Genomic DNA, 103822 nt, shown 5'->3' on the forward strand with positions numbered 1-103822 from the left:
TAAATAGTTTACAATCTGTTTACAAATCAACTGTTTTTTATTCATATTTGACCTTTATCATGTAAATATACCAAATAAAGTAAATGGCATATACATTGATTGAAAGGAGAAAAATAAAGATGAAGAAAATGAGTACAAAAATATTGGGTTTGATGATGGTAATGGCTTTAGGAGTGGGAGGAGCTGTGAACGCTTTTGCAGCAGAAAGTCCAGAAAATACTGATTTACAGCAGGAGCAGCAGACAGCACAGGCTACAGAGGTTGTTACGGAAACACAGGTGGCTGATGATGCTGAGGAAGCGCAGGATAAAGAAGCAATTCAGATAATGGATGAAATAGAAGCTATAGGAGATGCCGACAGCGTTGAAGACTTGGAGAACATTGAGCCAGCGGAAGTATCAGAAGCTGAAGTTACAACCGAAAGAAGACTTTTAACCATGAAGAGGGAAATGCTTACGCTAAGGGCTGAGTTACTTGGAGTAGATGTAGAGGGTTTGACTCTGGAAGAAATGAAGATTGTCATAAAGGCTGCAGCTATGGAGAAGATTACTAATAAAGCTATTAGGTATGGCATTAATCCTGAAGGTTTAGCAGAGGACCAGATCAGAGATCTTATAAAGGAAAAGAAAGTTGAATTTAAAACCGAATTAGAAACTGCAAAGACACAAAAAGCAGAGGTTAAAGCACAAATTAGAGAGCTTAGAGAAGCTGCAAAGGTAGAAAAAGCAGAAAACAAAGCGGAAACAAAAGAACTTAGAGAAGCTGCAAAAATAGAAAAGGCTGAGATTAAAGCTGAGACTAAAGAAAAAATTAAAGCTTTGAAGGAACAAATTAAAACAGTAAAACAGCCAGCAACTGATTCAGATAAGGAAGAAAATGCAGAGAATGAATAGACAAAAATAGAGAGAAAAGAGAGCAGATGCAAACACAGAAAATATTGATAGTAGACGATGATAAAAATATTTGTAAGTTAATGGAGCTCTATCTTGGCAATGCAGGTTATATTACAACCTGCTGCCATGATGGGAGCTCTGCTCTTGATTATATAAGTAAAGGGGATTATGATTTAGTAATTCTTGATTTAATGCTCCCTGCCATAAACGGCTGGGAGGTTTGTCGTTTGATGAAAATGGAAAAAAATATACCTGTTATCATGGTTACAGCAAGAGATATGATTGAGGATAAGGTAAATGGGTTTGATGCGGGAGCAGATGATTACTTAGTAAAGCCTTTTGAACCTAAAGAGCTTTTGGCAAGGGTAAAGGTAAGAATAAGAAATGCTGCGCCAACAGATAATAAACAGATCAATAAACCAATTAATATAGATAATCTCATGGTTGATATAAATAAATATGAGGTAAGGTTAAATAGTAAAAGTATTAATTTAAAACCTAAAGAAATCCAGTTGTTATATTTTTTACTGACAAATAGAAATATTGTGTTTACTAGAGAACAGCTGCTGGAGAAAATATGGGATTATTCTTACATGGGAGATACGAGGACGGTTGATGTACATATTAAATGCATAAGAGAAAAATTGAGTATCAAATCTAAGGTCTGGGAAATCAAAACTGTTTGGGGAGTAGGATATAAACTGGAGGTATACGAATAATGAAGAGCATTTTTTCAAGGCTTTTAGTGACCTACTTTGTGATTACACTCCTTATAATTGTTATACTTACCTCTGCAATTTCATTTATGTATAAAACTATTGTCATGGAAGAGAAAAAGGAAAGCTTTGAAGTTATAGCGAAAAGAATAGAAATTTTAACAGAAAAATATACAGCAGGTACCATGTCCCTTGAAGGACTGAATTCTGCAGTAAATGGAATGAGTTACAGTGCCGATGCTATGATATATGTTATACAAATAGATAAAGATAGTTTTTCACAAGGAAAAGAACTGACATATCAGGGCGTTACAGATAAATTTGTATATGAGGATTTATCTACTGTACTTAATGGGAAGCAAGTGTTCCGAAAAAATGAATATTCCCAGAAGCTTGAAACCTATGTGGTATATATGGGATATCCATTAAAAATTAAAACAGAAATAAAAGGTGCGATACTGATGTTTTGCCCTATAAATAATATAAACCAAAATATAATGAAGATGAACCGCATTTTATGGAGTTGCTGTGCGATGATTATGTTAATCAGTATTCCCATTATTTTTATCAATTCTCGTAGAATATCAAAACCTATAGAGCAGGTTGAAAAAGCGGCGAGAAGTATAGCAAAGGGCGAAATGATATCAGCTGTTCAGGTTCCATCAAAAGATGAAATAGGAATGCTTGCTCATTCTTTTAATAATATGAAAGATCAACTTGAAATTAACGATAAAATAAGGCGGGAATTCATTGCAAATGTATCTCATGAGTTGAGAACACCACTTACTTCAATTGGTGGATTTGTACAGGCAATGTTAGACGGTATCATTACCGTAGAGAATTCTAGGGAGTATTTAAAAATTATAAGGGGAGAAACAAATCGTTTAGTAAATTTGACGTCTGAACTTCTTGACATAACTAAAATTCAGTCGGGAGTAATGAAACTGAACATTGAAGAAATACTATTATACGAAGTTGTGGCAGAGTCAATATTAATTTTAAGAGAAAAAGCTGATAGTAAAGGTATTACAATCAGTATTCTAGTGGATAAAAAACTAAGGGTTTCTATGGATCGAGAACGTTTGATGCAGATTTTTATCAATATTTTGAGTAATGCTGTACGGTATTCAGAAATAGGTGGGCAAATAGATATTACAGCCAAAGAAAAAAAGCATCTGGTTGAAATAACCGTAGCGGATACGGGCATAGGTATTTCAGAAAAGGATTTACCTTTTATATTTGATAAATTCTATCAATCCAAAAACCATCTGATTCCGGAAAAAGAAAGTAGTGGCCTGGGGCTTTCTATTGTTAAGAATCTGGTGGTTCTAAGTGGTGGAAATATTACTGCAAAAAGTAAAAAGGGAGAGGGCACACAAATTTGTTTTACTGTAAATAAGGTGGAAGGATAGGGTACAGGATATATGAATAAAAGAGAGTTATTAAAATATGTTCTATTGCTTTTATTTACAGCAATATTAATTTCAGGTTGTAGTAAATCAGTTGAAATCGAGGATGTTTCAGGTGATTCTAATCAGATGGCTTCACAAGAAGATAATAGTGAGTCTGTGCAAATAGAGGATGAAGATTTAAGTCAATCTGAAAAGGAAAAAGAGGTTGAACAAGCTGATGAGAACAGTATACAACAGATAGAAAAAAATGAGAATAAAGACCTAGAGCAGAATGATGTAGCATCAGTTATAGTAAAATCAGAAAATAATTTGTCTGATTCAGAGAAAGAGGAAATCGTTAATCAGCTCTCTACTGAAGTAGACGACCTTTTAAATGAAATTAATTCTATGGAGTAGAAAGGATAATAAATGTTTTTACTAAAAGGAAATTTAAATATAAAAATAATATGTATACTATGCATTTGTATCCTGGGTATAAGTGGAATTCAGACAGCTTACGCAGGCGCTAATCATGGCAAAAATGATGGGAATCTAAAAGAAGAGATAACTATATTAAATGAACAGGTTAAGCAAAATAATTCAGACCTCAAAGAACTTAGGAAACAAATGAATAATATAACTGTTTCTATACAGAAAAAGGCACATAAACTAGGTTCCCCCAAAATGGTCATTACACAGGCAAAGGTTGCAGATTTAAAAACTGCCGTATCATTGGTAAAGTCAAGTAAGGAAAGTATTAAAGCTTTTAAAAATGATGGGCTGAAAGAATATATTTCTTCAGGTAAAACTGCAAGAGAAAAAAAAGAATTTGAGCTGGCACAGGAAAGCTATAATAATGCCATTGTTTTACAGGTGCAGAGAAAGCAAACCTTAAATTCAATAATAAGCCAGTTAAACACAGTGGATCAACTTTTATAATTGAGATGGGAGATGAAACTCTACGGAGCGTTTATTGAAATTTTTTTTGTCAGCATTTAATCTGAAATATGGAGGTGAGCAACATGGATTGCAATAAGGTTGGAGAATTGATACTAAGTTTACGAAAAGAAAAAGGAATGACTCAAAAGCAGCTTGCAGATTTAATGAATATCAGTGATAAAGCAATCTCCAAATGGGAGCGCGGCTTGGGCTGCCCTGATGTATCCTTGCTTAGGGAACTCTCCAATGTATTAGGAGTAAATATTGAAAAAATATTATTAGGTAATTTAGAGCCTAATGATGCAGACGGAGGAAATATGAAGAAGATTAAATTTTACGTATGTCCCAATTGTGGAAACGTATTGACTGCTACGGGGGAAGGCGAGGTGTTCTGCTGTGGGAGGAAACTTACACAACTAATTCCAAAGGCAGCAGATGAAATACATGAAATATCGGTAGAAGAAGTAGAGAATGATTATTATATAACATTTAATCATGACATGAGCAAATCTCATTTTATAAGCTTTGTAGCATATGTGTGTTACGACAGGGTGCTTTTAGTTAAATTGTATCCGGAACAAAATGCAGAAGTAAGATTTCCAGCTATGCGTAAAGGCAAAATCTATTTTTACTGCAGTCAGCATGGATTGTGGGTCAAAAATTAATAAATAATATTGTAGAAAAATTTTGGTATAAAAATTAAAAAATAAGTTTACCCTATACTTAAAACGTGTATAAAAATAATAATAAATACATAGGAGGAAGTTTATATGGCAAGATTTACATTACCAAGAGATCTTTATCACGGAAGTGGTTGTTTGTCTGAGTTAAAGAATTTACAAGGCAAAAAAGCATTTTTAGTTGTTGGCGGTGGTTCAATGAAACGTTTTGGGTTCTTGGATCAGGCAGTAGGGTACTTAAAAGAAGCGGGGATGAAAGTAGAATTATTTGAAAACGTAGAACCAGACCCCAGCGTTGATACGGTTATGAAAGGTGCTGAAGCGATGAAAAAGTTCCAGCCCGATTGGATTATTTCTATGGGAGGCGGATCCCCTATAGATGCCGCTAAAGCTATGTGGGCATTTTATGAATATCCAGATACTACTTTTGAGGATTTAATTATTCCTTTTAATTTCCCTCAATTAAGAACAAAAGCCAGATTCTGTGCGATTCCTTCAACATCAGGAACTGCTACAGAAGTGACAGCTTTCAGTGTTATTACAGATTATGCTAAAGGTATTAAATATCCTTTAGCTGACTTCAATATCACACCTGATGTGGCTATCGTAGATCCTCAGCTTGCTGAAACTATGCCGCCTAAATTAACAGCATTTACAGGAATGGATGCAATGACTCATGCTATAGAAGCTTATGTATCCACTCTTCATTGCGATTACACTGACCCACTTGCGCTTCATGCTATCAAAATGGTACATGAATTCCTAAAGAAGTCTTTTGACGGAGACAAAGAAGCCAAAGAGAGAATGCACAATGCACAGTGTCTTGCTGGTATGGCATTTTCAAATGCATTATTAGGTATCGTCCACTCAATGGCACATAAGACCGGGGCAGCTTATAGCGGTGGCCATATTGTTCATGGCTGTGCAAATGCTATGTATTTACCTAGAGTAATCCAGTTTAATGCTAAGAACCTAGATGCCGCCAAGAGATATGGTGAAATTGCAAAGTTTATGGGATTAGAGGGAAGTACTGATGAGGAGCTGATTGAGGCTTTAATTTCTGAAATTAAAGAAATGAATGCTTCCCTTGATATCCCTTGTTGCATAAAGGAATATGAAGGCGGAATTATTGCAGAAGATGAATTTATGGAAAAGCTTTCTAAGGTTGCAGAACTGGCTATTGGAGATGCGTGTACAGGTTCAAACCCAAGAATTCCTAATCAGGAAGAAATGGAAAAACTATTGAAGGCATGTTTCTATGGAGAAGATATTAATTTTTAATTTGATTATGAAAACCCTATGGATAGTACAAATCCATAGGGTTTTTTTATTGTAATTATTAGTGAACAGTAGGCAGTGTACTTAAATTATTGTTGTCAGAACCATCAGGAATTGACTTTAAATATTCTGTATTTCCTCTATGGGCAACTCCCACTCCCATTACCCCGCCACGTCTTGCAAGATCGATACAGTCTTCTTTTGATAGGATGCTGTTGTCAGATAATTGATATCCTGTTACACGGCCGCTATGCTTAACAAGACCTGTGATTCGTTTTGCGTCACTGGAAGGTGTTGGGATTTCATCTAAAGTGTTTCGGGCAAGCGTTGAATCCATTCTGATTTTTTCGTTATTCACTGGAAAACCTCCTTTCTTTTCTTTCCTTGTATTTTGCCTAGAAATAGAGAATTTATAACATGTACAGAATTTATTTAGCAGCCTTCCATATTCACCATTTTGTTTAAAATCACATACAATGTAAGATGATATATTATGAAAACAATGAGGTGATGTTTTGGCAGTATTAGAAGTTCAAAATATAGTGGAAAAATATCAGGCAGTAAATGGGGAAATAACAGCACTGGAAAATATAAGTTTTAATGTTGAAAAAGGTGAATTCGTCAGTGTAGTGGGGCCTAGTGGATGTGGTAAATCAACACTACTTTCCATTATTGCGGGGCTGTTGAAACCTACAGCGGGTGAAATTTATGTAAAAGGAGAAAAAATTGAAAGGGTATCAACCCATATTGGATATATGTTGCAAAAGGATAACTTATTAGAATGGAGAACGATTTATAAAAATGTAATGCTTGGATTAGAAATACAAAAAAACGTAAATCGTGAAAATGAGGAAAGAGTAATTGGATTATTAAAAACATATGGGCTTTATGAATTTAAAGATAAATATCCATCACAATTATCTGGAGGAATGAGACAGCGGGTTGCTCTTATCAGGACGCTTGCAATTAATCCAGATATTTTATTATTAGATGAGGCATTTTCTGCACTTGATTATCAGACGAGATTAGCTGTGACAAATGATGTTTATGGCATATTGAAACAGGAGCAGGTTACGACTATTATGGTTACCCACGATATACCAGAGGGAATAAGCATGGGGGATAAAATTGTTATATTGAGCGCACGACCAGCAATAGTAAAAGAGGTTCTTGACATAGATTTTGAAATGGAGAATAGAAATCCCTTAAATTGCAGAAATAGTCCTAAGTTTGGTAAATACTTTGATTATATTTGGAAGGAGCTAGGTGGTAATGAATGAACAGATAACTTCCAAAGAAAGAATATTGTTTCTGAAGAAACAAAAACATCGAAAGCATATGATTCTTTTTTGGCAGATTGGGATTTTAGTGTTTTTAATAGGCACTTGGGAAATTTCAGCAAGAGTTGGACTTATAGACAGTTTTATTCTCAGCCAGCCTTCAAGGATTTTAAAAACATACGTTAATATGGCTCAAAATGGGCTTCTTATGCACATTGGCGTAACCGTATATGAAACGCTGATGGGATTTGTGCTAGGAGTAATAACTGGCACTATTCTTGCCATAATTCTTTGGTGGAGCAGCCTTATTGCTAAGATAAGTGAGCCATACCTTGTCGTATTAAACAGCCTGCCTAAAATCGCATTAGGACCAGTAATCATCATTATTGTAGGAGCAGGAACAGAAGCAATCATATTTATGGCTTTGGCAATATCCTTAATAGTAACGGTACTTGAGATGTTAAATGGTTTCCAGCATACAGATAAAGAGTATGTAAAAATGGCTACCACATTTGGTGCATCAAAAATGCAGATTTTTAGCAAGATTGTATTCCCATATAACATAGCAACGCTTTTTAATTCATTAAAAATTAATATTGGCTTATCTTTAGTTGGTGTCATCGCAGGTGAATTTTTAGTTTCGAAAGCTGGTCTAGGGTATTTAATTGTCTACGGAGGTCAAGTATTCCAGTTAGACTTGGTTATGGCAAGTGTCATTATATTAGCTGTAGTTGCAGCAATAATGTATGAAGCAGTAGTACTTATGCAAAATTTAGTATTGAAATTATATGGGCATTAACTGCTTTGTTATTTATAAATTATTTCTAAAAAATAGAAAGGAGTTTCAGTATGAGGAAATACAGAAAACTTTTGTGCGGTATATTAACTTTAGTATTAATCATTTCTCTTTTTGCTGGATGTGGTTCTAAACCAAAGGAAAACTACAAGGTTACTGTATGTGAGGTAACACACTCTATCTTTTATGCACCTCAATATGTAGCTATGAATTTAGGGTTTTTTGAAGATGAGGGGATTCAGGTAGAGTTGTCAAACGGACAGGGTGCAGATAAAGTCATGGCTGCCGTCTTATCTGATAATGTTGACATCGGATTTGCCGGCCCTGAGGCCTCTATCTATGTTTATAACGAGGGGAAAGAAGACCATACACAGGTATTTGCCCAGCTTACCCAGCGTGATGGATCCTTCCTTGTAGGGCGTGAAAAGGATGATAATTTTGACTGGAATAAAATCCGGGGCAAAGTAGTATTACCGGGAAGAAAAGGCGGAGTACCTTACATGACTTTAGAATATGTTATAAGAAAAAATGGTATAGATCCAGCCAAAGATACAACGTTAGATAATAGTATTCAATTTGCTTTGATGGCAGGAGCCTTTACAAGCGGAACTGGTGATTATGTTACATTGTTTGAACCTACAGCTTCCATGCTTGAAGCAGAAGGAAAAGGATACATAGTATCCTCCATAGGAGCGGAAAGTGGAGAAATTCCATATACAGCATATTTTGCTAAACAGAGCTTTATAAAAGGAAATGAAGATATGGTTAAGCGTTTCGTATCTGCGATTTATAAAGGACAGCAATGGGTTGACAGTCATACTGCAGAAGAAATTGCGGAAGCTGTTGCACCTTCGTTCCCTGACACGGATATGAAACTCCTAACAACAGTAGTTCAAAGATATAAAGATATTGGTGTCTGGGCAACAGATCCCATCCTTAAAGAAGAACCATATAATTTGCTGCAGGAAGTAATGACTCAGGCAGGAGAATTAAAGGAAAAAGCTCCTTATGAAGAAGTGGTAAATAACACTTATGCGGAAGAGGTTATAAAATAAATCAATAATATAAGAAGTAATGCCAGAACTGTCTCTAAGTTAAAATTTTAGGGACAGTTCTTTATTTATCAAAATGTAATGATTGGGCTTTAGATGAAATATATATAGTAATATTGTATATTTCAACTTCTTGAAGGTTGTTTATAACTTTGGAGGTATATTGCTTTATGTTGTTTATGAATAAAAGAGTACTAACTAATTTATGCTTTGTGATATTGATTGTGCTGGCACTAATCCTAAGTGGACGAATTGCTTTTTACTATTTTAACGACAAAGATGTTTTAGGAACCAATGAAAAAGGCGAAGAGTATATAAAATGGGTGGATTATAATGTACCAAGTGAAGCTATGGAGAGGGCACTCAGTTTAGATATTGAGTCACAGGAGCAAGATATAAAATTAAACTGGATTGAATTATTATCCTATCTGGCAGCTAAGAATGGAAATAATTTTAAGGGCTATAAGGATAAGCAATTAGATGAGATTGCAGAAAAAATTCGGCAAGGTGAGAGCATGAAAGATTTAACAAAGGATATGAAATATTATAATTACTATTATGAGGCTTACAGTGCCGTTCTTTCAGGATTTGCAGGAGCCTATGAAATTGAAGTTGCCAATGAAGATGGGAGAGAAAAACATTGGGAGAAAAGATATGGACTAAAGGCATTTTCGCCGATCGCAAAAAATTATTATTATAACCATTATGATGATTTTGGTCAAAGCCGTTCCTATGGATTTTCAAGAAACCATCTGGGAAATGATCTGATGGGCCAGGTGGGGACTCCTATTATCGCAGTTGAAGGCGGTACTGTTGAAGCTCTAGGCTGGAATCAATACGGTGGATGGCGTATAGGGATACGATCACTGGATAAAAAACGGTACTATTATTATGCTCATCTTCGAAAGGATTTCCCATACAAGCTGGATTTAAAAGAGGGATCAGAAGTAAAAGCTGGTGATGTTATAGGTTATATGGGAAGAACGGGATACAGCACAAAGGAAAACGTAAATAACATAAACCGGACACACCTTCATTTTGGTATGCAGCTTGTATTTGATGAGTCGCAGAAAGAATGCAACAGTGAAATCTGGATTGATGTTTATCAGATAGTACGCTTCTTAGAGGACCACAGATCGGAAGTTGTAAAAAATCTTGTAACCAAAGATTATAGCAGAGTTTATGATATTCGCGAATGTAAGAATGTGAATAATGAATAAATTGGATAAAACATAATTTTGTAGTATAATTTCCTTAAATAAATACTTTCCATTATAATTTATGAGCAAATAATTGCTGTGTGGAGGAAATGCTATGGAATACAGAAGATTTAACAATAAAATAGTAGCCAGAATTGACAAAGGCGAAGAAATATTAGATGCCATTAAAGAAATTGCTTTAAAGGAAGATATTAAACTGGCAAACTTGAATGCCTTAGGCGCTGTAGGGGAATTTACAGTAGGCGTGCTTAAGACAAAAGAAAAAAAGTATTATTCCAACGATTTTAGCGGTGATTTTGAAATCGTTTCATTAACAGGGACCATCAACACAATGAACAATGAGTTTTATTGCCATCTACACATGAGTGCGGGGGATGCTGAGGGAAGAGTTTTCGGAGGACATCTCAACAGAGCTGTTGTAAGTGCTACTTGTGAATTAATTATAGATATTATAGATGGTAAAGTTGATCGGATTTTTAATGAAGAGGTAGGTCTAAACCTATTCAATTTCAATTAAACGAGAGCCGCTGCACAAAGACAATGTGTAGCGGCTCAAATTGAATGGTAGTAAGATTAGTATGCACAGGGTGGACATTAACCTTGGGCTAATCTGTGTGATAGTTTTTTACTTTCTTTTTCTATAAAAAACAAGCTCAAAAGTAAGGTAAGCACTTCTGTAATCGGTGAGACAAGCCATACCCCGGTCATACCGAACAGCGGCGGCAAAGTAAAAATACAAATCAGCAGAATAACCAAACCTCGTGCAGAAGATATAATAGCGGACTCCTTTGCCTTTCCAATTGATGTAAAGTAAAAAGAAGAAATTGTATTAATTCCTGAAAATAAAAATGAAACAGCATAGATTATCACGCCCGAACGCACCATCCGCTCCACGACATCACTTTTTACAAACAGACTGCTGTACCACCCTGAACCAGCTAGCACCAGTAAAAGCACCACGGCTCCTACAGTGAGCACCATGAAGTTGCTTATCCTACGTAGGTTTGCTGCAAGCAAATGTTCCTTTGCCCCATAAGTAAAACTGATGAGAGGGCTTGCCCCCTGACCAAAACCGATAATCACCATGCTGAAGATATAGGCAATATAACCCACTATGGTAAACGCAGTCACACCGTCAACACCAATATTCTTTAGAATTACGAAGTTATAGGCAAACATAGAAATACTCATGGACATCTCACCGACAAATTCTGAGCTGCCATTAAGTAGTGTGCTACGCAGCACCACGCCCGAAAAAGTATATTTGCTGAGTTTGTATACGCTTGACTTCTTGATGAAAAAGTAGAGGATGCACAAAAGGGTAACAATAGCTGAAAGTAATGAGGCAGCAGCAACACCCTTTACACCCCAAGCGAACCAGCGGACAAATAAATAATCCAGAAAAATATTGAGTAGCACGTTGAAAATGTTGACTTGCATAAAATACTGCGGCTTGCCTTCTCCACGGATAAACATACCAAAGGATGCGTTTATCACCATAATTGGAAGCTCCAGCAGAATAATGCCGTAATAGTCTTTGAAAAATCCCGACACTTTTGTATCGGCATTTAAGAGTTGAAGCATCGAATCAAGGCAGAGCCACATGATGATGCTTAGCAGGACGGTCGAAACCATTGCCATGCACATAGTCTGATTAAAAACGCTGTTGCACTTTTTGATGTCCCTACTGCCAAGAGCCATTCCGGCGATTGCCACGCCGCCTACCGACACCATAAGACCCACTGCAAGGTATAAGTAGATAATTGGCAGCCCTAAGTTAACCGCAGCAAGACCTTCTTTTCCCACATAGTTTCCGATAAAAAAACCATCGGCAACCGTAATCAGTGAGGTCAGCACCATTGCAATAATCGATGGAATCGAAAATTGCAAAATTGTGTTAATTTTGTTGTTTTGAATGCTTTCTAAGTTCATTTTTATTTCCTCCATATATCCATTGTTTACACCATAAAGGATAAAGGAATGAAAAGAAAAATACTTCTGTTTTTGTGCTTTATTTGATCGGAATACAAATATCAATTTCCATATACATGGAATCACAGTTTATTTTTCTGTAAATCTCAAAGCCATAGCGATCGTCAATTTCACAGTTACTCTGAGGCAACCATACATTGAAGATACTTTGGTAAGAACTGTATATCTGCTTTACCAAACCTTTGAAGTGATAAATAGCAAATTTTCCACCTTTTAGCACATAGGTATTTTCAAGCATACAGCCTTCTGGGGCAGTTATGCAGATGTCATATAGACATTCATCTATATCGGTAATGGACGGGTCATCATAGGTGCGCTCAAGAAGCAGCGTTAAATCAGTGATATATTCCTTATATTTTTCTTGAAAAGCTCCCCAATGCACTGATAAATCTCCATAATTTCCTTTATGCCGCTCGTATATAGTAAGACAATCCTCAAGAACTTCTATGGAAATTTTTTTGTCGCATTCCTCAAAGGATGCTAACCCTATAGCAGCATCAGTAAAAATTGGGTTTACTAAGGATTTTTGCACAATACTACGCCGAAATTCAATTGGAGATAGATTGTGATGTTGTTTAAATGCAGAGCTGTAGTTTGATGAACTGTAACCGTAATCACAGCTGATATCGGTGATACTTCTGCCTTTCTCAACCTTCAAGCGAAACGCACTTTGCTCCATTTTTATTCGTTTGATAAATTCATAGATGCTTTCTCCAGTTTCCATTCTAAACATTCGGGAAAAGTAATATTTTGAAAAGTTGCAATGAGAGGAAATTTCCTCAACAGATATACTTTCATTGATATGATTTAAGATATAGTCTATTGCATGATTTATGTATTCGTTAGTTATCATTTTTTCTCCCTTTATTTTTAAAACACAGTTTCTTGTAAATGCTTTGCGGATTTATTCCAGATTACAAATGCTACAATGAATGTTAGAGCACCAGATAAGGTTTCTGTAAAAAATACGCCGTAAACTCCCATAAAGGCAGTTAAGGCAACGAGGCAAAGGAGCGGAAATACAATTGCTCGGAAGGCCATGATGATCATAGACTCCTTTGGCTTATCCATGGCAGTTAAAAATGCACTTGTTACCATATTAAACCATGTAAATAGGTAAGATGGAGCAAAAAGCAATAGTGCCACAATGGTCATATCGATAATCTTCACGTTATGTTCTTTTGCAAAAATACTAGCCAAACTCTCTGGAAATAGTAGAATACCGACCATACAAATCACAGATAATGTGGCCGTAGTGATACTTGAAATCTTGAAAAACGAAAAGGCCCTTTTGATTTCCTTTGCACCCAAATTGTAGCTTACAGCGGGCTGTATAGAATCGAGCACTCCATACAAAATACCAAGCAATAAAGTATCGATATACATGACAATGCCGTAACTTGCAACAGCAATGGCACCACCTAAAGCTAAGAGAAACCCATTCACAATTGTTGCAATAAAGGAGCCTGCAATACTGCTGAAAAATTCAGAACTTCCATTGTAAAGAATTCCCACTACTTCTTTCCTTGATATCTGCGGTCTGGAGAAGTGTAAGGTGATCTTTTTGGTAATAAACGGAACAAACGAAAAGATTGAACCTAAAAGCATACTAATGACTGTAGCTAGAGCTGAGTATTCAATGCCCAAACCCAGGCGTGCGATAAAAATCCAGTCTAAGACAATATTGAAAACAGATACAATCACATTGATGTACATGCTGTATTTTGCTTTTCCGCAGACGCGCAAGAAATTATCCATTGCAAATAAAGGCATGATAAAAGGAAAACCAAAGGAAAAGATACGCATATAACGGAATGCCATCTCCGCAAGAACAGGATCTTTTATAAATGCATAAATAAGTGGTTTAAAAAAAATAATTCCTAATACAGAAAAAATAACCCCTAATCCCACAACCATCATGACACTGGCAGAAAACATATATTTGGCTTTCTCTACATTACCTTCTCCAAGTGCAGTTGACACCTTAACCGAAGATCCTACCGCAATCATATTGGACAAAGCAAATAGTATCATCATAATCGGCATAACCAGGTTGACTGCAGCAAGTGCGTGTTCGCCGATGAAACGCCCTACAAAAATCCCGTCAGCCATCATATATATGGAGGAAAAAACCATGCTGAGTATACTGGGTATGGTCAAACGGAAAAATACTTTTTTAACCGAAAGAGTAGTAAATTGTGTTTCTATCATTGCGATGAAAGTTCCTTTCCATTAAATAATTTCAAAATTGCTCCCTCCCATACCGCTTTAGGTTCAACAGGAAGATCATAGAGAATAGCCGCGTCAATTCCAATTAAGATGGTGTACAGAATTTGAGCGTTGATCATCGTATCAAAATCTTTTTGGAAAGCCCCAATCTCAATACCCTGAGCCATACATTTGATTAAAAACTGATTTAAATTTTCGTCTGCGGTTTTGGCAATCTCCTTTAAGGCACAAATTCGTGTTGTTTGAAGATCAATTTCTGCATAGACCTTTCTTAAACTGGGGTTTTCAAAGTAAGAATCGATTAGGGCTTCACCAAATGAGATTAGCTCCCTTTGATAGGATGTAATACTGATTCCATCTTCAAAAAGGTGCGTTTTGTGAGAATAGTCAAATTCGTAAAGCTCTTGCACCATTTGCAAAAAAATCTCCTCTTTTGATTTAAAATAGTAATAGACAGATGCCTTTTTAATTCCGATGGAATCAGAAATCTGCCCAATAGACGTTTTGTCGTAGCCTTTTTCGGCGACTAAATCGTACATTGCACCTACAATTTTATTTTTTGTGGTATTGTCATTCATAATAAATACCTCTTTTACTAGTATTATTTTACCTAACGTTAGGTAAAATAATACTAGTAAAAATGCCATTTTGTCAATACCTTTACCTTGTTTCATTTAGGATGTTATAATTTAGGTTATATACAAGAAAAATATAAAGTGGAAAAAACACATGAAACATATAAATGTTATATAGTGACAAAACTTTAATTTTTAAACATAATATAAAAGAATATTTAATTAACTTACATTTAACGTACCCTTAATGAGTTATTTCATTAAGGGTATTATAATTTAGTCATAAAAATACAGGAGGTTTAGTTATTCATGCTGCTTTTATTTATTTAATGGGAGGGACTTTGATTTGATTAAGAATTATATATTAGATACAAATGTATTAATCCATTTTCCTGGCTGCATTTATACCTTTGAAGATAACAACATCATTATTCCAATAATATGTTTGGAAGAGTTAGATAATTTGAAGAAAAAAGAGGGCATATTAGGGTATCAGGCTAGAGAAGCAATCAGGGAGCTAAATCGCGTAAGGGAATACGGTAATATTCACAATGGGGTAAAATTGCCAAATGGAGGTACCCTAAGAGTGGAATTAAATCACATGAATCCAGTTGATATTCCTGATGGAGTAGATTTAAACAAAAATGATAATAAGATATTAACTGTGGCAATCAATATTAAGAATGAGTCAAAAGAGATCAGCACTATACTTGTAACAAAAGACCTTTGCGTTGCAATTAAAGCGGAATCCATGAATCTTGACGTTCAGGATTATCAAAGCGATAAAATTGATGTAGATAAAATATATAAAGGCTATAAAGAGGTATCCTTATCTTCAGCACAAATGGATAAAATCTACCAGGGAGGGTTAAAACTAACAAAAAGAATAGGAATTGAGGCTTACCCAAATGAATTTCTCTGTATTAAAAGCAGTGATAAAGGCTCCCATGAGACACTGGCTAAATTTGATGGCAATAAAATAGTACCCTTAGAATATGCCAATGATAAAGCATGGGGGTTGGCACCAAGAAACAGAGAACAGAAAATGGCTTTTGAGCTTCTTATGGATGAGAAGATTCATTTAGTCACATTAAGCGGCGGAGCAGGTACTGGGAAATCCATTCTCTCAGTAGCGACAGCTCTGCAAAAAGTAATTGAAAATAATGTTTACGATAAAATTATTTTCGTAAAGCCTGTCGTATCAGCGGGGGATGCTATTGGCTATTTGCCTGGAACAGAAGATGAAAAATTAAAACCTTTTATGGATTCCTTTGGAGATGCCATTGAGAGTCTAATGACAGAGAAAAACAAAAAGCAATCTATTGAGAAAAATGACAAACTTGGGAAAAATGCCAGAAAACGTGGTGAATGCAATGAAAAACCAGTATTCTCAGTAGAGAATTTTTTGCATCAATATAAAGAAGCAGGTATAATTGAAATGAAGACCTTTGCATTTATGAGAGGAAGAACATTGTCCAATTCTATGGTTATTATTGACGAAGCACAGGAAATGACCCCACATTTAGCAAAACTTATGCTTACAAGAGCTGGGATAAATGCTAAGTTTGTAATGATAGAAGATCCGTCAGACAATCAGATTGACAACACCCTTGTTGACTCCAAGTCAAATGGACTCGTGTATGTGGTAGAAAAAATGAAGCCGTATGAAATCACCGGACACATTGCATTGGAAGAAGTTGAGCGAAGCCCACTGGCAAAAATAGCAGAAGAGTGTTTGTAACTAGTATACGGTTAGCCCGATTATTTTATTTTAAAAATAATCAGATGTAAGTATAAAGTTCTATAGGTTTCGACAAATGATTATGATAATATATAAATACATTAGGGAAAAATGGGTGATATTTGAAGGAAAATATAAAGTGGAAAAAACGCAAGAAACATATAAATATTATATAGTGACAACAATAGGCGGTTCACCTAGTACTAAATATACAATGACAGAGCTGTTTCAAAATAAAACTTAAAAAATGCCATATAATCATTCTTTAAAGTTCCGGCTAGTGCATAAATGGAAGTCAAATGGTAATTATCTATACTAGTTTTAAGATTTATATAACAAATTCAATAAAATGTAAAAATTCTGCACGTGACTATGACTTAAACTAGCAAACTATGGCATGTTCTTATTATCTTACAAAAACACGCCCAAACAACAAAAGCTCTAGATATATCAAAGTCCGCGAATAATAATGAACAGGAGCGGGTGCATATCAGGCTAAAAATTAGTCTTTTTGCAACAGCCCCTTTTCTATGAAAAATAGAAAATATTATAGGAAAGACCTAATATCCATTGCAAGCTTTTCTTCCAGATAAATAAGCCTTCTTACCAGATTTTTTGCATTTTCTTGTGCGGCATTATATTCATTTAAATATTTATTGAGAGACTTTACCCCCATATTACAGCCATCGGTCATTAAATCTGCAATAGCTTTGTCGCTTTCATCAATGGACAGTTTAACATTAGTTTTTACCCAGGACATGCCTTTGGCTACAGGACTAGGTTCCTTGTCAGTATCTCCATACTGGGTAAGCAGGATGTGGCTTTCACTTTCTAGTTGCTGATGCTCTGTTTTACATGTAGATAAAAGCTGTTTTAGTTTAGAATCCTGCACTTTATCTAAAACTTCATCAATAGAACCAACTCCCATTTTTATACCAGCATTACATTCTTTTAATAATTCAATCGTATCTTTATAAATCATAATATGATTCCTCCTCATATGTTATTATGTTAAAATCCAGAGTATTCATACTAGAAGGACAAACATATAAAGAACTATTCTTTTCATACAAATTTGGGTTATAATAAACTTATAAATGAAAAACAGATAAGAAAAATATATCAATGAGGCAAAGGAAAAGGTATGTATTATAAAATTGAGAATGACATAATGGAAGAAACGGTTATAGACGACTGGGAGAAAAACCAAGAAGCAGTTGCTTTATTTACCAGTGCTGAATGGGAGCAGGCAGTGCATATACGGGCAAGCTATTTGCTGGAACAGAATCAGAATAATATTCGATTTTGCAAACTAGAGAGTTATGCAGATTTTTTATTTGGGACTTTGAATATACCTCGTAAGCGGGAACATAATGAAAATACAGGCTTTGCTTTTTACATCTTAGAGAATAAGCTTATTTTTATTGATGATACAGATTTAGTAAAAAAAAGCATTGAAAAAATAATGTATAATAAGCTTCGAAAAGGCTACACCGTGGAACGATTTTTATATGATTTTCTAGTGTCTTTAATTGAGGATGATGTATTATATTTAGCTGAAATTGAAAAAGACATAACCAAAATGGAGGAACTCATTTTAGCAAGAGAAGTAGAAGATTTTAATTATAAAATGCTTGGGCTGAAAAAGGAGATTTCCCGTTTGTATCGTTACTATAGCCAGCTGACTGATTTAGGGGAAGGTTTGTTTGACAATGAAATGGACTTTTTTGGAAAAGATGACATTGCAACTTTTCGAATATTTACAGATCGTGTAGCCAGATTGCAGAGTGAAACCCAGGTACTTAGGGAGTATGCTATGCAGGTTCAAGAGGTTTACCAGTCAGAAATTGGTATCAGGCAGAATGATGTAATGAAGGTATTGACCATGGTAACTACCATCTTTCTTCCATTAACTTTAATTGCTGGATGGTATGGTATGAACTTTACCCACATGCCAGAGTTGAACTGGGTGTATGGGTATCCTATGGTCATCACACTGAGTATAGTAATAGTATTTATTTGTTTGTGGATTTTTAAGAAAAAAATGTGAGAGGGAACAGCTTCACTCTCACTTTTTTTATACAGCCTTTCTGAAGTTATTTTACACGCAGATTTTTAAGGGATATATCCAATATTGGGGAAGAATGTGTCAGGGCACCACTGGAAATGTAGTCTACACCTATATCAACAAGTGCGGCCACATTTTCTCGGGTTATATTTCCAGAACATTCTGTTTTCGCACGACCATGGATAATTTCAATTGCTTTTTTCATCATTTCAGGAGTCATATTATCCAGCATAATAATGTCAGCTCCAGCATTGACCGCTTCTCTTACCATATCCAGATTTTCAACTTCAACTTCAATTTTACGTACAAAAGGGGCATATTCCTTTGCCATTAAAATAGCTTTTTCTACGCCGCCAGCTGCGTTTATGTGGTTGTCTTTAAGAAGAACACCATCGGAAAGATTATAGCGGTGATTAAAGCCCCCGCCGACTTTCACCGCATATTTTTCAAATATTCGATTGTTAGGTGTAGTTTTTCGAGTATCTAATAATTTAGTGTTTGAACCTGCAAGCAAATCTGCAATAGAACGGGTATAAGTAGCAATTCCACTCATTCTTTGCAAATAGTTAAGTGCAGTTCTTTCACCTGAAAGCAAAGCACGAATATCTCCACAAACAACAGCCATAATTTCACCATTCTTTACTGTATTTCCGTCTTTACAGTACATTTTAACTTCTACATTTTCATCTAGTAGTTCAAAGACTCTTTTAAAAATTTCCAGACCAGCAATTACACCATTTTGCTTGCAGATCAGATCAACTTCACCATGGCAGTATTCGGGCATTACTGCATTAGTGGTGATGTCCTCACTTGTAATATCCTCTGCAAGGGCCTGTAAGATTAACTTATCTGCATTTAGTTTCATAGAGATATTGTTCATGGCTCTTCCTCATCCTTTCGATTTCATTTAATATATTGTGTTTATATTGATTTAAAAGTCTCTGATCGTTCATATAGAAATTTACATCCAGATTTTCAATTAAACGTGCTGTTAAGGATTCTGATGCAGGGGTGATTAAAGGAGATATGGGTGAGTGTTGTAATATTTTCTTACTTATATGCTTTGCAGCACGTTTTGCGAAAACTAAGCTTTCCAGTAATGAATTGCTGGCAAGTCTGTTAGAACCATGAACTCCGTTACAGCTGGTTTCTCCCACAGCATACAAGCGGTGCATTGATGTTTTGCTATATTTATCTACATGGATTCCACCCATAAAATAATGCTGGGCAGGGACTACGGGGATACATTCCTTTGTGATATCATAGCCCTCATTTAAGCAGTATTCATATATATTAGGGAAATGCTTCATAATAATGTCTTGTGCAATTGGCAGCATGGAAAGCCATACGTGTGGTGTATGATCAATTTCCATCTGCTTGTAAATTTCTTTTGTAACCACGTCTCTAGGCAGAAGCTCATCAACAAAACGTTCCATTTTAGCATTCAGAAGCATGGCTCCTTCACCACGAACGGATTCGGAGATTAAAAAGCTTCTCCCTGATTTGCTGGTGTATAGAGTAGTAGGGTGTATTTGTATATAATCAATGTTTTGAAGGCCTATATGGTGCTTTAAAGCAATGCCAAGGGCATCTCCAGTTAAATGATTAAAATTAGTAGAATGCTTAAATAGGCCGCCAATTCCACCACTGGCCCAAACCGTATATTTTGCCTCAATTGTAATTAACTCACCGTTCTTGGTTTTGCATATTATTCCATGACACTGATTCTTGTCTTCTAATATATCAAGCATGGTGACATACTCCAAAATCTCTACGTTATCAAGTGCCTTAACCTGTCTCAATAATTTTGAGGTTATTTCTTTACCAGTAATATCTTGATGAAAAAGAATTCTTGGAATAGAATGGGCACCTTCCTTTGTAAAAATAAAGTTTTGACCGTCTCTTTCAAATTCAACATCATAGTTTACTAAATCCCGAATTATTTCTTGAGATGAGCGAATCATTATATTTACTGATTCTTTATTATTTTCGTAATGTCCCGCATGGAGGGTATCATTAAAGAAACTCTGATAATCAGCTTCATTCCTCATCATGCAAATTCCACCTTGCGCAAGATATGAATCACTATTTTCCAAGGCATCTTTAGTTATTATTAGTATATTTTTATCTTTTGGAAGATTTAACGCGCAGAATAACCCGGACACACCACTTCCCACTATTACTATGTCTGTTTTAATATTTGTATTTAATTTAGTCATAGCACTATTCCCCTAATTCCAGCATTCTTTTAAGAGGAAAGCTGGCTTTGTTTTTTATATCTTCTTTGAGAACTACTATATTTGTATTGTTTTTCAATACATCATAAACATTTTCTAAGGATATTTTTTTCATATCGGAACAGCATTGCCTTGAATTTGCAGTATAAAAGTGCTTATGAGGATTTTTCTGTTTTAACTGATACAAAACACCAATTTCTGTGCAGATTATAAATTCATTGCATGAACTTTCTGTAGCATATTGAATGATTCCTGAGGTACTCCCTACATAATCACCAAGCTTTACAACATCAGGTGTACATTCAGGATGAACTAAAATCTTAGCATTTGGATTTAATTCTTTTGCATTTAGGACGTCTTCTTTACTTATGTCTGCATGTACGTGGCAGAAGCCATCGTTAAATATAAAGTTCTTGCCTGGAAGTTGAGAGGCAACAAACCGGCCTAAGTTTTCATCTGGAATAAAATAAATGTTCTTATTTGGCAGCGCTTTTACTATTTTTAAAGCATTTGCAGAGGTCACACATACATCACTGTGGGCTTTTAGTTCTGCTGTTGAATTGATATAGCATACCACAGCCACATCAGGGTGTTCATTTTTTACCGCATCTATTTTATCAATTCCTGCCATGTCTGCCATAGGGCAATGCGCAGCAGCATCAGGAATCAGAACCGTTTTCTGGGGATTAAGAAGTTTTGCACTTTCGCCCATAAATGTAACTCCACAGAGGACTATGGTTTCCTGAGGTACTTCTGTGGCAATTTTGCTTAAATAGTAAGAATCTCCTATATAATCGGCAATTTCCTGTATCTCATCATTTACATAATAATGTGCCAGAATTACAGCATTTTTTTCTTCTTTCAATTTTTGGATTTTTTTAACAAGCAAACTCATTATTTATCCTCCTATGATTAATTGAATGTATTTTTAAAGTGTTATACAAGATGAAATTATAACATATGAATATACATATGACAAGACATATGAATATATAAAAAGTATGCATATATGGTAAATACTAGCTATTGAAAAATAGCAAAAGAAAAATGAAATTATATTTACAAATACTTTCAAATTAGATATGATAACAAATGGATGGTATTCAGAAGAAACTATACCTATAAGAATAATATAAACAAATCATATTTTTCATGTTGGGTAATCACACACTATGATTTTAGTAAACTCATAGATGGGCTGATATCAGGAAATCAGACTCAGTGTCTCCGAATTAAGGAGGTGATTATTTGAAAATAGGATTTATTGGGGCAGGAAAGGTAGGCGTTTCATTAGGAAAGCATATTCTGGAATGTTCACAAGACACAACAACAAAGGTCATAGGATATTATGACCAATCTTCTTTAGCGGCTGTGGAAGCTGCTAATTTTACAAGTACGAAACAATATAGCAACATGGAACAATTAGTTCAAGATAGTGAGATGATTTTTGTTACGGTAAGTGATGATGCAATCTCCTCCGTCTGGGAAAAACTAAAAGGGTTATCCATTGAAGAAAAATTTGTTTGCCATTGTAGTGGCTCATTAACATCGGCCATATTCTTAGGTATTAATCAGTATAATGCATACGGTTATTCTATCCATCCACTCTTTGCGGTCAGTGATAAACTGACTTCTTACCAAAAACTCAAACAAGCTATTTTTACAATTGAAGGAGAGCAGTCTGGCTTACAGATAATGACTGAGTTTATTCAAAAACTTGGGAATACTGTTGTTCAAATCAAGGCAGAAGACAAAGTTATTTATCATGCAGCAGCTGTATTCGGAAGCAACCTTATGGTAGGTCTTGCAGATATCAGCATACAGATGATGATGGACTGTGGATTCTCTAAGCAGGAAGCCATGAGGGCATTAGAACCACTTATGACTGGAAACTTAAATCAGGTTCTTAAAGCAGGCAGTGAAGCTGCTTTAACAGGTCCAGTGGAAAGAAATGATGTGCAGACTGTAAGAAGGCATAAAGACGCATTAAATGAACAGCAGAAAGAGATTTACAAAGCTCTTTCCATTCATCTTGTGTCCATAGCAAAGAAAAAAAATAAAGAGAAAGATTATAGTGAGCTGGAGGAAATATTAAAATGAAAAATACCGTATCAACATTACAGGAACAGAAAAACAATAATGAAAAAATAACGATGCTGACTGCATATGATTATTCTACAGCGAAATTGATGGATCAGGCAGGAATTAACTGCATTCTAGTGGGAGATTCATTAGGAATGGTTATGTTGGGCTATCAGGATACTTTATCGGTAACCATGGAGGATATGATTCATCATACCAAGGCGGTAACAAGAGGATGTACAGAAACATTTGTGGTTGCAGACATGCCTTTTATGTCTTATCAGGCTTCAGTATACGATGCTGTTGTAAATGCAGGCAGACTGATAAAGGAAGGCGGAGCACAGGCTATAAAACTGGAGGGTGGTTTAGAGGTATGTCCTCAAATAGAGGCCATAGTAAAAGCGTCGATTCCGGTAATGGCTCATTTAGGGCTGACCCCACAATCGGTAAATGCATTTGGAGGATTTAAAGTGCAGGGCAAGGATGAAGAAGCCGCAAAACGTCTTTTGAAGGAAGCCTTAGCAGTACAAGAAGCAGGCGCTTTTGCAGTAGTGCTGGAATGTGTTCCTGCAAAACTTGCAGAATTGATTTCTTCTAGATTAGGAATTCCTACGATTGGAATTGGAGCAGGAAAAGGCTGTGATGGGCAAGTTCTTGTTTATCAGGATATGCTTGCCATGTACGGAGGATTCAGGCCTAAGTTTGTTAAACAGTATGCCAATGTTGGCGAACAGATGAAAAAGGCCTTCGCAGACTATATCTGTGAGACAAAGAACGGAAGTTTCCCATCAGAGGAGCATACCTTTAAAATTTCAGACGATGTTTTAGAAAAGCTGTATTAGTTAAATTAGCCCAATTGGGAAATCAGTTTTTGCTTGAGAAAACAGCATGCGGTAACATGCAGTCACATGGGCTGGTCCTATCAATAGCGTAATTTTGTAATCACATAAGCTGCTGCTCTCAAAAATGAATAAATACAATTTTTACGGTAGCTTTTTTTGCAAAAGCTACCGTATTTTCTTCAATTTATTTTAGTAAAAGTTTATTATTTTAATCTTATAAATGCTGCAAAGTTACCCCGCTTTTCTCCCATTACTCTATGGGAATAAAGTAGTTCGGGGTTACAGCAGGTGCAGATATCAGGTATAGATATATATTCTGGTGAAATTCCAGCTTCTAAAAAATTCTGTCTGCAGGCTTCCCAAAGATTTAATTGATATTTCCCCGGAATGGTTGGATAAAAAAGGGACTGCCACAATTCAGGGGTATAGGATTTCTTAAACATATCAATTACTTCTTGACTGACTTCGTAGCAATCCTGGCAGATGGAGGGTCCAATTGCAACAATTATGTTTTTAGCATTGCAACCGTAAACCTCAACCATTTTGTCTACTACTTTAGTTCCCATTTTATTTACAGTTCCTCTCCATCCGGAATGTGCAGCACCTATTACTTTTTTTACAGGGTCCAGAAGAAGCAGAGGAACGCAGTCAGCATAAAAAGTAGTAAGAACAATGTGAGGAATGTTGGTAATGAGCCCGTCAATGTCATTATAGTCTTTAAGCTGATCAAACCCTTTTCCCCGATCATCCCAATCAACCACTTTAATGTTAGTTGTATGTGTCTGACTTGAGGCGACAATATAATGAGGGTCAAACCCCATAGCATTACCTAGTCTCTTATAATTTTCAACTACACTATGGGGAGCATCACCTCTAGTTAAACTGACATTCATAGAGGAAAAATCCCCAGTGCTTACCCCGCCTAATCTGGTAGAAAATCCGTGAATAACTGAATCCTGAGATTCAAAAGAAGGAACAGTCAGATAAGGCACATCCCCACTATGAAAGGTTAATGGAGCTACAGAAATTTTACGGTTTATTTTATTCTCATTAAACATAGTTACAAATTCCTTTACTTAAAAGTATATACTTTATTATATTAATAGAATCAATTGCTAGTCAACTAAGTTTAAATTTCCCGGATACTATCGCCCACAGTAGTAGGCAATAGCTTTACTTGTAAATTCGGCTGTCCCTTTGCCGCCAGCACTGTCGATAGATTCCATAAAACGTTCATCGCTAGAGTACATTTGCCCTAAACCTGCTAATATTTCTTTAGTACAAGTATAATAATTTTTAGTAATCGTATCCTGTAATAATTTGACTTGATTCTGTACAGCTTCTGATTCAGGAGATTCCTGAAGAAGCTTTCCGAACTCAATAAAGTTTTGCATTAACATAAGGCTGGTATCACTCTATTCTTTGCTGGAATAGTTTTTTGTTTTTACTTCATATTCTTTATAAGCGTCAGTGTGCCCCCAGCTGGCTTTCGCTTCTTTAGCATATTGTTCTAACTTTTCTGTATTAAAGGCTTTAAAATTCATTGGATTTACTCCCTTATTTGTTATTTCAAGAGCAAGGTTAATTAGGTTATCCAGATGTTCTTGTTTTAATCTAAGCAAATCAATCTGCTGGCTTAATGCTTTATTTCTGTCAAAGTCCGGACTGTCTAATATCTGTTTTATTTCTTTTAATGAAAACTCCAGTTCACGGAACAACAAAATTTGCTGTAAGCGTTCTAATGCTGTATCGTCATACAGTCTGTAACCTGAATCGGTTGTTTCGCTTGGATTCAATAAACCAATGGTATCATAATAATGAAGAGTGCGTACGCTCACTCCCGCTAATTTACTTACTTCGTTAACAGTCATCATAGTCATTACCTCCTCTTGATGTAGTATATCATAAGCTATGACGTAACGTTAGAGTCAATAGCTAAATTGTATTTAAAAGTAAAATGTAATAGTGAATTCTTGATTGCACTAGTAAGCTGGTGTTTGTCAAAATGACTTTTTCGTTAGGCTATGTTATAATAAATGGAAAAATATAGTTATAAATAGAAAACGAGGGGAAAATGGTTATAGAGACAGAGAGATTAGAAATTGTTCCTTTAAATCCAAATCAGCTTAGATTATGGGTAGAGGAAATTTCAATGTTAGAAAAGGAATTAAATTGCAAGTATAAGGCGGAGCCTATGGAGGGATTCTTCCATGATATAGTTAGGGGACAGTTAGACATAACGGAGCAAGACAGAGATAATTATTTATTTCATAGTTTTTGGTTTTTAATTAGAAAAGAGGATAGAGTTGTAGTTGGTTCTGCTGATTTCAAAGATATTCCCAATGAAAAAGGAGAAGTGGAAATCGGCTATGGTCTTGGAAAAGCGTTTGAGCATAATGGATATATGACGGAAGCAGTTCAAGCCATGTGTGGGTGGGCAATGGAACAACCCGGAGTTACTCATATTATTGCAGAGACTGACCTTGACGGGTATGCGTCACACCGTATTTTAGAACGGTGTGGATTTGTGAAAACTGAACAAGGGGAGACACTGTGGTGGAGAAATAAAGGTGTCATATCAGATAATACAAAACTGGAATTAAAGAGGAAAAGAAAAGAAAAACTCAGGAGTAACAAAATTTTAAAGGCTATTAGTTTAATTGTAGCTTTGATTCTACCCATATCAACACTATTATATATTCCTCTTATTATGGAAAATTATGATTTTTTGAATCCATACAACTATTTATGGGCAGGATTTTATGGCTCAATTTTAGTTTTTATATTTTATAAAAGTAAGTTGCTTAAAGGCACAATAATCAGTTTAAACATTTTACTGTTGCTTTGTTTATTGTTCTTTTCATTGATGGGAGGCATACAAGGATTAACCACTTCAATTATCAGAATGGTTCTGCCACTTATCCCATATAAGGTTGCGATGGGCTTTTCGATTCAGATCTTTCCACTTTCAAAATTCCCACCAGTATAAAATATAATTTTTGGAGGAGGCCATTAAATGAGTATTTATATATCATACGAAGCAGTAACAAATAATAAAGAGATATTTGGACAAGTATTACATCAGATTTGTAACAAAATTGAGGCAGAGTGGATTGAAGACGAAGATTATTATGGTATTCATGTTTGTCCGCTTGGTGATATCTTTTTTGAGTTTGGAAAAGAAGACGGGGATAATCAGCGTTGGCATGTAAGCGGTGAATGTCAGACAAATCTCATAGGTCCCGGATTTCATAAATGTATAGTTGATATTCTTGATGAATTACAAGAAAAAGTCGGAATAGTCTTTCAGGTATCTGACGAAACAAATTATTATGAAGACAGAGATTTTCAAAGGCTGAAATCTGAAAATTTTTATGGTTGGCTTAAATCCCTTATCACAGTATTAGATGATAAATATAAAAGTGGTGAATATGTGGCTTTATGTGTGTGCTGGGATATTGATAACTATCAGCCGGAAGAAATAGCAGGTACGATTGTTACGCCATTTGGACGATATGACATAACAAGTTTAAATATACAAGTAAAGAGCAAAGGCATTGAAGAATTTGCAAGGGAATTTTTTATATGGAATGATATTTGCAAAGACGCAAAGTTTTACAGAAACTGTGGATTAAAACTTATGTGGGAAGACTGTTATTTCATGTCGGGAGCTCGAAGTGATGAAGATAACAGGATTAATACTAAGATTATTTCATATTTGGAAAGAGCCGCTGTATTGGATAAAACATTACCTTTTCCTAAAGAAGATTATGTATTTTTGTGTAATTTAAATGATAAAAAGCCTATGGATATCACACAATACCCTAACTATAATAGTGAATATCCTATAGGTTTCCGTAAGGATTGGATAAGGATAACAATGGGAAAACTCAGTATATCAATGCCGGGAAATTTTCTTTATGAATATGGTGATGATGGAGATAACCTTTGGTATGATAATAATGAAAAAAATTGGAAAAATATCAGAATTACCGGGCTTAGCAGAAAATCAGGCAATGCAGAATTTAGAGATCAAGAATGGGAAACGCTGCAGGGAAAATTTGTAGAATTGACTTGTGGAGATGGAACTCTAAGATATCATTTTCAAGGAGAAACGGAAGAAAACGGATATGCATACTATTTTGCATCAGGTGAAGCAATTTGTGACAATAGTTTATATTTAATTTCAGTTTGTTATGAAAATGAAAAAGACAGCATATGGGCAAAGGAATTTTTTGAAAGATTAAGATGCAGAAGTAATCAATAGTCCCCAAAAAGCTGCCGAAATTATTTTCATAATAAATTCGGCAGCTAAAAGACTAATAATGAAAAATCAGTTAATAAATTATCATATATAATTGAATATATTTACTATATCCCATAGGTCAGGCTAATGGGGTCTTGAAAAAGCGGCAGTTGAGGTGGATTGAACGTAAAGACAAAAAAGCAAATCAAAAGCAATAAAAGGCCAATCAACCCCGCTAAGAATGCAATACTGGAAGTGAAATAATCTGTTTGCAGCATGATATAGCTAAATAAATAGGATACAATGACACCAAGAATAAAAGTGCCAATATCGGCCCAAAGGTAATTCTGTCCTACAATGCCTGTATAGGTATAAAATGTTGCTACAATAGTAAACATTCCAAGAAGAATAGACAAAAACTTTACGGGAATGAAGTTGGGCAGTTCGCTGCCATACGCAAAGTATTCAAGAACAGCAAATAAAAACATAGGTGTAAATAATAATTTTAAATGTTCCCAAGTACTTTCATTTACAGCACTAAAAATAGCAACAAGCGGATTGCCACTTGACCAGGTGTAAGTGAAATGTAAAAGAGTTCCAAGAATTAACGTAAATATCATTCCAGCTATAGTCCAACATTTGGTATCCAAAAAAACACCCCCTTTAGATAATTATATGAGGTAACAGTATGCAAATTAACCGTTTATTTCAAATTATATATATTTTACTTGACAAAAAAAGTATTACCGCGTCGGAACTGTCAGAAAAGTTAGAAGTTTCAACCAGAACCATTTACCGTGATGTTGAAACCCTTTCTATGGCAGGAATGCCTATTTATATGAGTAAGGGTAAAGGAGGGGGGATATCTTTACTGCCAGATTTTATCCTGAATAAAACGGTTTTAACTGAAAAAGAAAAGGCTGACGTTCTTGCATCACTAAATGCTGTTAATTCAGTTAAGCCTGATGAAAAGGATACCGCCCTTCAGAAATTAAGCAGTTTATTTGGAAAGAACAATGCAGACTGGGTAGAAGTGGATTTTAGTTCATGGTCACATGGTGATGAAGAGCGGGAAATATTTGAATGTTTGAAAAGTGCAATATTGAGTAGAAAAATGATACAGTTTTCCTATTCCAGCGGGAAAGGGGAAAGTTCCCAGCGCAAAGTATGTCCGTTGAAGCTGGGGTTTAAAGCACAGAGCTGGTACTTGTATGGATATTGCAATGAAAGACAGGACTATCGGTTCTTTAAATTAAGAAGAATAAAGAATCTACAAGGCTTGCAGGAAGGATTTAACCTTATTACACCGCCCAAAATATTTTCACAAAGTAATGTATTTAATGAAGAATTTGTTAATCTTAGATTAAAGCTTTCACCTAAAATGGCTTACAGAGTTTATGATGAATTTTCTCAATTCGAGCAGTTAGAGGATGGTAGTTTTATTGCAGAAATAACTTTTCCAAAAGGAGAATGGGTTTTTGGATATGTGGCTTCTTTTGGAGAAGAATGTGTAGTACTGGAACCTGAATCCATAAGAGAAGAAATAAAAAATAAATTGAAAAATATATTAAATAACTATATATAATATGACGCATAGTTGTCATATTAAGCAGGATATAATCATTCTATAAAGTATTTAAACCAAGTGCATAAATAAAATTTGCACGGTTAATAAATGGAGGGTTATTAAAATGAATTATGAAGTAGTAACATTAGAAGAGAAAACTATAGTTGGTGTAAGTGCCGTTACATCAAACAACGATCCAGAGATGAGTAAAATTATCGGAGGGCTTTGGGAAAAGCTATATTATGGCGGCATAAATGAGACCATAAAGAATAAGGTTAATGAATATTCCATAGGTTTATACTCTGATTATGAAGGGGAAAACTATTGTGTAACAGCGGGGAATGAGGTTTCAAAAGCTGAAAATGAAGGACTTTCTGTTAAGGTAATCCCTGCAGGAAAATATGCAAAATTTTCTGTTCACGGGAACATGGAAACTGCTGTTGCAGAGGCTTGGGGAGAAATCTGGCAAATAGATTTAGACAGAAGTTTTACAGGTGATTTCGAGGAATATTTAAATGCTGATTTTGAGCACGGTGATATAGATATTTATATTGCACTAAAATAGAAAGTATTTTAAAGGATAAGGACGAGGGGGATTTGAATGAAATATGTGGCTACATTGATTGCGGTAAAAAATATAGAACAATCAAAGAAATTCTATTATGATTTACTGGATCAGGAGGTTATTGCAGATTTGGGTGCTAATGTGACTTTGTCAGGAGGCTTTGCCTTACAGACAGCAGAAAGCTGGCAGGAGTTTATTCACAAGAATGAACACGAAGTTTTATATGGAAACAATGACGCGGAACTATATTTTGAAGAAGATGATATAGACAGCTTTATGGCTAAGTTAAAAAGCTTTGATGTGAAATATGTGCATGCACTTAAAGAACATGCATGGGGTCAGCGTGTGGTGCGCTTCTATGACTTAGACAAGCATATTATTGAAGTTGGAGAAAATATGGCCGTCGTTGCCAAAAGATTTGTGGACAGCGGTCTGACCGTTGAACAAACAGCTGAACGCATGGGAGTTCCCATAGATTATATAAAAATGTTATTGGCATAAAAAATAGTGGTAATTATAGCAATATATGAAATTGGGTAAAATAAATCAATATAGCTGCAAGCTATAGGAAGGGCTACTAACTGTAAATATTCGGTTAGTAGTTTTTTTATGGGTGTAATAGCTTTTCCATTTGGTTAGGGAATTTGTATTATTAGAACTTGACAATTCAACTACCTTGCAATACAATGTACCTAGCTACTATGTAATGCAATATAGATGAGGGGGAGAAAAATGATACCATCACAAATGTTAAAGGGTGTGCTAGAGGGATGTGTTTTGAAGGCTGTTTCTGAGCAGGAAACCTATGGTTATCAGATAGTACAGGAACTAAAAGATTATGGTTTTGCTGAAATTGTTGAAGGAACAATATACCCATTGCTTTTAAGGCTGGATAATAAGGGGCTGCTTCAATCCAGACTTGTGGAATCTGATATAGGACCCAAGCGAAAATATTACAGTATAACGCCGCTTGGAAGGGAAACATTAAATGAGTTTCAAGATCATTGGGAGGAACTTGAGGTAGTAGTAAATGCTTTGTTTAAGGGGGAAAAGAAATAATGAATGTAGAAGAACTAAGAAAAAATAATAACAGATTAGAAGAAGAAAATCTGAACAAAAGCGAGAAGGAGGATATGACAAAAATTGTGGTATATCTAAGAGGCTCTCATTTAAGCGATATGGACCAGGAACTGGTGAGGCAGGATATATTAGATATGGTATTGTCAGCAAAAGAAAGAGGCGAAGACATGAGTCGTGCTATAGGCACAGATTATAAACAGTTTTGTGATGACATAATAGCTGAAATAAAGCCTAGAAGTAAAATAGAAGCCGTAAAAGATATACTTTCCATGGTTTCTATGTCTGCAGCAATGCTCATATTGATAAAAATGGTTTTCTTTACAGCAGAAGTTGTTAGGACGGTAATATTAAAGCAGTCAATTGATTTGAACGTTCCCATTCGATATTTGGATATATTTTTAATGATGTTTATTGTAGCTGCATCTTGGGCAATGGTAGAAGTTATTTTAAAAGATGCATTTGATGAGAATGATAGAAGAACGAAAATAATTGTTGCTGTTATTTTTGTTACACTTATAGTAGGCTTCGGATTGCTATATGGATTACGTATTGGAACGGGCACTGTATTTGAAGTGAACCTAATAGCAGGATATTTAGGTGCTGCTTTTTTATACGTTATTAGTAGAATTAATGATAAAACAAAAAAATAAAAATTTGCAGTTGGTTGTAAAAACAACAGAACTGTTTAGACATTTTCTCTATAATGCGTTTATAAGTTAAAACAAAAATATAGTTATATAAATATTTTTAAATGTAAAAGGAGAGCGATGTTATGGAAAGTAAAATGTTTTGTTATCAGTGTGAACAGACAGCGGGATGTACAGGGTGTACTGGAAGTGCAGGAGTTTGTGGTAAAAGTGCCAACACTGCCAATTTACAGGATGATTTAACGGGTGCATTAATTGGGTTAGCGAGAGCCTGCGAAGGTAATACAACGCCTACAGAAAATACAACAAAGCTTATTGTAGAAGGCTTGTTTACTACAATAACAAATGTAAATTTTAATGATGAAACGATAAAAGAGTTGATTAGAAAAATTGAACAGGAAAAAGAACTTTTAGTACCAAACTGCTCTGGATGCGGATCAGCCTGTGGACGCAATGATAATTATGATATGAGCAACCTTTGGGATGATAATGAAGACATCCGATCATTAAAATCATTAATTCTATTTGGAATTCGTGGGGTTGCAGCTTATGCTTACCATGCAATGGTACTTGGATATAAAGATGAAAAGGTAGATGAATTCTTCTATAAGGCACTATTTGTCCTTGGCGAAGATTGGAATATGGAACAGCTGCTTCCTGTTGTACTAGAAGTGGGAGAAGTAAACTTGAAGTGCATGGAGTTACTGGATCGTGCAAATACAGAGACTTTTGGAACTCCAGTGCCTACAGTAGTTCCTATGAAAGTAGAAAAGGGACCGTTTATTGTTATAACAGGACATGATTTATATGATCTAAAGTTACTGTTAGAACAGACTAAGGGCAAGGGCATTAACGTCTATACGCATGGCGAAATGCTTCCTGCACATGCATATCCGATGCTAAAGGAATATCCTCAGTTAAAAGGAAACTTTGGAACTGCTTGGCAGAATCAGCAGAAGGAATTTAATAATCTTCCTGCACCAATTTTATTCACAACAAACTGCCTGATGCCTGTAAAGAGCAGCTATGCAGACAGAGTGTTTACAACAGAAGTGGTTTCCTACCCAGAATTGGTTCATGTAGGAGAGGATAAAGATTTCACTCCAGTTATAGAAAAGGCATTAGCGCTTGGTGGCTATAGTGAAGATACAGAATTCACTGGAATTAATGGCGGAAAAGAAGTTACTACCGGATTTGGCCACGGAACTGTGCTTTCAGTAGCAGATAAAGTAATCGATGCAGTTAAGGCTGGCGCCATTAAGCATTTCTTCCTTGTAGGTGGATGTGATGGAGCAAAAACTGGAAGAAACTATTATACAGACTTTGTAAAGCAGACCCCTGCTGATACAATAATCCTTACACTTGCTTGCGGAAAATACCGTTTCAACGACTTAAACATTGGAGAAATTGGCGGATTACCTAGAATCATGGATATGGGACAGTGTAATGATGCTTATAGTGCTATTAAAGTTGCGGTTGCTTTGTCAGAAGCATTTGGATGCAGTGTAAATGAGCTTCCATTATCAATGGTACTTTCATGGTATGAACAGAAGGCAGTATGTATTTTGTTGACATTGTTATATCTTGGCATAAAGGATATTTACCTTGGACCAACATTACCAGCTTTCATTTCACCAAACGTATTAAACTTCTTAGTAGAAAATTTCAATATCTCTCCAATCAGTACACCAGAAGAAGATTTAAAGAAGATTCTTGGTTAATGAATAAATAAATAATTTAACAATGAGTAAAAGGGTATTCCTGACTTTGATTTTAATTGAAGTTAGGGGTACCTTTTTTCACTATTAAAAGCTGCATAACTCACAGCCAAAAATCTGGAATTGTATTTTGTCTTAAAATTGAGAAATGAGGTGGTTTTTTATAAATTTTGTATAAATAGCACATTTCATACACTCCAGACAACATTTCATACACAAAGTGTTGAAAAAATTGCCAAAAGTAGTATAAATATGTAGGCAGCAATCAAATAAAATTTTTTGCAAGAAAGGCTATACATATTACGTGACAAAAAATGAACGCTGTTTATTGCTCTGTAAAAAAATTATGGTACAGGAGGTCCGTCGATGTTTGCGTCGTTGCTTGAAATAATAGGAGAAGCTTTTTCGTTATTTATTGATGACTTGATAGATATAAAAAAACATAGGTGGATTAATGCTTTGGCATGGGCAGGAATTATAATTGCAATTATAGTGCTAGTTTATTGTTTGATGAGAGATTAATCTTCAGTAGGTGATTATTGTGTAGCTAACTGTAATTTTTTAACCTGCTATAAAGTATCATAAAGATGAAAAGGTATAGTTTAATATGGAGTTAATAACATAATACTAAAATTTACAAAAGGCAGAAATATATATTGATTCTACTTACCTAAATATATAGCTTAAAAAAGGGGTTGCATATGAAAATCAGTTTACAAATCAGATACAGGCAACACCCATTATAGTGCCAATTCTTGTGCCCGTTCTTCCTTAAAGACTCGTATATTGACTTTTCAATGTAAGTGGAACAAGAATTAAATAATGACCCAAGACTTGAAATCCGGTATGGTAGTGTTTGCAAGAGATTGACATATTTCATTAAATAATCAGATCACTTCTTAAAATCCAGAACCTAGGGAATATTGGATTTGAATGTAGATATATCGGATAGGCTAGGAATGGCAAAGTGCATCCCAAGTTTGGGGTTGGGTAGTAAAAATCAAAAGAAGCAAATGAAATGGAGGAATAATATTTGAAAGGTATAGTATTAGATAAAGGAGAACAATATTTTACATATTTAAAAAAGGTTTTTTCTTCAATTAACAATATTCAAGATAATTATAATTGGTTAATAACAGGACATGAGTGCTATCCTCAGAATGAAAAGTACAGAGAAATGTTGTCTGAGGAGTATTGTTGGATATCAGGAAAAGAATTAACTGAAATGATTAATATTGAAGATTTCCAGTGGATATGGGGGGTTCTTTCTGCTTTTCCAGAAGAAAGTGCTAAGAATGAAATTCTAAAATATAATTTTCCTCAAGCAGATGAGTATGATGGATTGTGGAAAAACCCCGTATCTATACAGCATCCACTCGCTGAAATTGAAATTGTTGCATTGGATAGCTCAATGACAATCCTTATTAGCAAAAATGATAATATTGTTGATATGTTCAAAAAAAATAATCCGATAGCAGAAGATTTAGAAGAATATAACAAATAATAATATGTCCTGGAACTTTTATTAAAGTATGGCGCTAATCCAAACCAAAACTATATTGGTAGCAAAGACAAATATTACAGCACGAAAACTAGCACGAGTCCATTAATGGAGTCTATTGGGTGTGGTATTGAGAAAACAAAGGCCTTGGTAGAGGGAGGAGCTGATATTGACTATAAGACTCTTCAGGGGAAAACAGCAGCAATTATGGCACTACGAGAGGGAGGTCCTAATGCTACCTTAGATGGCATGGAGTATGCCTATTATCTAATTGCTGAAAAAAAGCAAAGGTATCTGAGTCATATCCTAGAATTGATATCCATGAAGAAATTGACCCTAATGAAGAATTTTACCCGGTGGACATTTTAAGGGATTGGATTCCGGATTTGGGATCCAAAGGATATACCATGAAAATGGAGATAGTGGAAGAATTCGCAAGACAGGGTGTAAATTACTGGGATACTGAAATTCCAAGTGAAAGGCTGGAGCAGATTAAAAATATTTATCCGGATACTTGGGAAGAATATTTAAAAAAGTATTAATCTATTTTTAAGATAAATATGTAATAAGGCTGTTATTAGTTTTGCTGATAGCAGCCTTATTTTATGAAGAACCCCTCATAACCCCAGTCGAAAAATCTGGAATTGTATCGTAAAATAGAAAAATTTGTGCTATAATCGCAAATGAACATATTTTAGAAAAGAGACTAGATCATGGAGAAATTGACACAACAGAATTCACAGCAAAGAACAGGATATTTTATGATACTAATAGCAGGAATGCTATGGGGCAGTATTGGATTATTTGTAACCATATTAAAATCACTGGGAGCCGGTTCGGCGTTAATCGCTTTTTTGCGGATAGGCATAGGCTTTTTTTTACTGATTCCTATGATGTATGCCATGAAAGGCAGGGAACTGTTTAAAATTGATAAAAAAGGGCTTTTAATCTGCCTGATATTAGGAATTTTTTCTCAAGGGTTGTTTAACCTTTGTTATAACGAATCCATAAGAAATGTAGGAGTTGCCACGGCATCCGTACTTTTATATACAGCACCAATTTTTGTATGCATCATGTCCAGCATAGTATTTAAAGAAAAAATAGGTGGAGTAAAAATAGCGGCATTATCCATAAATGTAATAGGATGTGTCCTGACGGTCACTGGTGGTGACTTTACCTCCATTCGTTTTTCTGTATATGGTGTAGCCATGGGGGTTACTGCGGGTTTCCTTTATGCATTGATGACCATATTAGGGAAAACTTCAACAGGAAATTATGATTCACTGACTATTTTATTTTACAGTTTTCTGTTTGGAAGCCTGTTCCTTGGAATCGTATTGAAGCCATGGGAGGGTATAGTGCAGTTGATTAATCCATATTTTATAGTGGCGGCCATTGGCTTTGGATTGATTCCTACAGTAGTGTCCTATTTTTTCTATATGAAGGGACTGGCAAAAGGTCTGGAAGCTTCAAGAGTTTCCGTTATCGCTTCTATAGAAACGGTTGTAGCAGCCTTTATTGGACTGGCTGTACTGCATGAAACAAGCAGCTTTATAAAATTAATTGGTATTGGCTGTGTAGTGGTTTCCATTTGTTGTATGAATATCATTAAATCAGAGAAAAGTATTCAATTGAAAAAACATAACACCCATGCATTCAGCAATTAATTCAGAATTTGTAGCAGCCTGTCTGCTGTTGCATACCAATTTGAAGAAACGGGTATAATTAAATTGAGGACAAGTTAGTTTACATAAGAACTACATGAGGAGGTAATGTATGATTCCCAAATTAACGGAAGAAGAAATAAACATTCAGATAAAAAAGGAAGTTATCCTGTCCATTGTACTGTACGCAGCATTTTTTATCTGGTGGTATATGACCGGTTATGGTATCGCAGCAACAGGTACCCCAGAAACCTACACTTATATTTTTGGACTTCCTATGTGGTTCTTTTTAAGTTGTATAGTTGGATATGTTCTGTTTTCAATTGCTACTATTGTAGTGGTGAAAAAGTTCTTCAAGGATTTTGATCTTGGAGAGGAAAATGTAGCAGAGCCATCGGATAAGTTATAAAGGTAGTTGGAAAAGGAGAACAAATATGTCTTACACAGCAATACTAATTACTGTGCTTGTAATATACCTTGCAGCAAATCTTATTATAGGATTATGGGTAAGTAAAAAACAATCAGAAATTGATTCAGGTAAAGGGTTTATCAACAATTATTTCATAGGCGGCAGGTCCATGGGAGGATTAGTTCTTGCCATGACTCTGGTGGCAACCTTCACCAGTGCCAGCAGCTTTATTGGAGGCCCGGGAGTGGCCTTCTCTAAGGGGCTTGTGTGGGTTTATTTATCTATGATTCAAGTGCCCACAGCCTTTATTATTCTTGCTGTTCTAGGTAAAAAGTTTGCTATCATATCAAGAAAAACCAATGCAGTAACGGTTACAGATTATTTAAGAGTACGATATAACTCTCCAGCAGTAGTTATTATTTCTTCTGTTTGCCTGGTGCTTTTCTTTATTGCGCAGATGATGTCACAATTTATAGGAGGAGCAGTACTTTTTGAAAGTATTACAGGGCTTCCCTATATATATGGACTTGCCCTGTTTGGAGTAATTGTAATTATTTATACAACCATTGGAGGCTTCAAAGCGGTAACAACTACAGATACAATTCAGGGGCTTATAATGGTTCTGGGCGGATTTATCATACTATATACCATTGTAACGGTAGCAGGAGGATTTGACTCATTAATGGATAAGCTAAATGTAGCCAATCCTGGATGGGCAGATATAACGGCTGGGGGAACGACTACAAAACCTTACGTTATGTCCTTCTGGGTTTTAGTAGGGGTAGGCGTTTTAGGTCTACCGCAGACAGCAGTAAGAGGTATGGGATTTAAAGATACTAAATCACTTCATAATGCCATTATTTATGGGACGATTGTAGTTGGATTTTTAATGCTTGTCATGCACATTTCAGGAGCTTTTGCACCGGCTATTTTAGATTCAACGGAAATAACGTCATCGGACTATGTTGTACCTGCATTAGTTCTAAAATATATGAATCCAGTAGTGGCAGGATTATTTATTGCAGCACCCCTTGCTGCGGTAATGTCCACGGTTTCTTCCCTGCTTATATTGGCTTCAGCAGCAATTGTTAAAGATTTATATATGAATTATGTAGCTACAGCTGAATCTAAGAGAAAACCTTCATTTCAAAAGAAAATTGCAATCATGTCCATAGGAAGTACTTTGTTAATTGGCATTATTGTATTTGTTTTTACAATCTATCCGCCAGATTTAATCGTATGGATAAATTTGTTTGCTATGGGGGGATTGGAATGTGCTTTCTTCTGCCCGATTTTATTTGGCTTATACTGGAGGAAGGCAAATGCGACAGGATCAATACTATCTGCGGTCTGCGGGGTAGCCTCCTTTATAATAATGAATACACTGGGCATAAGTTTAGGTGGGACTACACCAATCGTACCGTCTATCATTATTTCAATCATTACATTTATAGCAGGTTCTTATCTAGGGCCTAAGACTGATGAAAGAACATTAACTTTATTTTTCGGAAATAGACAATAAGGAGTCTGAGTTGAAAAAATATTTTACTAAATATGTTATTACATTTATTATTATAACCATATTGTCTACTTTGTTTGTATTTATTGGAGCAAATGCATTTCATGCTCAGCTTCTGACAAAGAGTGACCAGTTTTACAGGGCTACGGTTATAGGTCTTGAGGATGTTAAAGTCAACGAAATAAGCCTGGATGCCGGAGCTTCTTCCGTATCCAGTAAAAGTGTCTATTTTAAAGCAGAATTTACAAGCGGTCCATATAAGGGAAAAGAAGTCACCATGCTCCAATATATTGACTATATGTATGCGGTGCAGTCTAAGACCATAGAAAAGGGTGACAGCATAGTGGTTTCTTATGTTTCAGATCCATCAGGTACGGCGGGTACTCAGGAAACATGGATGTTTATAGACTACAATAGAATTAATTACATAATTATTATTTGTCTCGTATTTTTTGCCCTTATTATATTCATAGGAAGATCAAAAGGTGTTGCTACCATTGTGTCACTTATTTTTACAGCCGCAGGTGTGTTTTTAGTGTATATCCCTGCCATTTTAAGTGGACAAAACATCTATTTGGCAACCATTGTCATTTCAATATTTATTATTTTAATGAGTCAGACCTTTATCAATGGAGTAAATATAAAGACTCTTTGTGCCATACTGGGAAATATGGGAGGTGTAGCAGTGGCAGGACTGCTGGCACTTTTTACAAATCACTTGCTTGGAATAACAGGAGTTGTAGATGAGGATTGTTTGTTTTTGATGTATGTTAACAGTGAACATCCTATAGATTTAAGAGCGATTGTGTGGGGAAGTATTGTAATCGGTTCACTGGGGGCAGTAATGGATGTAGCGTTATCTATTGCTTCTGCTATGAATGAACTTTCAGAAACTATGGGAGAAAAATCAGCCAAGAGGATGATTCAATCCGGTATGAATATCGGAAAAGATGCAATAGGCACCATGACAAATACATTGATCCTGGCTTATATTGGGGGCTCTTTGGCAACCGTTCTGCTTATAGTAGCATCCAATAAAGATCCACTTTATTTATTTAATATGGAAATGATTATAGTGGAGGTACTGCAAGGCATAATAGGCAGTACGGGTATATTATTTGCGGTACCTGTAACGGTAGTTATTGCAGCTTATCTGTACAATAAACCCAAAAACCATGAAATTAGATGATATAAATAGATAGAAAATATTAAAGTACTGTATCAAATTATTAAAAATTATTGATGCAGTATTTTTTTACATATTTTTACAAAACTCCCTTGCAAAAATATTTTATTAGAATATAATGTAAATAAATAATAAATATGTAAAATTATGGGAGGATGAGATTCATGATAAACTATGAGTTGTTTAAGGAAGGTGTATTGAATAAAATAATAGGTTTTATGCCTGAGGAGTATACCGATTACGAAGTGAAAGTTGACAGGGTTAAAAAAGTAAATCAGACTTTAGATTGTTTAAACTTAATTCCAAAAGAAAGTAAAGAATGGAGGGCTACGCCCAATATCTACTTAGAGCATATGTATGAGGATTTTAAACAACATGAAGATTTAGAAAAATCTTTACATCAAATTGCACTAATTATAGATTATGCCTTTAAAAATCTAAAGCCTCAGCCTATTACGGAAAATATTTCTGAACTAAAACATACCTTGATTATGATTCTAATTAATACACAGGACAACTTAGAATTATTAGAAAATGCTCCACATCGAAGCTTCTTAGACTTATCTATTATTTATAAGCTTATGGTTCCAGCAAGTAATGGTGAGTTGGGAACAGTTTTAGTGGATTATCAATTTATGAAAATGCTAAATATGACAGAAGATGAACTTTATAAAACTGCCAGTCAGAATACTAAGACGTTATTGCCTATTATGATTAAAAGATTAGATGATGTAATAGGGGATATGTTAGAGGAAAATGTAGAAGAAAAATCTAATTTCTATGTCATAAGTAATGATATGGGGGTCAACGGTGCCATAAGTATGACTTATGAAGAAGAATTGTATAAACTGGCGCAAAAACTAGAATCAGATTTATTTATTTTACCATCTTCAATACATGAAGTTATTGCAGTATCTTCACAGTCAGAAAATGTAGAATGGCTGAAAGAACTTGTCCGAAGTGTAAATACGGAGCAAGTGGCAGTAGAAGAACGTTTATCCAATAGTGTATATCAGTATAAGCGTAAAAGCAGAAAGATTTCAATAGCCTTTTAAGCAGTCAGATGTGAACAGTAAAACACCCCACTTGTTTTCTGTATAGTATAATGCCGAACAACTGGGGTGAATTTTAGTCTAGGCTGGGGCTTTCTGTGGGTTAAAGAATATAAATCCTGCCGTAAAAATATTATTCTCATGGGTAAATACAGCCGTTCCATTATATTTTTTTACAATAGATAGAATAGACTTTGTACCGAAACCGTGACCGTTTTGCTGAGAAACGGGAATGCCCTTATTATCAAATAGAATATCTCCCAAAAAGTAATTTTCTACTAGAATTACCATTTGGTTTTGTTCATACCTAGACTTGATTTTCATAAACCGATTTTCTTCCACCTGTGATAAGCTTGCATTTACTGCATTTTCCAGTACGTTGGCAAACAAAATGGCCATATCATTTTCATCAAAAGGCAATTTCTTTGGTAAAGCTATTTCGTATTCCAATTCTGTCTGGGAGGAAACGGCTTTATCGGCATAGATGGAAATCGCCGAATTTATAATCTGGTTTTGACAGAACTTTGCTATGCATATAGGCGATAATTCACTATTGAGCTTCTTTATTATAGTAAGCGCTTGGGCATTTTCATTTTCTGAAATAAACGAAAAAAGCATTTGTATCTGGTGTCTCATATCATGCCGCAGTATTTTTATTTTTTCTTCCTTTTCTTCAATTAAATGCGCGTTATCCGAGATGGATTTTATTTGCAAACCCAGTAATTCATTTTGATTTTTTACTCTAATTTTTTCTTCTAATTCTTGAAAATCAAGGCTGATACATTTCCAGGATACAATGACAGTAGCAGCCATAAAGAATCTTGCAATAAATTGTTTCCATGTGGAAATCCATTCGCTATCCATAGTAATAATCATATTTCCTAGCAGGGTAAAACAAGGAACCAGCCAAATCCATTTCCAGTAATAATTTTTTTCCTCTGCAATTTGTGGGATAAAAGAATTTTTTAAAAGTCTCCAAAGGGGATAGGAAAATAAAACTAAAAGGATTAGAAATCCCAAACTTTCAATGAAAAATTGTCGGGTCACAGGGATACCTAAAAAATACCTGCCTATTAGTAGAGCAATGAACGAATGAAGGAATAAAAAATAGGTAGCTTGTATGGCGAGAATAAAAGTATGCTTAAAAAACTGATGTGGAATGAAGATACAATTTATCATAAAGTAACAAATTCCACCGCAGAGGTTAACCAATTTATAACTCCTTGGAGCAAGGGGAAAACTTGAGAAAAACAATAGCATCACCACAAGCTGAACAATAAAAAAAGCACTATATGAAAAGAGTAACTGCTTTTTCTGCTTGCTGGAAAGAATGGTATGGAAAGGGATATATCGAAGGAAAACACCAGCCAGTTCTATAATAGAGATTAAAATGCTGTTTATCACAAAGACCATCTACATTTTCCCCTTTCCTAAAAAGTATTTCATATATTGATTGAGTACCAGTTGCTTTTTTCGCCGGCTAATTGGGATTTCTTCATTATTCTTTAGCAAAAAGTTATTCTCACTATAATTTTGTATGTAGTCCATATTTACAATTAGGTTTCTGTAGCATTCCATAAAACGGTTATCTGTTAATAGTTCCTGCGAATAATTGGAATACTTTCCTGATAGCTCAAAAGATTTTTCTAAAAGGTGAAGATATAGCTTGCCATTATTCATTTCAAAATACAAAATTTCTCTAAATGTACAAAAAGCTTCTGCACCATTTACAAGGATGTTGAGACCGAAAAATTGCAGAGAGAATTGTTTCATCACATAATCCATAGCATTACAAAATGAAAAAGAGGATTCTTTCAAAGGTTTTGTTACATAACCTTTGGCATGAACCTCATAGCTCTCGGGATAATGTTCCTCACTACTTGTAAAGAATATGAGGTGACAATTTTCATCTGCTAAGGAAATTTGTCTTGCCACATCGATGCCCGTTAAAGAATTCATATAGATATCCAAAAATAAAATATCATAGACACCCTTCACGTAAGCGTTTAAAAAAGCTTCTCCGCTGTCATACTCATCAAAAATAATCTCCATTTTTTCATATTCTTTTCTTTGATTAAAATAGTCCTTTGCAAGATTAATAGCTGTTTCTCTGTCGGAAGAGTTATCATCAATTACTGCGATTCGCACTTTTTCACCACCTTTTACATTCTGCCTGATGCTTTTAGCATCCCACGGAGAATAATGCTAAAAATCATAAATCTATGGTTCATAGGTTTTGTTGTATAACCATATATTACATACTATTTTATCGAAAAAACCATAAAAATTCAAGATTATTTGTTAGCCTATTGCTGTAAATTGCCACCTTTGCGTACCACTCACCCCGTTTTTCATACCACTGTCTGAACATCCATTGAAAAATAAGAATAAAATGTTAATCTTAAACTCGGGAAAAAATATTGAGATTAACTTATGAAGAAATAAATAAAGGGCAGGTGGGAAAATGAACTTTGTACTATGCAGCAACTTTGACAATGCAGACGAAATATTACAATATGCCACGGAGTATTTTGAAAAATGTCATTACTATCCGAAAATCAAAACTTTTTGGGATAAACAAGAGTTCCTTATGGAAATGGACAAAAGAGGCAATGACATACTCTTAATCGCATGGGCAAAAGCCAAGGGAATGGAAATCGTTAGACAAACGGCAGATAAAAATAAAGAAGCAAAGATTATATGGGTATCGGACGACGAAGATTTTGTTCGCTTTGCCAGAGATCATAATATCTCTTATTTCACGCTGAAGTATGACAGAAAGACAATAGAAAACGCATTAGAAGCTTGTGGGGTAACTCCGTCAGAAAATTACTACTGCGGAAATATTTAAGGGAAGGGATATGGAGAAGAAAAACCATTGATCTCAATGGGAGAAGACATTTTGTAAATGCCTATTTATAATCATAAAAAGGAGAAAACTGCAATGATAAAAACAAAACAAAAACTACTGTCTTTACTTTTGATGCTCATCATGGTGGCAGGGATACTATCGGTATGGACGATACCCGCAAGAGCCAGCAGTGAGCTTCCCTACGGGATGACGAGCTTATCCATGGGAGTTGGTTCCGGAAGTACGCTTGCATCCAACACAACGCAGATCGGCTTTGGCGGTCAGCGATGGTATGTAGTGGGTTTCAACGGAACTGGCATCGACAAGGGCAGTGAATATGTAACGCTGCTGGCAAAGGGGGCGATGGGGTCTTCTGCATTTTTGGATGCCGATAAGACCTATTCAACTTCCTATTCGGGCAGCACACTGCAATCGTTTATCAACAACCTGCCGAATTCTTATGATTCCCGCGAACAAGCTCTCATGGTCGGTCTGACACTGGACGAGGTCTCCGGCACGCAGCCGACCAATCAAAAGATTTGGGCGCTGGGCGCAACAGAGGCATCGACAATCTCTTCTAGTGTGCTGGACCTTGCCGACGGAGCGTGGGTTCTGCGCACAATGAACCAATACGGCAACGCCCGTACAGTATCCTCTGGTGTTGTAAATAGCTATGGACCTCCCATTACACAGGCAAATTGTGTTCGCCCAGGGACTGCGCTTGACCTTTCAAAAGTGCTGTACGCTTCTCCAATATCGGGCACCAAAGATACGACAGTGGGTACAATGAATTCGGTTGCTCTCAGCAGTGAAGTCAAGTTTACCACACTCGACTCAAACCTGGGTCTTAACATTGCCAGTGCTCCGGCCAGTCTGACCAAGGCGCAGGGCAGCTCCATCAGCCTTAACTACAGCGGTGCGCAGACAGGAAGCGGAAAATATGTTTCCTGCGTTCTCGTGAGCAATTCGGATAGCATGGTTAAATATTATTCCAAGCTTAGCGCCAATGCCAGCGGAACCTTATCAATACCAATTTCTGCCGACATAATAGCCGGATCTTATAAGCTGCTCATTTATAATGAACAGATATGCTCAGGAGACAACTCCGACTATGCAAGCACGCCTATCAGTATCGGTCTTACGGTAACGGGTTCATCAAACACGGCACCGGCGCTGAAATCTGGCGTATCGTCAACGACTAGTGCTTCGGTATCCGTAAATAGCGCCTATACTCTCAAACTATCGGATATTTTCACGGATATAGACGGCAATACACTTACCTACAGGGTATACACCAACGGAAGCAGCACTGCGGTTCCGGCAGACGAAAATTATTCTTTTATCCCTAAAACTGCGGGAATCACTACGCTTCGGTTCACAGCCTATGACGGTGCGGCTGAATCTGCTTCCTATACGGTTACGCTAACCGCAGGAAACGTTATGGCAACAGGCATTACGGTTACAGGAGAAAACGGGGCAACCCGTATCGGAAAGACTGGTCAACTCCAGTTGTATGTTAGTTTTGAGCCTTCAAATACCACAAATAAAGACGTCACCTGGTCGGTAAATATGGAAAATGGTGACGGCCAAGGCAACGTAGACGCCGCAAACATGCTTAGACTATCCAGCGTTGGTAAGGCCGGAACTGTAAAGATCCGAGCAACCGCGCAGGACGGTTCTGGCGTTTACGGCGAGCTCTCGCTTCCAATTCTCACAAATATCGTAACCGGCATTACAGTAAGCGCCGGTGAAACCAATGTTGCGGTGGGTGATACCACGCAACTGTCTGCAACCGTGTCTCCAACAGAGGCTAAGCAGGATGTTACTTGGAGCATATCTTCGGGTTCTGGTATTGCTTCTATTTCAACATCAGGCTTATTAGAACTCTCCGGCTCAGGCACCGTCACTGTTCGTGCAACGGCGCAAGACGGTTCAGGCCTTTTCGGTGAGCAAACCTTTATGGTAAAGGCTCTGCAGTCTGCGCCTTCAAACCCTACACTGATGTCCAAGACGCAAACCACAGCCACGCTGAATGCGATCACGGGTGCTGAATATAGTATGGACGGCTATACCTGGCAGAGTGGAACAACCTTTACCGGTCTGAGTCCGAACACATCCTACAGCTTTTACGCAAGGATGGCGGGGACTGATACTATGAAATTTTCCCCCTCCAGCGCGGCGCTTTCTGTAACGACAGAAAAAGCAACGCTGGGCGGATCTATTTCCATAGCTGGGACGTTCAAGTGCGGTGAAGTGCTTAGTGTGAACACGAGTGCATTGACCGCTGATCCGGATTGTGGTCTCGGAATAATCTCCTATCAATGGACGAGGGATGGTTCAAATATATCCGGAGCAATAGGAAACACCTACAGCCTCGTTGCGGCTGACTTCGGCAAGGTTATTAACGTAACAGTTGTAGCGGAAAACTGCACTGGAAGCATAAGCTCAAGCAACACTAACACAACGGCAAAGGGTGATCCGGATTACACCGCACCCACTGGATTGAAGGCAACCATGGGCGATACGCTGGCAGATGTGGCACTGCCGGAGGGGTTTTCATGGGAAGCTTCCGAAAACACCGCCGTCGGAGAAATAGGAGATCACAACTTTACGGTCAAGTATACGCCCGATGACACCACCAGCTACAATATCATTACCAACATTTCTGTCACCATTACGGTAGAAAAAGGTGACCCCAATTGCACCGCCGCACCTGCCGCTTCGGCAATTACATATGGGCAGACACTAGCGGACTCCACGCTTTCCGGCGGAACAGCTAATGTAGATGGCAGCTTTGCGTGGACAAACGGAGCAACGAAACCATCCGTATCCGACAGCGATGCGACGGAGTATTCCGTCACCTTTACGCCGACGGATACGGAGCGTTATAATACAATCACGGTTTCCGTAAAGCTGACGGTCAACAAGGCTACGTCTTCTATTACCACCGCGCCTACAGCTTCCGCAATCACGTATGGACAGACGCTTTCGGACTCCATTCTCTCAGGCGGGAGTGGTAACGTAGCAGGCAGCTTTGCGTGGACAAACGGAGCAACGAAACCATTCGTATCCGACAGCAATGCGACGGAGTATTCCGTTACATTCACGCCGATAGACGGTAATTATGCGCCGTCCACAACAACTGTTACTCTTGTGGTGAACAAAGCTACGGCTTCTGTTGCTGCACCCACAAACGGTGTAGTGAATGATACGGCAAATACCTTCACCTTTACTGCTGCCGAAGGATATGATGGGGCTTCCTTGTACGAATATAGTATAGATGGGGGCGCTAACTGGAAGGACTGCACGACCTTTATCATAAATGTAGGAAATATAGCAGTGACCGCAGGAAATGTACAGGTTAGACTAAAGAGTACAGATGACTATAACAGCGGGAATATTTTATCTAGTACGGAGGCATTTACAGCAGAAGTGAAAGGTACAGTCGCCATAACAGGAGATGCTCATGTAGGGGGAATACTGACGGCAGAGACTCAAGGCATTCAAAACGGCGCAGTACTTCATTACCAGTGGAAGTCAGGCAGCGTAAACATCGGAGCTGATAAGAATACTTATACGACAGCCGGAAGCGATATAGGAAAAAATATTACTGTGACTGTAACTGTAACTGTGGATGGTTATACAGGAGAACTTACATCTTCGGCAACAGATGAGGTATCAAAAGGCAGCGCACAAACGTCTAATTCTGGAAGCCTAAATGTAAACAACCGTCTGGAACAGATATACCAATTTGATCTCAAATCCCTTCTGACAAACGGAGTAGATTTTGGCAATGTGATTTATTCGGTGGTATCAGGTGATGCTACGAATTATTATCCGGCTGTAACAGACAGCAATATATCCGACGGTATCTTGACCATAACAGTGAGAAATGTGGCAAGTAGTGTGGAAAAGAGCGTAGGCACTATTACTATAAAAATAAACAGCCAGTATTATGACGACATGCAGGCAAATATAAATATAAACTCTACCAATAAAATAGTTCCAACAGCAGAAGTATCGAGAGTATTCCATTATGTTTACGGAGAAAAAATGTCAGATAGAGGAATAACAGGCTCCGCGACCCACAATGGGGATCCAGTATATGGGAAATTTGTCTGGACATCACCGGACTACAAGGTAAAAGTATCTGACACTTCAGCAAAATGGAGCTTTATACCTGATGATATGGGAAAATATTTAGCTACTGAGGGGTTAGCTGATATAGTGGTGAGCAAGGCTACATTAAGCGGTACTCCACTATTTACGGTAATCAAAGAAGCAGGCAAGAAACTTTCAGAGGTAGCACTTACAGCACCAGAAAACTGGCCTTCAGGAAGCTTTGCATGGACAGAGAGCACCGACACTGTAGTTGCAGCAAATACAGCATATAACTGGATGTTTACACCAGATGATACGGATAACTATAACATACTTACAGGTACGGTGACGCCTTATACAGTAAGCTCTGGCGGTAATTCATCCAGTGGCGGACATAGCCATGGCGGCAGTGCAAGTGGCAGTATAGTAAAACCGACAGAAACTGCAAAGCAGGAGGGAAAACCAGCACAGACACCATCAACACCAAAGAGCCTTGAAACAGTTAAAAAGGATGGCGCAGAAAAGGTTAAAAACTTGAAGGATGTAAAGGAAGGGTCATGGTTTTATGAGGGAACAGTTTATGTCTTAGGCAATGGATGGTTTGCAGGAACTACAGAAACCACTTTCAGCCCAAGTAATCCAATGACAAGGGAAATGTTCAGAATCGTACTTGGAAGAATGGGTTCAGATGTGAATGGTCTTATGGACAATAACAGATTAAAGGAAAACATCACAAGAGAGCAGCTTGCAACATTGCTTTATAGAATGGCTCAGAAAAAGGGTATTGTGAAGGCTGGAGGTCAGGATACGCAGAATATTGCTGCTTTCGCAGATGGCACTCAAGTTTCTTCATGGTCGAAAGAAGCTATGGCATGGGCAAATGAACAGGGCATCATAAAGGGGAATGACAGAAATATGATTACGCCTAAGGCAGGAACCTCCCGAGCAGAAGTTGCAGTAATGCTGATGAGATTTGACACGATTGCCAGAACTCGTTAATAGCAATTGTATATGAGTGATGTGTGTAAGATACAGAACTAATAGCAAACCATAAATTAAATGTAGAACTTTTAAAGCGGTAATGTCGGTGCTTGAGGTTACTCAAATTACCGACACTGCCGTTTTTTCGTTAGTTTTTATTTTCAGAATAATTAAGAAAGAAGGAAAAGAAAATATGCAACCTAAAATTGTAAACAAGATTTTTGCAGGAGTTCTGTCTGTCGGTTTAGTGCTCCAGATGGGCATGCCTGAATTAGTTTTTGCAGGAGGCAGTGGAGGTCTGATAACACCTACTGTTGATGTGGTAAATGAAAGTATTTATGCAAACGGCACCCCGATTACTATTGAAGCAGGCACATTAACAGGTGGAGTGAGAAACACAAAAATCAAATACAATAATGGCACAGATGATGTATATCTTGATTTAAATCCCAACGAAGGAGGTTTTCAGGATGAGGCGGATTTGTCAGAATATAAAATATATGGCGGAAGTAACTCAAGTCAGATAGAAAATACTTCGATTACTATGACAGGAGGAAGAGTATGTAATATCTACGGTGGAGGGTATTCTGCTGATGTTAGTGGAGATGCCCATATAAACATTAGTGGGACGGCTGAAGTTTCTGGAAATGTTTATGGTGGTGGTTATGGTATCGGTCATGCGGTTCAGGGCACTGCCTATATCACTATAACAGGCGGAGATATTTCTCAGGACCATGCGGGTATGGTTATCGGTGGAGGCGCAGAGTGGTACGCTGTAGGACATGCAGAGATTAAGATAACAGGTGGAAATGTAAACCAAGTTATGCCGGTATCAGAACCAGGAGGTGGTGATGTAACCGGAGTTAAAACTGCCCTAGTAACAGTACCGCTTCAGTTAAGTACAGACTATAGTAAGTTTACCAATGCTTTGTATAAAACGGACACGCAGTGGATGGTAAAAGGAAATGTTGCCCTGACTAATGATTTAAGTATAACCATTGCAGAAAACGAAACCATGATTGTGTCAGATGGAAGTAACCTTACACCCAACGGAAATCTTACAAATAACGGAACTATTATTAAAAAAGGCAATATAGAAGGTAGTGTCCCAGGTACAGGTTCTATCGTATTAACGCCTATAGTAGATGATGCAAATAAAGCAGTCTATGCAAATGGCATTCCTATCACTATTTTAGCAGGCACATCGGCCAATCAAAGCAAGATTTCTTACGGAGAGGCACTGTATGTGGATTTTAACGGAAATTATTCTAAGGATTTAACAGACTATTCCATATACGGTGGAAGCAATTCGGAAGAAAAATCAAATTCTAATATCAAGATGACTGGTGGCAGTGTCGAAAATATTTATGGACAAGGAAAAGGGTATGCTGTCCAAAATACAACCCTTCTGATTTCTGGGGGAACGGTAAGCGGAACCATTGAGGGTGGTGGGGAAAACTCCACAGATAATGGTTATCTTGAAGTTGTTAGCAATGCTTTAAAACCTGAAACTTTTGACACTCTTTTATATAAGGAAACTGAATTGAAATGGAAAATCAAAGGAGAATACACGATTCCAGAAAAAGACGAGTTTTGGGTAGATAGTAATGAAACCTTGGAGATTCCTGAAAATGCTATACTTATTATAAGAGGTGTGCTTACTAATAAAGGGACTATAATCAACAATGGAAAAATCATTGGTGTAGCAACAGAAAATGTGCAGGGAACAGGAGTGGTTTGCACTGAGCCTGTCATAGACAAGGATAATAAAGTAATATATGCTAACGGAGTTCCTATTGTCATAGAAAGCGGTTCAGACTCAGAGCACTCAAAAATTAAATACTATGACGGTGCAGGCTATACCTACTTAAAGATAGATAACTCAGAAGATTTACTAATTAAAGATTATAGGCTTGATGGTGGTGCAGCAAGTGGAGAAGTAAAAAAGACATCAATTATTATTAATGGTGGAAATATTAAATTCATTGACGGCGGAAATGCAACGGAATCCATTGACGTTATTGTTACGGGGGATGTGAATATGCCAATTGGCATGGGCAGTAATATTTCGTGTAGTGCTAATGGAAATGTTGCCAGCAATATATATGTATACTATACAGGCACAAATCCTAATTATATTCCTTATCCAAGTAGTGATGATAGTGCCTCTGGTTTTAAGAATGTATTTTGTTATTATCCTAATATGCCACAGACAGAGGATGGTAAACCTGAAATAATCAAGGGAAATGCAGTGATTCCAAAGGGTTATACGGTGGAAATATTAAAGGGAAAAGAAATGACGATTCCAAGGGAAAGTAAACTTACCATAGAAGGGACATTATCAAATAATGGTTCCTTATTAGCCGAGGGCAGCATTGCTGATGAAAGCACAGGTACATTGCAAGGCTCTGGCATATTCGAAACAACGGTATTTACTTCTGAGGATATTCCAGATATTCCAAATCAACTTTATACCGGAAATGTCATTACTCCTACTGTGACAGTAAATTCTTTACGTACCTTTATGGGCAAAGGGTTTACTGTGGATACCGCAGGCTACACCAAGAGCTATGAGAACAATACCAGTGTAGGAACTGGAAAGATAGTCTTTACTTCTACAAATGGTACCATAGTTGAAAAAACTTTCAATATTGTTAAATCAGGTACCACCTTTGACGGCGGTATGAAAACATACAAGGATGCAGAAGAAACAACTGAAGTTACCTACGGCGATACCCTCACAGTAACTGCAAAACCAAAGGCAACCGGTACTGCATCTGCCACAAATGATCTAAAAATGCTACGTAGCTTTTCTGCACCAACGGCAGACCAGATGGCATTGTTTGTAGGGAATACTCAAATTTCCGACCCAGTGAGTGCGGACAGTAATGGGGTTTATACCATGACCTGTGATACCAAAGAAAAAGGACTTGTTGTCGGCGATAATACTATTACAGCAAAATATGTGGGTAACAGTAATATGGCAGATTACAGCGAAAAGGTAACTATTACGCTGAATAAAAAGGCCATCACCTCCGCAGAGGTTAATACTTCTAGTGCTACTGCAAGCAAGGAATATGACGGAACAAACAGCTTCATAGGGGTTGACTTGACATTAAACAGCAGCGATATTTTGCCTGGTGATACCGTAACCGCAACCGCAAGCGGCACAGTCACTGATGGTAATGCTGGCATAGACAAAGCATTTAACGTAGCAGATGTAACTTTGAGCGGTAGCCATAAAGACTATTATAGCCTTGACAAAACAACTGTCAGTGGAAATGTAGTTATCACACAGGCAACGGCCACAGGGGTAAATCAGGAAGCGCAAGTGATAAAAGACTTGGCAAAGGAATATACCTTTGATCTAACGAAGCTGCTTCCTGCTCTTGCTGAGGGCAAAAGTTTTGGAGATATTACCTATACGCTAGGAACTGTAACCAATACGGACAATGTTTTAGAGCAGAATCCTATAGATAGTGATATAGCAGATGGTAAAATTAACCTAAAGGTTGCAAATGTAGCGGATAAGGATAAAACCTCAATCATTCAGATAAAAGCATCCTCTAAGAATTACAAGGATTTTATCGCTGATTTGACCGTAAAAACTACAGATAAAATACCTTTTACCATTGAAGCTGTGTTTGCAGGCGGAACATATAACGGAAAACCTTATGCTTACACAGGTACACCGACTTTCAACAATGGGGAACAAGTTGTGTCTGACATTACCTACACAGCAAAATATGTGGGGAGAGATGGTACAACTTATGCCGAAAGTGAAACCGCACCAAAGGATGCAGGAAAATACAACCTTATGCTTACGGTCAGCGGAGAAAGTGCCAATGCCTATGCAGGTACAACTACTATTGGTTTTGAAATTACGAAAAAGCAAATCACAGCAAAGCCAAAAGAAGTAAGTATTAAATCCAATGCTTCTTTCCCAGCTTATACTTGGAGCATAGAAACAGGGATTGAAGGAGAGACGATCACAGCAACCAATGCTAAAGATGTTGTAATAGAGGCGCAGGAAAACGGAACAAAGCTTGCTGCTGTAAAGGAAGGTACTTTTGACATTGTGTTCACCACAGCACCAACGTTTAACCAAAGCGGTGATACAGAGAAAAACTATGATATTCAAATGGGGAAAGGTAAGCTGACAGTTACAAAGTATAGCGGCGGTGGATCTTCTAGCGGCGGTTCTGGACATCACAGTGGTGGTAGCAGTAGTAACACAGCAAAACAGACAGAACCTGCAAAGCAGGAAGCAAAAACAGCCCAAAATGAAGCACAAAAGAGCCTTGAAACAGTTAAAAACAAAGGTGCAGAAAAGGTTAAAAGCTTTAAGGATGTAAAAGAAGACTCATGGTTTTATGAAGGTGCAGTTTATGTTTTAGGCAATGGATGGTTTGCAGGAACAACAGAAACTACCTTCAGTCCAAGCAATCCAATGACAAGAGAAATGTTCAGAATCGTGATTGGAAGAATGGGTTCAGATGTGAATGGACTTATGGACAATAATAGATTAAAAGAAAACATCACAAGAGAGCAGCTTGTTACATTGCTTTACAGAATGGCACAGAAAAAGGGTATTGTAAAGACAGGAGGACAGGATACTCAGAATATTTCTGTTTTTGCAGACGGTACTCAGGTCTCTTCATGGTCTAAAGAAGCTATGGCATGGGCAAATGCACAGGGAATCATAAAGGGAAATGACAGAAATATGATTACGCCTAAGGCAGGAACCAACAGAGCAGAGGTTGCAGTAATGCTGATGAGATTTGACACTATTGTTAGAAATCATTAATTGAATAAGAAAAGAAAAACATGCAATCTAAAATTGCAAACAAAGTAATAACTAGCATACTAACACTTTCTTAGTATCAAAATAAAGATTTTTGGTTGAAGCGTGATTGTTTCTCTTTATATAAGCTTTAATAAAATAATTGTTATATAATGGACTAAAAGGAGAAAGGCTTTACAAGTTAACTGAGGTATGTTATGCAACAACAGAAAAATAGAACAAAACATATAGTTTATTTTAGCGACAAGCTGAATCAAAGGATGAAGCAGCTTGTAAATTATCCATGCACCCTAGTAGTAGCTCCTATGGGCTATGGTAAAACGACGCTGATATCTGAAGCCATGGCTGAAATAAATGCGGATATAGTATGGCAAAAGATTTATGACAAGACTGAAAGTGATTTCTGGGCTGGATTTTATCATGCAGTTGAAGAGATTGATGTTGAATGTGCACGCAGACTTTCGGCAATTGGGATGCTTGAAGGAAGGTTTATGAAACGTGAATTGATGTTGGTGCTTGAGTCACTTCATATAGCAAGAACCACTTTTCTTATTATTGATGATTATCACTTTGTCAAATCCAAGATTGCCGATGAGTTTCTATCGATACTTATCACAAACATGCCTGAAAACCTGCATCTAATTCTTATTACCAGAAATGCATTACCTGGGGCAAGAGAGTTGCAGCTTAAGGGCTATCTAAGCATAATAGCTTTTGATGATCTAGCATTTTCCAAGGCGGATATAAAACACTATTATCTTATACATGGCATCAAATTGGAAGAACAGCAGCTGGAACAGCTATACCGCTTCAGTGAGGGCTGGGTATCTGCTCTATATCTGTTTATGCTGGATTATAGGCAGCACGGAAGTTTTGTGTTTACATCCAGTGTTCCTGAGTTGGTGTATCAAACAATCTACGAGCCTTTAAACGATGAAATGAAAGATTTTCTTTTAGCTGTCTGCCAATTTGACGCGTTCACCTTAAAGCAGGCACAATCTGTATGGCAAAAGGAAAACACGGAGAAAATATTGGGGTATTTGTTGTACTCTAATGCTTTTACTACTCATGAGGAGATATTTGGAAAATATTCGTTACATAATATTTTTCAATTATGTCTTAGGGAGATATTTGGAAAACTTCCAGAGGAAATACAAAAAAAACTGTGGAGAAATACGGGGAATGCACTGCAGGAAGATGGTCAGCTTATTTCAGCCATGGACTGTTTTTATCATGCCAGACATTTTGATGGAGTGATGGAAATGCTGGGCACAGATAATCCCAGAGATTTAAGAGGTGAGAATAAAGAGTTAGTACTGCGCTGTTATGGAGAATGCCCGGAAGAGGTGAAAATGAGATATCCTTTGTCCATCCTGTCTTTTTGTATGGATATGACTACCTGGTTCCATGAGCCGGAATGGTTTGCACAGGGCTGCCGGGATTTTCATAATGCCATGCAGGCAAATCTTGAGTTTTCCAATGAGGAACGTGCACAGCTTTTGGGAGAATATCAACTGGTTTTATCCTACAATGCTTACAATGATCTTTTTAAGATGAGGGAATATCACGAAAAGGCATTTGCACTACTTAAAGAACCCCCAAGGTTTATTAGTACAAAAAATGTATTTACTTTTGGAGCACCATCAATTTTTTACTTGTACTACCATGAATCGGGAAATTTAGAAAATCTTATAACTCTTGTAAATAAGATACCTGGATGTTATACAAAATGTACGAACGGGCATGGCCAAGGTTATGCCTCTATCTTTAGGGGAGAATGGAGCTATTATCAGGGAGAATATAACAATGCAGAGATTGCTGTACTAGAGGGGATTTCTCTTGCCCGGGCAGAACAGCAGGAGGATATTGAACTGTGTGGTTTATTTATATTGGCAAAAATAGCTCTGTGCCGGGGTCAATCTACACAATTAACGGACTTAATGAGCCAAATTGAAAATCTAGCACGTCACGAGACCGAAGAATCCCGTACGTATTGGCTCCTATATGCTATGGATCTATGTAAGGGATATATATATGCAGAATTAGAGCAAGCAGATCAGATTGTGGAATGGATTCTAGAAAATCAATATGAGAAACATTTGATATTTAATTCAGTAGCCTATGCAAATATTGTTTATGGAAAAAGCTTGCTGCTTACAAGTGAGGATTCTAAGCTACTGGGTCTTGTAGAGCTTTTTCGCCGTCAGGCTTCTATTTTTCCCAATTTACTAGCTCTGATTTATACCTATATTTATGAGGCAGTAGCAGATGTTAGGCTGCTTCGTAGCACGGAAGCGGAAACTGCCCTGCTTTGTGCACTTGACATCGCCTTAAACGACAATTTAATTATGCCGTTTGTTGAAAATGGACGAGAGATTATAACTCTTTTGGAGAAAATTTCAGAGAATGAGCGATACCAATGTTTTATTGGAAAAATACAAGAGAATTATGATTCTTATAGGAGGTCGGTGGAAACTATTCAGGGTAAGTATTTTATGAAGAAAATGTCCGATATTACTCCTCGAGAGCGCCAGATTGGACTTTTGGCTGTGGAGGGACTGAATAACCGGCAAATTGCTGAGAAGCTTTACATTTCTCCTAATACTGTAAAGTCGGAGATGAAAAGACTGTTTACAAAGCTAGGTATCAATTCTCGTGTACTTCTTAAAAAGGAAATGTTTGATTAAAATAAATACCCAGTGGGTGATAGAAATGTGCTTCGAGCTATCATAAAATTGTATAATGGGTTTTAATAATGGAAACACGGTATCTGGATCTAAAATAAGGAGATAATTTTATGGGAAAACAAAGAACCTACCTAAAAAAAATAGCACTCATGCTAGTTGTGATAATTCTTAGTGGCTGCTTTGAAACGCTATCGGTTAATGCAGAAACCGCCGTTTTAGATGCTCCTACAGGATTGACCGCAACAATAACGGCAGAGGAGGAAGTAACATTAAGCTGGAACCAAGTAGCAGGAGCTACTAGATACCTAGTATATTGTAACGTATCAGATGGATATAAAGAAGCATCAGATGTAGCAGGGACAACCAGTTTACTAACAGCAAAAAAGGGGTTTCAATATTATTTTAAAGTAAAAGCGTACAATTATAATACAGGTGTAGAAAGTGAATACTCTTCTGAAGTAAGTGTAATCTCAGGAGCACCGACATATACTATAGCCCCAATAAATAAGCAGACAATGGCACCAAAGAAAGAAGGATATATTGGGGGAAGTCAGGAAGTAAAAACAATAAATATAACTAAGACTGGAACAGGTATCCTGCAAAATCTATCAGTAGCTTTAGATGGAGAGGGAGCTGACAATTTCATAATTACTCAACCAACTATCACTGAGTTAGGTGCAACTACACCGAATACAAGTTTTACAGTTAAAGCAAAAGATGGCCTAACAGTAGGGAACTATAAAGGGAAAGTTACAGTATCAGCGACCAATATGACTAATACCACTTTCGACATAACCCAAGTGATAAATACTAGTTCGACACCTGTAATTACAGCACATACAGCCCCGAGTGTATTAGAGGATGAACAGGATGTGGCTTTAGCAGATGATATTCAAGTCACTGACAGTGATGGTGATAGTCAGACAGTTACCATTAATGTAACAGGGGGTATAGTTACTCTAGGAACCACAGGAATTACCTTTGGTGGTGTGGGAAACCATTCTGCTAATTTTACCGCATCAGGTTCACTTGCGGATATTAATACTGCTTTAGATGCTGCCACATTTACTCCAACAAACAATTTAAGTGGAACAGGTGTTGCTAGTATCTCTTTTAAAGCAAATGATGGAGCAGCCGACTCTAATTTAGCTGCGGTTACATTTAATATTACCCCTGTAAATGATGCACCATCATTTATTAAGGGAGCAGATAGAACGGTTGCTCAGAATGCAGGAGCGCAAACCCTTAATAATTTTATTACGAATATTAATGACGGAGACACGGAGGCAGAACAAACATTATCCTTTAATGTTTCCAATAATAATCCTACTTTGTTTACAGTTCAGCTGGCAATTAATCAGGCTGGCGAATTGAGTTTTACTCCTAATCCAACAAAGGAAGGAAGTGCAACGATTACAGTATACCTTAAGGATGATGGCGGAACAGCAAATGGCGGTGTTGATTCTTCTGCTAGTCAGACTTTTGTAATAACAGTTACGAAACCAGCTGCTAAAGTTAACTCGGTTAGTGTACCAACAAATAAAACTTATATTACAGGGGAAAATCTTGATTTTACTGTTAATTTTGATAGACCTATAATGGTATCTACTGTAGGAGGAACGCCATATATTTCGATTATTCTAAATTCAGGTGGATCAGTAAATGCTTCTTATTTGAGCGGCTCAGGGACAACTGCTCTTGTATTTCGATATACAGTGGTTTCAGGAAACAATGACAATGATGGTATTTCTATGAATAATCAGATATTCTTAAATGGTAGTACCATAACTGATGGCCAGGGGAATGTTGCTATACTTACGCTTAATAACATTGGAAGTACCAATTCGGTGATAGTAAATACAAATGGCAGCAGTTCTTCCGGTAAGCACAGTGGGGGCAGCAGTAGTGCAGTAAAACAAACGGATACGGTAAAGCAGAAGGAAACACAATCCAAGAGTGAAGCACAAAAGAGCCTTGAAATAGTTAAAAAGGACGGGGCAGAAAAGGTTAAAAGCTTGAAGGATGTAAAGGAAAGCTCATGGTTTTATGAGGGAACAGTTAATGCCATAGGCAATGGATGGTTTGCAGGAACTACAGTAACCACCTTCAGCCCAAACAATCCAATGACAAGAGAAATGTTCAGAACCGTACTTGGAAGAATGGGTGGAGATGCCAATGATCTTATGGACAATAACAGATTAAAAGAAAACATCACAAAAGAGCAGCTTGTAACATTGCTTTACAGGATGGCACAGAAAAAGGGTGTTGTAAAGACAGGAGGACAGGATACACAGAATATTTCTGCTTTTGCAGACGGTGCTCAGGTTTCTTCATGGTCCAAAGAGGCCATGGCATGGGCAAATGCACAGGGGATCATAAAAGGAAATAACAGAAATATGCTTAATCCCAATTCCGTAACCTCCAGAGCAGAGGTTGCAGTAATGCTGATGAGATTTGATACTATTATCAGAAATCATTAATAATTACAATCATTAATAAAGAGAAACTATATACGGCAGGGTGGTAAACACCTTGCTGTTGTTTTTTTTGAGTAGTGAAACTACATTTTTATTCAATTGAAGTAAAATAGCAGGCATGATATAATACTTATTTAGAGTAATCACTGTACTAATTTTCGGAGGATGAATAATGAAGAATGACATTGTTGTCAGCTTGCAGAATATAGCAGCAGAATATGATGGAGAAAGAGTAATAGACAATTTGAATCTTGATATACGCAATGAGGAGTTTATTACTTTTTTAGGGCCATCAGGTTGTGGGAAGACTACCACTTTAAGAATTATAGGCGGATTTGTAGAACCTGTGGCAGGCAATGTTTTTTTTGATGGGAAGCGGATTAATGAACTGCCGCCTTATCAGAGGCATGTAAATACGGTATTTCAACGATATGCATTATTCCCGCATTTAAATGTATTTGAAAATGTGGCTTTTGGACTTAGACTGAAGAAAATGCCTGCGGACCAGATTCATAAAAAGGTTGAGTCTATGTTGGAGCTTGTGAATCTGTCAGGTTTTGAAAATAGAAAAATTAATCAGTTATCAGGAGGGCAGCAGCAGAGAGTAGCAATTGCTAGAGCACTTATAAATGAACCAAAGGTGCTTTTGCTAGACGAACCATTAGGTGCTCTTGATTTAAAACTGAGAAAAGATATGCAGATAGAATTGAAGAAGATTCAGCAGGCTTTAAAAATAACGTTTGTATACGTAACTCACGACCAGGAAGAGGCCTTAACTATGTCAGACCGGGTTATCGTAATGAGAAATGGGAAGATATTGCAGAGTGGTACGCCTCAGGATATTTACAATGAACCAGCAAATGCTTTCGTAGCTGATTTTATTGGGGAAAGCAATATTCTCAGTGGGGTAATGCATAAAGACTATCTTGTTGAATTTGCGGGGGTTCTTTTTGAATGCGAAGATTCAGGTTTTGAACCTATGGAAGCTGTTGAGGTAGTTATAAGACCAGAGGACATAGACGTAGTTCCTATAGAGCAGGGAAAAATAACGGGCAGGGTAGAGGATATTATATTTAAAGGGGTTCATTACGAAATTACAGTAAGCGGGCACGGGTTTAAATGGCTTATTCATTCTACAGACAGTCAGGAAGTTGGAAAAATGATAGGGATGATTCTAACTCCAAACGATATACATGTTATGAGAAAAATGGAGGAAAAGGAATGAATTCAAGACAGGTGGCTTATCCATATCTGATGTGGACAGTAGTATTTATTGCTGTGCCTTTGGGTTTGATTATGTATTTTGCATTTACGGATATGCAGGGAAGCTTAAGTATGGATAACTTAGTGCTTGCAGGACGATATTCGTCTGTATTTGTAAAATCCATCTGGCTGGCAGCAGTGTCTACCGTTCTTTGCCTGATTATTGGTTATCCTCTTGCTTATCTTATGTCAAGAATGAGAGGAATTGGAAGCAGAACTTTGCTGATGCTTCTAATGCTTCCTATGTGGATGAACTTTTTGCTGAGAACTTATGCATGGATGACTATTTTAGAAAATAACGGCATCGTAAATCAGATGCTAGGGTTTATAGGATTAGGACATTTAAATATGATAAATACTCAGGGAGCGGTTGTGCTGGGCATGATTTATAATTACATTCCATTTATGATTTTACCCCTGCATTCGGTAATGGTAAAAATTCAAAATGATGTGATTGAAGCAGCGCAGGATTTAGGGGCTGGCCCAAAAGATGTATTTACCAAAATCGTATTTCCTTTAAGCAAACCTGGCATTAAAACGGGTGTAATGATGGTTTTTGTACCTGCTGTGAGCACTTTTATCATTTCACAAATGTTAGGAGGCGGTCACAATCAGCTAATTGGGGATATCATTGAAATGCAATTCCTAGGGAATGCATACAACCCAAATTTGGGTTCAGCCATTTCGTTAGTACTTATGTTATTAGTTCTGATGTGCATGAGTGTATCAGGATTTCTTGATGATGAAGGAGTGGAGGAAAGACTACTGTGAGATGGTATTCAAAAACATATATCGGAGTATTCATGGCATTTTTATATCTGCCGATCATGATACTTATAATCTTCTCTTTCAATGATTCAAAAGGAAGAACTTTTACTGGATTTACGACAAAGTGGTTTACACAACTATTTAGTGATGGAGCTATTTTAGATGCACTATGGACCACTCTTGTAGTGGCACTCATTTCATCAGTAATTGCTACTATTATGGGTACAGCAGCAGCCATAGGAATGGAAAAAATGGACGCAAAACTAAAATCTGTGGTGATGAATTTAACTTATGTACCTATTATCAACCCTGAAATAATAACAGGTGTGTCCTTTATGCTTTTATTTGTTACAGCGAAAAAATGGTTTGCAACAATGGGAATGGATTTCGAATTTGGATGGACAACATTGATACTAGCGCATATTACGTTTAATGTTCCCTATGTCATATTAAATGTTCTCCCTAAACTACGCCAATTGGATCATTCACTGGTAGAGGCGGCTATGGATCTGGGATGCAATCCTTTACAGGCCTTTCTAAAGGTTGCGATTCACGAAATCAAGCCCGGAATTATAGCTGGATTCCTTATGGCACTAACTTTTTCAATGGATGATTTTGTAGTATCCTATTTTACAACGGGAGCGAAACACCAGACATTATCTGTTATGATTTATGCCATGACAAAGAAACGTATAAGTCCTGAAATAAATGCTTTGTCCACTATGATTTTTATTGCAGTACTTGTTGTTTTAGTGATTGTGAATCTGCTTGAACGTAAGGCAGAAAGAAAATCTAAATATAGCAGTGTAAAGTGGAAGGGTGGTGCACGAGATCATGTTAAATAAGAAAACTGTAAAAGGTATCTTAAGTTTTCAATTTACATTAATTATGGTTTTATTACTGTTGATTCCACCTGTATCCGTTGTAGCAGAAACACAACATGATGGAAAAAATATTCAGACCTATGACCGACAATATTATGGCCGTCTTAAAGGAAAAGATATTGAAATAAATGTGTATAATTGGGGAGAATATCTTTCAAATGGTGAGGCAGGTCAAATGGATATCAATGGTGAATTTGAAAAGCTTACAGGAATAAAGGTAAACTATTCAAATTATGAAACCAATGAAGGTATGTATGCAAAACTAAAGAGTGGAGCTAATTCCTATGATGTTATATTTCCATCGGATTATATGGTATCCAGACTTATTCAGGAAAAAATGGTGCAGCCATTAAATTATGAGAACATTCCTAACTTTAAGTACATAGGCAAAGGATTTAGAAATCCGGATTATGACCCGGGGAACCTTTATTCGGTCCCCTATATGTGGGGGCGTGTTTGTATTATTTACAATAAAAAAATGATAGGGCATAAGATAAAAAGTATAGATGAACTATGGAATACCAAATATTCAGGTGAAATACTTATGTTTAAGAATTCCCGAGATGCTTTTGCGATTGCACTTGAAAAACTGGGGTACAATATAAATACGGAGAACCATAAAGAGCTGGAGGAAGCAGCAGAATTATTAAAGCAACAAAAACCTTTAGTTCAGGCTTACGTTATGGACCAGATTTTTGATAAAATGCAAGGAAATGAAGCCGCTATTGCACCGTATTATATAGGGGATTACTATGTAATGAAGGGCGTGAATCCGGATTTGGATGTATTCATACCAAAGAATACAAATCTCTATATTGATGCTGTATGTATCCCGGCTGATGCCAAAAATAAGGAAGCAGCAGAAATGTATATTAACTATCTAAATGAACCTCAAGTGGCGGCCAGCAATGCTGAATATATTATGTACTCATCCCCAAACGACGAGGCAGTAAAGCTTTTAGATGCAGAGATACGTAATGACAAGAACTTGTATCCGCCAGAAGAAGAGTTGAAGGAAACTCAGTCATTTGTTAATTTATCAGAAAACACAAATTTGTTTATGGATCAGTTATGGACTGATATTTTATCTCAAGATGAAGCCTACCTTGACTGGGTAATGCCTGTATTTGTTATATTTTCTGTAGGTGTAATATTTACAAACAGCATACGTAAAAAACGTAAAAAAAGAGAAATGTAATGGAGGAATAGGAAGATGATCAATGATATCCTGGAATTCAATAAAAAGTTTGTAGAAGATAAAGGTTATGAAAAGTACATTACCAACAAATATCCAGATAAAAAATTGGCAATATTAACTTGTATGGATACGCGGCTGTTGGAATTGCTGCCTGCGGCTCTGGGAGTAAAAAACGGGGATGCAAAGATTATAAAGAATGCTGGTGGTGTCGTATCTCATCCTTTTGGAAGTGCTGTCCGTAGTCTGCTTGTAGCTATATTAGATTTGCAGGTAGAAGATATTATGGTTATTGGGCACACAGATTGTGGAGCACAGAGTATGGATGCTCAAAAGATGATTCAGAAATTAAAGGACAGGGGCGTATCAGAGGAAGATATAAATCTTCTTCATTATTGTGGTGTAGATTTTGACACCTGGCTGGGCGGATTTGACTGTGTTGAGACTTCTGTCAAAAATACTTTGGATATTTTAATCCACCATCCGTTAATTCCTAAGAATGTGAGAATCAGAGGATTTATAATGGATTCAGTCACTGGAGAACTCACTCCGGTAGAGTGTGACTAGCCTATCGTCAATAACTTATTGTTTAGAAAAGCAGGGAGTATATTATGGGAGCACTAGCTGGATTGAAAATTTTAGATTTTTCAACATTGTTACCAGGACCATTTGCAACGCTTATGTTAGCAGACATGGGAGCGGAGGTTTTAAAAGTAAGTTCAAAAAGTAAGGCGGATATAGTTATAGACTATCCGCCTTTTGTTGAAGGTACAGAAATCTCAGTAAATCAGGCATGGCTTGGAAGAAATAAAAAGACCATATCATTAAATTTGAAAGACGCTCAGTCAATTGAGATTATAAAAAAATTAATTTTGGAATATGACATCGTAATGGAACAGTTCAGGCCTGGAGTTATGGAGAAATTAGGCCTTGGATATGAAACATTAAAGGCTGTTAATCCCGAACTTATCTATTGTTCTCTAACTGGATATGGTCAGACGGGCCCACTAAAAATGAAGGCCGGTCATGATATAAATTATCTTTCAAGAAGTGGTAACATGGCACAGGCTGGAAGAAAATCCACAGGGCCTGTATTGACCAATATGCAGATAGCAGATGTGGCAGTAGGGTCAATGAATTCGGTTATTGGTATTCTGGCAGCAGTTCATTATAGAAATAATACAGGCAAAGGGCAGCAGGTGGATGTGTCTATGTATGATGGTTTAATTCCTTTTAACTCTATGGATGGAGCAGCCTTTTTAGCTACTGGAAAAGAACCTGGAAGAGAAGAAGAAAGGTTGAATGGGGGCTGCATATATGATTTCTACGAGACAAAAGATGGGAAATATCTAAGTGTGGGATGCCTGGAACCAAAGTTTTGGAACAATTTTTGTACGTGTATAGGAAGACCTGAATACATAGAAGGCACCGTTTGGCCTGCAGATATAGCAGAGGTAAAAGCAGATATAATAAGTCGGATTAAGGAAAAAAGTCTTAAGGACTGGATGGAAATTTTTAATGATAAAGACGTATGTGTAGAACCAGTTCTCAATCTGGAAGAGGCTTTGATTAAAGATGAGCATATGCAGGCAAGAAAAATGGTGGTTGATGTGGTCGTGCCTGAATCAGAAGGAAAAACGGTAAAACAATTAGGTTCCCCTATAAAGCTTTCAGAGTGCCCCATTGAATATAAACAAGGAGGATATCCTATCGGTTATCATACCTATGAGGTTATAGAGCAGCTTGGATTTACTAAGGAACAGATTAAGGAAATGGAGAAAAAAGGTGTATTCCGCTGAAGCAAAGGACTTTACAACTGGACTGGTTTGGTGTAGACTCATGATATAGATGAATAAAACATGCTAGGGGTGCTGGACTACTGGTTCAGCTGAGAATGCTTGATGCTAAACCCTTTGAACCTGATATGGTTAGTACCATCGATAGGAAAGCTTTTAAAATTAAGGATTAAGATAAGAATTTTTAAGAGTGTTTCCAAAAGAAGCGCTCTTTTTGTTTGCCTTATGCAAAGTGGCAAATATAAATAGCATTAGTTAGGAAAAGTGACATGAAAACAATAAGTAATAAAAAAATATGGGTTCCTATGGTAGTCTTTTTACTGATTCTGGCTGTATGGGAAATGTCCGTACGTATTGCGGAGATTCCCTTATATATCTTACCTGCACCATCAAAAATATGTTGTGCTCTGATTTCAGAACGGAGCATGCTTTTCATGCACGGAATGGTTACCTTAAAAGAAACGGTTATAGGTCTGATTATTGCCACAGTGTTTGGAGTTATATTGGCTATTATAATGGATAAATATGAATTGTTCCGAACTGCTGTATACCCTATTCTGGTAGTAAGTCAGACTGTGCCAGTAATTGTTTTAGCTCCAATTCTGATTATATATTTAGGCTTTGGCATGGCTCCTAAAATTTTGATTGTAATACTGATGTGTTTTTTCCCTATTGTTATAAATTTTGCAGATGGAATGAAACATGTTGATATTAACCAAGTAAATCTGGCAAGATTGTTTGGAGCAGGAAGCTTGAAAATCTATTGTATGGTTAAAATCCCTGCAGCAGCTTCATCTCTGTTCTCTGGACTTAGAGTGGCGGCTACATACAGCATTACAGGAGCAGTGGTTGGTGAATGGCTTTCTTCTAATAGTGGTCTTGGCTACTATATGTTAAGGGTGAAAAATGGATTTATGCTGGACAAAGTATTTGCATGTGTTGTTGTTATCGTTTTACTCAGCCTGTTAATGAATGGTTGTGTTAAACTGTTACAATATTTTTTAATGCCGCACTTGCGGAAGAATTAAGGAGAAGGAAAATGAAAAAGAAATTATTGGCTTTAGGACTGATTCTGACTATGGTTATGTCTATGGGTGCCTGCGGTGGGAAAAGTCAGAATGATGCAGAAAAAGAAAAAAAACTTCGTGATGTTACAGTGATTTTGGACTATGTTCCAAATACCAATCATACAGGTATTTATGCGGCGAAAGACTTAGGCTACTATGAAGAAGCAGGATTAAATGTGAATATTATTGAACCTACTGACGGAGCTACAGCAACTTTGATTGCCGCAGGAAAAGGCGATTTTGGTATTAGTTATCAGGAAGATGTTACCTATGCACTTGCTGCTGAAGATCCTCTTCCCATTAAGGCTATAGCAGCGGTTATTCAGCACAATACTTCTGGTTTTGCGGCTTATAAAGGAAAAAACATTACGTCGCCAAAAGACTTTGAAGGAAAGACTTATTCTGGATGGGGATCACCAGGGGAAGAAGCAGTTATTCATGCGGTAATGGAAAAATCAGGCGCTGATTTTAAAAAATTAAAGATGATTACAACAGATAGCTTAAGCTATGATATGCTAAAAGGAGACATTGATATTATCTGGATGTTCTGGGCATGGGATGGAATAGGTGCCAAAAGACAAGGCATTGATGTAAATTATATGGAACTGAGAGAACTTGATCCACGTTTAGACTACTATACACCAGTAATTATAGCTAATGACAGTACGCTTGAGAAGGACCCTGAAATGGTAAAAGCATTCTTAGCAGCAACAACAAAGGGGTATGAATATGCCATCGCTAATTCGGATGCCGCAGCAGAAATTTTGCACAAGTATGCTGATTCGTATGACTTAGATATGTTGAAGGAATCACAGGCTTACTTAGCTGGTAAATATAGTGAAGACAGTGATACTTGGGGTCTAATGAAGGATTCTGTCTGGGATAATTACACAGATTTTATGATGGAGAATGGCCTGATCAAGAAGAAAATTGCTGCATCAGATTGTTATACGAATGAATTCTTGCCAAAGTAGTTTGATGAAAAGATAAGAGTTCTGATTTAAAGAAGGTTGATGATATGAAGTTGAAGGTTACGGATGTGAGCTGCTCTTTTCAGGGCGAGACTATTTTGCAAAAAATGAATATGGAGGCTCAAGAAGGAGAATTTGTTAGCATATTGGGACCTTCTGGGTGCGGAAAATCAACTTTGCTTAACATTATGGCAGGTATTCTAAAAGCAGATTCAGGGCAGGTTTTTATAGATGATACATTAATCAATGGAATATCCCAGCATTTTGCCTATATGCCCCAGCAGGATTTGTTGTTCCCATGGAAGTCTATACTGGATAATGTTTGTTTATATGGCAGAATTCATGGGGACGTAAAAAATGCTAAAGTACAGGCCATGAAAAACTTTGCTAAATTTGGGTTAGCTGGATATGAAAATAAGTATCCAGCTCAACTCTCTGGCGGCATGAGGCAGAGAGCGGCTTTTTTAAGGACAGCTCTTTGCAACGCTGATATATTACTTTTAGATGAGCCTTTTGGAGCGCTGGATGTTATCACCAGAGGAGATATGCAGGATTGGCTGCTGAACATAAGAAAGGAGCTGGGAAGGACTATGATTCTTGTAACACACGATATAGATGAAGCAATTTATTTGTCAGACAGGGTCTTGGTTTTATCAGGAAAACCGGCTTCGGTAAAAAAGGAAATTGTTATCACTCAGAAAGTGCGTAATAAGGAATGGCTGTTTGAACAGCATGAGATACGCAAGGAGATTTATCGTATACTGAAAGGAATGGACTAAGGTGATATTTGACAGTCATACCCATATAGATACTGGCGTTGGTCTAGGTATTGGAATTGAAAAGAAAGATCCAGAACAGCTTACTGAGTTTAAAAAGTTAATAGAAGAAAAGCAATTGGGGGTTCTAGCCAATGCTGCTTGTATTTCTGAATATGAGGAATTATCCAAAATACCTGGAGTTTATATCTCTTTTGGCATTCATCCATGGAATGTTGATGAGTTTTGCATGGGCACAAAGGATATTCATTCCCTGAAACCCTTCTATGAAAAAGCTCATGCCATTGGAGAAATTGGTATGGATAGTGTCTGGTGTGACTGCGATTTGACATTACAAAGGAAGATTTTTATAGAACAGATGAATATGGCTGAAACTTTGGGAAAACCTGTTGTACTGCATACAAAGGGACAGGAAAAGCAGATTGAGGAAATCTTAAAAGACTATTCTGTTAGAAAGCTGGTGCATTGGTATTCCTGTGAACAGTATCTGGAAAATTTTATAGAGCAGGATTGCTACTTTACCGTAGGCCCTAACTATAAAACTAGCTTTGCTGTAAAAAAGGTTATAAGCTTAGTACCCTTAGAAAGGCTGCTGGTTGAAACAGATGGAATAAGTGCAGTGGAATGGGCAATAGCTAGAACAATAAAGGCAAAGGAAATCCCAGGGGTTTTAAGAGAAACCATAAAGGCTATTGCAGAAGAAAAGCATATAAATCAAGCAATTGTAGAGGAAAAATTGGAGCAGAACTTTTATAGATTTATAGGAATATAAACTATAATTTTAAATACAGAAGGATACAGCTTACAAAGGTAATACTAAGCTCGCATTGTAAGTTAAAGATGGTAGACAAAATAAAAAATTTGTACTATGATATAAAAAAGTGAGTATATTAAAGTTATTTTTAGAGGAGGGTGCAAGGACTTAACAGCCAATGAGTAATTAAATTATTGGTAGAAGTTTCAAGCAAGTGATTTATGAGAAAGATTTTACTAATTGATGATGCAGAATTCATGAGAGGACTATTTAAAAATTATTTAACTAACATTGAAGATATTGATATTATTGAGGCTAGTTGTGGTACTGATGGTATAATGATGTATAGATCAGAAGGTCCAGACTTAGTGTTGTTAGATATAACTATGGGCGATATTTCAGGGATAGAAGTTTTGAGAGATATAAAAGCATTTAATCCTTCCGCAAAGGTAATTATATGTTCCGCCATGGGTCAAGAATCATTTATTGCAGAGGCGGTAGAATTAGGGGCAATTGATTTCTTAGTTAAACCAGTTAAATCAGATTTATTAATTAATGCAGTTAATAAAGCTTTAAACGGTTAATATTATAAAATATACATATAAGATATCATAATTTGTAATTGACATGTAAAGTAAAGAAGAATAAAATGTAAATGTTTGGTTTACGTTGTACAATTAAATAATATGCGGATATGGCGGAATTGGCAGACGCGCACGGTTCAGGTCCGTGTGTTGAACAGACATGCAGGTTCGAATCCTGTTATCCGCACCATAGATACAAGCAGATTTCTGAGAAAGAAGTCTGGTTGTATTTTTATAGGGAGGAATTTATTATGGGAATATCAGGGCTAAATAATTACTACAATACTTATGCGTCATTAAAAACAGCAAGTGCAAAATCTAAAAGTGATACAGAGACAAATAGGACTGATTTATTTAAACATGAAGTATTGGGTTGGAAAGAAAAAGTCAAGAAAAAGATGGATGATGATTTGAAAAATGATCAAGAAAAAAACATAATGATGTCTGAAAAAGAATGGCATGCTTTAATGAAAAAAGTGGATAGTGCAATTAATGCTTATAAGGATGATGTAAAAACAGAGGCGAAAGCTGATTGTAAACTTAACAATGAAGATAAACGTGCTCATGATGACTCATCAGCGGAAATATTAAAAGGAAAAGAAGAAATTCAATTAAGTGCTAAAGATTTTTTGTCACTAACATCAAATTGATTAAATAATAAAACCTTGAGATTATAATAGATCTTAAGGCTTTTTTTATTTATTTTAACTGTGTATTTTATCCAAATACTTTTATTATATTTTTTATGAAAACTACATAAGCTATACGCATAATTAAATTGTGAAAGGATAAAAGGTATGGATACACAAAATATGAATTTTGCTGATATTTCATCAGAAGACGTTAAAGCTCTTAATAGTGTACAAAATCAGATTAAAACAAAAGAAGGAAAAGATATTGTTTTATTAGCATACGAAAAATAAAAAATTGAATACAGAAACTTAAATTAAGGAATCTCATTATTAGTCCACTATTTACCATTAATATGGTTATAGTGGATTTTTGTTATAAAAATTGAGCAAAAATCACATTTCATACTTTGGAGGCAACATCTTAAACAGATTGTATTGACATTTTTTACAAAAAGAGCATTATGTTAAGATAATAAGAAAAAAGGGGAATGCAGTATAAATAAGAGGCATTTTAGCATGTAAAGATTATCAGGGTTTATCAAATTCTGAAATTATACAGAGGATAAAGCAAGATATTCCAGATGACGGAAGTTTGGAAAGTAAAGTAGAAGTAATGGATCGTTTATGGGGTATGGGGGTTATAAGCAATGAGGCCCATGTTGCGTTTGGTTTCAGTATAGACCGTATACAATGGCGGGCTTTTAAAGAGGCAGTTGGTGAAGAAGCGGCGAAAGATAATAAAGTTTTTCGTAACTGGATTAAAAGTGGGGGGACAGAAAATATAAAGATGAGCTGGGGAGAGATGAAAGAATTTATGAACAGTAGCATGAACATAGCCGAGGTGTATGGGCAAAAGGTAAAAGAAGAATTAGATAATTTATTTGATAATCTGATGAAGTAAGAAGGTCTGCTCGTTAATTTGTGCACGAAAAGAGAGGAAAAACAATCTATAGATATTATACTTAATCATAAGGAGCTGATTACATGGAATGGATTGAAAGACTAAATAAAGCAATAAACTATATCGAGGAACATATTACAGAAGAGATTGATTATGAACAGGTGGCAAAAGTTGCCTGTTGTTCAACCTATCACTTTCAAAGAATGTTTGCCTATATGGCAAATGTTCCCCTTTCTGAATACATTCGCCGCAGACGTATGTCCCTTGCTGCAGTTGATTTGCAAAATGGTGGTGAAAAGATTATTGATGTTGCCCTTAAGTATGGTTATACTTCTCCAACAGCTTTTAATCGGGCTTTCCAAAGCATACACGGCGTTGCACCATCCGTTGTAAAAGAGAGTACAATTCCATTGAGGGCTTTTACACCGATCAGCTTCAAAATTAGTATAAAAGGAGCAGAAGAAATGATTTACAGAATTGAAAAGAAAGATAGTTTCCGTATTGTGGGGGTTGCACAGCCTCTGAATAAAGAGATTGAAAAGAATTTTGAAATTGTTCCACAAATGTGGCAAAAAGCGGCTATGGATGGAACGGTACAGAAATTAGTTACTATGATGGACACCCCATTAGCAGGGATACTGGGAGTAAGTGTCTGCAATAGTCTGGAGGATTGGAGATATTTTATAGCTGTTGCAAGTACAAAAGCTATAGATGATACATTAGAAGAATATATGGTTCAGCCTTTTACTTGGGCAATATTTTCAGGTGAAGGTCAGTGCCCGCAGGCAATACAGGAATTAGAAAAGCGAATAGTGACCGAGTGGCTTCCTACATCAGGATATGAATATGATAACGGACCAGATGTAGAGGTTTATTTAAATGAAGATCCTATGAATGCAAAGTTTGAAGTTTGGATTCCGGTTAAGAAAAAATAACTTTAATTTGTATTTTTCTATGTTTTCCTTTACTATATTTAAAGAGGGGAATGTTTATTTATATGTGAAAGAGAAGGAATAGGAAAATGGGACTAATAAAAAAAAGTATTTGTTTTTTTAGGATTACGGTTATATTTGCAATGATTATTGCCATGCTGCTGCCTGCTGCAGGTTTTGCTAGCGACAACAGCAACGTTGGTACAAATCAGCGTGCAGATGGGTTTAAAGTAGTTGGATATTATTGTGGAGAATGGTTTGATGTACCAGTGGAAAAGTTACAATCTGAAAAACTTACACATATTATGTACGGTTTTGTGATTCCTAGAGAGGATGGTACCTGCAAACCTTTTGAAGAACCAGAAGAGTTAAAACTGCTGATTCAAAAGTGCCACAGCACGGAAACGAAAGTATATGTTTCTATAGGAGGCTATAGGGACAAAAGTGGAACACCTCTATTTCCTGTGTTTGAAAAAATTGCAGCAGATGACAGCCTAAGAAAAACTTTTGTAGATAATGTTATAGCTGTTGTAGAGCAGTATGGATTTGATGGTGTTGAAATAGATTGGGAGTATCCAAAGTATAGTACCAGCGCCAATTACGAAAAAACCATTGTCCAGTTATCCGAAAAGCTGAAACCAATGGGTAAAGGGCTGTCTACGGCATTACCGGGAACTGGAAGTACAGATGGTAAAAAAGTCTGGGAAGCACTGGAAGGAGTTACTGACAAAACATTAGGGTGTTTTGATTTTATCAATCTAATGTGTTACGATTTACAGACTGATCCCAATCATAGCCCTATATGGTATGCAAACACAACTATAAACTATTGGAAAACCTACAGAAATGTACCAGCAGAAAAATTGGTATTAGGGATGCCTCTATATGCAAGGCCAAGCTGGCAGCAATACAGATTTCTGGTAGATATGGATAAATCCAATGCTTATAAGGATTATCTTAAAACAGAGCCGCTTGAATCAACCTACAACGGACTTAACACTCTTCGTGAAAAAACTGTAATTGCCCTCAGAAAAGCTGGAGGGGTTATGCTCTTTGATGTTAATGAAGATACCTATGATGAAACCAGTGTAGTATCTATGATAGATGACACTCTTGCAGCCATGGGCGGATTGAGCAGTGAGGATCTTAATCATTATATTGGGGTAGTTATTGATAATAAACCGTTAATCTTTAGTTCCAAGGATGGAATGGGAATGCCGTTTATTGATGAAAATAACAGGACCCTTGTTCCCGTACGAAAGCTGCTTGAATCTGTTGGAGCAAATATTGATTACACTTCAAATGCAGGAGGAAAGGTTTCTTCTGTTAGCGCAGACCTGAATGAAACACATATTACAATTAATATCGGCAGTAATGAGTATTCGGTAAATGGGAAAACATTAACTATGGATACTGCAGCGGTAATAAAGGATGGAAGAACCTATTTGCCAGCGCGTCCTATACTTGAGGCTTTTGGTTACGATATGTCTTTCAGCCAAGCAGGAAAATGTGTATACGCAACATCAAAGACTGATAAATAAATTCAATAAACAGGCAGTATTTTGTTTAGGTAAAAAATACTGCCTGTTTCATTTTAGAGGAAAGAAAATATTATTTTAACTCTTGACAGTCCCTTTAATAACGTATAATCTATAAATAATCAGTACTGACTATTTGGGAGGGTAAATGAAAATTCAATTTTACGTTTTAGGTCTTTTACTTCGGTATGGGCCTCAGCATGGATATATGTTAATGCAAAAGGTGGAACAGCAGATTTCAGATTTTGCCCAGATTAAGCTTCCAACGATATACTATCATTTAGATAAGCTTAATGAAAAAGAATATATATCAGCCACCTATGAAAAAGACGGAAATCGACCTGAAAAAAAGGTATATAGCATCACCCCGAACGGTGAGCAGTACTTTTATGAACTCTTAAAAAAAATGCAGGCAGAAGAATTGAAATTAGAATTACCCTTTGATGGGATAATCTTTTTTCAAGACCGAATGGATAAAAATGAGTTTTGTGAATCAATAAAATCCGCAATACTTACCATAGAATCAAAACTGAAGCATATCATTGCTCACCAGCAGAATGTTTTATGTGTCATACCAGAAGGCGGTAAATTAGGTACAAGGGCAATATTTAATCATCATATTTACCATTTAGAAGCTGAATTGAAATGGTTAAAAGAAATTGAAAAGGGGATATAACCCCTTTAATTTTTACGCATATACTCAGCGCTGAGTATATACGATTGAAAGGAGATATTTATGAAACTAGCTACAGAACGTGACTTTAACGTCAAGTATTACGAAAAAGAGGAAGGCAGAAATATCTGGATTGTAGAATCTCATTTAACAGATGAACAACATGATATTCTTGTTATACTGGAAATAGACATGGACCAGATGCAAATCATTAATGCAAAAATTGAACTTAACAGATACCCCATTAAGGAATGCAAATTGATTGAAACTATGGCAAGCAAGCTTGTAGGATTAAAGATTGATCACTACTTTTCTCAGAATGCAATGAAAATAACAATGGGACCTGAAGGATGTCCTAATATAATGACGTTACTGAATATATCGGTTCCTGGAATTATATATTACTATTATCCATATAAAATAAAAATAGGAGAAATGACACAGGAAGAATTCTTTAAGATTTTAAGGAAAAAAGAAAAAAATGCCTGCATGGCGCATACTATGCTGTTTACGGATTGAAAATCTCATCATGCTGTTTGATTGAATTAAATGGGAATCAATTATATAATAAATAGAGGAGACAATTATATAATTATAAGATATTGATTCATATTTTTAAGGAGAAGTTTTATGGATACAAACTATAAATCAATAAGGATTGCATATTTTTCAGGAACAGGCTGCACAGAAACCGTTGCTGACTGTTTAGAAAAGCAGCTGATAGAAAGTGGAATTGACGTTACGAAAACAAAGATTTCATGTAATACTGCCAGCTACACGGAAGAAACAGATTTACTGATTATACTTTCTCCAGTATATGCTTTCGGTTTAGCAGATATTGTTGAAAAGTGGCTTGCGGGGCTGCCCCATGTTGAACATACTAAAGCGGTGATTATTTCAGTATCTGGTGGAGGGGAAGTATCCCCTAATACGGCATGCAGAATGAGAAGTAAACGTATTTTAAAAGGAAAAGGTTATGATGTGGTTTACGAAAAAATGATTGTTATGCCTTCTAATTTCGGTGTTGAAACTCCAGAGGAACTATCGGTCAGATTGATTAATGTACTGCCCGTAAAGGTTGAGTCCATTATATCGGATATTTTATCAGGCAATCATAATACAGTTGAGCCGGAATTTAAAGACAGAATTTATGCGGCGGCAGGTAGAATGGAGCACTTTGGTGCAAAAGTATTCGGGAGATTTATTTATGCCTCTGATAGTTGTAATGGATGTGGGCAATGCATTAAAAACTGCCCGAAAGAAAATATCAGTATGCATAACGGAAAAGTAAAATTTGGATTCAAGTGTATCTGGTGTCTTAAGTGCATATATGGATGCTCCTGTGGGGCACTATCTCCTGGAATAGTGAAATCCTCAGTCTTAAAGAATGGATTCAACATTAACCGAGTAAAAGAAATGGCTGGCGAAATGGGTGATGATGGCAATAAAGAGATTTCAAGTGCCATGTGGAAGGGTGTCATTGAGTACTTAAAGGACTGAAAACTGGCAAATTGCAGAAGTAAACTGAAAATTAATTAATAAATAAGAATATTCATAAGACACTAATTTTAATATAAATTATACCGATATACTAATTAGGCAATTTTTCCAATATTCCTAAAAATGCAGAAGTTATCTTTATAGGGAAATGTAGTAAGGAGGTATAATTAAATTGATGAAACATCTAAAGATTTCCAGAAAACTTCAAATTGGATTTTTAATATCAATAATTGTTACTTGTATTGTTGGTAGTATAGGAATATTTGGAATGAGCCAGATAAGTGAGGCAGATCAGTCATTATATGATCAGCAGACAAAACCGTTGGATTACTTGGCAAAAATGATTCAGTCTGTACAGGCAATTCAGATTGAAGAAAGGAATGCAGTCCTAAACTCTGGAGATAGTTCTAAAATCCTGCAAATTGAAGGCAAGATTGATGAGTACAATAAAACATTTTTGGAAAATCAGACTAAATATTTATCTACTCTTAAAATTGCAGAGGGCATAAATTTAGTTAAAGGAGCTGGCAAGATTTATAGTGACAATTATCTGACAGGAGTAAAAGTAACATTAGACTTTGCAGCACAAGGTGATTTAGAGCAGGCAAAGACTAGTATGACTCAGGGCGTTGAGCAAGCCAATGAGATTGTAGGTACATATAATCAGTGTTTTAAAAACAGTAATCGTGATGCTGTAAGCAAAAGCACCTCTAATGAAAAACTTACTTATGATTTAACAATAATATTAATCGGCATGATTTTAATAGGTGTTGTTGCCTGCATCTTATTATGTCTAGTGATTGTAAAATCAATTAGTAAGCCTTTGGATGAATTAGTTTATGCTACAGAACAGTTTTCTAAAGGAGATTTAAGTGCGGAAATTACTTACCAGTCAAAAAATGAGATTGGCAGATTAGCAGATTCTCTTAGATCTGTTTTCACATCACTTCAGAATGTTGTTAGTGAAATCTCTTATGCATTGGGTAAAATATCTGAGAAGGATATTTCTATGGATAGTATAAGAAATTATGCTGGAGATTTTGCTCCTATTTCAACATCAATGAATACAATTTTAAATGTTTTAAACGAGTTCTTTTCCATCATTCAAGTTTCAGCAGAACAAGTACGAAGTGGCTCTGGGCAAGTCTCCGGTGGAGCACAGGAATTGGCACAGGGAGCAACAGAACAAGCAAGTACTATAGAAGAGGTATCTGCTTCTATTTTTGATGTATCACAAAAGGTAAAAGAAAATAGCAATAATGTTCTACAAGCAGTTGAATTTATTGATGGTACAACAAGACATGTAAAGGAAAGTAACCTGCAGATGAAAGGAATGCTCTCAGCTATGGAAGCAATAGAAGCATCTTCAAGCGAAATCAGGAAAATCATCAAGGTAATTGATGACATTGCATTTCAGACTAATATTTTAGCGCTGAATGCTGCGGTTGAAGCTGCCAGAGCTGGTCAGGCAGGGAAAGGTTTTTCCGTTGTTGCAGAAGAAGTGCGTAATCTAGCTGCCAAATCTGCGGATGCGGCAAAACAGACTACTCAGCTAATTGAAAGCTCTATTAGAAAGGTGTCTGAAGGCTCGCAAATAGCAAATAACACAGCGCAAGTTCTTGATGAGGCAACTTTACAGATAGAACATGTAGAGAAACAGATCCGTGAAATAGAACAGGCTTCTGATGTGCAGGCCAATGCAATGCTTGAGATTTCTCAAGGAATTGAGCAAGTATCTGCTGTTGTTCAAACCAATTCAGCCACTTCAGAAGAGAGTGCGGCTGCAAGCGAAGAGCTTACAGCACAGGCAGATATGCTAAAAGAAGAACTTATAAAGTTTAAACTAAGATAAGAAATAATATTGATTGGAAAGATAGCTGTAATATAAAGAAATTGATGCAAAAAAATTGACAAATTAGAATTCAGAAAGAGTCTGAAGCCTTAGTTTGTCAATTTTTATATTATTTATATTTTAATTTACTTTTTGAATATTTAATGTAATAATATGCTTAAGATACACGGCAATTGATTAATACTGTAGGAGGCGATTTTATGCTTGATTTAAATTCTATGATTGGGTTAATCTGTATGGTTGGAATTTTATTGATATTTTTAATAATAATAAAATTAACCGGGCTGGAGAGTTGGCGAATAACTTTAAATGAAACCTTAACAGTATACATAGATGTAAAAGAATTAAATCCTAATTTATCAGACAAAGAAGTATTTATGAGTGTATTAGATAAAAGATATAAAATGGAAATGTATTATGCTAAAAAAGAGAAAATGAAATATATGATTGAAAAGGAAATCGAAGAAGGCCGATCCATACTAAATCGATATAATCTGCCAATATTGATATACATAAGCTTAATGATTGAGAAGAATAAAATATTTAAAACCTATCCAACGGCACATGACATATTAACCGTAATAAAATTAGAATTACAAAGGCAAGGAATGTTAAATATAAACATGTGTAAGTAGTGTTAAGGCAATGATGAACACAAAATTCATATATAAAAATTTATAAACAAATAAAAGTATAGAAAAAAGATTAGGTTAGCCCTAATCTTTTTTTACTACATTTCTTTATCATATTTGAATCGATAGTAAATTCCATAGATGGTAATAAAGAGATATGCAAATACCATAAGCAAAATTGTTATCATATCAATTCCCATTAAAGCAAATGCAAACAATAACGCCCCAAAGACAAATATCATCATATCGTAAGCTTTTGCTTTTGCGCGATTTCCAATGGCTATGTTTCGTTCATCGTTCCTGTCTATTTCCAGCTGTTTTTCCAAATCTGGATTGCTTTTTATTGCTTTATGGCTGATGATATTTCCCATGCCATGGCCAAAAACTCCGCAGCCAAGCCCGACACAGACATAAGGCAAGGCTCGAAAAATGCCTTGCGGATCTGGAACTGTTTTTACAAGGTATAAACCAATTCCAAGCAGCAATAATCCTAAAATTGTCAGTAAATTTGATGAAATGATTCTTTTCACTTTGTATTATCCTCCTCATAGATAAAAATTTCTTCAATACTCATTTGAAAATAACGGGCAATCTTAAATGCTAAAACTATGGACGGATTATATCGCCCATTTTCAAGTGAACCTATTGTTTGTCTTGATACTTCCAAGTCTACCGCAAGCTCTTCCTGCTTTATGCCCTTTTGCTTTCGGATTTCTTCCAATCTATTTTTCAAATTCGGTTTCCTTTCTTCAAACATGGAAAGTTAACTTAACATGATTCAGTATAACGGTAATGAATAGATATGTCAAGTATACTTTCCATAGATCTAAGAAATCAGCAGAAAAATATCGCTGTTAATCACACTCTAAAAATTATTTTAATATTTTTTTAAAATCTTCATAAATTGAAATGAGGTGATTTTTCATGAATTCATGCGAATTAGTATCCGCTATAACTGCACTTGCCATTATAATTGCAAACCAAACACCAAATGATGATGAATTGAGTCTATTGGCTTCATCACTAAACCAGCTTGGCGATACATTAGCTACAATTGCGGCACAACGTGAATTGCAGGAAAGTCAAAGTGCATCTTTGAAAAAGCCTACATCAACAGAATAAAACTAGGCCTCAAAAACACTGACCATAATAGTATCTTAACGATTAAGGAATCCCTTAATTTTTTTTATTACTTTCCAATAATATGGGTAAAATAATTAGAAATACGAAAAGAATGGAAGTAATGTTATGCTTAATAATACAAGAACTAATCAATTAATAAATGAAAAATCTCCTTATTTATTGCAGCACGCCCATAACCCTGTCAATTGGTATCCGTGGTGTGAAGAGGCTTTTAAAAAAGCAAAAGCCGAAGACAAACCTATATTTCTTTCAATTGGTTATAGTACCTGTCATTGGTGCCATGTAATGGCTCATGAAAGCTTTGAAGATAATCAGGTAGCTGAATTATTGAACAAGAATTTTGTATCAATTAAAGTAGATAAAGAAGAACGCCCAGATATTGACAGTATTTATATGGCAGTGTGCCAAATGCTTACTGGAAGCGGCGGATGGCCTACAAGCATTTTTATGAATTATGAACAAAAACCTTTTTTTGCAGGAACCTATTTCCCAAAAGAGACCAGTTATGGTATGATTGGCTTTAAGGAATTGTTAAATAAGATTAGTGAAAATTGGAGAACGAATAGACGTGAGCTTTTAGATGCATCTGAGCAAATTGTGAAACATTTAAGTACTTCTGAGAAGCAAAGTGAGAAAGCTGATAGTAAGTTAATAGATCATGCAATACTTCTTTTTGGTCATAGTTTTGATAAAACTTATGGAGGTTTTGGTGATGCTCCAAAGTTTCCAACCCCACATAACTTATTGTTTTTAATGAACTGCTATGAAACAGAGCATAATAAAAAAGCACTGTCAATGGTTGAAACAACTCTGATACAAATGTATAGAGGTGGTATATTTGATCATATTGGCTATGGGTTTTCAAGATATTCTACGGACAAGTATTTCCTTGTTCCGCATTTTGAAAAAATGTTATATGATAATGCACTTCTTATAATGAGCTATACTAAAGCATTTTATTTAACTAAAAAATCAATATATAGAGAAGTAGCCCAAAAAACGGCAAAATATATCCTAGAAGAAATGACACATCCTGAGGGAGGCTTTTATTGTGCACAGGATGCAGACAGTGAAGGCATAGAAGGCAAATACTATGTATTTGATTATGATGAACTCATACACTTGCTTGGAGATGAAGTGGGAATGCAGTTTAACCAGTATTATGGAATCACTAAAAAAGGAAATTTTGAAGGACGAAACATACCTAATCTATTGAACAATTCTACTATTGATGACCGATTTTATCAATATATTCCTCAGGTTTATCAATATAGAAAGCAGCGAACACAGCTTCACCTTGACGATAAAATATTAACATCTTGGAATTCACTAATGATTGCAGCATTTGCAATGATGTATCAGGTATTTGGAGAAGAAAAATATCTTTTAGCAGCACAAAAATCAGATCAGTTTGTTAGAGAGAATTTACAGGAGAAGAATGTACTATATGTAAGTTTTCGTGATGGAATTCGTTCGTCAAAAGGATTTTTAGATGATTATGCATTTTATATCTTTGCACAAATTCAGCTATATGAAGCTACACTAGATAACGGTTATTTAGATAAAGCAGTTATTTTTTGCAAAAAGACTATTGATGAATTTTATGATAAAGAACATGATGGATTTTATCTCTATGGTAAAGAAAACCAGAAACTTATCATCACGCCCAAAGAGACTTATGACGGCGCAATTCCTAGTGGTAATTCAGTAATGGCTTATAACCTTGTTAAACTTGGACATATTACAAAGAACATAGATTTTGAAGAAAAAGCAAAGAATCAGCTTGAATTTATGTCTTTTTCAGCTCAAAAATATCCTGCTGGATATAGCTTTTTCCTTATGGCACTATCTATGTATTTAAACCCCTTAGAGGATATTGTCTGCGTATTAAAAGATGAAGAGGACTTGAGGAATCTAAGAGGAAAAACTAAGCTTAACTCAAATATAAGGATTCTTGAACATGAAACAGAAGAATATAAGATTATCAATAATCAAACCACATTTTATATTTGTAAAAATCACAGTTGCCTGCCTCCTACAAATGATGCAGCAAAGGTGATGAATTAATCAACAGAGTACAGTAGTGAATAAAAGGGGAAATACAATGAAAAGAAGAATTTTATTTGGAGTAATTTTTTTAAGCTTGATTCTATCAAATTCTGTTTGGGCAACTACAACTGCAACTACAGCAAAAGTCCCAAAATTCCAGATTAATAACGCAAATATAGACTTTAACACGGATACAGGACTGCCTTATATTAGTAAAGATGGTCGGGCAATGATGCCGCTAAGGGCATGTTTAAGTTCTATAGATTGTCAGGTAGACTGGAATCAGGAGGCACAAAAAGTTTCTTTAATGAAGGGAAACATTAAGGTGGAAGTTCTGATTAACCAAAAATATATTTATGTAAACCAGAAGAAGCTTGTTACAGAAAGTGCTGCCACAGTACAAAATGGCAGAACCTATCTGCCTCTTCGAGCTGTGATGGAAGCATTGGGATACACTGTTGACTGGGATAACAAGACTGAGACTGTTATTGCCAATAAACTTACTACATCAACGATTAATGGTGGTACAACAGGTATATTTTCTCGTAAACAGCTTAATTTTGATGGATTCGATGGGATTGAGGGAGATATTACACTACCCATGGTCAGTATTGCAGAAAAGGGAGACTGCCCTTATGTGTATTTTGGCTTAGATTGGGATAATGACATTGGCAATGTAGAAGGGGGCTTTCAATTTATTGAAGACTCAACACATCCAGGATACAATAAGTGGACAGTATTTATGAGGCAGGGTGACTCTTGGTTAAACGGTAAAGATGTTCTTTTGGAACAAGGTTCCACGCATCACTTAAAGTTATATGCACAAAATGTATCCAAAGACCAAGCAGATATTGTGATTGAATTAGATGGTAGTGAGGTTGTACGAAAAGTTTCAAATAGAGCAGACTTTAGTAGTACCTGTGCAAAGGCTGTAATATCAATGGCAATGTCTAAGGTATTTGATGGTACCAATTGTTTTTCACAATCGAAGGGAGCTAAAATCGAAAATCTTAAAACATCCGAAGTAGGATCTGATGCATATATTGGTTTTGACAATTTTGAGTTATATCATAAATGGAGGCCTAATTTAGGTACTGCAGGTATGTGGTTTGGAACTGTAGACTGTATTGCAAATTATCTTCATTATGGTATGGATGGAAGTGTCTCTATCTATAAATAAATCATATATCACCCCATAAAAAGTTGTACCTATTAGCGTATAAAAAATAACTTGTGTATGAAAAAAAATGTGATATACTAATAGCATTAAATTTCGAGGGAGGTGAATTTTATGGAGGAAAAAGAATTTTACTCCATAGGCGAGGTCAGTAAAATTTGTAATATATCAAAGAAGGCACTTAGATTTTATGACAAAATAGGTATTATATCTCCTGACAAAGTTTGCGATGACAACAACTATAGATTTTATAATAGAACAACTTTATTATCTTTACCAGTTATAAAATATTATAAGCAGATGGGTTTTAAACTAGAAGAAATGCGTGCACTTTTCGAAGGGAATACGTATGGCATCATAGAAAGGCAGTTTAGACGAAAAATTGATGAACTAAAGGAATTAGAGGCCAACATCCACAATAGTTATACATCAGTAAAAGACTGGTATGACCTGATATTAGAAGCACAGCTTGTAATTGAGAATCATGTACATGAAGTGGCTGTAAAATACATTGATGCTACTACTTATTGTTTTATGGAGCAGGATTTTAATTATAACTATAGGGAATCAATTATAAATATAGATTGGACAAACTATCTGGAGAGTATTCAAAATGAAATTACAGGGCCTGTATTGCTTAATTTCCCTTCTTTTCGAGAAAAAATGAATGGAGATTGCAAAAAAGTTAAAATAATGCAGAAGCCTATTCTGGAGTACAAAGAAGAGCAAGTGATAAAAATGGGAGGATATATGGTTGCTTCATGTTACCATATAGGTAGTCCTGTAAATATTTATGACGCTTATGAAAAAATTTGTCTATGGGCTGAAACCCATGGCTATAAATGCACAGAAGAGTGCTATGAAAGGTATGTTACAGATTATTGGACTACAAGAAATGAAGAACAATTTGTAACGGAGGTTATGATTAGAGTTACAAGAGAGTAGAATAAATTTTTTTATATTAATATATTAAGAAAAAAACATTCCCTTTAGGGGAATGTTTTTGTTTTTGTTAAACAACAAACAACTTAAATGACATTTAAATACTGCAACAAAATAACAATTCATTCATAAGGAATATGAAACATAGAGTTGTAATATCCTCAACATGTGCAGGATGAAAAATTTCCAATAATAAGAAATAGTAACGTTATGAACCTCAAAAACACGCCATTAATCAGTGAATTTAAAATTATCAAAAAATTCCGACTCTAATACTATTGACATTACCCTTTAGGGTAATGATTATAATTAACTCGTTGAAGCATTTATTATTAAAACTAGGAGGTTACAATGAAATTTAGAGTAGGCTTAATGTTAACAATGGGTTTGCTAGGTGCAATGCTGCTTTTCGCAACTCCAGTATTTGCTGCCGAAGGTGGGGTGGTAAAAGGAACCACACCTATCGACCAAGGCATGGCAAATGATGCAAAAGATATCACTATCTATAACAGCAAAATTGCAGCGTCTTTTGCTGTTGGATCATCAAATTATTGGAACATGACAAAAGGAAGCATACTGGATGTGGCTAAGATTAAAGGAAAAACCAGTGCAGGTGACCCAATTTTTGGAGTGGACTTAGTTAATGATGTGGAATTTTTAAATAACTACTGGACAGCAACAGCTGCATATAAGGGAACAGACTTACTAGAAGATGATGTTAAAGTTAGTTATAAAGTGAATGCAACCAACATTGAAGTAGTCGCCAAAACAAGGTATTACAAAGAAGGGCATGATAAACCCCTTGATGTTACTACTAAGTATATATTGGAGGATGGAAAAGATTACATTCAGATGGTAACAACTATGAAGAACCCGGTAGATAATCAAGCATATGAAGCTATGAATGCAGGTTATTCTATTTCAACGTTAGCCGCAAATATGTATGGACCATTTGGCTGGTATCCGGATACTAAGGTTACTGGCATTCGGGTAGGTAACGATTCAAGAGTTAAGGAACCTCTTGCGAACTTTGTGGCTACATATGGTCAGGAATCATATAATTCAACATATTGTGTATCGGTAGAGCTTGACGATGCTGATACCTATAAAGGTTCATCTGGATACAAGGATATTTATAAAAGAGTAACTATTGCGGGAGGGCAGACGGTTACATTTAATGGAGAAATGCTAGTTTCTGACACAGCTTCAACAACACCAATCGTAGAACGTGATATACAAAAATTTGCAATGAAAGCTGATACGATTTCAGGTAAAGCCGTAGATAATGAAGGAAAACCTGTTGAAAATGCTTTTGTAATTATATATAAAAGTGGATCCTATGTGGCGAATGATGATAAAGCAGTTGTAAAAATAGAATCTGCCCCTCTTGCGTGGGCTATGACAAATGCAAAGGGTGAATATAGTTTTAAGCTTCCTGATGGAACTTATAGCATTCATGCAGAGTCGCTTGGAAGTACACCTTCTAATGCACAGGCTGTCGTTGTTAAGGATGGAACCGCAGATAACAAGAACTTAAATTTTGCACTTCAAGCGGGTGCTCATGCCACACTTAAGGTAACGGATCAGACTGGAAAAAATATTCCTGCTAGGATTGAAGTAAAGTCAAGTGCACCAACAGATATAAAGATGTTGGGAAGTTCAGTATATTTTACAAATTTAGTGAATGGAGAATACGTTGCAGATTTTGATGTTCCAGCAGGTACAATCTCATTTACTGCCTCTTACGGTGCTGATTATGAATCGAAAAAAGTTACCGTTAGTGATGTAAAAATCACATCTGGAGAAAAATATGTTAATACAAAAGATTTAGTAATAAAGGAAATAATAAATCCAAGATTAAAGAACTGGTACAATATGGACAATCACCAACATTCAAGTATAGGTGATGGTGCTACTCCAATAGATCAGCTATTTATTGCTCAAATATGTGCAAAACTAGATTTCAACCTTGTTTCAGACCATGATTCTGTTAAAAATGATGCTGAAATGGTTAAATTGGCTGGATCAGTTGGAAGATCTGTAGTTCCAAGTCTTGAAGTCTCTCCGGGATGGGGACATTGGGGTATCTTAAATGTAGACTATTCTAAGGCAGAAACTGAAGCTACTCCAATCAGTGCATCTTTAAAGCCTGGGCAGATTATTGCCAAAGGTCATAACATGAATGCAGTAGTTGTAGTGAACCATCCTTATACCGATTATGGTTTCTTTTTAAACAGAGATGGTGTTATCGGAGGACATGACAAGGGTACTAATGATTTTGATCTTATTGAACTTCAATCAACCTTGGATTTGGCCGACGCAAAAAATATGGATGCAAAAGCTTTGACAGATGCAATGAATGTTTATTGGAATAAAGGTCAGAAAAAGTTTTTAAGTGCGGGTTCAGACCAGCATGATGTTAAATCGGGATTATATCCAGGAATTATTAGAATGTATGCACACATTAATGGAGATGTAAATGCTGATGCATATCTTGCAGCCTTAACATCGGGTCATGCTTATGCAACAATGGGACCACTATTTACATTGGATGAAAGTGTAATGTTTGGGGAAACTTATAATGTTGCAAAAGAAAAAGCGTTTACATTCAAATCAAGTGTGCAAGCAGTTAATACATTGAAGAGAATTGATGTGTATAGCATGGGAAAAGTTGTAGCTTCCTATAATTATGACACTGCTGAACCAGTTGACTTCACTTATGAAATGAAGAATATTGGTACAAAGAATTTATGGTACAGCTTCGTTGCTGTAGATGGAGCTGGACATTATGCTGTAACGAATCCGATATGGATTGATGATTTTACGGCTTCGAATGCGGCTGTATCTCGGGCTCAGTTTGTTGAAATGCTTTACACTTTAAGTGGACAAAAATTCACCGAAATCGATGCAGCGTTTAAAGATGTTGCATTAGATAGCTCTTACGCACAGGCCGTTGCTTGGGCAAAGAAAAATTCAATTGTAAATGGTACGACTACAGTAAACTTCAGCCCGAATGCATCGATAACTAGAGAACAAATGGTGACTATTCTTTATAATTATGCAAAAGTAATGGGGAAAGATGTTTCAAATATAGAAGGTATGGCCATTCAGAATTTTGAGGATTGGACAAATACATCAGCATATGCTAAGACGGCTGTGCGTTGGGCATTTAATCAAAAAATTATACTTGGAGAATCATCAACAATTCTTGGACCAAAGGATACAGCTACAAGAGCTCAAGCTTCAATTATTATAAGCAGAGTAAACTGAATTCATAAGTTTGCTTATATACTGTAGGCGATTTGAGATTATAATAGCATTTTGTAACTTCTATAACACACAAACATTCCCCTTAGGGTAATGTTTGTGTGTTTTTTTATCAAAGAAATACTTTTAAAATCGAAATATAAACAAAAGTTAGTTTAATTTGTATAATTTGAAAGTGTTTTAACAACAAAAAAATACTGTCAAAATATCTGTTGACATTCCCCCTTAGGGCAAGGCGTATAATTCAAATACAAAGTATAGAAAATGCTAATGCTGGGATATAATAAAACTATAACATTAGGACATAATAAAACTGAAAATGTATCAAAAAATCAAAAAATGACAAAATAGGTCGATTATTAAAGGTCATTATAAATTTTTATTTAATGATAATACATAAGAGAACGTAGAACGTAGTTCGTACGTTTGAGTGAAAGGAGTTTTATTTTTATGAACGAAGTTTCAGGAGCAGCTAATGCAAAAGCAATTACTGCGAAAAAAAAGTTATCATCTAGTTTTTTTAAAAAAGGTATTACAGTTGCAATTCTATCAGGTATATGTTATGGATTGTACTCCGCATTTATGACACTAGGTATGGCAAAAGGTGTTTGGGCAAACAATTTATATGTAGGTACTACAGTAGGAGGAACTGTTCTTTCATCATTTGTTATGATTTACATGCTGGGAGCTCTAGGTAGTGCACTTAATGACACAATCAGTGGCATTTGGTGTATCCTGATTGCCGCTGTAAAAGGCAAATTAGGTGACTTTTTCAGAACAATAAAAACTAAGCCTGGTGCAGTTATGATTGTAGCGGCTCTTATTGGCGGACCTATTGCAAGTACAGCATATGTTGTATCCCTACAGATGGCAGGTTCAATCATTATTCCTATTACTGCTCTTTGCCCTGCTATTGGTGCTATTTTAGGAAGAGTTTTATTTAAGCAAGAATTAAATGCTCGTATGATGGCCGGTGTTGCAATTTGTATTATCGCAAGTATCATGATTGGAACAACAGGCATGAGTGCTGATGCTCCAGCAGGTCTAATGCTGGGTATCTTAATTGCATTTATCGCAGCTCTTGGCTGGGGTATTGAAGGTTGCGTAGCAGGTTATGGTACTTCCATGATTGACTATGAAATCGGTATTACAATTCGTCAGTGTACATCAGGTCTTACAAACCTAATCATCTTAGTACCGCTTTGGGGAATCCTTTCAGGTGGCGGAATTGGACTTGCTGGTGAACTAATTGGTGATGTAGTAACAGATATGCCATCATTAATCTTCTTTATCATTAGTGGTTTTGCATCAGTATATGCATACAGCCTATGGTACAAGGGAAACAGCATGTGTGGTGCTGCTCTTGGTATGGCATGTAATGGAGCATATTCTTTCTGGGGTCCATTCTTTATCTGGATTGTATTAGGTATATTCGATGGACAACCAGGAAAGGGACTTCCTCCAATTGCTTGGGCGGCTGCTATCGTTATGATTTTTGGTATCCTAATGATTTCTATGAATCCATTGGATTTATTAAAAAAGAAGGAGGATTAGTGCAATGAGACCACTTAATTATGCAATATTAAAATATTTTACAACAGTTAAAGAAGCATGTGCAGATGATGTAATTGAAGCTTTAAAAGGTGAATATGGTGCATTTAAATCTTTAAGAAAGCCTGCTGTAATTGAAGCAATTATGACAGGTGAAGCAAATGGACTCCTTGAAGAAGCAAGATATGATCTTGATTCAAAGGGAGAACTAAGGGTTTATTATCACGCACATAAAGAGGGTGCAGACACAATTAATGCTTATATTAAATAAATAAATAATTAGTTAATTGTTAAACTATTCTAAGGGCCAATTATATATGGCTCTTAGGATAATTATGAAAGGAGGATGAATTCCGTGAGATATTATGGAGAACAGGCTTTAGGCCTAATTGAAACTTTAGGCATGGTTCCTGCATTAGAAGGTGCAGATAAAATGCTAAAGGCTGCGGATGTTGAGCTAGTAGCTTATGAAAACATCGGGTCAACATTAGTTACAATTCTAGTTAAAGGTGATGTTGCTGCTGTAAAAGCTGCTGTTGAAGCTGGTGCTGAGGCTGCTGCTGCAATTGGCAAATTAACTGCAAAGAACGTTATGCCTCGTCCAATTCCGGCTGTAGGCGATATTGTATCAGTACACGATATTGATTAATTAGATTATTATAAAGAAAGGAACTACACAGATGGCAAATTATGAAGCTTTAGGCTTAGTTGAAACCTTTGGTTTAGTTTTCATTTTAGAAGCAGCGGATGCAATGTGTAAGGCAGCAGACGTTGAACTAGTAGGATATGAAAACACAGCATCTGGATACATCTCAGTATTAGTAAGAGGAGATGTAGGAGCATGTAAGACTGCTGTAGCTGCTGGAGTAAAAGCTGTACAGGATATGGAAGATGGTAATCTTTACAGTTCAGTTGTTATTCCAAGACCGCATCAGGATCTTGAGAAAATTATTGCTCGTTATTCACTTGACAAGTTACTTGGTTAATTTCTTGCTGTTAAATCAGCAAGTTTGGTTAAATACTTTGAGTAAAAGGAGAGTCATAAATGAATATTATTGATAATGATTTGCTCTCCATCCAAGAATCTCGAATTCTTGCGGAGAATGCACGTGATGCGCAGAAAGCCCTGGCGACTTTTCCGCAGGAAAAATTAGATGAGATTGTTGAACGCATGGCGGAAGAAATTGATAAGCATACAAGCGAACTTGCTAGAATGTCTTGCGAAGAAACTGATTATGGTAAATGGCAAGATAAGTGCATTAAAAACAGATTTGCCTGTGAGTACTTAAGAACAAGACTCAGAGGCATGCGTTGTGTAGGCATTATTAATGAAGACAAGCAGAACAGAACAATGGATGTAGGAGTACCTATGGGGGTAATTGTTGCACTTTGTCCAGCAACGAGTCCAGTTTCTACTACTATATATAAGGCTTTAATAGCAATCAAGTCAGGAAATGCAATTATTTTTTCGCCTCATCCAAGAGCAAAATGTGTAATTGCAAAAACGCTTGATATTATGATTCGTGCAGCTGAAGGGTATGGATTACCAGCAGGAGCACTAGCATATTTGCATACAGTTACTCCTAGTGGTACTACTGAGTTAATGAATCACAAAGCAACGTCCTTAATTATGAATACAGGAGTTCCTAAAATGCTGCAAGCAGCATACCAGGCAGGCAAGCCTGTTATATATGGAGGAAATGGAAATGGCCCGGCATTTATTGAGCGTACAGCTAATATTAAACAAGCTGTATGTGACATTATTGCCAGCAAAACTTTTGATAATGGTATTGCCTCCGCAGCTGAACAATCTATTGTTGTAGATAGCTGCATCGCAACAGAAGTTAAGGCTGAGTTGCTAAACAACGGTGGTTACTTTATGTCAGAAGATGAAGCAAAGAGACTTGGTTCTTTATTTTTCCGTTTCGACGGAAGTGCAGATTCAGAGATGTTTGGTAAAACTGCTCAACAGCTGGCTAAAAAAGCTGGCTTCTTGGTACCTGACAGTGTAAAGATTTTGATTTCTGAACAGAAATATGTTTCAGAAGATAATCCTTACTCGAAAGAAAAGCTTTGCCCTGTTTTGGCATACTACATTGAAGATGATTGGATGCATGCTTGTGAAAAGTGTATTGAACTCTTGCTTAGCGAAAGACATGGACACACACTTGTTATTCATTCGAATGACGAAGAAGTGATCCGTCAGTTCGCATTAAAGAAGCCAGTAGGCAGAGTACTTGTTAATACACCGGCTGTTTTTGGCAGCATGGGTGCTACAACGAATTTATTCCCTGCTATGACTTTAGGTAGCGGATCGGCAGGAGAGGGTATGACCTCCGACAACGTTTCGCCTATGAATCTTATTTATGTCCGCAAAGTTGGATATGGAGTGCGAAAGACAGAAGAAATTGTCAAGGGTGTATTAGCAGAAGAAGACAATTCATCACGTTTAACAACATGTAAGGAAGAGAATGATTCTGAGAATATACAAATGCTTCATAGCATTTTGAAAAAAGCTATAGAAGCAATTCAGTAGCAATATAAAAGGCCAAAATCAGACTAATGAATCTGACAAAATAAAAAAGAATGAGAGGTAAAAAATTTGGATATTCGTGAATTTTCAGAAAAATTTGCAGAAGCTACTAAAAGTATGTCTGCAGAGGAACGCGCAGCAATCATGAAAATGTTTGAAGGCGTTTCTAGTGAAATTACAAAGAATGATACATTTGCGTACAGAGAAACAGTTGCCGCTAATGATAATGGGACTGGAATTCCAAATGGGATGACACAGAGACATAAATTATTAAAGGAAAACTATTTAAAGCAGGTGCCAACTATTACAACTTTCCGTGCTAAAGCGGTTACTAAGATTGCAAAAGAAAATCCTGGTATGCCTAAAATTATGCTTCGTGCAAAGTGCTTTAAGTACTGTTGTGAAGAAGCACCATTAGTAATTCAGGACAACGAATTAATCGTTGGAGCTCCTTGTGGTGCTCCTCGTGCTGGAGCTTTCTCTCCTGATATTGCATGGAAATGGATGCAGGATGAATTAGATACTATTGGAACTCGTTCTCAGGACCCATTCTTCATCTCAGAAGAAGATAAGAAGGTTATGCGTGAAGAATTATTCCCATTCTGGGCAGGAAAGTCAGTTGATGAATACTGTGAAGACCAGTACAAAGAAGCTGGTGTTTGGGAACTTTCAGGAGAATCATTTGTTTCAGACTGTTCATATCATGCACAAAATGGTGGTGGAGACTCAAACCCTGGATATGATGTAATCCTTATGCATAAGGGTATGTTAGATATCCAGAAGGAAGCAAAAGATCATATTGCTAAATTAGATTATGAAAACCCTGAAGATATTGAAAAGATTTATTTCTATAAGTCAATTATTGATACTACAGAAGGTGTTATGATTTACGCTAAGCGTATGTCAGAATATGCTGCTGAGTTAGCTGCGAAGGAAACAAATCCACAGCGTAAGGCAGAATTACAGAAGATTTCAGAAGTTAATGCTAGAGTTCCTGCTCATAAGCCAGAAACTTTCTGGGAAGCAATTCAGTCCATGTTCACTATAGAATCACTATTAGTAGTAGAAGAAAATCAGACAGGTATGTCAATTGGCCGTGCTGACCAGTATATGTACCCATTCTACAAGGCCGATATTGAATCAGGACGTATGAATGATTATGAAGCATTTGACCTAGCAGGTTGTATGTTAATCAAATTATCAGAAATGATGTGGGTTACAAGTGAAGGCGCTTCTAAGTTCTTCGCTGGTTATCAGCCATTCGTAAATATGTGTGTTGGTGGTGTTACTCGTGATGGACAGGATGCTACAAATGATTTAACTTATTTATTGATGGATGCAGTTAGACTAGTTAAGATTTACCAGCCGTCACTTGCTTGTCGTATTCATAAGTCTTCTCCACAGAAGTACATGAAGAAGATTGTAGACGTAGTACGTTCAGGTATGGGATTCCCTGCTTGTCACTTCGATGATACTCATATCAAGATGATGCTTGCAAAGGGCGTTTCAATTGAAGATGCTAGAGACTACTGTCTAATGGGTTGCGTAGAACCTCAGAAGTCAGGTCGTCTATATCAGTGGACATCAACAGCTTATACTCAGTGGCCAATTTGTATTGAACTTGTTCTTAACCATGGTGTTCCACTTTGGTATGAAAAGCAGGTTTGCCCTGATTATGGAGATATTACTCAGTATAAGACTTATGAAGAATTTGATGCAGCTGTAAAGAGAATGATTCAGTATGTTACTAAATGGACAAGTGTTGCTACAGTTATTTCACAGCGTGTACACAGAGAATTAGCACCAAAGCCATTAATGTCTATCATGTATGAAGGATGTATGGACAAAGCTAAAGATGTTTCTGCTGGCGGAGCTATGTATAACTTTGGACCTGGTGTTGTATGGTCTGGACTTGCAACTTATGCTGATTCAATGGCAGCTATCAAGAAATTGGTATTTGACGATAAGAAATATACATTAGAACAGTTAAATACAGCATTAAAGGCTGACTTTGCTGGATATGACCAGATTAAGGCTGACTGTCTTGCTGCTCCTAAGTATGGTAATGATGATGATTATGCAGATTTAATTGCAGCCGATCTTATTAACTTTACTGAAATGGATCATCGTAATTATAAAACATTATATTCAGTATTAAGTCATGGTACGCTATCAATTTCCAACAATACGCCATTTGGACAATTGCTAGGTGCATCAGCTAATGGACGTGCAGCTTGGTCTCCATTATCAGATGGTATCAGCCCTACTCAAGGTGCTGACTACAAGGGCCCTACAGCTATCATTAAGTCAGTTTCAAAATTGGCATGTGATAACATGAACATTGGTATGGTTCATAACTTTAAGCTGATGGCAGGTCTTCTTGACACGCCAGAAGGTGAAGCTGGTATCATTGCATTACTTCGTGCAGCTTGTGCTATGGGTAATGGAGAAATGCAGTTCAACTATCTTGACAACAAGACATTGGTTGAAGCTCAGAAGCATCCAGAACAGTACCGTGACCTAGTTGTTCGTGTAGCAGGTTATAGTGCATTCTTCGTAGAATTATGTAAGGATGTTCAGGATGAAATCATCAGCAGAACAATGTTGACACATTTCTAAAAATATAAATTAAATTGACTTTAAATTAATAAATCTGCTGCCTGGAGTCAGGTGGGATAAGCTGAAAGGCTGTGGGCAGCAATAAATTATCTATTTAAAGACCAAGATAAATCAAATTGGAGATTGAATAGTATGAGCAATACAAATACAGGTATAATTGAAAGAAAAGCGACCATTTTCAATATACAAAAATACAATATGTATGATGGTCCTGGCGTAAGAACACTAGTGTTCTTTAAAGGATGTCCGCTCCGTTGTAAATGGTGCGCAAATCCTGAAGGATTAGAAAAAAAGTTTCAAGTAATGTTCAAAAGCAATTCATGTACGAATTGCGGAGCTTGTGTTTCTGTTTGTCCGGTTGGAATACACAGTATATCTAAGGATAACCAAAAGCACGAGGTATCTCAAAACATTGATTGTCTTGGCTGTGGTAAATGTGTAGAAGCTTGTAATGCTAAAGCGCTAACAGTTGTTGGGGAAGTCAAAACAATTTCTGAACTATTGGAAATTATTTTGGAAGATAAGACCTTTTATGATGTTTCAGGAGGCGGAGTTACCTTAGGTGGTGGTGAAGTCACCATGCAGACTGAGGCCGCAACCAGTTTATTACAGGCATGTAAACAGGAGGGTATTAACACTGCTATTGAAACCTGTGGATATACTAAATTAGAAAACATATTAAAGATTGCTGAATTCACGGATTTATTCCTTTTTGATATCAAGCAGATAAATTCTGATAAACATTTTGAATTGACAGGAGTTCGTAATGAATTAATTTTAAGTAATTTAAAAGAACTTCTTCATCGAAGATACAATGTTAAAGTTAGAATGCCTATGCTAAAGGGTATCAATGACAGTGAGGAAGAGATTCGACAGGTTATTGAATTTTTAATGCCTTACCGTGATTGTAAGAATTTTAAAGGTATTGATTTACTTCCTTATCATAAGCTAGGTGTAAATAAGTATAATCAGCTTGGTATGGAATATCCTATCAAGGGAGATCCAAGCTTGAGCGACGAAGATTTGGATAGAATTGAAAGTTGGATCAAGAAATATGATTTCCCAGTATCTGTTATACGTCATTAAAGGTGAAGGATTATTCGAATAGAATAGAAGTGAAAGGTAAGTTTTATGGGAACAGCTATTGAAAAAGCTACAGAGCGTATCATACAGGAGTCGGTACCTGGTAAACAGGTCACAATTGCTCACGTGATTGCTTCGCCCATGCCTGATATATATGAGCGTTTAGGAATAGATGATAGAGGTGCCATTGGCATTCTAACATTATCACCCTACGAAACAGCTATCATTGCGGCAGATGTTGCTACAAAGACAGCAGATGTAGAGATTGGTTTTCTGGATCGTTTCACTGGCTCAGTTGTTATTAGCGGTGATGTGCAAAGTGTTACTACAGCACTTGAGGCTGTGACTGAAACCTTGTGTAACTTGCTTGGCTTTACAACAGTTCCTATTACAAAGACATGAGAAAAAAACGTGTTATGGTGATAGGTCCTACGCATTGCGGAAAGACAACGCTGGTAAATGAGCTAAATGATTATGATGGTCCATTAAAAAAAACACAAGACACCATTTATGGGGAAAATACAATTGATGTACCTAGTTCGTATGTGGCAATTCCATGGATGTATAAGCATTTAATTGCAACAGCACAGAATGCTGCATCGCATATATTGCTGCTGGTAGATCAATCAAATCCTGTAGAGATTTATTCACCAGGTTTTGCAAAGATTTTTAATTGCCCTGTTATTGGGGTAATAACGAAATGTGATTTAAAACCAGAAAATGAGAGAGTGTGCTTGAGGCAGTTAAAGCAGATAGGTGTTTTAGAACCCTATTTTAAGATAAGTATTCCGGAAGGAATAGGAATCCAAGCTTTAAAGGCATTTATATTTAATACAAATTAAACGTAAAGGGGGACGAATATGAAGTTTATAACCGAAGAAGATCTGCGGGATATTTATAAAAGAGAACCTTTTACCACCTATGAAATGGAACCAGGAACAAGACTTACACCTGGAGCACGCCAATTTTTAGCGGATCGTGGAATCAATATGTTTGATGACCAACCGTTTGTAAAGAAATATGTTGTTACTACCAGTGAAGATGTAAAAAATGTGAAAGCTGAGGCTAAAAAGCCAGAAGCTGCACAGGAAAAGAAGATTAGCTGGAAACAAAAGAAACTTTATTGCAAGATGAAGTCTATGGAAGCATTATTTCTTTCTACGGGTCAAGAGCTTTTAAATAAAGATGTATTTTTAGCTCAAAGTGTCATTAACCTAGGGAAACAGTTCGCTAACATTAGAGCGTTTGCAGAAGGTAAAGGCTTGGGTGAAATCGTATGCTGTCAGGAATGCAGTGGAATGAATGGAGACAATTTCTGTAAAGACATTGATGACTGTTTTGAAATCACAGAATTCCATATGCAGCTTGAGAAGGGCAAAGAAATTTTGAACTTACATAAGCTACGCTGTGCGCTACGAGAAGTAGAGCCAGTTGTTATGGAAGTATACGAGGGCAATGAAAATGAAGCTAAGTTGTGCGAAGAAATTATTGATAAAGTTAACACAATTATAAATGCTTTATCACAAATGATTTGTTCAGCTGTTGGAGGAAAAGAATGTCAGAGAAAGAGTTGACTTTTGAATACTGTGATCAACTAGTTCAGGAATTTGAAGATGTCATAGAAAATCCAATAAGGAGCAAATCTCCTGTATATTATACAGGAGTTGACTTAGGAACAGCTTGTGTTGTTGTTGCGGTTTTAGATGAAAATTACAAACCTGTAGCTGGTGCTTATCAATATGCAGATGTAGTTCGTGACGGTATGGTGGTGGATTACATTGGTGCAATAAATATTGTTAGGAAGATGAAGCAGGACCTAGAGGAAAAGCTAGATGCAGAATTAATTTACGCAGCGGCTGCAATACCTCCAGGAACTGATGGTCTGGATTCAGGAGCAATTAAGAATGTGGTTCAGGCAGCTGGCTTTGAACTTACAAATTTACTTGATGAACCAACAGCAGCCAATGCAGTTCTTAAAATGCAAAATGGTGCAGTAGTCGATATCGGTGGAGGCACTACAGGCATTTCCATTCTTAAAGATGGAAAGGTTATTTCTGTAGTGGATGAACCTACAGGCGGCACTCACTTTTCCTTGGTTATTTCAGGTGCGTATAAAATGGATTTTGCAGAAGCAGATCTATATAAACGTGATGAAAAAAATCACAAGGAACTTTTACCGGTGCTAAAACCGGTAGTTGAAAAAGTTTCTTCAATTATAAGCCAGTATATTAAAGACTATGATGTTCAAGAAATAGCTTTGGTTGGCGGTACTTGTCGACTTATAGGCATTGAAAACATTATACAGAAACAGACAGGTATCTTTACCCATAAGCCAAAGAATCCGATGTTTGTAACTCCTTTGGGTATAGCCCTTAGCTGTAAACAGGAAAGCATCGATTAGAGAGGGTGTTCTGGTATGGAATTTCGAATTATTAAATCCCCTTCAAAAGGTACTATGGATATTCTAAAACGCCGTATGGGATCAAATGGCAAATCTGATGTAGATGATGCAGATGCAGTTGGTTTGGTTCAGGGGAAAATGATTGAAATGATTTGCGCAGCAGATGTTGCTGAAAAGGCAGTTGGTGTCACGGTCGAAGACATTAGAGGAAGCTGCCCGCAAAATATGATTTTGATTGCGATTTTCGGTGATACGGCATCTGTTGAGGATGCAATCCATGAGATTAAACGCAAGTTGGAAGAAGGGAAAGATTTATGTTAACAGCAAGACTGATTGACAATGTATGGGCAACAAGAAAAGCAGAATCACTAAACGGACTAAAATTTATGCTAGCTGAGATAATCGGCGGTGGATGTGAAGGTCAGCGAATGGTAGTAGTAGATATTATCAGTGCTGGTATAGGTGATAGAGTTATTGTTTGTCAGGGTTCGTCTGCTAGACGAATGCTAGGTGATGATAATATCCCAGTTGATGCAGTTGTTGTCGGAATCATTGATGAAGATTGCAATTTTGGATGATTTCAGGAGGTATAAGAATGAGTCTTCTTGATATGGTAAAAGAAGCCGGCATTATTGGTGCAGGTGGGGCGGGATTTCCTACCCATGCAAAGTTAGCATCAAAAGCAGATTATATACTTCTTAACGGAGCTGAGTGTGAACCGCTGTTACGAGTGGACCAGCAGCTGATGGAGATGTTTCCCGATGAGATCATTAAAGGCTTTGAAGCAGCAGGTAGACTGGTAAATGCAGACAAGGCCATAATAGGTATTAAAGGAAAGCATAAAGAAGTAATTGCTATCTTGCAAGATAGAATTAAAGAATTGCAGGTAGGAGATTATGTAGAAGTAGGATTACTTCCAGATATATATCCTGCAGGAGATGAACAGGTTTTAGTTTATGAATTAACAGGCAGAGTAGTTCCGGAAGTAGGTATTCCTATTCAGGTAGGATGCGTAGTAATCAACTCGGAAACAGCGCTGAATATATATCATGCCTCTGCAGGTAGACCTGTTACAGAAAAATATATCACCATTGCAGGTGATATACCAAACCGCATGACAGTGAAAGTACCGGTGGGAACTCCTATCATAGATGTACTGAAACTGAGTGGTATAGAAAATTTTGATGATTATGCAGTTATAGATGGCGGTCCTATGATGGGCCCTGTTATGAGTAATCTGGATGGTTTTGTTACAAAGAAAAATAAAGGCTTTGTAATATTAAAGAAAAACCACCCATTAATCAGAAGGAAAACAGCAACAAAAGAGCAGACAAAAAGAATAAACAGAGCTTCCTGTGAACAATGTCGTATGTGTACAGATATGTGTCCAAGATTTTTACTGGGACATGCCACGCAGCCACATAAGATGATGAGATCCTTAATGTATGCAGCAAATACAAATGCACCAAATGATCTGGAAGCCCAGAAGGTAGCACAACTGTGCTGTCAGTGTAACTTATGTGAATTATTCGCCTGTCCAATAGGGTTATATCCAAAGGCAGCTAATAATTTCTTTAGGGAAAAGCTGGCAGAACAGGGATTACGATATAAACCAACAAAGGAAGCCTTTGAAGCACGTAGTGCTCGTGAACATCGTTTAGTCCCAAGCAAGAGACTTATTGCAAGAATTGGTTTACATGATTTTGATAAACCAGCACCTATGACTGACAACAGTCTGAGTCCTTTAGTTGTAAAAATTGCTACAAGACAACATGTGGGTGCACCGGCAGTTCCTGTAGTATCCGTTGGTGAACACGTACAGGCAGGACAGTTAATTGGTAAGATTCCGGAGGACAGTCTGGGAGCTGCGATTCATGCAAGCATTTCCGGAACAGTAACTGAAAGCGGAAATGATTTTATAGCAATAAGGAGGGATTAATATGGCGAACGCAATAGGTATGGTTGAATTTACAAGTATTGCACGTGGTATTTATGCAGCGGACCAGATGGTAAAGATTTCAGAAGTAGAAATCGTAACAGCTACAACTACTTGCCCCGGCAAATATATAGCAATTGTTCATGGGGATGTTGCTGCTGTAGAAGATTCAGTGCAGATTGGAGAAAAGGTAGCAGGAGAATTCTGGGTTGATTCCATCATTATACCAAATGTAAACTCTCAGGTATTCCCAGCTATTACTGGGTCAACAATGCCTGAGAGAATTCAAGCACTGGGTATTATAGAATCCTTCTCCATGTCCACAATGGTCATCGCTGCTGATGCAATTTTAAAGTCTGCAGAACTTGAACCGCTTGAACTGCGTCTGGGAAATGGTTTAGGAGGGAAAGCCTTCTTTACATTCACAGGTGATGTTGCAGCTGTACAAACAGGCGTTGAAGCGGGAAGAAATATTGCAGATCAAAAGGGTTTGTTAGTCAATGCTGAAGTGATACCTTCACCATCTGACAGACTGATACCGTCGTTGTTCTAAAAAAGGTAAAGAACTTTGAAATATGAAAGGGTGTGAAGCCAAATGAAAAGATTAATTTGTGCAAAAGATGTTGAGACCCTGGAAAAGCAGGGACAGAAAGTCTTCTATATTGATGAAGACACAATATTAACGCCATCGGCAAAGGATGCAGCAAGAGCCTGTGGAATTACATTTTCTACAGAAACTCCAGCACCAGTATGTGCAGCACCAGCTGCATGTGAAGCTCCAGCTGCTTCAGCGGCACCAGCTTGTGATGGTGAAATCGATACAAACATGATTTACACTGTTCTTAAAGCTTTAGCAGACAAGGGTTTGCTACAGGGAGTACTTGAATCAGCTGGATGTAGTGGTAAACCATATGCTGCAGAGCATGATCCATGTGGACTCAAGATTGTTCGTGGAAACACAGTACAGTATGAAGCATTAGATACAGGAAATCCATCTGATAAAGTATTTTATCAGGAAATCATCAATAAAGATGATGGCTGTTCCATGAATGCAGGATTCATTACTATTGAAAATTGTCAGTTTGATTGGGAATGTGCATGTGAAGAACTTTATCATATCATCGAAGGTACATTAACAGTAACTGTAAATGGTAAGGTATATACTGCACAGCCAGGAGATTCCGTATTCTTCCCTAATGGTGCTAAAGTAGCCTTTGGTTCACCTAATAAGATGAAAGCTTTTTATGCTACTTACTAGAGACCAGAACCAGATTTTAGGAGGTATGTAAATGCAAATGCAAGCGCTTGGAATGATTGAAACAAAAGGACTTATACCAGCTATTGAGTGTGCAGATGCCATGCTTAAGGCAGCAAATGTAAGTTTAGTAGACAGAGTCTTTGTAAAAGGCGGTCTTGTTACAATCATCATTGAAGGAGACGTTGGTGCAGTAAAGGCAGCAACAGATGCTGGTGCAGCTGCTGCACAGAGAGTTGGACAATTGATTTCTGTACATGTGATCCCAAGACCACATGAAGAAGTTGAAGAAAAAATTATATATCCAACCTCAAAAAAAAAAATAGTTGAAGAAACTGTTGAAGAAGAAGTAGCTGAGCAAGAGGAAATTGTTGAAACTGTTATAGAAAATAAGGAACAAGTTCCTGAAAAAGCAGTAAATAATACTGTTTCTCCTGTTTCTGAGGAAATCAATTTAGATGATGGCTTAAATGAATTACACAAAGATGACTTGGATAAACTGGTAAAAGAAAATAGTTTAGCAAAGACACTGGAGGTTTTAAATAAGCTTAAAGTGACTAAACTAAGAAACTTAGCTCGTGAATTTAAAGAATTCGGCATAGCTGGGAGATTAATTTCCAAAGCAGATAAGAATTTGTTAATTGAAGAATTTAAGAAGTATTACGAGCAGCACTAATTTGCTAAATGACTAAACAATATATACTTAGGAAAAAGAAAGGAGGAATCACAAGATGGAAAATTTTGATTATGATTTACGTTCAGTACAGGAAGTAAGAAATCTTGCACGTCTTGGCAAAATTGCAACAGACAAGCTTGCCACTTACACAGAAGAGCAGATTGATAAAATTCTGCGAAATATGGTGCGTGTAGCGGAGGAAAATGCAGTATGCCTGGCTCAGATGGCTGTAGAAGAAACTGGGTTTGGAAGAGTTGCAGATAAGACTTACAAGAATCATATGGCATCCACTATGGTGTACAACGCAATCAAAGACATGAAAACTATTGGTGTGGTTCAGGAAGATGTAGTAAATAAGATTATTGAGGTGGCTGATCCGGTTGGTCTAGTTATGGGTATTATTCCATCAACAAATCCAACTTCAACAGCGATTTATAAGGCAATCATTGCCCTTAAGTCAAGAAATGCAATTATCTTTTCACCACATCCTTCTGCTGCAAAGTGCACAATGAAAGCTACAGAATTAATGTATCAGGCAGCAGTTGAAGCAGGTGCTCCTGAAAACTGTATTGGATGCATTTCCATGCCATCCATGGCAGCAACAGATGAACTGATGCATGCTAAAGAAGTTGCTATCATTATTGCAACAGGCGGTCCTGGAATGGTAAAGGCAGCATATAGTGCTGGTAAGCCTGCTCTTGGAGTTGGTGCTGGTAACTCACCTGCTTACATTGAAAGAACTGCAAAAATTGAACAGGCTGTCAAGAACATCATGGCAAGTAAGACTTTTGATAATGGTACAATATGTGCTTCTGAACAGTCAATTATCTGCGAAGAATGCAACCGTGATGCTGTAGTTGCTGAATTCAAGAAACAGGGCGGTTACTTCATGACCGCTGAAGAAACTGCTAAGGTATGCAAGCTGTTATTTAAGAATGGCCACAGCATGAATGCTAAATTTGTAGGAAGATCTGCTGATGTTGTTGCAGAAGCTGCAGGAATCACAGTTCCAGCAGGCACAAGAGTTCTAATTGGTGAACAGGGTGGTGTTGGAGAAGGATATCCACTTTCCTATGAAAAGCTTACAACTGTACTTGGATTCTATACAGTTAAAGACTGGCATGAAGCTTGCGAACTAAGCATCGCATTACTTCAGAATGGTATTGGACATACTATGAGCCTTCATACTGAAGATAGAGATATGGTAATGAAGTTTGCTGCTAAACCAGCATCCCGTATTCTAGTTAATACTGGTGGTACTATGGGTGGTACTGGTGCAAGTACAGGACTTATGCCTGCATTCACATTAGGCTGCGGTACTTGGGGTGGAAGCGCAACTTCAGAAAATGTAACTCCAATGCACTTAGTAAACATCAAGAGAGTTGCCTATGGATTAAAGGACTGCACAACATTAGCATCTGATGATCCTACATTTAATCACCCTGAACTTTCAGGTTGCAGTACAAGTGTTCCAACTAGCGTTGGCGGCGGTTGTTGTTCTGGTCCTGGAGCATTTAGTCCGGCACAGTATGCAGCAATGGCAGCAGCATTAAACAATAATACAAGTTGCACAAGCACTGCTGTAAAAGAAGAAGGGCTAAATCAGGAAGATTTGATGAGTCTAGTTAATCAGTTAGTAAGCGCAATGAAGGGGGCTAACTAGTATGGATAAATGTGAAGCTGTATTAAAGCTTTTACTAGAAGCTGTACAAGGTAGCGTAACCGCTCAGCCAACAGAAAATTCCAACGAAATTCCTGTAGGCGTTTCAAACAGGCACATTCATCTTTCACAGGCAGATTTAAATGCTTTGTTTGGCGAAGGATACCAGCTGACAAAGATGAAGGATTTATCACAGCCTGGACAGTATGCATGCAAGGAAACAGTAACAATCTGTGGTCCGAAGGGTGCTATTGAAAAAATCAGAGTTCTTGGTCCAGTAAGAAGCAAGACTCAGGTTGAGGTTTTAACTGGAGACTGTTTTAAACTTGGAGTTCCTTCTCAGGCAAAACTATCAGGTGATTTAACAGGAACACCAGGAATTACTATTATAGGCCCAAGAGGCTCCGTTCAGACTTCACAAGGTCTGATTGTAGCTCAGAGGCATATCCACATGACACCAGCAGATGCCCAGCGCTTTGGTGTACATGACGGCCAGACTGTATGTATACAGGTTGAAGGCCCAAGAGGTGGTATGTATAGCCATGTTGCTATAAGGGCAAATGATGCTTCTGCACTGGAATGTCATATTGATACAGAAGAAGCAAATGCAATGGGCCTAGGTTCATCAGCAAAAATTACAATTATTAAATAAAATGTGTTAAAATAAGTTATAAATAAAATAAATTTAAATAATAATTTTTAGGAGGATTTTAAAATGAAATATGATGCATTAGGAATGATCGAAACAAAGGGTTTAGTTGGTTCAATTGAAGCTGCAGATGCTATGGTAAAGGCTGCAAACGTTACATTAATCGGTAAAGAATTCGTAGGTGGCGGACTAGTTACTGTAATGGTAAGAGGAGACGTTGGAGCTGTAAAGGCTGCTACAGATGCTGGTGCTGCTGCTGCTCAGAGAGTTGGCGAATTAGTTTCAGTACACGTAATCCCAAGACCACATGCAGAAGTTGAAACTATTCTTCCAGCTGCAAAGGTTGCAAAATAATATAATAAGCTAAATAGCTTCAACAAATAAAAAGCGATCCTTCGGGGTCGCTTTTTATGTCTGATTTGAGCAAAGTTGGATGAAAGTCCTAAATGTCCGGTAAACGTATAACCTGAACAAGAAGGGGACCTTAGCGTGTATCTGCTTGATTACTAGGAGTAAACACGGTAAGTTTACGATTAAACTTCATGTTGCTAGTAGCAAATGTTCTGTAATTGGTGTAAGAAAAGATCAGAACTAAATTGGGTTGATTGCAAAAACACAGTATAAGGATTAATATTTTCTTACGTAATAATACAAATTTAAGCAGCATAGACAGGACTATATAAATTAGATGAATTTAAATGGATAAAATTATTGCAGATAAATAAAAAACATTAAAAAAGGTGTTGACAGAGAGGCATTATTTTGGTATTCTATTAAAGCTGTCCCGTGAGACAGATAAAACACCGTTAAATGGTGGTATACAACATCTTGTAGCTTGAACTCAGATATGGCACTGAAGTGGACAATATCTTGTATCAAAAGCAAAACTCGAATTTGAAATTAAACTTGAAAAATTTGAAAAAAGATGTTGACAGATTTGCGGAATAGTGATAATATATAAAAGTTCCTTATTACGGAACGGCGCTGACGGCTTAGCCGCAGAAGCGTAAGGCGATGAAAAACTACAAATTGAAATTTGTGCTTTTCTAGTCTGGCACCTACTGAAATTTACGATGTAAATTAAGTTAGGTGCGCAT

At 36.7% G+C, this 103822-nt stretch carries 101 protein-coding genes, 1 tRNA gene, 1 pseudogene and 1 riboswitch; of the genes and pseudogenes, 85 read left to right on the plus strand and 18 right to left on the minus strand.

Annotation, left to right across the window (positions count from 1 at the left end):
* Positions 1 to 119 precede the first annotated feature (119 nt).
* The 7 genes from RTW14_RS03610 to RTW14_RS03640 all read left to right on the plus strand — a co-directional run bounded on the left by RTW14_RS03610 (position 120) and on the right by RTW14_RS03640 (position 5900).
* Entirely contained in the window at positions 120 to 893 is a 774-nt protein-coding gene (locus RTW14_RS03610; protein WP_312648324.1) for a hypothetical protein, read from the plus strand.
* A 26-nt stretch (positions 894 to 919) separates the two neighbouring features.
* A complete protein-coding gene (locus RTW14_RS03615; RefSeq protein WP_312648325.1) occupies positions 920 to 1612 on the plus strand; it encodes a response regulator transcription factor in 693 nt (230 codons plus the stop codon).
* Positions 1612 to 3021, plus strand: a complete 1410-nt coding sequence (locus tag RTW14_RS03620; RefSeq protein ID WP_312648326.1) for a HAMP domain-containing sensor histidine kinase — start codon at positions 1612 to 1614, stop codon at positions 3019 to 3021. The genes RTW14_RS03615 and RTW14_RS03620 overlap by 1 nt, the downstream gene beginning before the upstream one ends.
* Before the next feature lie 12 nt (positions 3022 to 3033).
* On the plus strand, positions 3034 to 3417 hold the full coding sequence (locus RTW14_RS03625; RefSeq protein WP_312648327.1) for a hypothetical protein: 384 nt from the start codon (positions 3034 to 3036) through the stop codon (positions 3415 to 3417).
* A 12-nt stretch (positions 3418 to 3429) separates the two neighbouring features.
* On the plus strand, positions 3430 to 3939 hold the full coding sequence (locus RTW14_RS03630; protein WP_312648328.1) for a hypothetical protein: 510 nt from the start codon (positions 3430 to 3432) through the stop codon (positions 3937 to 3939).
* A gap of 83 nt (positions 3940 to 4022) precedes the next feature.
* On the plus strand, positions 4023 to 4604 hold the full coding sequence (locus RTW14_RS03635) for a helix-turn-helix domain-containing protein (RefSeq protein WP_312648329.1): 582 nt from the start codon (positions 4023 to 4025) through the stop codon (positions 4602 to 4604).
* Between the two features lie 105 nt (positions 4605 to 4709).
* The gene (locus RTW14_RS03640; RefSeq protein ID WP_312648330.1) at positions 4710 to 5900 is read left to right on the plus strand and encodes an iron-containing alcohol dehydrogenase; all 1191 of its coding nucleotides are present in this window, start codon (positions 4710 to 4712) and stop codon (positions 5898 to 5900) included.
* A 58-nt stretch (positions 5901 to 5958) separates the two neighbouring features.
* Here the strand turns inward: RTW14_RS03640 and RTW14_RS03645 are convergent, their stop codons facing one another.
* Positions 5959 to 6255 carry a DUF3892 domain-containing protein gene (locus tag RTW14_RS03645; RefSeq protein WP_312648331.1) on the minus strand — a complete coding sequence of 99 codons (297 nt, stop codon included), beginning with the start codon at positions 6253 to 6255 and terminating at the stop codon, positions 5959 to 5961.
* 157 nt (positions 6256 to 6412) lie between these two features.
* On the opposite strand from RTW14_RS03645, the gene RTW14_RS03650 reads away from it, so the two are divergent.
* From RTW14_RS03650 to RTW14_RS03670, 5 genes are all read left to right on the plus strand, one after another.
* The gene (locus RTW14_RS03650; protein ID WP_312648332.1) at positions 6413 to 7177 is read left to right on the plus strand and encodes an ABC transporter ATP-binding protein; all 765 of its coding nucleotides are present in this window, start codon (positions 6413 to 6415) and stop codon (positions 7175 to 7177) included.
* Complete coding sequence (locus RTW14_RS03655) at positions 7170 to 7976, plus strand: ABC transporter permease (RefSeq protein WP_312648333.1); 807 nt, start codon at positions 7170 to 7172, stop codon at positions 7974 to 7976. The genes RTW14_RS03650 and RTW14_RS03655 overlap by 8 nt, the downstream gene beginning before the upstream one ends.
* 50 nt (positions 7977 to 8026) lie before the next feature.
* The gene (locus tag RTW14_RS03660; protein WP_312648334.1) at positions 8027 to 9028 is read left to right on the plus strand and encodes an ABC transporter substrate-binding protein; all 1002 of its coding nucleotides are present in this window, start codon (positions 8027 to 8029) and stop codon (positions 9026 to 9028) included.
* Between the two features lie 167 nt (positions 9029 to 9195).
* Positions 9196 to 10245, plus strand: a complete 1050-nt coding sequence (locus RTW14_RS03665) for a M23 family metallopeptidase (protein ID WP_312648335.1) — start codon at positions 9196 to 9198, stop codon at positions 10243 to 10245.
* A 94-nt stretch (positions 10246 to 10339) separates the two neighbouring features.
* Complete coding sequence (locus RTW14_RS03670; protein ID WP_312648336.1) at positions 10340 to 10762, plus strand: PPC domain-containing DNA-binding protein; 423 nt, start codon at positions 10340 to 10342, stop codon at positions 10760 to 10762.
* A 77-nt stretch (positions 10763 to 10839) separates the two neighbouring features.
* Here the strand turns inward: RTW14_RS03670 and RTW14_RS03675 are convergent, their stop codons facing one another.
* From RTW14_RS03675 to RTW14_RS03690, 4 genes are all read right to left on the minus strand, one after another.
* Positions 10840 to 12177, minus strand: a complete 1338-nt coding sequence (locus tag RTW14_RS03675; RefSeq protein WP_312648337.1) for an MATE family efflux transporter — start codon at positions 12175 to 12177, stop codon at positions 10840 to 10842.
* A gap of 79 nt (positions 12178 to 12256) precedes the next feature.
* Positions 12257 to 13090: an AraC family transcriptional regulator gene (locus RTW14_RS03680; RefSeq protein WP_312648338.1), complete on the minus strand. Its 834-nt coding sequence runs from the start codon at positions 13088 to 13090 to the stop codon at positions 12257 to 12259.
* Between the two features lie 17 nt (positions 13091 to 13107).
* Positions 13108 to 14448, minus strand: a complete 1341-nt coding sequence (locus RTW14_RS03685) for an MATE family efflux transporter (protein WP_312648339.1) — start codon at positions 14446 to 14448, stop codon at positions 13108 to 13110.
* Positions 14445 to 15044, minus strand: coding sequence for a TetR/AcrR family transcriptional regulator (locus tag RTW14_RS03690; RefSeq protein WP_312648340.1), 600 nt, complete (start codon positions 15042 to 15044; stop codon positions 14445 to 14447). The genes RTW14_RS03685 and RTW14_RS03690 overlap by 4 nt, the downstream gene beginning before the upstream one ends.
* Positions 15045 to 15387: 343 nt before the next feature.
* On the opposite strand from RTW14_RS03690, the gene RTW14_RS03695 reads away from it, so the two are divergent.
* Complete coding sequence (locus tag RTW14_RS03695) at positions 15388 to 16782, plus strand: PhoH family protein (RefSeq protein WP_312648341.1); 1395 nt, start codon at positions 15388 to 15390, stop codon at positions 16780 to 16782.
* A 547-nt stretch (positions 16783 to 17329) separates the two neighbouring features.
* Here the strand turns inward: RTW14_RS03695 and RTW14_RS03700 are convergent.
* Positions 17330 to 17764, minus strand: a complete 435-nt coding sequence (locus RTW14_RS03700) for a hypothetical protein (RefSeq protein WP_312648342.1) — start codon at positions 17762 to 17764, stop codon at positions 17330 to 17332.
* A 162-nt stretch (positions 17765 to 17926) separates the two neighbouring features.
* On the opposite strand from RTW14_RS03700, the gene RTW14_RS03705 reads away from it, so the two are divergent.
* A complete protein-coding gene (locus RTW14_RS03705; RefSeq protein WP_312648343.1) occupies positions 17927 to 18832 on the plus strand; it encodes a magnesium transporter CorA family protein in 906 nt (301 codons plus the stop codon).
* Between the two features lie 46 nt (positions 18833 to 18878).
* Here RTW14_RS03705 and nadC read toward each other — a convergent pair whose 3' ends face one another.
* Genes nadC through nadA form a run of 3 tightly spaced genes read right to left on the minus strand, consistent with a single transcriptional unit; the run spans position 18879 to position 21982 of the window.
* Positions 18879 to 19730, minus strand: coding sequence for a carboxylating nicotinate-nucleotide diphosphorylase (gene nadC, locus RTW14_RS03710; protein ID WP_312648344.1), 852 nt, complete (start codon positions 19728 to 19730; stop codon positions 18879 to 18881).
* A complete protein-coding gene (locus RTW14_RS03715) occupies positions 19696 to 21069 on the minus strand; it encodes an L-aspartate oxidase (RefSeq protein ID WP_312648345.1) in 1374 nt (457 codons plus the stop codon). The genes nadC and RTW14_RS03715 overlap by 35 nt, the downstream gene beginning before the upstream one ends.
* A gap of 4 nt (positions 21070 to 21073) precedes the next feature.
* Positions 21074 to 21982, minus strand: a complete 909-nt coding sequence (gene nadA / locus RTW14_RS03720; protein WP_312648346.1) for a quinolinate synthase NadA — start codon at positions 21980 to 21982, stop codon at positions 21074 to 21076.
* A 353-nt stretch (positions 21983 to 22335) separates the two neighbouring features.
* Between nadA and RTW14_RS03725 the strand changes: the two genes are divergently transcribed.
* Together RTW14_RS03725 and panB are read left to right on the plus strand one after the other, a co-directional pair.
* Positions 22336 to 23187 carry a Rossmann-like and DUF2520 domain-containing protein gene (locus tag RTW14_RS03725; protein WP_312648347.1) on the plus strand — a complete coding sequence of 284 codons (852 nt, stop codon included), beginning with the start codon at positions 22336 to 22338 and terminating at the stop codon, positions 23185 to 23187.
* Positions 23184 to 24011 carry a 3-methyl-2-oxobutanoate hydroxymethyltransferase gene (panB, locus tag RTW14_RS03730; RefSeq protein WP_312648348.1) on the plus strand — a complete coding sequence of 276 codons (828 nt, stop codon included), beginning with the start codon at positions 23184 to 23186 and terminating at the stop codon, positions 24009 to 24011. The genes RTW14_RS03725 and panB overlap by 4 nt, the downstream gene beginning before the upstream one ends.
* A 203-nt stretch (positions 24012 to 24214) precedes the next feature.
* Here panB and pgeF read toward each other — a convergent pair whose 3' ends face one another.
* The 3 genes from pgeF to RTW14_RS18640 form a co-directional block, all read right to left on the minus strand.
* Positions 24215 to 25069 carry a peptidoglycan editing factor PgeF gene (gene pgeF / locus RTW14_RS03735; RefSeq protein WP_312648349.1) on the minus strand — a complete coding sequence of 285 codons (855 nt, stop codon included), beginning with the start codon at positions 25067 to 25069 and terminating at the stop codon, positions 24215 to 24217.
* An 87-nt stretch (positions 25070 to 25156) separates the two neighbouring features.
* Positions 25157 to 25411: a TipAS antibiotic-recognition domain-containing protein gene (locus RTW14_RS18635; protein ID WP_331654387.1), complete on the minus strand. Its 255-nt coding sequence runs from the start codon at positions 25409 to 25411 to the stop codon at positions 25157 to 25159.
* Positions 25412 to 25426: 15 nt separating this feature from the next.
* The gene (locus tag RTW14_RS18640) at positions 25427 to 25885 is read right to left on the minus strand and encodes a MerR family transcriptional regulator (RefSeq protein ID WP_331654388.1); all 459 of its coding nucleotides are present in this window, start codon (positions 25883 to 25885) and stop codon (positions 25427 to 25429) included.
* Between the two features lie 200 nt (positions 25886 to 26085).
* Between RTW14_RS18640 and RTW14_RS18645 the strand changes: the two genes are divergently transcribed.
* Positions 26086 to 27000 (plus strand): GNAT family N-acetyltransferase, encoded by a 915-nt coding sequence (locus RTW14_RS18645; RefSeq protein ID WP_331654389.1) that lies wholly within the window; start codon positions 26086 to 26088, stop codon positions 26998 to 27000.
* Positions 27001 to 27027: 27 nt separating this feature from the next.
* The gene (locus RTW14_RS03750) at positions 27028 to 28278 is read left to right on the plus strand and encodes a hypothetical protein (protein ID WP_312648350.1); all 1251 of its coding nucleotides are present in this window, start codon (positions 27028 to 27030) and stop codon (positions 28276 to 28278) included.
* Between the two features lie 104 nt (positions 28279 to 28382).
* On the opposite strand, the gene RTW14_RS03755 is transcribed toward RTW14_RS03750, so the two are convergent.
* A complete protein-coding gene (locus RTW14_RS03755; RefSeq protein WP_312648351.1) occupies positions 28383 to 28907 on the minus strand; it encodes a DUF6512 family protein in 525 nt (174 codons plus the stop codon).
* Between the two features lie 38 nt (positions 28908 to 28945).
* Here RTW14_RS03755 and RTW14_RS03760 point away from each other — a divergent pair, with 38 nt between their 5' ends.
* The 15 genes from RTW14_RS03760 (at position 28946) to RTW14_RS03830 (ending at position 41168) form a co-directional block, all read left to right on the plus strand.
* Complete coding sequence (locus RTW14_RS03760) at positions 28946 to 29842, plus strand: helix-turn-helix transcriptional regulator (protein ID WP_312648352.1); 897 nt, start codon at positions 28946 to 28948, stop codon at positions 29840 to 29842.
* Positions 29843 to 29948: 106 nt separating this feature from the next.
* Positions 29949 to 30389 (plus strand): GyrI-like domain-containing protein, encoded by a 441-nt coding sequence (locus tag RTW14_RS03765; protein ID WP_312648353.1) that lies wholly within the window; start codon positions 29949 to 29951, stop codon positions 30387 to 30389.
* Between the two features lie 36 nt (positions 30390 to 30425).
* Complete coding sequence (locus RTW14_RS03770; RefSeq protein ID WP_312648354.1) at positions 30426 to 30890, plus strand: VOC family protein; 465 nt, start codon at positions 30426 to 30428, stop codon at positions 30888 to 30890.
* A 231-nt stretch (positions 30891 to 31121) separates the two neighbouring features.
* A complete protein-coding gene (locus tag RTW14_RS03775; protein ID WP_312648355.1) occupies positions 31122 to 31448 on the plus strand; it encodes a PadR family transcriptional regulator in 327 nt (108 codons plus the stop codon).
* Complete coding sequence (locus RTW14_RS03780; RefSeq protein ID WP_312648356.1) at positions 31448 to 32119, plus strand: hypothetical protein; 672 nt, start codon at positions 31448 to 31450, stop codon at positions 32117 to 32119. Before RTW14_RS03775 ends, RTW14_RS03780 begins: the two co-directional genes overlap by 1 nt.
* A gap of 122 nt (positions 32120 to 32241) precedes the next feature.
* Complete coding sequence (gene hcp, locus RTW14_RS03785) at positions 32242 to 33837, plus strand: hydroxylamine reductase (RefSeq protein ID WP_312648357.1); 1596 nt, start codon at positions 32242 to 32244, stop codon at positions 33835 to 33837.
* A 363-nt stretch (positions 33838 to 34200) separates the two neighbouring features.
* A complete protein-coding gene (locus RTW14_RS03790) occupies positions 34201 to 34356 on the plus strand; it encodes a hypothetical protein (protein ID WP_312648358.1) in 156 nt (51 codons plus the stop codon).
* Positions 34357 to 34867: 511 nt separating this feature from the next.
* The gene (locus tag RTW14_RS03795; RefSeq protein WP_312648359.1) at positions 34868 to 35338 is read left to right on the plus strand and encodes a DUF2691 family protein; all 471 of its coding nucleotides are present in this window, start codon (positions 34868 to 34870) and stop codon (positions 35336 to 35338) included.
* A 105-nt stretch (positions 35339 to 35443) separates the two neighbouring features.
* A complete protein-coding gene (locus tag RTW14_RS03800; protein ID WP_312648360.1) occupies positions 35444 to 35704 on the plus strand; it encodes a hypothetical protein in 261 nt (86 codons plus the stop codon).
* Entirely contained in the window at positions 35692 to 35877 is a 186-nt protein-coding gene (locus RTW14_RS03805) for a hypothetical protein (RefSeq protein ID WP_312648361.1), read from the plus strand. Before RTW14_RS03800 ends, RTW14_RS03805 begins: the two co-directional genes overlap by 13 nt.
* A 171-nt stretch (positions 35878 to 36048) precedes the next feature.
* Positions 36049 to 37002: a DMT family transporter gene (locus RTW14_RS03810; protein WP_312648362.1), complete on the plus strand. Its 954-nt coding sequence runs from the start codon at positions 36049 to 36051 to the stop codon at positions 37000 to 37002.
* Positions 37003 to 37111: 109 nt separating this feature from the next.
* Complete coding sequence (locus tag RTW14_RS03815; protein WP_312648363.1) at positions 37112 to 37408, plus strand: YhdT family protein; 297 nt, start codon at positions 37112 to 37114, stop codon at positions 37406 to 37408.
* 25 nt (positions 37409 to 37433) lie between these two features.
* Positions 37434 to 38930 (plus strand): sodium/pantothenate symporter, encoded by a 1497-nt coding sequence (gene panF / locus RTW14_RS03820; RefSeq protein ID WP_312648364.1) that lies wholly within the window; start codon positions 37434 to 37436, stop codon positions 38928 to 38930.
* 10 nt (positions 38931 to 38940) lie between these two features.
* Complete coding sequence (locus RTW14_RS03825) at positions 38941 to 40116, plus strand: YibE/F family protein (protein ID WP_312648365.1); 1176 nt, start codon at positions 38941 to 38943, stop codon at positions 40114 to 40116.
* A gap of 161 nt (positions 40117 to 40277) precedes the next feature.
* Positions 40278 to 41168 (plus strand): DUF5688 family protein, encoded by an 891-nt coding sequence (locus RTW14_RS03830; protein ID WP_312648366.1) that lies wholly within the window; start codon positions 40278 to 40280, stop codon positions 41166 to 41168.
* 78 nt (positions 41169 to 41246) lie between these two features.
* Here RTW14_RS03830 and RTW14_RS03835 read toward each other — a convergent pair whose 3' ends face one another.
* Together RTW14_RS03835 and RTW14_RS03840 are read right to left on the minus strand one after the other, a co-directional pair.
* Positions 41247 to 42578, minus strand: coding sequence for an ATP-binding protein (locus tag RTW14_RS03835; protein ID WP_312648367.1), 1332 nt, complete (start codon positions 42576 to 42578; stop codon positions 41247 to 41249).
* On the minus strand, positions 42579 to 43313 hold the full coding sequence (locus RTW14_RS03840; protein ID WP_312648368.1) for a LytR/AlgR family response regulator transcription factor: 735 nt from the start codon (positions 43311 to 43313) through the stop codon (positions 42579 to 42581).
* A gap of 316 nt (positions 43314 to 43629) precedes the next feature.
* On the opposite strand from RTW14_RS03840, the gene RTW14_RS03845 reads away from it, so the two are divergent.
* The 27 genes from RTW14_RS03845 to RTW14_RS03975 all read left to right on the plus strand — a co-directional run bounded on the left by RTW14_RS03845 (position 43630) and on the right by RTW14_RS03975 (position 77787).
* The gene (locus tag RTW14_RS03845; protein ID WP_312648369.1) at positions 43630 to 44016 is read left to right on the plus strand and encodes a hypothetical protein; all 387 of its coding nucleotides are present in this window, start codon (positions 43630 to 43632) and stop codon (positions 44014 to 44016) included.
* A gap of 621 nt (positions 44017 to 44637) precedes the next feature.
* The gene (locus RTW14_RS03850; protein ID WP_312648370.1) at positions 44638 to 49116 is read left to right on the plus strand and encodes an Ig-like domain-containing protein; all 4479 of its coding nucleotides are present in this window, start codon (positions 44638 to 44640) and stop codon (positions 49114 to 49116) included.
* Positions 49117 to 49291: 175 nt separating this feature from the next.
* A complete protein-coding gene (locus tag RTW14_RS03855) occupies positions 49292 to 53905 on the plus strand; it encodes an S-layer homology domain-containing protein (RefSeq protein ID WP_312648371.1) in 4614 nt (1537 codons plus the stop codon).
* 194 nt (positions 53906 to 54099) lie between these two features.
* A complete protein-coding gene (locus RTW14_RS03860) occupies positions 54100 to 56589 on the plus strand; it encodes a LuxR C-terminal-related transcriptional regulator (RefSeq protein ID WP_312648372.1) in 2490 nt (829 codons plus the stop codon).
* A 110-nt stretch (positions 56590 to 56699) separates the two neighbouring features.
* Positions 56700 to 59069, plus strand: coding sequence for an S-layer homology domain-containing protein (locus tag RTW14_RS03865; RefSeq protein WP_312648373.1), 2370 nt, complete (start codon positions 56700 to 56702; stop codon positions 59067 to 59069).
* Positions 59070 to 59238: 169 nt separating this feature from the next.
* Positions 59239 to 60291: a spermidine/putrescine ABC transporter ATP-binding protein gene (gene potA, locus RTW14_RS03870; RefSeq protein WP_312648374.1), complete on the plus strand. Its 1053-nt coding sequence runs from the start codon at positions 59239 to 59241 to the stop codon at positions 60289 to 60291.
* Positions 60288 to 61100, plus strand: a complete 813-nt coding sequence (locus RTW14_RS03875) for an ABC transporter permease (protein WP_312648375.1) — start codon at positions 60288 to 60290, stop codon at positions 61098 to 61100. Before potA ends, RTW14_RS03875 begins: the two co-directional genes overlap by 4 nt.
* Positions 61097 to 61942: an ABC transporter permease gene (locus RTW14_RS03880; protein ID WP_331654390.1), complete on the plus strand. Its 846-nt coding sequence runs from the start codon at positions 61097 to 61099 to the stop codon at positions 61940 to 61942. The genes RTW14_RS03875 and RTW14_RS03880 overlap by 4 nt, the downstream gene beginning before the upstream one ends.
* A complete protein-coding gene (locus RTW14_RS03885; protein WP_312648376.1) occupies positions 61932 to 63179 on the plus strand; it encodes an ABC transporter substrate-binding protein in 1248 nt (415 codons plus the stop codon). The genes RTW14_RS03880 and RTW14_RS03885 overlap by 11 nt, the downstream gene beginning before the upstream one ends.
* Before the next feature lie 15 nt (positions 63180 to 63194).
* Entirely contained in the window at positions 63195 to 63743 is a 549-nt protein-coding gene (locus tag RTW14_RS03890; RefSeq protein WP_312648377.1) for a beta-class carbonic anhydrase, read from the plus strand.
* A gap of 44 nt (positions 63744 to 63787) precedes the next feature.
* Entirely contained in the window at positions 63788 to 64975 is a 1188-nt protein-coding gene (locus RTW14_RS03895; RefSeq protein ID WP_312648378.1) for a CaiB/BaiF CoA transferase family protein, read from the plus strand.
* Between the two features lie 55 nt (positions 64976 to 65030).
* A riboswitch (TPP riboswitch) is annotated at positions 65031 to 65140 on the plus strand.
* Positions 65141 to 65241: 101 nt separating this feature from the next.
* The gene (locus RTW14_RS03900; RefSeq protein ID WP_312648379.1) at positions 65242 to 66000 is read left to right on the plus strand and encodes an ABC transporter permease; all 759 of its coding nucleotides are present in this window, start codon (positions 65242 to 65244) and stop codon (positions 65998 to 66000) included.
* An 11-nt stretch (positions 66001 to 66011) separates the two neighbouring features.
* Positions 66012 to 67013: an ABC transporter substrate-binding protein gene (locus RTW14_RS03905; RefSeq protein WP_312648380.1), complete on the plus strand. Its 1002-nt coding sequence runs from the start codon at positions 66012 to 66014 to the stop codon at positions 67011 to 67013.
* 44 nt (positions 67014 to 67057) lie between these two features.
* Positions 67058 to 67789, plus strand: a complete 732-nt coding sequence (locus tag RTW14_RS03910) for an ABC transporter ATP-binding protein (RefSeq protein ID WP_312648381.1) — start codon at positions 67058 to 67060, stop codon at positions 67787 to 67789.
* Between the two features lies 1 nt (position 67790).
* Positions 67791 to 68558, plus strand: coding sequence for a TatD family hydrolase (locus RTW14_RS03915; RefSeq protein WP_312648382.1), 768 nt, complete (start codon positions 67791 to 67793; stop codon positions 68556 to 68558).
* A 203-nt stretch (positions 68559 to 68761) separates the two neighbouring features.
* Entirely contained in the window at positions 68762 to 69124 is a 363-nt protein-coding gene (locus RTW14_RS03920) for a response regulator (RefSeq protein WP_312648383.1), read from the plus strand.
* 104 nt (positions 69125 to 69228) lie between these two features.
* Positions 69229 to 69314 (plus strand) — tRNA-Leu (locus RTW14_RS03925).
* 61 nt (positions 69315 to 69375) lie between these two features.
* The gene (locus tag RTW14_RS03930) at positions 69376 to 69774 is read left to right on the plus strand and encodes a hypothetical protein (RefSeq protein ID WP_312648384.1); all 399 of its coding nucleotides are present in this window, start codon (positions 69376 to 69378) and stop codon (positions 69772 to 69774) included.
* 147 nt (positions 69775 to 69921) lie between these two features.
* The gene (locus tag RTW14_RS03935) at positions 69922 to 70047 is read left to right on the plus strand and encodes a hypothetical protein (RefSeq protein ID WP_312648385.1); all 126 of its coding nucleotides are present in this window, start codon (positions 69922 to 69924) and stop codon (positions 70045 to 70047) included.
* A 301-nt stretch (positions 70048 to 70348) separates the two neighbouring features.
* On the plus strand, positions 70349 to 70657 hold the full coding sequence (locus tag RTW14_RS03940; RefSeq protein WP_312648386.1) for a hypothetical protein: 309 nt from the start codon (positions 70349 to 70351) through the stop codon (positions 70655 to 70657).
* Positions 70658 to 70740: 83 nt separating this feature from the next.
* A complete protein-coding gene (locus RTW14_RS03945; protein ID WP_312648387.1) occupies positions 70741 to 71592 on the plus strand; it encodes an AraC family transcriptional regulator in 852 nt (283 codons plus the stop codon).
* 86 nt (positions 71593 to 71678) lie between these two features.
* The gene (locus RTW14_RS03950) at positions 71679 to 73130 is read left to right on the plus strand and encodes a glycosyl hydrolase family 18 protein (protein WP_312648388.1); all 1452 of its coding nucleotides are present in this window, start codon (positions 71679 to 71681) and stop codon (positions 73128 to 73130) included.
* A gap of 145 nt (positions 73131 to 73275) precedes the next feature.
* Positions 73276 to 73803, plus strand: coding sequence for a PadR family transcriptional regulator (locus tag RTW14_RS03955; protein WP_312648389.1), 528 nt, complete (start codon positions 73276 to 73278; stop codon positions 73801 to 73803).
* Between the two features lie 60 nt (positions 73804 to 73863).
* Positions 73864 to 74319 (plus strand): DUF2889 domain-containing protein, encoded by a 456-nt coding sequence (locus RTW14_RS03960; protein ID WP_312648390.1) that lies wholly within the window; start codon positions 73864 to 73866, stop codon positions 74317 to 74319.
* 111 nt (positions 74320 to 74430) lie between these two features.
* Positions 74431 to 75300 (plus strand): EFR1 family ferrodoxin, encoded by an 870-nt coding sequence (locus RTW14_RS03965; RefSeq protein WP_312648391.1) that lies wholly within the window; start codon positions 74431 to 74433, stop codon positions 75298 to 75300.
* A 175-nt stretch (positions 75301 to 75475) separates the two neighbouring features.
* Positions 75476 to 77152 (plus strand): methyl-accepting chemotaxis protein, encoded by a 1677-nt coding sequence (locus RTW14_RS03970; protein WP_312648429.1) that lies wholly within the window; start codon positions 75476 to 75478, stop codon positions 77150 to 77152.
* 200 nt (positions 77153 to 77352) lie between these two features.
* Positions 77353 to 77787, plus strand: a complete 435-nt coding sequence (locus RTW14_RS03975) for a hypothetical protein (protein ID WP_312648392.1) — start codon at positions 77353 to 77355, stop codon at positions 77785 to 77787.
* Positions 77788 to 77882: 95 nt separating this feature from the next.
* Here the strand turns inward: RTW14_RS03975 and RTW14_RS03980 are convergent, their stop codons facing one another.
* The gene (locus RTW14_RS03980) at positions 77883 to 78314 is read right to left on the minus strand and encodes a DUF6442 family protein (protein ID WP_312648393.1); all 432 of its coding nucleotides are present in this window, start codon (positions 78312 to 78314) and stop codon (positions 77883 to 77885) included.
* Positions 78311 to 78517 (minus strand): helix-turn-helix transcriptional regulator, encoded by a 207-nt coding sequence (locus RTW14_RS03985; RefSeq protein ID WP_312648394.1) that lies wholly within the window; start codon positions 78515 to 78517, stop codon positions 78311 to 78313. Before RTW14_RS03985 ends, RTW14_RS03980 begins: the two co-directional genes overlap by 4 nt.
* Positions 78518 to 78708: 191 nt before the next feature.
* Between RTW14_RS03985 and RTW14_RS03990 the strand changes: the two genes are divergently transcribed.
* The 25 genes and pseudogenes from RTW14_RS03990 (at position 78709) to eutM (ending at position 103079) form a co-directional block, all read left to right on the plus strand.
* Positions 78709 to 78906, plus strand: coding sequence for a DUF6774 domain-containing protein (locus RTW14_RS03990; protein WP_312648395.1), 198 nt, complete (start codon positions 78709 to 78711; stop codon positions 78904 to 78906).
* Positions 78907 to 79032: 126 nt separating this feature from the next.
* Entirely contained in the window at positions 79033 to 80994 is a 1962-nt protein-coding gene (locus RTW14_RS03995) for a thioredoxin domain-containing protein (protein WP_312648396.1), read from the plus strand.
* A 37-nt stretch (positions 80995 to 81031) separates the two neighbouring features.
* Entirely contained in the window at positions 81032 to 82156 is a 1125-nt protein-coding gene (locus RTW14_RS04000) for a stalk domain-containing protein (protein WP_312648397.1), read from the plus strand.
* 111 nt (positions 82157 to 82267) lie between these two features.
* The gene (locus RTW14_RS04005) at positions 82268 to 83098 is read left to right on the plus strand and encodes a MerR family transcriptional regulator (RefSeq protein ID WP_312648398.1); all 831 of its coding nucleotides are present in this window, start codon (positions 82268 to 82270) and stop codon (positions 83096 to 83098) included.
* Between the two features lie 348 nt (positions 83099 to 83446).
* Positions 83447 to 86365, plus strand: a complete 2919-nt coding sequence (locus tag RTW14_RS04010; RefSeq protein WP_312648399.1) for a CehA/McbA family metallohydrolase — start codon at positions 83447 to 83449, stop codon at positions 86363 to 86365.
* Positions 86366 to 86812: 447 nt separating this feature from the next.
* Entirely contained in the window at positions 86813 to 87916 is a 1104-nt protein-coding gene (locus RTW14_RS04015) for a hypothetical protein (protein WP_312648400.1), read from the plus strand.
* 4 nt (positions 87917 to 87920) lie between these two features.
* Positions 87921 to 88184: a hypothetical protein gene (locus RTW14_RS04020; RefSeq protein WP_312648401.1), complete on the plus strand. Its 264-nt coding sequence runs from the start codon at positions 87921 to 87923 to the stop codon at positions 88182 to 88184.
* A gap of 84 nt (positions 88185 to 88268) precedes the next feature.
* Positions 88269 to 88562 carry a BMC domain-containing protein gene (locus RTW14_RS04025; RefSeq protein WP_312648402.1) on the plus strand — a complete coding sequence of 98 codons (294 nt, stop codon included), beginning with the start codon at positions 88269 to 88271 and terminating at the stop codon, positions 88560 to 88562.
* A gap of 31 nt (positions 88563 to 88593) precedes the next feature.
* Positions 88594 to 88899, plus strand: coding sequence for a BMC domain-containing protein (locus RTW14_RS04030; RefSeq protein ID WP_312648403.1), 306 nt, complete (start codon positions 88594 to 88596; stop codon positions 88897 to 88899).
* Between the two features lie 59 nt (positions 88900 to 88958).
* A complete protein-coding gene (locus RTW14_RS04035) occupies positions 88959 to 90449 on the plus strand; it encodes an aldehyde dehydrogenase family protein (RefSeq protein ID WP_312648404.1) in 1491 nt (496 codons plus the stop codon).
* A 66-nt stretch (positions 90450 to 90515) separates the two neighbouring features.
* Positions 90516 to 93065, plus strand: a complete 2550-nt coding sequence (cutC, locus tag RTW14_RS04040; protein ID WP_312648405.1) for a choline trimethylamine-lyase — start codon at positions 90516 to 90518, stop codon at positions 93063 to 93065.
* 132 nt (positions 93066 to 93197) lie between these two features.
* Positions 93198 to 94151 (plus strand): choline TMA-lyase-activating enzyme, encoded by a 954-nt coding sequence (gene cutD / locus RTW14_RS04045; protein ID WP_312648406.1) that lies wholly within the window; start codon positions 93198 to 93200, stop codon positions 94149 to 94151.
* A 45-nt stretch (positions 94152 to 94196) separates the two neighbouring features.
* Positions 94197 to 94550 (plus strand): BMC domain-containing protein, encoded by a 354-nt coding sequence (locus RTW14_RS04050; RefSeq protein WP_312648407.1) that lies wholly within the window; start codon positions 94197 to 94199, stop codon positions 94548 to 94550.
* Positions 94551 to 94564: 14 nt separating this feature from the next.
* Positions 94565 to 94990, plus strand: a complete 426-nt coding sequence (locus RTW14_RS04055) for a EutP/PduV family microcompartment system protein (RefSeq protein ID WP_331654391.1) — start codon at positions 94565 to 94567, stop codon at positions 94988 to 94990.
* Positions 94991 to 95008: 18 nt separating this feature from the next.
* Positions 95009 to 95722 (plus strand): ethanolamine utilization protein, encoded by a 714-nt coding sequence (locus RTW14_RS04060; RefSeq protein ID WP_312648409.1) that lies wholly within the window; start codon positions 95009 to 95011, stop codon positions 95720 to 95722.
* A complete protein-coding gene (gene eutJ / locus RTW14_RS04065; RefSeq protein ID WP_312648410.1) occupies positions 95704 to 96549 on the plus strand; it encodes an ethanolamine utilization protein EutJ in 846 nt (281 codons plus the stop codon). The genes RTW14_RS04060 and eutJ overlap by 19 nt, the downstream gene beginning before the upstream one ends.
* Positions 96550 to 96564: 15 nt before the next feature.
* The gene (locus RTW14_RS04070) at positions 96565 to 96870 is read left to right on the plus strand and encodes a BMC domain-containing protein (protein WP_312648411.1); all 306 of its coding nucleotides are present in this window, start codon (positions 96565 to 96567) and stop codon (positions 96868 to 96870) included.
* Positions 96864 to 97127, plus strand: coding sequence for a EutN/CcmL family microcompartment protein (locus RTW14_RS04075; protein ID WP_312648412.1), 264 nt, complete (start codon positions 96864 to 96866; stop codon positions 97125 to 97127). Before RTW14_RS04070 ends, RTW14_RS04075 begins: the two co-directional genes overlap by 7 nt.
* Positions 97128 to 97144: 17 nt before the next feature.
* The gene (locus RTW14_RS04080) at positions 97145 to 98488 is read left to right on the plus strand and encodes a 4Fe-4S dicluster domain-containing protein (RefSeq protein WP_312648413.1); all 1344 of its coding nucleotides are present in this window, start codon (positions 97145 to 97147) and stop codon (positions 98486 to 98488) included.
* Position 98489: 1 nt separating this feature from the next.
* The gene (locus tag RTW14_RS04085) at positions 98490 to 99038 is read left to right on the plus strand and encodes a BMC domain-containing protein (protein ID WP_312648414.1); all 549 of its coding nucleotides are present in this window, start codon (positions 98490 to 98492) and stop codon (positions 99036 to 99038) included.
* Between the two features lie 42 nt (positions 99039 to 99080).
* Complete coding sequence (locus RTW14_RS04090; protein ID WP_312648415.1) at positions 99081 to 99743, plus strand: cupin domain-containing protein; 663 nt, start codon at positions 99081 to 99083, stop codon at positions 99741 to 99743.
* A 31-nt stretch (positions 99744 to 99774) separates the two neighbouring features.
* Positions 99775 to 100032 (plus strand): annotated as a pseudogene (locus tag RTW14_RS18725) (BMC domain-containing protein); the annotation flags it as partial.
* A gap of 439 nt (positions 100033 to 100471) precedes the next feature.
* Complete coding sequence (locus tag RTW14_RS04100; protein ID WP_312648416.1) at positions 100472 to 102079, plus strand: acetaldehyde dehydrogenase (acetylating); 1608 nt, start codon at positions 100472 to 100474, stop codon at positions 102077 to 102079.
* A gap of 1 nt (position 102080) precedes the next feature.
* Positions 102081 to 102728: a phosphate propanoyltransferase gene (locus tag RTW14_RS04105; RefSeq protein WP_312648417.1), complete on the plus strand. Its 648-nt coding sequence runs from the start codon at positions 102081 to 102083 to the stop codon at positions 102726 to 102728.
* Between the two features lie 63 nt (positions 102729 to 102791).
* Positions 102792 to 103079: an ethanolamine utilization microcompartment protein EutM gene (eutM, locus tag RTW14_RS04110; protein WP_312648418.1), complete on the plus strand. Its 288-nt coding sequence runs from the start codon at positions 102792 to 102794 to the stop codon at positions 103077 to 103079.
* A 487-nt stretch (positions 103080 to 103566) separates the two neighbouring features.
* On the opposite strand, the gene RTW14_RS04115 is transcribed toward eutM, so the two are convergent.
* Positions 103567 to 103822: hypothetical protein (locus RTW14_RS04115; RefSeq protein ID WP_312648419.1), on the minus strand; the 256-nt coding region annotated here is incomplete at its 5' end.

It is taken from the genome of Aminipila sp., assembly GCF_032051575.1.
Classification (GTDB): domain Bacteria; phylum Bacillota; class Clostridia; order Peptostreptococcales; family Anaerovoracaceae; genus Aminipila.

Excerpts from the sequence above, each read along its gene's own strand:
- RTW14_RS03810 (WP_312648362.1), top strand. The coding sequence starts at position 36,049 with ATGGAGAAATTGACACAACAGAATTCACAGCAAAGAACAGGATATTTT.
- RTW14_RS04105 (WP_312648417.1), top strand. The coding sequence starts at position 102,081 with ATGGATAAATGTGAAGCTGTATTAAAGCTTTTACTAGAAGCTGTACAA.
- RTW14_RS03945 (WP_312648387.1), top strand. The coding sequence starts at position 70,741 with ATGGAATGGATTGAAAGACTAAATAAAGCAATAAACTATATCGAGGAA.
- eutM (WP_312648418.1), top strand. The coding sequence starts at position 102,792 with ATGAAATATGATGCATTAGGAATGATCGAAACAAAGGGTTTAGTTGGT.
- RTW14_RS03620 (WP_312648326.1), top strand. The coding sequence starts at position 1,612 with ATGAAGAGCATTTTTTCAAGGCTTTTAGTGACCTACTTTGTGATTACA.
- RTW14_RS03855 (WP_312648371.1), top strand. The coding sequence starts at position 49,292 with ATGCAACCTAAAATTGTAAACAAGATTTTTGCAGGAGTTCTGTCTGTC.
- RTW14_RS03750 (WP_312648350.1), top strand. The coding sequence starts at position 27,028 with ATGAGTATTTATATATCATACGAAGCAGTAACAAATAATAAAGAGATA.
- RTW14_RS03770 (WP_312648354.1), top strand. The coding sequence starts at position 30,426 with ATGAAATATGTGGCTACATTGATTGCGGTAAAAAATATAGAACAATCA.
- RTW14_RS03715 (WP_312648345.1), bottom strand. The coding sequence starts at position 21,069 with ATGACTAAATTAAATACAAATATTAAAACAGACATAGTAATAGTGGGA.
- RTW14_RS03815 (WP_312648363.1), top strand. The coding sequence starts at position 37,112 with ATGATTCCCAAATTAACGGAAGAAGAAATAAACATTCAGATAAAAAAG.
- RTW14_RS03935 (WP_312648385.1), top strand. The coding sequence starts at position 69,922 with ATGGATACACAAAATATGAATTTTGCTGATATTTCATCAGAAGACGTT.
- RTW14_RS04010 (WP_312648399.1), top strand. The coding sequence starts at position 83,447 with ATGAAATTTAGAGTAGGCTTAATGTTAACAATGGGTTTGCTAGGTGCA.
- RTW14_RS04085 (WP_312648414.1), top strand. The coding sequence starts at position 98,490 with ATGGCGAACGCAATAGGTATGGTTGAATTTACAAGTATTGCACGTGGT.
- RTW14_RS03685 (WP_312648339.1), bottom strand. The coding sequence starts at position 14,448 with ATGATAGAAACACAATTTACTACTCTTTCGGTTAAAAAAGTATTTTTC.
- potA (WP_312648374.1), top strand. The coding sequence starts at position 59,239 with ATGAAGAATGACATTGTTGTCAGCTTGCAGAATATAGCAGCAGAATAT.
- RTW14_RS04100 (WP_312648416.1), top strand. The coding sequence starts at position 100,472 with ATGGAAAATTTTGATTATGATTTACGTTCAGTACAGGAAGTAAGAAAT.
- RTW14_RS03835 (WP_312648367.1), bottom strand. The coding sequence starts at position 42,578 with ATGGTCTTTGTGATAAACAGCATTTTAATCTCTATTATAGAACTGGCT.
- RTW14_RS03675 (WP_312648337.1), bottom strand. The coding sequence starts at position 12,177 with ATGAACTTAGAAAGCATTCAAAACAACAAAATTAACACAATTTTGCAA.
- panF (WP_312648364.1), top strand. The coding sequence starts at position 37,434 with ATGTCTTACACAGCAATACTAATTACTGTGCTTGTAATATACCTTGCA.
- RTW14_RS03635 (WP_312648329.1), top strand. The coding sequence starts at position 4,023 with ATGGATTGCAATAAGGTTGGAGAATTGATACTAAGTTTACGAAAAGAA.
- pgeF (WP_312648349.1), bottom strand. The coding sequence starts at position 25,069 with ATGTTTAATGAGAATAAAATAAACCGTAAAATTTCTGTAGCTCCATTA.
- RTW14_RS03780 (WP_312648356.1), top strand. The coding sequence starts at position 31,448 with ATGAATGTAGAAGAACTAAGAAAAAATAATAACAGATTAGAAGAAGAA.
- RTW14_RS03900 (WP_312648379.1), top strand. The coding sequence starts at position 65,242 with ATGAAAACAATAAGTAATAAAAAAATATGGGTTCCTATGGTAGTCTTT.
- RTW14_RS04035 (WP_312648404.1), top strand. The coding sequence starts at position 88,959 with ATGAATATTATTGATAATGATTTGCTCTCCATCCAAGAATCTCGAATT.
- RTW14_RS03830 (WP_312648366.1), top strand. The coding sequence starts at position 40,278 with ATGATAAACTATGAGTTGTTTAAGGAAGGTGTATTGAATAAAATAATA.
- RTW14_RS03640 (WP_312648330.1), top strand. The coding sequence starts at position 4,710 with ATGGCAAGATTTACATTACCAAGAGATCTTTATCACGGAAGTGGTTGT.
- RTW14_RS04090 (WP_312648415.1), top strand. The coding sequence starts at position 99,081 with ATGAAAAGATTAATTTGTGCAAAAGATGTTGAGACCCTGGAAAAGCAG.
- RTW14_RS03965 (WP_312648391.1), top strand. The coding sequence starts at position 74,431 with ATGGATACAAACTATAAATCAATAAGGATTGCATATTTTTCAGGAACA.
- RTW14_RS04005 (WP_312648398.1), top strand. The coding sequence starts at position 82,268 with ATGGAGGAAAAAGAATTTTACTCCATAGGCGAGGTCAGTAAAATTTGT.
- RTW14_RS03990 (WP_312648395.1), top strand. The coding sequence starts at position 78,709 with ATGAATTCATGCGAATTAGTATCCGCTATAACTGCACTTGCCATTATA.
- cutD (WP_312648406.1), top strand. The coding sequence starts at position 93,198 with ATGAGCAATACAAATACAGGTATAATTGAAAGAAAAGCGACCATTTTC.
- RTW14_RS18635 (WP_331654387.1), bottom strand. The coding sequence starts at position 25,411 with ATGTTAATGCAAAACTTTATTGAGTTCGGAAAGCTTCTTCAGGAATCT.
- RTW14_RS03665 (WP_312648335.1), top strand. The coding sequence starts at position 9,196 with ATGTTGTTTATGAATAAAAGAGTACTAACTAATTTATGCTTTGTGATA.
- RTW14_RS03920 (WP_312648383.1), top strand. The coding sequence starts at position 68,762 with ATGAGAAAGATTTTACTAATTGATGATGCAGAATTCATGAGAGGACTA.
- RTW14_RS03625 (WP_312648327.1), top strand. The coding sequence starts at position 3,034 with ATGAATAAAAGAGAGTTATTAAAATATGTTCTATTGCTTTTATTTACA.
- RTW14_RS03765 (WP_312648353.1), top strand. The coding sequence starts at position 29,949 with ATGAATTATGAAGTAGTAACATTAGAAGAGAAAACTATAGTTGGTGTA.
- RTW14_RS03700 (WP_312648342.1), bottom strand. The coding sequence starts at position 17,764 with ATGATTTATAAAGATACGATTGAATTATTAAAAGAATGTAATGCTGGT.
- RTW14_RS03970 (WP_312648429.1), top strand. The coding sequence starts at position 75,476 with ATGAAACATCTAAAGATTTCCAGAAAACTTCAAATTGGATTTTTAATA.
- RTW14_RS18645 (WP_331654389.1), top strand. The coding sequence starts at position 26,086 with ATGGTTATAGAGACAGAGAGATTAGAAATTGTTCCTTTAAATCCAAAT.
- RTW14_RS03775 (WP_312648355.1), top strand. The coding sequence starts at position 31,122 with ATGATACCATCACAAATGTTAAAGGGTGTGCTAGAGGGATGTGTTTTG.
- RTW14_RS04000 (WP_312648397.1), top strand. The coding sequence starts at position 81,032 with ATGAAAAGAAGAATTTTATTTGGAGTAATTTTTTTAAGCTTGATTCTA.
- RTW14_RS03760 (WP_312648352.1), top strand. The coding sequence starts at position 28,946 with ATGCAAATTAACCGTTTATTTCAAATTATATATATTTTACTTGACAAA.
- RTW14_RS03950 (WP_312648388.1), top strand. The coding sequence starts at position 71,679 with ATGGGACTAATAAAAAAAAGTATTTGTTTTTTTAGGATTACGGTTATA.
- RTW14_RS18640 (WP_331654388.1), bottom strand. The coding sequence starts at position 25,885 with ATGATGACTGTTAACGAAGTAAGTAAATTAGCGGGAGTGAGCGTACGC.
- RTW14_RS03885 (WP_312648376.1), top strand. The coding sequence starts at position 61,932 with ATGTTAAATAAGAAAACTGTAAAAGGTATCTTAAGTTTTCAATTTACA.
- RTW14_RS03690 (WP_312648340.1), bottom strand. The coding sequence starts at position 15,044 with ATGAATGACAATACCACAAAAAATAAAATTGTAGGTGCAATGTACGAT.
- RTW14_RS03800 (WP_312648360.1), top strand. The coding sequence starts at position 35,444 with ATGGAGTCTATTGGGTGTGGTATTGAGAAAACAAAGGCCTTGGTAGAG.
- RTW14_RS03875 (WP_312648375.1), top strand. The coding sequence starts at position 60,288 with ATGAATTCAAGACAGGTGGCTTATCCATATCTGATGTGGACAGTAGTA.
- panB (WP_312648348.1), top strand. The coding sequence starts at position 23,184 with ATGAAAAATACCGTATCAACATTACAGGAACAGAAAAACAATAATGAA.
- RTW14_RS03680 (WP_312648338.1), bottom strand. The coding sequence starts at position 13,090 with ATGATAACTAACGAATACATAAATCATGCAATAGACTATATCTTAAAT.
- RTW14_RS03790 (WP_312648358.1), top strand. The coding sequence starts at position 34,201 with ATGTTTGCGTCGTTGCTTGAAATAATAGGAGAAGCTTTTTCGTTATTT.
- RTW14_RS03910 (WP_312648381.1), top strand. The coding sequence starts at position 67,058 with ATGAAGTTGAAGGTTACGGATGTGAGCTGCTCTTTTCAGGGCGAGACT.
- RTW14_RS04020 (WP_312648401.1), top strand. The coding sequence starts at position 87,921 with ATGAGACCACTTAATTATGCAATATTAAAATATTTTACAACAGTTAAA.
- eutJ (WP_312648410.1), top strand. The coding sequence starts at position 95,704 with ATGTCAGAGAAAGAGTTGACTTTTGAATACTGTGATCAACTAGTTCAG.
- RTW14_RS03890 (WP_312648377.1), top strand. The coding sequence starts at position 63,195 with ATGATCAATGATATCCTGGAATTCAATAAAAAGTTTGTAGAAGATAAA.
- RTW14_RS03655 (WP_312648333.1), top strand. The coding sequence starts at position 7,170 with ATGAATGAACAGATAACTTCCAAAGAAAGAATATTGTTTCTGAAGAAA.
- RTW14_RS04055 (WP_331654391.1), top strand. The coding sequence starts at position 94,565 with ATGGTGATAGGTCCTACGCATTGCGGAAAGACAACGCTGGTAAATGAG.
- RTW14_RS04080 (WP_312648413.1), top strand. The coding sequence starts at position 97,145 with ATGAGTCTTCTTGATATGGTAAAAGAAGCCGGCATTATTGGTGCAGGT.
- RTW14_RS03895 (WP_312648378.1), top strand. The coding sequence starts at position 63,788 with ATGGGAGCACTAGCTGGATTGAAAATTTTAGATTTTTCAACATTGTTA.
- RTW14_RS03705 (WP_312648343.1), top strand. The coding sequence starts at position 17,927 with ATGTATTATAAAATTGAGAATGACATAATGGAAGAAACGGTTATAGAC.
- RTW14_RS04060 (WP_312648409.1), top strand. The coding sequence starts at position 95,009 with ATGAAGTTTATAACCGAAGAAGATCTGCGGGATATTTATAAAAGAGAA.
- RTW14_RS03975 (WP_312648392.1), top strand. The coding sequence starts at position 77,353 with ATGCTTGATTTAAATTCTATGATTGGGTTAATCTGTATGGTTGGAATT.
- RTW14_RS03905 (WP_312648380.1), top strand. The coding sequence starts at position 66,012 with ATGAAAAAGAAATTATTGGCTTTAGGACTGATTCTGACTATGGTTATG.
- RTW14_RS03930 (WP_312648384.1), top strand. The coding sequence starts at position 69,376 with ATGGGAATATCAGGGCTAAATAATTACTACAATACTTATGCGTCATTA.
- RTW14_RS03670 (WP_312648336.1), top strand. The coding sequence starts at position 10,340 with ATGGAATACAGAAGATTTAACAATAAAATAGTAGCCAGAATTGACAAA.
- RTW14_RS03630 (WP_312648328.1), top strand. The coding sequence starts at position 3,430 with ATGTTTTTACTAAAAGGAAATTTAAATATAAAAATAATATGTATACTA.
- RTW14_RS03660 (WP_312648334.1), top strand. The coding sequence starts at position 8,027 with ATGAGGAAATACAGAAAACTTTTGTGCGGTATATTAACTTTAGTATTA.
- nadA (WP_312648346.1), bottom strand. The coding sequence starts at position 21,982 with ATGAGTTTGCTTGTTAAAAAAATCCAAAAATTGAAAGAAGAAAAAAAT.
- nadC (WP_312648344.1), bottom strand. The coding sequence starts at position 19,730 with ATGAACAATATCTCTATGAAACTAAATGCAGATAAGTTAATCTTACAG.
- RTW14_RS04030 (WP_312648403.1), top strand. The coding sequence starts at position 88,594 with ATGGCAAATTATGAAGCTTTAGGCTTAGTTGAAACCTTTGGTTTAGTT.
- RTW14_RS03995 (WP_312648396.1), top strand. The coding sequence starts at position 79,033 with ATGCTTAATAATACAAGAACTAATCAATTAATAAATGAAAAATCTCCT.
- RTW14_RS03615 (WP_312648325.1), top strand. The coding sequence starts at position 920 with ATGCAAACACAGAAAATATTGATAGTAGACGATGATAAAAATATTTGT.
- RTW14_RS03960 (WP_312648390.1), top strand. The coding sequence starts at position 73,864 with ATGAAACTAGCTACAGAACGTGACTTTAACGTCAAGTATTACGAAAAA.
- RTW14_RS04075 (WP_312648412.1), top strand. The coding sequence starts at position 96,864 with ATGTTAACAGCAAGACTGATTGACAATGTATGGGCAACAAGAAAAGCA.
- RTW14_RS03610 (WP_312648324.1), top strand. The coding sequence starts at position 120 with ATGAAGAAAATGAGTACAAAAATATTGGGTTTGATGATGGTAATGGCT.
- RTW14_RS03845 (WP_312648369.1), top strand. The coding sequence starts at position 43,630 with ATGAACTTTGTACTATGCAGCAACTTTGACAATGCAGACGAAATATTA.
- RTW14_RS03865 (WP_312648373.1), top strand. The coding sequence starts at position 56,700 with ATGGGAAAACAAAGAACCTACCTAAAAAAAATAGCACTCATGCTAGTT.
- RTW14_RS03955 (WP_312648389.1), top strand. The coding sequence starts at position 73,276 with ATGAAAATTCAATTTTACGTTTTAGGTCTTTTACTTCGGTATGGGCCT.
- hcp (WP_312648357.1), top strand. The coding sequence starts at position 32,242 with ATGGAAAGTAAAATGTTTTGTTATCAGTGTGAACAGACAGCGGGATGT.
- RTW14_RS04050 (WP_312648407.1), top strand. The coding sequence starts at position 94,197 with ATGGGAACAGCTATTGAAAAAGCTACAGAGCGTATCATACAGGAGTCG.
- RTW14_RS03860 (WP_312648372.1), top strand. The coding sequence starts at position 54,100 with ATGCAACAACAGAAAAATAGAACAAAACATATAGTTTATTTTAGCGAC.
- RTW14_RS04070 (WP_312648411.1), top strand. The coding sequence starts at position 96,565 with ATGGAATTTCGAATTATTAAATCCCCTTCAAAAGGTACTATGGATATT.
- RTW14_RS03850 (WP_312648370.1), top strand. The coding sequence starts at position 44,638 with ATGAACCAATACGGCAACGCCCGTACAGTATCCTCTGGTGTTGTAAAT.
- RTW14_RS04015 (WP_312648400.1), top strand. The coding sequence starts at position 86,813 with ATGAACGAAGTTTCAGGAGCAGCTAATGCAAAAGCAATTACTGCGAAA.